Origin of the sequence: Desulfuromonas sp. KJ2020 (assembly GCF_024197615.1) — a bacterium.
GTDB lineage: Bacteria > Desulfobacterota > Desulfuromonadia > Desulfuromonadales > SZUA-540 > SZUA-540.
Map to the genome: position 1 here is coordinate 1 of NZ_JAKUKE010000002.1, position 113669 is coordinate 113669.

At 58.7% G+C, this 113669-nt stretch carries 107 protein-coding genes, 1 tRNA gene, 1 other RNA gene, 1 pseudogene and 1 riboswitch (1 of these 111 running past the window's edge); of the genes and pseudogenes, 49 read left to right on the top strand and 61 right to left on the bottom strand.

What is annotated here, in order from left to right; genetic code table 11:
* Positions 1–475: integrase core domain-containing protein (locus MJO47_RS07640; RefSeq protein ID WP_253960551.1), on the top strand; the 475-nt coding region annotated here is incomplete at its 5' end.
* A gap of 114 nt (positions 476–589) precedes the next feature.
* Here the strand turns inward: MJO47_RS07640 and MJO47_RS07645 are convergent.
* On the bottom strand, positions 590–1921 hold the full coding sequence (locus tag MJO47_RS07645; protein ID WP_253960552.1) for a radical SAM protein: 1332 nt from the start codon (positions 1919–1921) through the stop codon (positions 590–592).
* A gap of 167 nt (positions 1922–2088) precedes the next feature.
* On the opposite strand from MJO47_RS07645, the gene MJO47_RS07650 reads away from it, so the two are divergent.
* Entirely contained in the window at positions 2089–3789 is a 1701-nt protein-coding gene (locus MJO47_RS07650; RefSeq protein ID WP_253960553.1) for a B12-binding domain-containing radical SAM protein, read from the top strand.
* A gap of 9 nt (positions 3790–3798) precedes the next feature.
* Here the strand turns inward: MJO47_RS07650 and MJO47_RS07655 are convergent, their stop codons facing one another.
* Entirely contained in the window at positions 3799–5505 is a 1707-nt protein-coding gene (locus tag MJO47_RS07655; RefSeq protein WP_253960554.1) for a DUF6178 family protein, read from the bottom strand.
* Positions 5506–5728: 223 nt separating this feature from the next.
* Positions 5729–5818, top strand: a riboswitch (cyclic di-GMP riboswitch).
* Positions 5819–5939: 121 nt separating this feature from the next.
* On the opposite strand from MJO47_RS07655, the gene MJO47_RS07660 reads away from it, so the two are divergent.
* A complete protein-coding gene (locus tag MJO47_RS07660; protein WP_253960555.1) occupies positions 5940–8012 on the top strand; it encodes an HD domain-containing phosphohydrolase in 2073 nt (690 codons plus the stop codon).
* Between the two features lie 267 nt (positions 8013–8279).
* On the top strand, positions 8280–10079 hold the full coding sequence (locus MJO47_RS07665) for a methyl-accepting chemotaxis protein (protein WP_253960556.1): 1800 nt from the start codon (positions 8280–8282) through the stop codon (positions 10077–10079).
* Between the two features lie 67 nt (positions 10080–10146).
* Here MJO47_RS07665 and MJO47_RS07670 read toward each other — a convergent pair whose 3' ends face one another.
* Entirely contained in the window at positions 10147–10833 is a 687-nt protein-coding gene (locus tag MJO47_RS07670) for a lipid-binding SYLF domain-containing protein (RefSeq protein ID WP_253960557.1), read from the bottom strand.
* A gap of 185 nt (positions 10834–11018) precedes the next feature.
* Between MJO47_RS07670 and MJO47_RS07675 the strand changes: the two genes are divergently transcribed.
* The 15 genes from MJO47_RS07675 to MJO47_RS07745 all read left to right on the top strand — a co-directional run bounded on the left by MJO47_RS07675 (position 11019) and on the right by MJO47_RS07745 (position 19747).
* The gene (locus tag MJO47_RS07675) at positions 11019–11369 is read left to right on the top strand and encodes a hypothetical protein (RefSeq protein WP_253960558.1); all 351 of its coding nucleotides are present in this window, start codon (positions 11019–11021) and stop codon (positions 11367–11369) included.
* Positions 11366–11779 carry an alternative ribosome rescue aminoacyl-tRNA hydrolase ArfB gene (gene arfB / locus MJO47_RS07680; RefSeq protein WP_253960559.1) on the top strand — a complete coding sequence of 138 codons (414 nt, stop codon included), beginning with the start codon at positions 11366–11368 and terminating at the stop codon, positions 11777–11779. The genes MJO47_RS07675 and arfB overlap by 4 nt, the downstream gene beginning before the upstream one ends.
* A 3-nt stretch (positions 11780–11782) precedes the next feature.
* Positions 11783–12091 carry a GIY-YIG nuclease family protein gene (locus MJO47_RS07685; protein ID WP_253960560.1) on the top strand — a complete coding sequence of 103 codons (309 nt, stop codon included), beginning with the start codon at positions 11783–11785 and terminating at the stop codon, positions 12089–12091.
* Between the two features lie 3 nt (positions 12092–12094).
* Entirely contained in the window at positions 12095–12460 is a 366-nt protein-coding gene (locus tag MJO47_RS07690) for a translation initiation factor Sui1 (protein WP_253960561.1), read from the top strand.
* Between the two features lie 23 nt (positions 12461–12483).
* Positions 12484–12801, top strand: coding sequence for a DUF2007 domain-containing protein (locus tag MJO47_RS07695; protein WP_253960562.1), 318 nt, complete (start codon positions 12484–12486; stop codon positions 12799–12801).
* Between the two features lie 50 nt (positions 12802–12851).
* The gene (locus MJO47_RS07700; protein ID WP_253960563.1) at positions 12852–13121 is read left to right on the top strand and encodes a hypothetical protein; all 270 of its coding nucleotides are present in this window, start codon (positions 12852–12854) and stop codon (positions 13119–13121) included.
* A gap of 126 nt (positions 13122–13247) precedes the next feature.
* Positions 13248–13703, top strand: a complete 456-nt coding sequence (mscL, locus tag MJO47_RS07705) for a large conductance mechanosensitive channel protein MscL (protein ID WP_253960564.1) — start codon at positions 13248–13250, stop codon at positions 13701–13703.
* Positions 13704–13766: 63 nt separating this feature from the next.
* Positions 13767–14105, top strand: coding sequence for a YajD family HNH nuclease (locus MJO47_RS07710; RefSeq protein ID WP_305882416.1), 339 nt, complete (start codon positions 13767–13769; stop codon positions 14103–14105).
* Positions 14106–14117: 12 nt separating this feature from the next.
* Positions 14118–15242: a methyltransferase domain-containing protein gene (locus tag MJO47_RS15625; protein WP_253960565.1), complete on the top strand. Its 1125-nt coding sequence runs from the start codon at positions 14118–14120 to the stop codon at positions 15240–15242.
* Positions 15239–15607 (top strand): MmcQ/YjbR family DNA-binding protein, encoded by a 369-nt coding sequence (locus tag MJO47_RS07720; protein WP_253960566.1) that lies wholly within the window; start codon positions 15239–15241, stop codon positions 15605–15607. Before MJO47_RS15625 ends, MJO47_RS07720 begins: the two co-directional genes overlap by 4 nt.
* Before the next feature lies 1 nt (position 15608).
* On the top strand, positions 15609–16073 hold the full coding sequence (gene msrA / locus MJO47_RS07725; protein ID WP_253960567.1) for a peptide-methionine (S)-S-oxide reductase MsrA: 465 nt from the start codon (positions 15609–15611) through the stop codon (positions 16071–16073).
* A 29-nt stretch (positions 16074–16102) separates the two neighbouring features.
* A complete protein-coding gene (locus MJO47_RS07730) occupies positions 16103–16525 on the top strand; it encodes a cytidine deaminase (RefSeq protein ID WP_253960568.1) in 423 nt (140 codons plus the stop codon).
* Positions 16522–17337, top strand: a complete 816-nt coding sequence (locus tag MJO47_RS07735; protein ID WP_253960569.1) for a nucleoside phosphorylase — start codon at positions 16522–16524, stop codon at positions 17335–17337. Before MJO47_RS07730 ends, MJO47_RS07735 begins: the two co-directional genes overlap by 4 nt.
* A 96-nt stretch (positions 17338–17433) precedes the next feature.
* Positions 17434–18300, top strand: coding sequence for an EamA family transporter (locus MJO47_RS07740; protein ID WP_253960570.1), 867 nt, complete (start codon positions 17434–17436; stop codon positions 18298–18300).
* 163 nt (positions 18301–18463) lie between these two features.
* Complete coding sequence (locus MJO47_RS07745; RefSeq protein WP_253960571.1) at positions 18464–19747, top strand: OmpA family protein; 1284 nt, start codon at positions 18464–18466, stop codon at positions 19745–19747.
* An 87-nt stretch (positions 19748–19834) separates the two neighbouring features.
* Here MJO47_RS07745 and MJO47_RS07750 read toward each other — a convergent pair whose 3' ends face one another.
* The 4 genes from MJO47_RS07750 to crcB are packed head-to-tail and all read right to left on the bottom strand — an operon-like array spanning position 19835 to position 21658.
* Positions 19835–20452 (bottom strand): class I SAM-dependent methyltransferase, encoded by a 618-nt coding sequence (locus MJO47_RS07750; RefSeq protein ID WP_253960572.1) that lies wholly within the window; start codon positions 20450–20452, stop codon positions 19835–19837.
* Between the two features lie 6 nt (positions 20453–20458).
* The gene (locus tag MJO47_RS07755; RefSeq protein WP_253960573.1) at positions 20459–20923 is read right to left on the bottom strand and encodes a TerB family tellurite resistance protein; all 465 of its coding nucleotides are present in this window, start codon (positions 20921–20923) and stop codon (positions 20459–20461) included.
* On the bottom strand, positions 20913–21278 hold the full coding sequence (locus MJO47_RS07760; RefSeq protein WP_253960574.1) for a DUF190 domain-containing protein: 366 nt from the start codon (positions 21276–21278) through the stop codon (positions 20913–20915). Before MJO47_RS07760 ends, MJO47_RS07755 begins: the two co-directional genes overlap by 11 nt.
* Before the next feature lie 8 nt (positions 21279–21286).
* A complete protein-coding gene (gene crcB, locus MJO47_RS07765; protein ID WP_253960575.1) occupies positions 21287–21658 on the bottom strand; it encodes a fluoride efflux transporter CrcB in 372 nt (123 codons plus the stop codon).
* Positions 21659–21880: 222 nt separating this feature from the next.
* Here crcB and rpoH point away from each other — a divergent pair, with 222 nt between their 5' ends.
* From rpoH to MJO47_RS07790, 5 genes are all read left to right on the top strand, one after another.
* Positions 21881–22723 (top strand): RNA polymerase sigma factor RpoH, encoded by an 843-nt coding sequence (gene rpoH, locus MJO47_RS07770; RefSeq protein ID WP_253960576.1) that lies wholly within the window; start codon positions 21881–21883, stop codon positions 22721–22723.
* Positions 22724–22824: 101 nt separating this feature from the next.
* Positions 22825–23559 (top strand): outer membrane protein assembly factor BamD, encoded by a 735-nt coding sequence (locus MJO47_RS07775; protein ID WP_253960577.1) that lies wholly within the window; start codon positions 22825–22827, stop codon positions 23557–23559.
* A gap of 514 nt (positions 23560–24073) precedes the next feature.
* Positions 24074–25660 carry an acetyl-CoA hydrolase/transferase C-terminal domain-containing protein gene (locus tag MJO47_RS07780; RefSeq protein WP_253960578.1) on the top strand — a complete coding sequence of 529 codons (1587 nt, stop codon included), beginning with the start codon at positions 24074–24076 and terminating at the stop codon, positions 25658–25660.
* A 109-nt stretch (positions 25661–25769) separates the two neighbouring features.
* Complete coding sequence (locus tag MJO47_RS07785) at positions 25770–26600, top strand: carbohydrate deacetylase (protein WP_253960579.1); 831 nt, start codon at positions 25770–25772, stop codon at positions 26598–26600.
* Positions 26588–27613 (top strand): glycosyltransferase, encoded by a 1026-nt coding sequence (locus tag MJO47_RS07790; RefSeq protein WP_253960580.1) that lies wholly within the window; start codon positions 26588–26590, stop codon positions 27611–27613. The genes MJO47_RS07785 and MJO47_RS07790 overlap by 13 nt, the downstream gene beginning before the upstream one ends.
* Positions 27614–27670: 57 nt before the next feature.
* Here MJO47_RS07790 and xerC read toward each other — a convergent pair whose 3' ends face one another.
* Positions 27671–28561 carry a tyrosine recombinase XerC gene (gene xerC, locus MJO47_RS07795; RefSeq protein ID WP_253960581.1) on the bottom strand — a complete coding sequence of 297 codons (891 nt, stop codon included), beginning with the start codon at positions 28559–28561 and terminating at the stop codon, positions 27671–27673.
* Between the two features lie 161 nt (positions 28562–28722).
* Between xerC and MJO47_RS07800 the strand changes: the two genes are divergently transcribed.
* Positions 28723–29559 carry an alpha/beta fold hydrolase gene (locus MJO47_RS07800; protein ID WP_253960582.1) on the top strand — a complete coding sequence of 279 codons (837 nt, stop codon included), beginning with the start codon at positions 28723–28725 and terminating at the stop codon, positions 29557–29559.
* Between the two features lie 42 nt (positions 29560–29601).
* On the top strand, positions 29602–30741 hold the full coding sequence (locus MJO47_RS07805; RefSeq protein WP_253960583.1) for a DUF362 domain-containing protein: 1140 nt from the start codon (positions 29602–29604) through the stop codon (positions 30739–30741).
* 9 nt (positions 30742–30750) lie between these two features.
* On the opposite strand, the gene MJO47_RS07810 is transcribed toward MJO47_RS07805, so the two are convergent.
* Positions 30751–31497: an acyl-[acyl-carrier-protein] thioesterase gene (locus MJO47_RS07810; RefSeq protein WP_253960584.1), complete on the bottom strand. Its 747-nt coding sequence runs from the start codon at positions 31495–31497 to the stop codon at positions 30751–30753.
* Positions 31498–31701: 204 nt separating this feature from the next.
* Here MJO47_RS07810 and MJO47_RS07815 point away from each other — a divergent pair, with 204 nt between their 5' ends.
* From MJO47_RS07815 to traF, 5 genes are all read left to right on the top strand, one after another.
* Entirely contained in the window at positions 31702–32508 is an 807-nt protein-coding gene (locus tag MJO47_RS07815; RefSeq protein WP_253960585.1) for a rhomboid family intramembrane serine protease, read from the top strand.
* Positions 32509–32523: 15 nt separating this feature from the next.
* Complete coding sequence (gene ybaK / locus MJO47_RS07820) at positions 32524–33009, top strand: Cys-tRNA(Pro) deacylase (protein ID WP_253960586.1); 486 nt, start codon at positions 32524–32526, stop codon at positions 33007–33009.
* A gap of 30 nt (positions 33010–33039) precedes the next feature.
* Positions 33040–33873 carry a Sir2 family NAD-dependent protein deacetylase gene (locus tag MJO47_RS07825; RefSeq protein ID WP_253960587.1) on the top strand — a complete coding sequence of 278 codons (834 nt, stop codon included), beginning with the start codon at positions 33040–33042 and terminating at the stop codon, positions 33871–33873.
* 48 nt (positions 33874–33921) lie between these two features.
* Complete coding sequence (locus tag MJO47_RS07830; protein ID WP_253960588.1) at positions 33922–35340, top strand: nicotinate phosphoribosyltransferase; 1419 nt, start codon at positions 33922–33924, stop codon at positions 35338–35340.
* Positions 35341–35546: 206 nt separating this feature from the next.
* The gene (gene traF / locus MJO47_RS07835; RefSeq protein WP_253960589.1) at positions 35547–37067 is read left to right on the top strand and encodes a conjugal transfer protein TraF; all 1521 of its coding nucleotides are present in this window, start codon (positions 35547–35549) and stop codon (positions 37065–37067) included.
* 72 nt (positions 37068–37139) lie between these two features.
* On the opposite strand, the gene MJO47_RS07840 is transcribed toward traF, so the two are convergent.
* From MJO47_RS07840 to nadC, 12 genes and pseudogenes are all read right to left on the bottom strand, one after another.
* Entirely contained in the window at positions 37140–38330 is a 1191-nt protein-coding gene (locus MJO47_RS07840) for a Xaa-Pro peptidase family protein (protein ID WP_253960590.1), read from the bottom strand.
* A gap of 93 nt (positions 38331–38423) precedes the next feature.
* Positions 38424–40088: an AMP-binding protein gene (locus tag MJO47_RS07845; protein WP_253960591.1), complete on the bottom strand. Its 1665-nt coding sequence runs from the start codon at positions 40086–40088 to the stop codon at positions 38424–38426.
* Positions 40089–40525: 437 nt separating this feature from the next.
* Positions 40526–42007: an ammonia-forming cytochrome c nitrite reductase subunit c552 gene (locus MJO47_RS07850; protein WP_253960592.1), complete on the bottom strand. Its 1482-nt coding sequence runs from the start codon at positions 42005–42007 to the stop codon at positions 40526–40528.
* Between the two features lie 64 nt (positions 42008–42071).
* Positions 42072–42524, bottom strand: coding sequence for a cytochrome c nitrite reductase small subunit (gene nrfH / locus MJO47_RS07855; protein ID WP_253960593.1), 453 nt, complete (start codon positions 42522–42524; stop codon positions 42072–42074).
* Between the two features lie 207 nt (positions 42525–42731).
* A complete protein-coding gene (locus MJO47_RS07860; RefSeq protein ID WP_253960594.1) occupies positions 42732–44099 on the bottom strand; it encodes a sigma-54-dependent Fis family transcriptional regulator in 1368 nt (455 codons plus the stop codon).
* A gap of 464 nt (positions 44100–44563) precedes the next feature.
* Positions 44564–45139 (bottom strand): annotated as a pseudogene (locus MJO47_RS15630) (ATP/GTP-binding protein); the annotation flags it as partial.
* Positions 45140–45147: 8 nt separating this feature from the next.
* A complete protein-coding gene (locus MJO47_RS07870; RefSeq protein WP_253960595.1) occupies positions 45148–46134 on the bottom strand; it encodes a hypothetical protein in 987 nt (328 codons plus the stop codon).
* 29 nt (positions 46135–46163) lie between these two features.
* Complete coding sequence (locus MJO47_RS07875; RefSeq protein WP_253960596.1) at positions 46164–47264, bottom strand: SPOR domain-containing protein; 1101 nt, start codon at positions 47262–47264, stop codon at positions 46164–46166.
* 37 nt (positions 47265–47301) lie between these two features.
* Complete coding sequence (gene fusA / locus MJO47_RS07880; protein WP_253960597.1) at positions 47302–49380, bottom strand: elongation factor G; 2079 nt, start codon at positions 49378–49380, stop codon at positions 47302–47304.
* A 227-nt stretch (positions 49381–49607) separates the two neighbouring features.
* Positions 49608–50375: a type III pantothenate kinase gene (locus tag MJO47_RS07885; RefSeq protein WP_253960598.1), complete on the bottom strand. Its 768-nt coding sequence runs from the start codon at positions 50373–50375 to the stop codon at positions 49608–49610.
* A gap of 50 nt (positions 50376–50425) precedes the next feature.
* Positions 50426–51409: a biotin--[acetyl-CoA-carboxylase] ligase gene (locus MJO47_RS07890; protein ID WP_253960599.1), complete on the bottom strand. Its 984-nt coding sequence runs from the start codon at positions 51407–51409 to the stop codon at positions 50426–50428.
* Between the two features lie 24 nt (positions 51410–51433).
* Positions 51434–52258 carry a carboxylating nicotinate-nucleotide diphosphorylase gene (gene nadC, locus MJO47_RS07895; protein ID WP_253960600.1) on the bottom strand — a complete coding sequence of 275 codons (825 nt, stop codon included), beginning with the start codon at positions 52256–52258 and terminating at the stop codon, positions 51434–51436.
* Positions 52259–52482: 224 nt separating this feature from the next.
* On the opposite strand from nadC, the gene MJO47_RS15635 reads away from it, so the two are divergent.
* On the top strand, positions 52483–53376 hold the full coding sequence (locus MJO47_RS15635; protein ID WP_253960601.1) for an OmpA family protein: 894 nt from the start codon (positions 52483–52485) through the stop codon (positions 53374–53376).
* Positions 53377–53387: 11 nt separating this feature from the next.
* Here MJO47_RS15635 and MJO47_RS07905 read toward each other — a convergent pair whose 3' ends face one another.
* The 4 genes from MJO47_RS07905 to MJO47_RS07920 are packed head-to-tail and all read right to left on the bottom strand — an operon-like array spanning position 53388 to position 58600.
* The gene (locus tag MJO47_RS07905) at positions 53388–54326 is read right to left on the bottom strand and encodes a GTPase-activating protein (RefSeq protein ID WP_253960602.1); all 939 of its coding nucleotides are present in this window, start codon (positions 54324–54326) and stop codon (positions 53388–53390) included.
* A gap of 38 nt (positions 54327–54364) precedes the next feature.
* Positions 54365–55360 carry an acetylserotonin O-methyltransferase gene (locus tag MJO47_RS07910; protein WP_253960603.1) on the bottom strand — a complete coding sequence of 332 codons (996 nt, stop codon included), beginning with the start codon at positions 55358–55360 and terminating at the stop codon, positions 54365–54367.
* Positions 55361–55373: 13 nt separating this feature from the next.
* The gene (locus MJO47_RS07915; RefSeq protein WP_253960604.1) at positions 55374–56663 is read right to left on the bottom strand and encodes a ParA family protein; all 1290 of its coding nucleotides are present in this window, start codon (positions 56661–56663) and stop codon (positions 55374–55376) included.
* 11 nt (positions 56664–56674) lie between these two features.
* Positions 56675–58600, bottom strand: coding sequence for an ABC-F family ATP-binding cassette domain-containing protein (locus tag MJO47_RS07920; protein ID WP_253960605.1), 1926 nt, complete (start codon positions 58598–58600; stop codon positions 56675–56677).
* A gap of 288 nt (positions 58601–58888) precedes the next feature.
* On the opposite strand from MJO47_RS07920, the gene MJO47_RS07925 reads away from it, so the two are divergent.
* Positions 58889–61414: an Rne/Rng family ribonuclease gene (locus MJO47_RS07925; RefSeq protein WP_253960606.1), complete on the top strand. Its 2526-nt coding sequence runs from the start codon at positions 58889–58891 to the stop codon at positions 61412–61414.
* A gap of 35 nt (positions 61415–61449) precedes the next feature.
* Here MJO47_RS07925 and MJO47_RS07930 read toward each other — a convergent pair whose 3' ends face one another.
* From MJO47_RS07930 to MJO47_RS07955, 6 genes are all read right to left on the bottom strand, one after another.
* The gene (locus tag MJO47_RS07930) at positions 61450–62124 is read right to left on the bottom strand and encodes a Smr/MutS family protein (protein WP_253960607.1); all 675 of its coding nucleotides are present in this window, start codon (positions 62122–62124) and stop codon (positions 61450–61452) included.
* 2 nt (positions 62125–62126) lie between these two features.
* A complete protein-coding gene (locus MJO47_RS07935) occupies positions 62127–62852 on the bottom strand; it encodes a M48 family metallopeptidase (protein WP_253960608.1) in 726 nt (241 codons plus the stop codon).
* 92 nt (positions 62853–62944) lie between these two features.
* Positions 62945–64615 (bottom strand): LysM peptidoglycan-binding domain-containing protein, encoded by a 1671-nt coding sequence (locus MJO47_RS07940; RefSeq protein WP_253960609.1) that lies wholly within the window; start codon positions 64613–64615, stop codon positions 62945–62947.
* A 51-nt stretch (positions 64616–64666) separates the two neighbouring features.
* Positions 64667–66304 carry a GTPase HflX gene (hflX, locus tag MJO47_RS07945; RefSeq protein WP_253960610.1) on the bottom strand — a complete coding sequence of 546 codons (1638 nt, stop codon included), beginning with the start codon at positions 66302–66304 and terminating at the stop codon, positions 64667–64669.
* A 67-nt stretch (positions 66305–66371) separates the two neighbouring features.
* On the bottom strand, positions 66372–67142 hold the full coding sequence (locus tag MJO47_RS07950; RefSeq protein WP_253960611.1) for an enoyl-ACP reductase: 771 nt from the start codon (positions 67140–67142) through the stop codon (positions 66372–66374).
* Positions 67143–67256: 114 nt separating this feature from the next.
* Entirely contained in the window at positions 67257–68021 is a 765-nt protein-coding gene (locus MJO47_RS07955) for a DsbC family protein (protein WP_253960612.1), read from the bottom strand.
* Between the two features lie 221 nt (positions 68022–68242).
* Here MJO47_RS07955 and MJO47_RS07960 point away from each other — a divergent pair, with 221 nt between their 5' ends.
* Complete coding sequence (locus MJO47_RS07960) at positions 68243–68809, top strand: manganese efflux pump MntP family protein (protein ID WP_253960613.1); 567 nt, start codon at positions 68243–68245, stop codon at positions 68807–68809.
* 71 nt (positions 68810–68880) lie between these two features.
* Here MJO47_RS07960 and MJO47_RS07965 read toward each other — a convergent pair whose 3' ends face one another.
* The 10 genes from MJO47_RS07965 to MJO47_RS08010 all read right to left on the bottom strand — a co-directional run bounded on the left by MJO47_RS07965 (position 68881) and on the right by MJO47_RS08010 (position 78184).
* A complete protein-coding gene (locus tag MJO47_RS07965) occupies positions 68881–69261 on the bottom strand; it encodes a VOC family protein (RefSeq protein WP_253960614.1) in 381 nt (126 codons plus the stop codon).
* A gap of 31 nt (positions 69262–69292) precedes the next feature.
* Positions 69293–70030 (bottom strand): response regulator, encoded by a 738-nt coding sequence (locus tag MJO47_RS07970; RefSeq protein ID WP_253960615.1) that lies wholly within the window; start codon positions 70028–70030, stop codon positions 69293–69295.
* Between the two features lie 177 nt (positions 70031–70207).
* A complete protein-coding gene (locus tag MJO47_RS07975; protein ID WP_253960616.1) occupies positions 70208–70609 on the bottom strand; it encodes a DUF309 domain-containing protein in 402 nt (133 codons plus the stop codon).
* 5 nt (positions 70610–70614) lie between these two features.
* On the bottom strand, positions 70615–71010 hold the full coding sequence (locus MJO47_RS07980; protein ID WP_253960617.1) for a TM2 domain-containing protein: 396 nt from the start codon (positions 71008–71010) through the stop codon (positions 70615–70617).
* Between the two features lie 32 nt (positions 71011–71042).
* A complete protein-coding gene (locus tag MJO47_RS07985; protein ID WP_253960618.1) occupies positions 71043–71573 on the bottom strand; it encodes a murein L,D-transpeptidase family protein in 531 nt (176 codons plus the stop codon).
* Positions 71574–71700: 127 nt separating this feature from the next.
* Positions 71701–72174, bottom strand: coding sequence for a YbaK/EbsC family protein (locus MJO47_RS07990; protein ID WP_253960619.1), 474 nt, complete (start codon positions 72172–72174; stop codon positions 71701–71703).
* 146 nt (positions 72175–72320) lie between these two features.
* The gene (rlmKL, locus tag MJO47_RS07995) at positions 72321–74474 is read right to left on the bottom strand and encodes a bifunctional 23S rRNA (guanine(2069)-N(7))-methyltransferase RlmK/23S rRNA (guanine(2445)-N(2))-methyltransferase RlmL (RefSeq protein ID WP_253960620.1); all 2154 of its coding nucleotides are present in this window, start codon (positions 74472–74474) and stop codon (positions 72321–72323) included.
* 12 nt (positions 74475–74486) lie between these two features.
* Positions 74487–75362: a PHP domain-containing protein gene (locus tag MJO47_RS08000; protein WP_253960621.1), complete on the bottom strand. Its 876-nt coding sequence runs from the start codon at positions 75360–75362 to the stop codon at positions 74487–74489.
* Positions 75363–75435: 73 nt separating this feature from the next.
* Positions 75436–75837 carry a GxxExxY protein gene (locus tag MJO47_RS08005; RefSeq protein WP_371926653.1) on the bottom strand — a complete coding sequence of 134 codons (402 nt, stop codon included), beginning with the start codon at positions 75835–75837 and terminating at the stop codon, positions 75436–75438.
* Between the two features lie 64 nt (positions 75838–75901).
* Positions 75902–78184: a Tex family protein gene (locus MJO47_RS08010; RefSeq protein WP_253960622.1), complete on the bottom strand. Its 2283-nt coding sequence runs from the start codon at positions 78182–78184 to the stop codon at positions 75902–75904.
* 148 nt (positions 78185–78332) lie between these two features.
* Between MJO47_RS08010 and MJO47_RS08015 the strand changes: the two genes are divergently transcribed.
* The 4 genes from MJO47_RS08015 to ptsP all read left to right on the top strand — a co-directional run bounded on the left by MJO47_RS08015 (position 78333) and on the right by ptsP (position 85561).
* Positions 78333–79292 (top strand): ABC transporter ATP-binding protein, encoded by a 960-nt coding sequence (locus MJO47_RS08015; protein WP_253960623.1) that lies wholly within the window; start codon positions 78333–78335, stop codon positions 79290–79292.
* Positions 79293–79294: 2 nt separating this feature from the next.
* The gene (locus MJO47_RS08020) at positions 79295–80296 is read left to right on the top strand and encodes an ABC transporter ATP-binding protein (protein ID WP_256502482.1); all 1002 of its coding nucleotides are present in this window, start codon (positions 79295–79297) and stop codon (positions 80294–80296) included.
* A 119-nt stretch (positions 80297–80415) separates the two neighbouring features.
* Positions 80416–82713, top strand: coding sequence for a sigma 54-interacting transcriptional regulator (locus MJO47_RS08025; RefSeq protein WP_253960624.1), 2298 nt, complete (start codon positions 80416–80418; stop codon positions 82711–82713).
* 493 nt (positions 82714–83206) lie between these two features.
* Entirely contained in the window at positions 83207–85561 is a 2355-nt protein-coding gene (gene ptsP, locus MJO47_RS08030) for a phosphoenolpyruvate--protein phosphotransferase (protein WP_253960625.1), read from the top strand.
* A gap of 61 nt (positions 85562–85622) precedes the next feature.
* Here ptsP and MJO47_RS08035 read toward each other — a convergent pair whose 3' ends face one another.
* The 13 genes from MJO47_RS08035 to MJO47_RS08095 all read right to left on the bottom strand — a co-directional run bounded on the left by MJO47_RS08035 (position 85623) and on the right by MJO47_RS08095 (position 96882).
* Entirely contained in the window at positions 85623–86357 is a 735-nt protein-coding gene (locus MJO47_RS08035) for an MBL fold metallo-hydrolase (RefSeq protein ID WP_253960626.1), read from the bottom strand.
* A gap of 55 nt (positions 86358–86412) precedes the next feature.
* On the bottom strand, positions 86413–86601 hold the full coding sequence (gene dmpI / locus MJO47_RS08040; RefSeq protein ID WP_253960627.1) for a 4-oxalocrotonate tautomerase DmpI: 189 nt from the start codon (positions 86599–86601) through the stop codon (positions 86413–86415).
* Between the two features lie 25 nt (positions 86602–86626).
* Positions 86627–86836: an RNA-binding S4 domain-containing protein gene (locus tag MJO47_RS08045; protein ID WP_253960628.1), complete on the bottom strand. Its 210-nt coding sequence runs from the start codon at positions 86834–86836 to the stop codon at positions 86627–86629.
* A 17-nt stretch (positions 86837–86853) separates the two neighbouring features.
* The gene (locus tag MJO47_RS08050) at positions 86854–87666 is read right to left on the bottom strand and encodes a patatin-like phospholipase family protein (protein WP_253960629.1); all 813 of its coding nucleotides are present in this window, start codon (positions 87664–87666) and stop codon (positions 86854–86856) included.
* Between the two features lie 60 nt (positions 87667–87726).
* On the bottom strand, positions 87727–88254 hold the full coding sequence (locus MJO47_RS08055; RefSeq protein ID WP_253960630.1) for a hypothetical protein: 528 nt from the start codon (positions 88252–88254) through the stop codon (positions 87727–87729).
* A 57-nt stretch (positions 88255–88311) separates the two neighbouring features.
* A complete protein-coding gene (gene htpG / locus MJO47_RS08060) occupies positions 88312–90216 on the bottom strand; it encodes a molecular chaperone HtpG (RefSeq protein WP_253960631.1) in 1905 nt (634 codons plus the stop codon).
* Between the two features lie 113 nt (positions 90217–90329).
* Positions 90330–91571, bottom strand: coding sequence for an NAD(P)/FAD-dependent oxidoreductase (locus tag MJO47_RS08065; protein WP_256502485.1), 1242 nt, complete (start codon positions 91569–91571; stop codon positions 90330–90332).
* Positions 91572–91607: 36 nt separating this feature from the next.
* On the bottom strand, positions 91608–92129 hold the full coding sequence (locus MJO47_RS08070; RefSeq protein WP_253960632.1) for an O-acetyl-ADP-ribose deacetylase: 522 nt from the start codon (positions 92127–92129) through the stop codon (positions 91608–91610).
* A 151-nt stretch (positions 92130–92280) separates the two neighbouring features.
* A tRNA-Arg gene (locus MJO47_RS08075) sits at positions 92281–92357 on the bottom strand.
* Between the two features lie 114 nt (positions 92358–92471).
* Complete coding sequence (locus MJO47_RS08080; protein ID WP_253960633.1) at positions 92472–93200, bottom strand: TorF family putative porin; 729 nt, start codon at positions 93198–93200, stop codon at positions 92472–92474.
* A gap of 81 nt (positions 93201–93281) precedes the next feature.
* A complete protein-coding gene (locus MJO47_RS08085) occupies positions 93282–94598 on the bottom strand; it encodes an ammonium transporter (RefSeq protein ID WP_253960634.1) in 1317 nt (438 codons plus the stop codon).
* Between the two features lie 44 nt (positions 94599–94642).
* Positions 94643–94981: a P-II family nitrogen regulator gene (locus MJO47_RS08090; protein WP_253960635.1), complete on the bottom strand. Its 339-nt coding sequence runs from the start codon at positions 94979–94981 to the stop codon at positions 94643–94645.
* A 326-nt stretch (positions 94982–95307) separates the two neighbouring features.
* Positions 95308–96882, bottom strand: a complete 1575-nt coding sequence (locus tag MJO47_RS08095) for an ATP-binding protein (RefSeq protein WP_253960636.1) — start codon at positions 96880–96882, stop codon at positions 95308–95310.
* Positions 96883–97199: 317 nt separating this feature from the next.
* Between MJO47_RS08095 and ssrS the strand changes: the two genes are divergently transcribed.
* Together ssrS and MJO47_RS08105 are read left to right on the top strand one after the other, a co-directional pair.
* A non-coding RNA gene (gene ssrS, locus MJO47_RS08100) (6S RNA) lies at positions 97200–97380 on the top strand.
* 58 nt (positions 97381–97438) lie between these two features.
* Positions 97439–98617 carry a TraB/GumN family protein gene (locus MJO47_RS08105; RefSeq protein WP_253960637.1) on the top strand — a complete coding sequence of 393 codons (1179 nt, stop codon included), beginning with the start codon at positions 97439–97441 and terminating at the stop codon, positions 98615–98617.
* A gap of 16 nt (positions 98618–98633) precedes the next feature.
* On the opposite strand, the gene MJO47_RS08110 is transcribed toward MJO47_RS08105, so the two are convergent.
* On the bottom strand, positions 98634–100268 hold the full coding sequence (locus MJO47_RS08110) for a murein L,D-transpeptidase (RefSeq protein WP_253960638.1): 1635 nt from the start codon (positions 100266–100268) through the stop codon (positions 98634–98636).
* A gap of 143 nt (positions 100269–100411) precedes the next feature.
* On the bottom strand, positions 100412–101776 hold the full coding sequence (locus MJO47_RS08115) for an NAD-dependent succinate-semialdehyde dehydrogenase (RefSeq protein WP_253960639.1): 1365 nt from the start codon (positions 101774–101776) through the stop codon (positions 100412–100414).
* 527 nt (positions 101777–102303) lie between these two features.
* Here MJO47_RS08115 and MJO47_RS08120 point away from each other — a divergent pair.
* A complete protein-coding gene (locus MJO47_RS08120; protein WP_371926656.1) occupies positions 102304–103653 on the top strand; it encodes a tetrathionate reductase family octaheme c-type cytochrome in 1350 nt (449 codons plus the stop codon).
* Positions 103654–103794: 141 nt separating this feature from the next.
* On the opposite strand, the gene MJO47_RS08125 is transcribed toward MJO47_RS08120, so the two are convergent.
* From MJO47_RS08125 to MJO47_RS08145, 5 genes are all read right to left on the bottom strand, one after another.
* Positions 103795–103992 carry a hypothetical protein gene (locus tag MJO47_RS08125; RefSeq protein WP_155875503.1) on the bottom strand — a complete coding sequence of 66 codons (198 nt, stop codon included), beginning with the start codon at positions 103990–103992 and terminating at the stop codon, positions 103795–103797.
* 26 nt (positions 103993–104018) lie between these two features.
* Positions 104019–104240: a NifU family protein gene (locus MJO47_RS08130; protein ID WP_253960641.1), complete on the bottom strand. Its 222-nt coding sequence runs from the start codon at positions 104238–104240 to the stop codon at positions 104019–104021.
* 45 nt (positions 104241–104285) lie between these two features.
* Positions 104286–105449 carry a class I SAM-dependent methyltransferase gene (locus tag MJO47_RS08135; protein ID WP_253960642.1) on the bottom strand — a complete coding sequence of 388 codons (1164 nt, stop codon included), beginning with the start codon at positions 105447–105449 and terminating at the stop codon, positions 104286–104288.
* 80 nt (positions 105450–105529) lie between these two features.
* Complete coding sequence (locus tag MJO47_RS08140) at positions 105530–106171, bottom strand: HAD family hydrolase (protein WP_253960663.1); 642 nt, start codon at positions 106169–106171, stop codon at positions 105530–105532.
* A gap of 148 nt (positions 106172–106319) precedes the next feature.
* Complete coding sequence (locus MJO47_RS08145; protein ID WP_256502487.1) at positions 106320–107054, bottom strand: glycerophosphodiester phosphodiesterase family protein; 735 nt, start codon at positions 107052–107054, stop codon at positions 106320–106322.
* Positions 107055–107213: 159 nt separating this feature from the next.
* Between MJO47_RS08145 and glpX the strand changes: the two genes are divergently transcribed.
* From glpX to MJO47_RS08185, 8 genes are all read left to right on the top strand, one after another.
* Positions 107214–108167 carry a class II fructose-bisphosphatase gene (gene glpX / locus MJO47_RS08150; protein WP_253960644.1) on the top strand — a complete coding sequence of 318 codons (954 nt, stop codon included), beginning with the start codon at positions 107214–107216 and terminating at the stop codon, positions 108165–108167.
* Positions 108168–108277: 110 nt separating this feature from the next.
* Positions 108278–109105 carry a cytidylate kinase family protein gene (locus tag MJO47_RS08155; protein ID WP_253960645.1) on the top strand — a complete coding sequence of 276 codons (828 nt, stop codon included), beginning with the start codon at positions 108278–108280 and terminating at the stop codon, positions 109103–109105.
* Positions 109106–109285: 180 nt separating this feature from the next.
* Complete coding sequence (locus tag MJO47_RS08160) at positions 109286–110032, top strand: YebC/PmpR family DNA-binding transcriptional regulator (protein WP_253960646.1); 747 nt, start codon at positions 109286–109288, stop codon at positions 110030–110032.
* A 49-nt stretch (positions 110033–110081) separates the two neighbouring features.
* Positions 110082–110579, top strand: coding sequence for a crossover junction endodeoxyribonuclease RuvC (ruvC, locus tag MJO47_RS08165; protein WP_253960647.1), 498 nt, complete (start codon positions 110082–110084; stop codon positions 110577–110579).
* A 45-nt stretch (positions 110580–110624) separates the two neighbouring features.
* The gene (ruvA, locus tag MJO47_RS08170; RefSeq protein ID WP_253960648.1) at positions 110625–111224 is read left to right on the top strand and encodes a Holliday junction branch migration protein RuvA; all 600 of its coding nucleotides are present in this window, start codon (positions 110625–110627) and stop codon (positions 111222–111224) included.
* Between the two features lie 37 nt (positions 111225–111261).
* Positions 111262–112287 (top strand): Holliday junction branch migration DNA helicase RuvB, encoded by a 1026-nt coding sequence (gene ruvB / locus MJO47_RS08175; RefSeq protein ID WP_253960649.1) that lies wholly within the window; start codon positions 111262–111264, stop codon positions 112285–112287.
* A 44-nt stretch (positions 112288–112331) separates the two neighbouring features.
* Positions 112332–113660: a diguanylate cyclase gene (locus tag MJO47_RS08180; RefSeq protein ID WP_253960650.1), complete on the top strand. Its 1329-nt coding sequence runs from the start codon at positions 112332–112334 to the stop codon at positions 113658–113660.
* 2 nt (positions 113661–113662) lie between these two features.
* Positions 113663–113669, top strand: the 5' end (the start) of a protein-coding gene (locus MJO47_RS08185; RefSeq protein WP_253960651.1) for a hypothetical protein. The gene runs 392 nt beyond the window's last position; 7 of the gene's 399 nt are visible here — the first part of the coding sequence; the start codon lies at positions 113663–113665; its stop codon lies off the right edge, out of view.

The following is a 113669-nucleotide window of genomic DNA, read 5'->3' on the forward strand; positions in this document are numbered from 1 at the left end:
GATCAAGGGCGAAGATCAGACGCTGCCACGCGAGTATCTGTTCGTCGCCATTGATGATTATTCCCGGGAACTCTATGCAGGGGTATTCCCGGACAAGACACAACACAGTGCCGAACTCTTTCTGCGTCAGGTGGTCGATGAATGCCCTTACACCATCGAATACACCTACTCAGACAACGGCAAAGAATTTAAAGGCACTGGCGAACATGCTTTCGTCAAGGCTTGTAACGAACTCGGTATCGGCCAGAAGTTTACGCGGATCAGCCGGCCCCAGACCAACGGCAAAGCCGAGCGTGTTATCCGCACAATCATGGAGATGTGGCATCAGCAGGAGACGTTCAAAGATCGTAAGAACCGCCATTTCAGCCTGCTGCGCTTCATCAACTTTTACAACACGGTCAAGCCCCACAAGGGCATTGACGATCTAACGCCATACGAAAAATTGCTGGATCATTTCTATGGCTTAAAAGTGTAAACAACGCGTTCAGATCTAACACCTACGCTTTTCAATCTCACCCATCCTACCGCAATTCAAAATAAAGAAAAGTCAGGAAATTCCTGAGGGCTCGCCATCTTTTCCGCCCTCTTCTCAAGCCGGCAGCGGCCAGTCAGCCTCGTATCCAGCGGGATAAAACATCTCGCGGGTGCGGTTGAAGTAGCCGTACTGAATGCGGGGGACTTTTGTCTTGACAGTGTTGAGCATCTTTTTCATCCCCATGCCTTCGCCGGAAACGCCCATGGCGTCCCAGTACATGGTGGGATCGATGCTGAGGTTTCGCATCTGGATGAGGTCGACGCCGGCGGATTCGATGAGAGCCAGCAGGGCTTCGACTTCGTCGGGGCGATCGGTGAGGCCGGGGTAGACGAGGTAGTTGAGCATGGTGAACATGCCGGCTTTTTTGGCGCGGTGCACCGAGTCGATGACGTCGGCAAAGCGGTAGCCGCGGGGGCGGTAGTAGGCGTTGTAGAAGGGCTCCTGGACGGAATTGAGGGAAATGCGCACCGAGTCAACGCCGGCTGCGGCCAGGCGGTCGATGGCGGCGGGGATGGAGGCGTTGGAGTTGAAGTTGATGGTGCCGCGTGGGGTCTGGCGGCGCATCTCGCGCACGGCGTCGCAGATGGTGTCGGCCTGCAGGATGGGATCGCCCTCGCAGCCCTGGCCGAAGGAGACGATGGCGTTCTCGGCCCGCTGCAGATGGGGGACGGCGACCTCGCAGAGTTCCTGCACCGTGGGGACGAAGGTGAGGCGCTCCTGGCTGGAGGGGCAGCACTCGGGGGCCTCCTGCAGGGAGATGCAGCCGAGGCAGCGGGAGTTGCAGGTGGGCGAGGTCGGCAGGGGGGCTTCCCAGCGGGCGAAAAAGAGGTTTTTGGCGGCGAAGCAGTGGTAATCGACGGCGCAACGCGAGAGCTGCTCGTAGAGGCGGTTGTCGGGATACTGGCGCAGGGTGGCTCGCACCAGGGGGTCAAGCTGGCGGTCATCGAAGTGCTGCGGGTCCCACTGGTTGTTGCGATCGACGCGCACCGCCGCCACGTAAAAGCGTTCTTCCTCGACGCACCAGCCCACCGCCGTATAGGCCCACAGGGGCAGTTGCACTGCCTTGCGCCGGTAATCGGCGGCGGGCAGCAGGGTGCGGGTGAAGGCGGGGGTCATGAAGGCGGAGACAGCCTGCATGGGGCCGCCACCCCAGCTGCGCGGCAGGGCATCGACGGTGCGCAGCTGGCCTGATTTGCGGTCGAAGCCCATGGGCGGGGTGCCGGGGATGGTGAAGAGCCGGCTCCCTTCGGGCAGGGGAATCAGCTCGTCCTCGCGCGGCAGGCGGGGGGTCATGCCGTTCATGCCGGCCATGAGCAGATCGGGGTGTTCGAAAACCTCGCCGCTCTCATCGGCGACCACAGCCAGCAGGGTCTTTTTTCTCGCCATTGTTCTATCCTTTTCTGTCCGCCACCACAGACCGTGGCGGACCGGTGTTTTGAGAATTGCTCCCTCGCCCTGGTGCGCGGCAGGAACGTCTGGAAACATAGCACAATTGCGCTGGCAGCGGCAATTTCCCCTTTTCAAGGAGTTCGCCCTCGGCTATTCTGGCCGGCATGCGAACCCTGTTGACCACCCTGCACAGCAAATTCATCCACCCCAGCCTGGCCCTGCCCTGTCTCGCCGCCTATTGCGGCGAGGACGGCGGTGAAATTCTCATCCGCGAGTTCACCCTGCACGAGCCGAAGGAGAATATCCTGGCCGCCCTGCTGCGGGAAGAGCCCGACGTGGTGGCCTTCTCCGTCTATCTGTGGAACCGGCAGGCCACCCTGGAGCTGGTGGCGGCGTTGGCGGCGGCGCGTCCCGAGCTGCGTCTGGTGCTGGGCGGACCGGAAGTCTCCTTTGAGGACGAAAACTTTTTGCGCCTTCACCCCGGCGTGGCTGCCGTGGTGCGCGGTGAGGGGGAAATCCCCCTGCGGGCCCTGCTGCGGGCCTGGCACTGGGGGGAGTCGCCCGCGGGGATCGCCCGCCTGCTCTGGCGCGACGGGGAGCGCTTCGTCAACGAGGCGGACGGGCCGGTGCTCGACCATCTCGACGACATCCCCTCCCCTTTTGAGCTGGGGCTGGTCGATATCTCCCGCGGCTTTGTCTACACGGAGACGAGCCGTGGCTGTCCCTACAGCTGCGCCTTCTGCATGAGCGCCCTCGATGAAAAAGTGCGCTCCTTCTCCATGGCGCGCATTCGCGCCGACCTGGGCTGGCTCATGGCGCGCGAGGTGCCGCGCATCAAGCTGGTCGACCGCACCTTCAACTACGACGCCGCCCGCAGCCGCGAGATCTTCCGGTTTATTCTGGAGCACAATCGCGGCAGCCATTTTCACTTCGAGATCGGCGCCCACTTGCTCGACGAGGAGACGCTGGCCTTGCTCGCCCAAGTGCCGCCGGGCACGTTCCAGTTTGAGATCGGCGTGCAGTCCACCCTGCCCCAGGCCCTGTCGGCCATCGGCCGCCAGGTCTCCCTGCAGAAACTCGAAGAGAATGTGCGCGCCCTGCGCCGCCACACCCCCATCGACCTGCACCTGGATCTCATCGCTGGCCTGCCCGGCGAGGGTTATGACGACTTTCTGCACTCCATCGACCGGGTCCTCGATCTGCACCCCCACGAGCTGCAGGTCGAGCTGGTCAAGCTGCTGCCCGGCTCGCCCCTGCGAAGGCAGGCGGCCGCCCGAGGCATCGCCTTCGATCCCCATCCGCCTTACACGGTGCTACGCACTCCTGAGCTGAGCTTCCAGCAGCTGGAGACCCTGCGGGGCATCAGCCGCCTGCTGGATCTGACGGCCAACAGCTGCCGCTTCGGGCATTTTCTCGATAACCTGCAAGAGGCCTGCGGCAATCTTTCGGCCGGGCTGGAAAAGATAGAGGCCTACTGGCAGGCGCGGGAGCTGTTCCGGCATCCGCTGTCACAGCGCGGCCTGTTCGAAAAGATGGGGGAGTTTGTAACGGATTCGTTTGAAGGGCCCGAGCAAAACCGTCTGCGGGAGGAGTTGGCGCGGGATTTCGCCCTGACCGAACGGGTGGTGCCGGAGAAGGCGCCGGCCTTTTTCGACACGGCGCTGTCGGCGGCGGAGAGCGCCCGCGTCCGCGAACGGGTGCAGGCCGAAACCGCCGCCGTCAAGGGTCAGGGGGTCAAGGTGCAGCACTTCGCCGCCGCCTTTGACCACCTGCCCGACTTTCCCGCCCGCACCCTTATGCTCTATCTCTACCTCACCCGCACCGGTCAGGGGCTGGAAGTGCGGGAGATTCCCCTGTCGTCCTGACGCACCGCCTCAGCCGAGGCGTACGATCAGCCCGCCCACATAGCGGGGGTCGATGTCCTCGGGCTTAAGGGTGCAGAATTCCTCCTGCCAGAGATCGAGGCAATAGTCGGCAAAGGCGCCGCCGCCGGGTACCAGGCTCTCCAGCCACTGGGCCGTCTCCTGGCGCAAGGCCGGGCGCAGCTGCCCGCCTTCGCTCACGAGGGCGTGCAGACCGGGCAGTTCGTCGGCGTCGATCGGTTCGGGCACGAAGGTGCGGCCCAGAAGCCGGTTGGCCAGGGCGGTGAGGAAAAAGTCCGACAGGGCCAAATCCTCAGCGGCGTCGGGCATGCAACCGGACAGGTCCAGCGCCGCCGCTTCGGGCAGGGCAAAGGGGAACTGCTCGGTGAAAAGCTGACGCTGCACCTCCAGCCGGTCGAGCCACTCGCCAGCCAGCGTCACTTCGCTCAGATTGGTGAAGGGGCGCTGCCCGCCGCGATTGACTTCGAGCAGGCCTTCGAAAAAGCGCGGCTGGCGCTGACAGAGGGCGTCGGTCAGGGCGCGGAAGGGTCCGTCCAGGTATGGGGCCAGGGGCGAGGCCAGCAGATCCTTGGCCCGGCGCTGCAGCTGCAGGGTCAGGCTGAAACCGAGCCGGAAGAGGTTTTCCAGATAGTTTTCCCGGAACTGCCGGGCCGCCGTCTCCACATCGCCCCCAGCCAGATGCTGCAGGGCCAGGTTGAGGTAGTGGAAGATCTCCGTCATTTCCCCCTGAATCTGTTCCGTCTCCCCCACATCGACGCGATCGGCGCTCATCACCTTGTTGAGCAGATAGGTCAGCTCCCAGCAGGTCGGCTCGTCCAGGCCGTCGGCGAGCACCTCAGCCAGCAGATCGCCCGGCTCGCTTACCGTCAGAATGAAGCCGGGAGGCACCACGTCGGCTTGCCCCGCCCGAACGTCCTTTTTGGCGACGGCGATCCCCGTGAACTGCTCGGGGTCGAGATAGGCGTAGACCTTCAGAGCCTCGAAGGGATCGGGAATGCCCAGATCCTGCAGACGGCTGCAGCGGTTCTGGTAGGTTTCTTCCTCCAGCATCGCCTCTGACTCCCAGCGCACCGCCTCCATAAGACGGGGGTAGAATTCGGGGGCCAGCCGGCGCAGGATATCGAGAAAGGCGCCGACGATCTTGGCGCTTTCCGAATCGGCAAACTCCAGTTCGTAGCCGCCGTCGCGGAAGATGGCCTCCTGCAGGGCGTCGTCGTCTTCAAAGGCCTCCAGTCCCCGGGTCACGGTGACGAACCGTTTGAGCATCATCGCCAGCAGCTCGAACTCCATGCCCTGGGCCAGCTGCAGAACCTGCTGCTCGTTCTTGGTTTCGAGCAGAAGAACCAGCCAGTTGAGCACGGCCTCGGGTTTCATCTGGTCGCCCTGCCAGCAGTCGAGGTCGATAAAGGTGCCGATCTGGGCGGGGGTGAGCAGTTCGATGAGTTCCGTCGATTCTTCCAGCCCCCGCTCCCGGAGCAGCAGATAGACTTCCTGGCTCGGCAGCTTGCGTACCAGCGCGGCGGGATCCTTGGCTTCAATGATCAGGTTGTATTTGTGGCTGCCGGAGGCCCGGCGCACAATCTCCAGGCGCTCGGTCTGGCTGAGCAGATTGAACTCCTTGGGGGTGATCGTGCGCGCATCGCGATGCAGGGTCAGGTGGCCGACTTTCTTGCGGCCGGGCAGTTCGATATTTTCCATGGGGCTTAACTCCTTGATGAATCAACTCGTTTCGGGCCAGACACTGTAAAGCAGCAAACCGCTTTGGTCAAGTTTTCATCGGCTCCTTTATCGGCAAAGGGCCGGATATTAAGTCCAGAATACCTTGAGAGTTTTTAACGGGTTAGAATCATTGGACATAAAAGTCCTTGACCCTGGGGTAAAAACTGGTCAATATCGCGCTTGCGGATTAAAAAATCATTTTTCGCCGAAAACGCAAAGCCCGAGCAATCTGGTGACGCAAAGCCACGGATCCTTCTCATCCTCTCGAGGCCAGGACCGCCGGGCTGCCGAAGCACAGTAATGGGATTAAGAACTTAACAATTCCCTGAATCGGTCCCGTCTTCGGCTGCAAGACGGGATTTTTTTGTGATGACAGTTCTCCATAAGCGGTTTTTGGACAGTGGCCCTTTGCCATGATGAAGCGACTGAAGACCTACTTCCACAGCCGGGTGGGGCGCCGAATTTTTCTGGTCTTTCTGGTCTGTACCATTCTGCCTGTCACCACCCTGGCCGTGGTTTCCTACCAGCGGGTGGCCGACCAGTTGGAGAACCAGGCCCGTCAGCGCCTGCGCCAGATGGGTCAAAACATCGGCCTGCTCCTCAATGAACAACTCAGGGTTCTGCACCACGAACTCCACCTGCTGGCCCACTCCTATCAGGCCGATCCAGCCACCTTCGCCGCCCGCTTTAGATCCTATGGTTTTGACCTGAGCCTGCCTTTGGAAAGCCTCGCCCTTTTCCCCGAAGGGGCTGGACCGGTGCTGCTGTCGGGGGAGCAAAGCCCCGACTGGCAGCCTCCCCCCCGCGAACTCACCGGGAAGGATGAGAACCAGGCCATCCTCTGGACCCCGCCGAAGGGATCAGAGAATCTGTCCATTTATCTGGCCGTGCGGCTCGATCCGGCCATCTCCGCAACCGGACTCCTGTGGGCTCAGATTTCGTCCCGGACGCTCATTGAACAAGCCGCCAAGTCCCTGCCTCCTCACATCAACCTGTTTGTCACCACCGGCGAAGGACAAAGCCTCTACGCCCCCCCGCATTCACCCCCGCCGAATCCGTCTGCGAGCCGATGCGAAGACCGCAGCTGTCTGGTCGACCAGGTCGCCGCGCCACTGCACGATTACTTTGCTGAAAAGGACTGGATCCTCGCCCTGCATGAACCCCGCGAGGTCTCGCTGGTTTCCCTGTACAGTTTTCGCCGCACCTTCTATCTGGTCGCCGCCGTCTCCCTGTGGAGCGTTCTGCTGGTCAGCGCGATCTTTATCCGCCGCAGCCTGGTGCCTCTGCAAAGGCTCAAAGAAGGCACCCGTCGACTGGGCCAGGGCGATTTCAGCCAGACCGTGGAGGTCGACAGCAAGGACGAGTTCGCCGAACTGGCCCAATCCTTCAACGCCATGGCCACAGAACTTGACAGCCAGTTTTACACCCTGAACGAAATGGGACAAACGACCCGGGCCATTCTGATCGCCCTGGACCGCGAGAAGCTGATCCAGGCCGTTCTGACCCGCCTCCCCCATATCGTCCGCTGTGACTGGGTGGGACTGACCCTGGCGGAGGGCCCAAAAGGCCGTTTCAGCACCGCTCTCGCCGCCCCGTCCTCGGAAAAGACAGCGGCTAGTGAAATACACGCCTGCCGGCTTGAGGCGACGGAAATCCAGACCCTGGGCGAAATTGAGGACGCCTTTTTTACCGAAGCTGTCGACCTGTTGCCCAACCTTCTTGCCCCCCTGGCCAGCAAGGGAACCAATTCATTCTTTGTCCTACCCATTCACCACAACGGCAGCATTCAGGGCGCCCTGCTGCTCGGCTACCGGACAGCGCCGCACCTGAGCCGGGAGGATCGGGTAAGATCGCGGGCCATCGCCGATCAGATTACCGTCGCCCTGGCCAACATCCGACTTATCGAGGAACTGGCCGACCTCAACTACGGCACGCTGACCGCCCTGGCGCGCACGGTGGACGCCAAGTCTTCCTGGACGGCGGGCCATTCGGAACGCGTCACTAACCTGGCCCTGTCCATCGGCCGCACCCTCGGTCTCTCTGTGGCCGATCTGGATCTGCTGCATCGCGCCAGCCTGCTGCACGACATCGGCAAGATCGGGGTTCCCAATGCCATCCTCGAGAAACCCGTCCCTTTAAATCCGGTGGAATATTCCATTATCAACACCCACCCGGAAAAGGGGGTGCGTATCCTCGAACCCCTTCAGGCTTACCGGGATGTGCTGCCGATTGTCGAACAGCATCATGAATGGTTCAACGGCCAGGGCTACCCCCGGGGTCTCCAGGGCGACGAGATTGCGCCGGGGGCGCGCATCCTGGCCGTGGCCGATGTCTACGACGCCCTCATCTCCGACCGGCCCTACCGCCGGGGCTGGCCCCACGACGAGGTCATGGCCCACCTGCAGAAAGGGTCGGGTCAGCAATTCGACCCCGAGGTCGTGCAGGCATTCATGCGCACGGTCTGCCCAACCTCCTGCTCAGCCTGACCAAATCCCCCGTGCCTGCCTCCCCCGTTTTCGGACAAAGTGCGCCGTCCGTCATTTTTTTAATGACAAACCGGGTTTTATAATATAGATACTAAACCTAAGAAACATTTCCATCCAAATGAACAATCCAAAGACCCCGCCAATCAACTATCTGTTTTAAAAAACAAATATGAACGTCTGCTTATTGTCAGGCCAGGCTTTAAAAAATAAAACATGTTTTACTGCGGAAAACTCTTCCCATAAAACCCACAGGAAAACGAGGATCCCATGGACGTTTTCAAAAGCATCTACGTCGCCCTGGAAAAGGCCCTTTTCAACACGCTGACCAAAAAGCTGGTGGGCAACCTGCTCATCCTTTTCGTGGCGCCGCTGCTGATTTTTCTGGCGGGGAACACCAGTCAGCAGGACATCCTGCAGGTCCTCTCCTCGCAGGGGGCCAGCGCCGAAACCATCAGCGCCGTCACCGAGATTGCGCAAACAACCACCCGCACCGGCATCCTGATTCTGGTCGTCTCTTTCGCCGTCGGCCTGGGCATCATCTTCTTTCTGCGGTTCATGCTGGTGCGTCCCATCCGGCAGATCAGCGCCATCTTCCATGAAATCGGCAGCGGCGAAGGCGACCTGTCCCGCGACATTCCCCTGGTCACCCACGACGAGCTGCGGGACCTGTCGATGAACTACAACATTTTCATGGTCAAACTCCGGGAAATCGTCGATTCGGTGCGCAAATCCGGTGTGAACATCGCGGTCGCTTCGGCCTCGCTCGGCAATAAAGTGCAGACCTCCGCCGCCAGTACCGAAAAGCAGGGGGAACTGGCCAGCGCCATCTTCACCAGCAGCAACCAGGCGACCATCGCCATCACCGACATCACCGAAAGCACCACCATGATCTCGGCCTCGACCTCGGGGCATGTGGAAAACGCCCGGACGTCCTACAAGGAGCTGGTCGAGGTCAGCGCCGACATCGGCACCATCGACCAGAAGCTGGCCGGCTTCAATCATACCGTGGGCGAACTGAGTGAAAAATCCCGCGGCATCCGGGAGATCGTCCAGCTGATCCAGACGATCTCCCGGCAAACGGGACTGCTCGCCCTTAACGCCGCCGTCGAGGCCGCCCGGGCCGGCCAGGCCGGCAAAGGCTTTGCCGTGGTCGCCGAAGAGGTCAAGGATCTGGCTTCGCGCGTGCGGGTCGCCACCGACCGCATTTCGGACAACATCAACGACATGCTGACCAGCGTGGAGACGACCCAGGGAGAGACCCAGGAAATCAGCGAATCCATGCACCGCACCCGGCAGGCGGTGGAGCGTTCCTGCCAGCAGTACCAGACCATGGTCAACGACTTTGAACAGGTCAACAGCCAGCTGCAGCGCATCAGCGCCTCCGTTGAACAGCTCAGCGCCACCAACGGCCTCATCCATCAGAATGTGACGGACATCAACGATCTCAGTCAGCAGGTAACGGGTAGCATGAAAGAGTCGGAGAGTGCCGCCACCGGACTGTCCCAGGCCACGGAACTCATGCAGGAGCGGGTATCGCGCTTCAAGGTGGGACAGGGCAATTTTGAACGCACCCTGCTGGAGGCTCGCCGCTTCCGCGACCGCATGCAGGAGCTGATCAGCGCCATCCAGCGCGAGGGGCGCAACGTTTTCGATCGCAATTACGTACCCATCGCCGGCACCAATCCGCCGAAGTACAAAACAAATTACGACTCCGTCTTCGAAAAGAAGCTGCAGCCCCTTTACGACGAACTCACGAAAGTGTTGGGCGGCAGCATCTACGCCCTGTGCGTCGACACCAACGGCTATGCGCCGACCCACACCAGCAATTACTCGCGCCCCCTGACCGGTGACTATGAGCGCGACCTGGTCAACAGCCGCGACAAACGCCTGTTCAATGACAGGACGGGCATTCGCTGCGCCCGCAACGAGATGCCCTTCCTGCTGCAAACCTATTCGCGGGACACCGGTCAGGTCATCAGCGACCTCTCCCTGCCGATTTATATCGACGGCAAGCACTGGGGCGGCATGCGCGTCGGCCTCGATCCAGCCGTCCTCCTGCAGGACTGACCCTCAGGACTCAAAAAGGTCCGGGAGCAGATGCTCCCGGACCTTTTACCTTTGCAGCCCCTATCGTTCAATGGGCATAGCGGGCCACAATTTCCCGCAACTGGGTGGCCGCCGCCGGCGCTTTGAGGCGCTTTTCCAGAATGTCGCGGGGCAGAATCGGGGTCTGGCCGTAAAAAACCGCATTCGACTCGCCGTCAATCGTAATGGCCGAGCCCTCAAGAGAAACACCGGCGAAGAGCCCGCGGCTGCGCGAATAGGAATAGATTTCCGCCTTCAGTTCAACATCCGTGGCCCCCTCAACGTGCCGACCCACCGGCCCTGCCGCGACGGAAGCGTCCGCCCCCAGGGTAAATTTACTTTTGAGCATGCCCTCGACGCTGCGCCGGCTTTTGAACACCAGGATGACGTCCGTGGACTGAGCGCCGATCTGCCAGCCGAAACTGCCACCGGCCAGAGAGACAAAGCAGGGGTTGCTCCAGGCGCCATCTTCCTGACGAACCAGGACCACCCCTTTGCCGTAACGACCGCCAAAGACGAACCCGACCTTGATAACGGAAGGGATAATGGCAATGCCGTGACTGTTTTCAAGCAGTTGGGGCGGTATGGCCTGTTCAGGTATGGCCATAATCTGCTGCATGATCTCGGCCGCCTGCTCCACCTTCCGGGTCTGTTCATCCGCTGCCGTCGCCACAGAAACCGACAGCAAAGCAAAACACAGGGCCACGAGCATCCTCAGCAAACGCAACTTTTTCATTTTCTTCCTCCTTTTCAAAAAGGCATTCCCTGTCGTTCATCTAAACATCCCCCGAGGCAAAGTCAAATCGTTCTCCCCGACGGCCCCCCCTTTGCTGCCGACCTGAGCTGCTGAAGCCAATAAGCGCTGGGCATGCCCGCAGGGCTATGGTATTTTCTACCCATGAGACAAACGGAGCGAAGACCATGAACGAGCCGACGGCCGACCTTTCCTACACCCGGGCCATGAAGCGCCTGCGCCATCGCCGCTGGTTTCTCTGGGGAATCATTCTGATCTATGTGCCGGCGATCTGGCTTTCCCTTCGGATCACCGGTTCCGATCGCGCCACCGGCGTCGTCTTTGCCCTGTGGTTGCTGCTGGTGTGCGTGGCTGTCGTCCGGGCCGCTTTTGCCCTGTGCCCGCGCTGCGGCAACACCTTTCACATGAATGGCTTCATTCCCGTTTATCTGCGTCGTTGCGTCCACTGCGGACTGCATGTCACCCAGGATTCTCCCTCTGAAAAAGAGGCGGACGAGGAAGAAAAAACGCCGTCATGATCCGCATATCCAGCCAAATCTTTTTATCCGAACAGGAAGTGGAGTTCAAAGCCGTCCGCGCCCAGGGGGCCGGGGGCCAGAACGTCAACAAGGTGTCGACGGCCATCACCCTCTTTTTCGATATCCGCAAATCCTCCCTCCCCGACTTTTACAAGGAGAGGCTGCTGGCCCTGTCGGACAGCCGCATCACCAAGGATGGGGTCATCGTCCTCAAAGCCCAGCAGCACCGCAGCCAGGAGATGAACCGGGAAGACGCCCTGAACAGACTGGCGGCTCTCATCCGCAGCGCCGGGGTTGTGCCCAAAAACCGCAAGGCCACCCGGCCCACCAAGAGTTCGAAAACGAAGCGCCTGGATACCAAAACCAAACGCGGCCAGATCAAATCGCTGCGCGGCAAGGTGACGGACTAACCCATGCCCGTCTGGTCGGTCTACCTGCTGCGCAATGAACGCAACGCCCTGTACACCGGGGCCAGCTCCGATGTACACAGGCGCTTGCAGCAGCACCGGGCCAAGCGGGGCAAAGCCGCCCGCTTCACGCGGGCCTGCCGGACGCTGGAGCTGGTCTATCACTGCGAAGTCGGCCCCAGAAGCCTGGCGCTGCGGGTGGAGGCCAAAATCAAGAAGCTGGCCAAGGGGGAGAAGGAGAGACTGCTAAGCGCCGCTCCGGATCCGGAGCAACTGCTGGAACGACTGGGACTGAATCCGCCATCAGGAGAGTGAAACATGGCCAGGGAAAAAGAGAAAACCGGCGGCCTGGTCTATTCCAGCGAGTTCGGCCGCATGTGTCCCGCCTGCGGCCAGCCTGCCGCCAGCTGCCGCTGCCGCCAGGCTCAAGCCGTTCCACCGACCGACGGTGTGGTGCGCCTGCGCCGCGAAACCAAGGGGCGCGGTGGTAAGGCCATGACGGTAATCACCGGGGTCCCCCTCGCCCCTGCCGAGCTCAAGGAACTCGGTCAGCAGCTGAAGAAAAAATGCGCCACCGGCGGCACCGTCAAGGACGGCGTCATCGAGATCCAGGGGGATCACCTCGACCGGTTGCTGGCGGAACTGAAAGATCGTGGCTGGACGGTCAAGCGTTCTGGCGGCTGATCCGCCCCCAAAGGATATCACCCATGAAAAGACTCAGAACCTTCAGCTTTGCCGAAGGCCCCCAGGCGGGCATGATGAAAGGTCTGCTCGAAGCCAACGGCATCGCCTGCTTCATCAAAAACGAGCGGCTCTTCACCGCCATGGGAGAAGTCCCCTTTGTCGAATGTTTCCCCGAATTATGGATTTTCGAGGACGACCAGATGGAACGGGCCGCAGCTTTGCTGGACAGCGTCGCCGCCACCGAAGAATCGGTGGCCGCCCCCTGGACCTGCCCGGACTGCGGCGAGGTGCTGGAGGGACATTTCGGCCAATGCTGGAACTGCGGCCGGGAAAGACCCTGACCTGTCGACGTCATCCCTCAACCTCAACAGCTTTTCTGCCGGAGTGACCCTTGACCCGCCTCTACTTCGCTCTTTTTCTCGCCGCAGCCCTGGCCAATTTCGGCTGCACCATCGTTATTCTGCGAGAACTCACCCGCGCCGACATCGCCATCAGCTACTTCGATCTGCGCACGCAGATCCTCAAACACCTCAAGACCTACAAAAACCTGAGCCGGGAACGCCTGGGCCGGGTGGGTGCTGCCTATTACGGCTACATTTTGACCCTTGGCTTTTTGATTATTTTTGGCATTCTTTCTTTAGGTTCCGTCCTCTCGTCTTAACGGACTGGCAGACGGGCCAGCGCGGTATCTTCTCGATTTATTCGAGCGGCCGCAGCCACGGTGCCTCGGATTGGCCCGGCACATGACTGCCAAACCGTCTCCTTAACCATCCTGAAGGAGGGAACAATGTTCAAGGAGTTCAAGGAATTCGCCATGCGGGGCAATGTCGTGGACATGGCGGTCGGCATCATCATCGGCGGGGCCTTCGGCACCATCGTCAAAAGCCTGGTCGCCGACGTTCTCATGCCGCCCCTCGGTCTACTGCTGGGCGGCGTCGATTTCTCCAACTTTTTCGTCGTCCTGAAACAGGGGACCACCGCCGGTCCCTACGCCGCCCTGGCGGAAGCGCAGGCCGCCGGCGCCGTGACGATCAACTACGGTGTCTTTATCAATACGGTCATCAGTTTCATCATCGTCGCCTTCGCCATCTTTTTGCTGATCCGCGGCATCAACCGCCTGCGCCGCGAAGAAGAAGCCCCACCGGCGGAACCGACTACCAAAGACTGCCCTTTCTGTATGAGCAGCATCCCCATCAAGGCCAGCCGCTGCCCCAACTGCACGTCGGACCTGGCTAAGGCCTAACCTGCTGTCTCCCCGCCTGCCACCACCGGCAGGCGGGGAATGGCCCGCCCTGAAGGAGTCTGCATGGCCCGTTCGTTTCGTCCCCATGGAAAAAAGCCCGCCCCAGTCAAAACCCAGGCAGAAATTGACGAGATGGTGCGCCGCCTCAAGGCGGCACAGGCCGAGGCGAGCAACTACCGTGAACGTTCCCTGAAGCAGCACGGCTGGATCTGCGCCAAATGCGGCCGCGAGTTCGACCTGTCGACGCTGCATCTGCTGACGGTGCATCACAAGGACGGCAACCACCAGAACAACCCCGCCGACGGCAGCAACTGGGAGAATCTCTGCATCTACTGTCACGACGACGAGCACAGCCGCTCGCTTCTCGGCGACTATTTGCAGGGGCGTGACCACAAACGCTGAGGGGGCTTTGTCGTGGATCAAGCGAAGCAGGACGCCTTTGGCCGCCGGATGAGCGACATCCTCAACGGCGGCGCCCTGAACCTGGCCATGGCCATCGGCTACCGCACCGGTCTCCTTGAAGCCATGGCGACCTTCACCACGGCCCAGCCGATAGAAGCCATCGCCGAACAGGCCGGTCTGCATCCGCGCTACGTGCGGGAATGGCTGGGGATCATGGTCACGGCCGATATCGTGGAACTGGAGCGCCTGCCCGCCGGCAACGGCTATCGCCTGCCTCCCGAACATGCCGCCTTTCTCACCCGGGATGGCGGCAACACCAACCTGGCCGTCTACACCCAGGAAATCCCCCTGCTCACTCTCTGCGCCCTGGAGCAAGTCATCGAAGCCTTCCCCCAGGGGACGGGCATTCCCTATCGCCACTACCCCCGCTTTCAGGCCTTTATGACCGAACTGGCCAACGCCAAGCATCGCCAGGTCCTGCTGGAAACGTTTCTACCGTCGGTGGACGAAGGCCGGCTGCTCGATCGCCTGCAGCAAGGCATCCGGGTCTGCGATTTTGGTTGTGGTGAAGGAACGGCCCTGTTGCTGATGGCGCAGGCCTATCCCCGTAGCCGCTTTACCGCCATCGACATCGACGCCCAGGCGGTGGCTGCCGGGCGGGCGGAAGCCCAGAGGCTAGGGCTCAACAACACGGAATTCCTCTGTCTCGACGCGGCCACCCTGTACCAGGAACCCGACCGAGCCCAGACCTTCGATTACATTCTGGCCTTCGACGCCATTCACGATCAGAGCGCCCCTCTGCAGGCTCTGCAAAGCGTCTATCACATGCTGGCGCCTGACGGACTTTTCAGCATGATCGACATCGCCGCCCATACGGATCACCAGGACAACCGGTCGCATCCCCTGGGCCCTTTCCTCTATACTGTCAGTCTCATGCACTGCCTGCCCGTCGGCCTCAATGAGGGTGGCGCCGGGCTGGGAATGATGTGGGGACAGGAGTTGGCCGTCGAACTGCTACGCCAGGCGGGCTTTGAACAAATCGCGGTAGAAGCGATCCCCCGGGACCCTTTCAACCTGCATTTCTGCTGCCGCAAAGAGAAAAATCCGCCAGGCAGACCGGGAGCCATGGCACCGTGAACCTTGAGACGCTGCGCCACTACCTGCTGGACAAAAAAAGCGCCGTTGAAGATTTCCCCTTCGGCCCGGAGACCCTGGTCTGCAAAGTCGGCGGCAAGATGTTTGCCCTGGTCGCCCTGCATGAATCGCCGCTCTGGCTGAACCTCAAATGCGACCCGGACAAAGCCGAGGCCCAGAGGATTTTCTATACGGCAGTGCGTCCCGGCTACCACATGAACAAACGCCACTGGAACACCATTATTTTGGACGGCACCGTGCCGGACGAGGAAATCCTGGCCATGGTGGACGAATCGTACGATCTGGTCGTACAGAACCTGAGCCGAGCAGCCCGTCTGGCGGCGGGACTGACCGGCGGAAAGGAATGATATGAATCGGCCTGCTGAAAAAGCGACATTTGGGGCCGGCTGCTTCTGGGGCATCGAAGCGGCTTTCAACCGCGTCAAAGGCGTCCTCGCCACAACCGTCGGCTACATGGGCGGACACACCACTGACCCGACCTACGAAGAGGTCTGCAGCGATAAGACCGGTCACGCCGAAGTCGTGGAAGTCCTCTTTGACCCCGCCGTGACTTCTTACCGGGAACTGCTGGAAGTCTTCTGGCAGATTCACGATCCGACCACGCTGAACCGCCAGGGGCCCGACATCGGCTCCCAATACCGCTCGGTGATCTTCTATCACAGCCCCACCCAGCAGGAAGAGGCCCTGGCCTCGCGGCAGGCGCAGCAGACATCCCCGTTTCTGCGCCACAGGCCCATCGTGACGGCGATTGAACCCGCCGGCATCTTTTACCGGGCCGAAGAATACCACCAGCAGTATCTGGCCAAACGCTGACGAGACGGAAAAGAAGCTGGAGTTTTTGCATGGATATTTCCACCGACCAAAAAAGACGGCTGGAAGAGGCCGCCCGCCTGGCCCATCAGCACAGCTACAGCCCTTACAGCCGCTTCCCGGTGGGGGCGGCGGTGCTGACCGCCAGCGGCGCCATCTATACCGGCTGCAACGTGGAAAACGCTTCCCTCGGCCTGACCCAGTGCGCGGAGAGAAACGCCGTGGCCAGCGCCGTCGGCCAGGGGGAGCGGGACATCCTGGCCGTCGCCATATACACGCCCACGCCGCATCCGACAGCTCCCTGCGGGGCCTGCCGCCAGGTGCTGGCCGAATTTGGCCGTGACGCCACCGTCTTCTGCTGCGGCGACGGGGAGCAGCGTCTTGAAGCCAGCCTGAATTCCCTGCTGCCAGCCGCCTTCGCTGCTGGTGACTTGCCGGAAGAAGAGGCGCCATGATCGCGACCGACATCAAATACCATCTCGGCTTCGGCCCCCGCCAGCTCGGCGAGGAGCCACCGACCCTGGCCCTGCTCTGCGGGGACCCGGAACGGACGCGGGCCATCGCCCTGGAGACAGCGGGCGTCCACTGCGAACAGACGCTTTCGACCCGCCGGGGGCTGCACAGCTATCTCATCTCGCTGGACAGCGGCAAGCGGCTGATCGCGGCCACCAGCGGCATGGGGGCACCATCGCTGAGCATTGTGGTGAATGAGCTGGTCGATCTGGGGATCCGCCAGATCATTCGCGTCGGCACCTGCGGATCCATTCAGGAGGATGTCAAGGTCGGCAGCCTGGTCATCTCCCGGGCGGCTCTGTGCCGGCAGGGTGCGGCCCAGGATATCGCTCCCGTGGAGTATCCGGCCGCCGCCAATCCCTTTCTCACACTGGCCCTGGTGGAGGCCGCCGAGCACCTGGCCTTCCCCTGGCACCTCGGTGTGACCGCCAGTGTCGACACTTTCTATGAAGGGCAGGAGCGCACCGCCTCCTCGGCCAACAAGCAGCTCCTGCGCCATCTGCAGGGCGTCACGGAAGAATACCGCCGTCTCAACATCCTCAACTACGAGATGGAAGCAGGCACCCTGTTCAAGATGGCGGGGGTCTACGGTTTCGCCGCCGCCTGCATCTGCGGGGTACTGGCCGACCGCACCAGCAGCGAAGCGGTGGTGGAATCGCAGAAACAGGCTGCTGTCGACGGGGCCATCCAGGTGGCCCTGCGGGCCGCCGCCTCGCTGGATTCCCGCTATCTGCAACCGGCTTATCTGCGCTGAGGTGGTCTTGGCCCAAGCTTGCCCGATTGAATCCGTGCCATATCCATGCTATAAGACGACGTCGTTTACCTCCCAAGAACGGAATTCAGGCATCCCATGATCTATCTTCTGCTCGTCTCCTTCATCTGGGCCTTTTCTTTTGGCCTGATTAAAGGAAACCTGACGGGACTCGACTCCAATTTCGTATCCTTTGCCCGCATGGCACTTTCTTTGGCGGTATTCGCCCCCTTTTTGCGCCGCACCGGCCTGCGCACCCCGCTCGCCCTGCAGCTCATCGCCATCGGCGCCGTTCAGTACGGCCTGATGTACCTGGCCTACATTTATTCTTTTCAATTCCTGCAGGCCTACCAGGTGGCCCTGTTCACCATCTTTACGCCCCTGTATGTCACGCTCATCCACGATCTTCTCACCCGCCGCCTGCACGGTTTTTTCCTGCTAACCGCCTGTCTGGCCATCGTCGGCACGGGGATCATCGTCTACCGTGACCTGGACCAGAGCGACCTGCGGCTGGGCTTCTTCCTTCTGCAGTTCTCCAACATCTGTTTTGCCTTCGGCCAGACCTATTACCGTCGTCTGTTGCGGAAGAATCCCGCGCTCAAGGACCACCAGATTTTCGGCCTGCTTTACCTGGGTGCCACCCTGGTCACTCTGCTGGCCGCCGGCTATTCCACCGGCTGGAGCCTGCCGACCCTTTCCACAACCCACGTTCTCACCCTGCTCTACCTGGGCATTCTGGCCTCAGGCATCTGCTTCTTCCTCTGGAATTACGGCGCCAAACAGGTGGACGCCGGCGCCCTGGCCATCCTCAACAACCTCAAGGTCCCCCTGGCTGTCGCCTGTTCCGCCCTCTTCTTCCACGAGACGGTGGACCTGCAACGGTTACTTCTCGGCGGCGCTTTCATACTCGGCGCTCTTTTCCTCAACGAATCCCTGGCCAGAAAACTGTATGGGGAAAACGCCTGAATAGACGGGTTACCTCTTCCCTCTCCACGCTTCACCACCACGATTTCCCTTTTACGATTGAAACCTTGTGAACCTTTCACAAGGTGCTATTCTTTTTGAAATATTTCGGGCCAACTGCGTACCGGCCAGACCTCTTCTCAACATTCTGCATAGGAGGCAAAAAATGAAAAAATGGTTTTGGATGACCCTGGCCACCAGCGCCCTGCTCCTGGTGGTAACCGGAACAGCCCTGGCCGAGAACAAGGCCAAGGCCCTGACCCTGTCACCCATGGTCGGCGGCTACATGTTCGAAGGCAATCAGAATCTCGATGACTCCCTCACCTACGGTCTCGGCCTTGGTTACAACCTGACCAAAAACTGGGGCATGGAACTGATGGTCAACTACATTGACGCGGAAACGGACGAAGGACCCGCCATCGACGTGGACGGCTACCTGTCCCGCCTGGACGGACTCTATCACTTCAGACCGGACAGCAGCCTGGTGCCCTATCTGGCCGCCGGCATGGGTGTCATCACCCTTGATCCGTCGCCAGGGGAGGGCGAAGATGATTTCGCCCTCAATTACGGCGCCGGCCTCAAGTGGTTCCTCTCGGAAGCTATTGCTCTGCGCGGCGATGTCCGCCACGTCTTCGCCCCGGAAGAGCCCAACAGCAACCTGATCTATACGGCTGGCCTGCTCTTCCAGTTTGGCGGGAAAAAGGACGCTGCCCCGGCCCCCGTGGTGGTCCTCGTCCCTAAAGACAGCGACGGAGATGGTGTCATCGATGCCAATGATCGCTGCCCCAACACCCCCCCCAATGTCATCGTGGATGCCTTAGGTTGTCCGAAGGACTCGGATGGCGATGGCGTTGTCGATTATCTCGACAAATGCCCCAACACGCCGGCCAATGTCAGAGTCAATGCGCAGGGCTGCCCTGAAGATACCGACCAGGATGGCGTGCCCGACTATCTGGATCAATGCCCCGACACCCCCAAAGGCGCTCCCGTTGATGCCAAGGGGTGCCCGAAAGACAGTGATGGCGATGGCGTTTTCGACTATCTCGACAAGTGCCCCAACACCGCCAAGGGCCTCGCTGTTGATGAAAAAGGCTGTGAGCTGACCTTCACTCTGCAGATCGAATTCGATGTAAATCAGGCCACTGTTCGTCCCGAGTATCACAGCAAGCTCGCCGAAGCGGTCGACTTCATCAACCAGTATCCGTCCCAACAGTTTTTGGTGGTCGGTCATACTGACAGCACCGGCGCCGCTGACTACAACAAGCAGCTCTCCCAGCGAAGAGCCGAAAGTGTTCGCCAGTACCTCATCGACAACTTCGGCCTCAGCGCCGACAAACTCACGGCCCGCGGTCTGGGTGAAGAGCAGCCGGTGGCGGACAACGCCACGGCCGAAGGGCGCCAGCAGAACCGCCGCGTTGACATCACCTGCTGCGCCGTGGTTCCGGAATAGTTAAAGCAGCATCTTCCTGAAAAGACAAAGGGCCCGGATTTTCTCCGGGCCCTTTGCTTTTTATTACGAAACTACAGTTTGAGCGGGTTAGCGCCTCTTTTCGGCCACCAACAGAAATGGAGCCTCCTGCCGGTTACAGGTCTCCAGCCTCAGGACGTACCACTGCCTTGAACTAAGCTGCGAGAAGCGCTGGCGGAGCAAGGTTGCCTCCTTGCGGCCTTCCGGGTGACCGACATAGAGCACCAGCGCAAGTCGTCCACCAACGGCCAGGGCGTCGAGAGCGGCCTCGACCGCGGCCAGAGTGGAATCCCCCTGCGTAGTAATGGCGGTATCGCCGCCAGGCAGATAGCCGAGGTTGGCCATGAGGGCCTGAGGAGGACGGGAAAACGGGGCCAGATAGCTGGCCAGATGCGCGTGACTGTCGTGGACCAGCAAGACCCCTGGCTGCGAGGCCGGCACCATGGCACCGGCCTCGAGGATGGGCGCTTCGACACCGGCTTCCAGCAGAACCTGCTGGCTGATCTGCAGAGCCATTTGCTGAATATCGAAGGCCAGAACCTGCCCCGAGGGACCGACGCAGCGGGAGAGGAAGAGGGAATCTTTGCCCAGGCCGGCCGTAAGGTCGACGGCGAGGTCGCCTTCGGAGAGTATTTCACCGACAAATTGGTGCGCCCAGGACGACATGTGGGAGAGTTGGCGAACCATGCCGCGTCAGCCTTCGGAGGAACGGACGTCTTCAAGAACCTTGAGTTTGGCGGCGATGACTTCTTTGGGAGAAAGACGCAGCAGGGTGGTCAACTGCCGCATAAGCGCGTCCTCGAAACGGTCGAGGACACCGTCGGCATAGACAATGCGCCAGGCCACCTCGACGACGGCCAGCTTCTCCTCGCGGCTGAAATACTCATTGAGTTGCCGGGCGAACTGAAAAAGATCCAGGCTCTCGGCCCGGGCATCCTGAGCCAGCTCCAGCAATTCTTCGGTCGCTCCGTCGGAAAGGGAGAATTTTTTCTGAACCAGATCCCTGACCAGTTCCTCTTCGATCGCCTGAAACTCGCTATCGGCGTGAGCCAGCTCAAGCAGGAGAGCGCAGGTGGCCACCTGGATGCGTTCGGCACCTTGGGGTGATGAGCCACCAGCTTCCGATCCTGCTAAAAAACCTAATATTTTACTGATCATGCGATGATCCCTTTTCGGTCAGATTGTCGCAATAGCGGATGACGCGAGCCCGTTCGAGGGTAATCATGCCGCCCTTGATCATGGTATCCAGTTGAGGCAGAACACGGTCGATTTTTTCCTGGGAATCCACCACTTCGATGACAACCGGCAGGTCGGCGGAGAGGCGCAGCAGTCGGTCGGTGTGGGTGACGCTGTTGGCGCCAAATCCCATGATTCCCTTGAGAACAGTGGCGCCGGCAAATCCTTCCTCACGCAAAAACTCGACCAGAGCCTCGTAAAGGGGGCGACGTTTCCAGCGATCGCTTTCACCGATGAATATGCGCATGAGCGTCTGTTCCCCATCGAGTCGCGCCATATGCCCTCCTATAACTGACGAGCCAGAAAAAAGCCGAAAGCGGCAAAGACCAGACACACAACGACGTTAAGCAGAATATTGGCGCCGGCCTGCAGAAAACTCCCCTCCTCGAGCAGGCGGAGGGTTTCATAGGAAAAGGTGGAAAACGTGGTAAATCCCCCCATAAAGCCCACGGTAAGGCCCATACGAAGTTCAGGTGAAAGAAGGGTGCTGCGCAGGCTCCCTTCCATGATCACCCCCAGGAGGAAGGAGCCGATCACGTTGACCGCCAGGGTTCCATAGGGAAGACCGCGGCCGCAAAGCTGGTAGGTCAAACCGGAAACAAAATAGCGGGCCAGACAGCCCAGTCCTCCTAAAATACCGATATAAAGAATCTGCATGCTGCCTGCCCCCAGCCCCCCTCAAAAACATGAATGAGGCATTATCGGTTTCACACCGACCCCTGTCAACCGGCAATCGTCTATGGGAATAACTGTGTTTTTGCACAAATACCACTGCCAGGATGCCGCTTGCACAATATCATTCATTTTGATATATGTTTAGCACTCTAGGCACCTGAGTGCCAAAACACGAAAATCACGTTATCTTTCAGGAGGTCATCCATGAGCGTCATGAATCTGCCCATACCGACGGATTCTTTTGACCACTACATGGCACAGATCAATGCTTTTGACGTTCTTGATCGCGAGCAGGAGGTCGAACTGGCCAACCGTTATCGCCGGGAAGAGGACATCGAGTCAGCGCACAAACTTATCTGCGCCAACCTGCGCTTTGTCGTCAAAATCGCCAACGAATACCGGGGCTATGGCATCAAGATGGCTGATCTGGTTCAGGAGGGCAATATCGGCCTGATGATGGCCGTCAAGAAATTCGACCCCGAACGGGGCCTTCGCCTCATCACCTATGCGGTCTGGTGGATTCGCGCCTACATCCACAACTACATTATCAAGAGCTGGTCCCTGGTTAAAATCGGCACCACGCAGGCCCAGAAAAAACTTTTTTTCAAGCTCAACCAGACCCGTGCGGCCCTGCACAAACTGGCCGGTCGCGAGAAAACGCGGGAAATCGCCCGGGAGCTGGACGTGCGGGATGCCGATGTGGAAGAGATGGCCTTGCGGATGTCTGCCCGCGACACTTCCCTCGACCTGGAACTGGTGGAAGGGGATGACTACACCCTCATGGACAGCCTGGCCGACGAACGAGCCTCTCAGGAAGAACTTCTCCTGCAGAAAGAAGAGCAGAGCCAACTCTCCTCCCAAACCCAACGAGCTCTCGCTTCACTTAACGAACGGGAAAAACGGATTATCGAAGCACGAATTCTGACCGATTCTCCGAAAACCCTGCAGGATCTGGCTGACGAGTACGGCATCAGTCGTGAAAGGGTGCGCCAGTTGGAAAAAAACGCGCTCAACAAGATCAAGCCTCTGCTGAGTGAGTCGGATTGACGGAGAGCCCACCATGACGATTGACAAATAGCGAGGCATCCCTTAACGTGTGGATCTTTCGTGAACCGGACAATCGAGGCGTTAGCCCATCAAGGATACTTATGAAATCAACTCTCTGGCTGTCTCTGGCTTTTTTATTGGTCGCCGCGTGCGCCCCTACGCCCCCCAAAGAAAAAACGGCAGCCGATTATTTTCAGGAAGCGGAAGTTCTGTTTGAAAGTCGGCGCTATCCCGAGGCCATCGAATCCTACGAAAAGGTAAGGGAAATCTTCTATTCACCGGAAATGAACATGCTGGCCGAGTTGAAGATCGCCGAGGCGCATTTTTTGGCCAAGCAATACCTGGAAGCGGCAGTGGCCTACGAGGAGTTCCTCAAGCAGCACCCGTCCTACCCCCAGATGGATCAGGTGCTCTATCAGTTGGGTATGTCCTATTACAAGCAAAAGCTGTCCATCGACCGGGACCAGACAGCGACCCGTAACGCCCTGGTCACCTTCAATACCCTGCTCGAAACCTACCCCGATTTCCCCCAAGCCGCCGACATAAAGGCCTATCGCCTTCAATGCCTGGATGATCTTGTGGCTCACGAAATCTATGTGGGCGCGTTCTACCTGAAGACAGACAAATACGATGCCGCCATCCGACGTCTGCAGGGGGTATCGGAACTCTACCCTGACCATTATTACCAGCGAGACCGCGCCACCTTCCTTTTGGGCAAAGCGCTGTTCGAAGCTGGCCGAACCGCTGAGGCCAGAGACGAGTTTCAATCGCTCATTCAGCGATTCCCCCAAAGTCCCTATGCGGAAAAAGCGCAAGAAGAACTTGAAGAATTCTGAATAGCCCCCCCCCTTTTTTTCCGACCGACTCCCATGCCGGGACGCCTCAATCACCGAACAGCATGCGTAAAGGTGAAGGCGGCCCTACCCTACATGGTAATTCCTATTTTACATTTGACCTAAAACCTCCTGATACTGTATACAGTATCAGGAGGTTTTCTCCTGTACCCGGCCCCATCCCCAACCGGAAAAGACACACCACAGCGGTTCAGGGACGGATATTCGCGCCGCAAAACCGAAATGGGCGCAGGAACGTTTTCCCTTGACTTGCCTTTGGCGGCATATTATAAAAACCCCCATTGCTATAACGTAATTTTATTGTTAGAAATTGAGAGCCAAGCAGCCTGCCCGGCTTCCATGTTCCACAAATCCCCAAGCAATTGATTTTGTGATTTTTTTGGCAATTAAGAACGTATCTGAACTTAGCTTCACGCTGTTTTAATCGCAAGTCACAATGCCCCTTCGGAACGCACCATTAAGGGCGCTACCGAAAAATTACAGAGGAGGAGAGAGAATGTCCGAATTTGGCACACTGGAAAGTCGCGTTCGACGCAAATCGCTCTTGAGCAAGGTCTGCAAGGCTGAAGACACCATTCAGCACTTCAAGGCCGGCCAAAACCTGATGTGGTCCGGCTTCACTCCGGCTGGCTACCCGAAGGAAGTGCCCATTGCACTCGCCGACTATGTCGAGAAGAACAACCTGCAGGGCAAAATGAAGTTCAACCTCTTCATCGGAGCCTCTGTCGGCGCCGAGACGGAAGACCGCTGGGCGACTCTCGACATGATCGACCGCCGCTGGCCCTATCAGACCGGCAAGAACATTGCTGCCGGCATCAACGCCGGTCGCATCCGCATGGGTGACAAACACCTTGGCCTCTTCGCCCAGGACGCCGGCTACGGCTTTTACACTGAAAACGGCCGCTACGACATCGGCATCGTCGAAGTCTCCGCCATCACCGAGGACTGCGGCCTGGCCCTGACTACCTCCTGCGGCATCGTGGCTGAAGCCCTTCACCTCTGCGACAAGATCATCATCGAAGTCAACACTGGACAGCCCTCCTTCGAAGGCATCCATGACATTTTCATGCAGAACAAGCCGCCCCGCCGGCAGCCTTTCCTCATCACCGAAGCTCACACTCGCATGGGCACCCCCTATGTGCCTTGCGACCCTGAGAAGATCATCGCCGTAGTCGAGTCCAAACGGCGCGACAAAGGCCGTGCCTTCGCCGAGATGGATGACACCTCCGAAGCCATTGCCGGCCACATCATGGAGTTTTTCTCCCATGAAGTGAAGAGAGGCCGTCTGCCCGAGAACCTGCTGCCCCTGCAGTCCGGTGTCGGCTCTATCGCCAACGCTGTTGTCGGCGGTCTGGCCAAAGGACCTTTCGGCAACCTGTCGGTCTACACGGAAGTTCTGCAGGACACCATGCTCGACTTCTTTGACTCAGGCAAACTGAACTATGCTTCGGCCTGTTCTCTGTCGTTGTCCGAAAGCCCCGGGTTCCCCCGTTTCTTCGAAAACTGGGACAAATACTTCGGCAAATGCGTGCTGCGCCCCCTGTCCATCTCCAACGCACCTGAGCCGATCCGCCGCCTTGGCGTCATCGCCATGAACACGCCGGTTGAATTCGACATCTACGCTCACGCCAACTCGACCCTGGTCGGCGGTACCCGCATGATCAACGGTCTTGGCGGGTCGGGCGACTTCCTGCGCAACGGCTTCCTCAAGATCATGCACTCGCCTTCGGTACGTCCCTCGAAGACCGATCCGACCGGCATCACTTGCGTGGTTCCCAAAGCTCCGCACATCGACCACACCGAGCACGACCTCGACGTACTGGTCACCGAGCAGGGCCTCGCCGATCTGCGCGGCCTGGCGCCGAAGGATCGCGCCAAGGTTATCATCGACAAGTGCGCTCACCCCGACTACAAGCCGATCCTCACCGATTACTTCGAAATGGCCAAGAAAGAAACCCTGGCCAAAGGGATCGGCCACGAGCCTCAGCTCTTCGATCGCGCCTTCAAAATGCAGCTCAACCTGGCTGAGAATGGCACCATGAAGATCAAGAACTGGGACATCAAAGTGGATCTCTGCGAATAATCTGCAGCAATTCTGATATTTGCAATACGAGCCCCTTCGGACGACCGAAGGGGCTTCTTTTCTTTTCATCCCTCTCAACCTTACGCAATGGCTGTGCTATCATGTCGACATGATTCGGCTGATTATCAATGCAGATGATCTCGGCAGCGGGCCGGGCAGAGATAAAGGGATTCTGTGGGCATTTCAGGAGGGCCTGATTTCCAGCGCCTCCATCCTGGCCAATGGGCCGACTTTTCAGGAGGCGGCCCAACTGGCCATCCATCATGGCCTGCCCATTGGCGTGCACCTCAATCTTTCCGAGGGTCGCCCTCTTGCAGGCGCCTTGCCGGGGATCACGGACAACAAAGGCTTTTTCCCGGGCAAATTCCGGCTCAGGTCCCTATTGGACAGGCCACTGCGCAATGCCCAGGATGTTTTCGACGAATTATCCGCTCAATTGGGTCGAGTGATAGAAGCCGGCCTCAAGCCTGATCATCTCGACACCCATCAGCACTTTTTCCTCTTTCCCGAGCTGACAGACATGGTCATCGCCCTCGCCCGGGAACATGGGATTCCCGCCCTTCGCCTGCCGTTGCCGGCAGAAGAGGACATTGGCCCCCTGCCGCCATTGCTGGCCAGAGAAATGTCCCTCTACCGGCGACTTGCTCCTATGGCCGCCGCCAAGATTAAAAAAAGCGGGCTTTTTGCCCCCGACGGGCTTTTAGGGATGAGCCTGCTCCATGATCTAACGAAAGAGTCTTTATGCCACCTCTTTCAACAGCTTTCGGACGGAACCTGGGAACTGATGGTTCATCCGGGCTACCCCGATAGGGAAGGATCTTTCTCCGGTCCTCAACGTCTCAAGGAACTCAAGGCTCTGGCTTCTTCATCCTTCCAGACACAGCTGGCGGCGCGGCAGATCCAGACCACCACCTTCGGAGCTCTTGCATGCGCGTTTTGATTATTACCCCCCGCCAACCGCAGGAAACCGGCAACGGCGTCACCGCCCGCCGCCACCAACTGACCCTTTCCCGCTCAGGCTGCCTGGTTGACATCCTAGAGGTCTGCCCCGACGAATCGGCCGAGATCGACAAATTTGCCCTTTCCTTTCAGCCCGACCTTTATCATCTCCTGCATGCCTATCGCGCAGGAGCGCCCTTCCTGAACAGCGACCAAGTCCACAAGCATCCGTTTGTCGTCACCCTCACCGGCACCGACATCCATGAGGACATCCACCAGGCTGAAAGGGACACAACGGTCAAGAGTGTTCTGTCCCAGGCGGCGGCCATCATCACCCAGAATCGGGTGACAGCTTCAACGTTTCCGCAGGATTTCCCCCAGTTTGCCTCGCGTCTCCAGTACATACCCCCTGGCATTATCCTGGACAATGCTCCTTATGACCTGAGAAGCCTGCATGGTATTCCGGCGGACTGCACTCTCTTCCTGCATCCGGCCAGCATCCGCCCAGTCAAACAAAACCGCGAACTCTTGCACCTCTTCGACCGACTGGCAGCGGACCGCCATGATTTTACGGTCGTATTCTGTGGCCCGATCCTCGACATCGCCTACAGTGGGCTCTTTTTAGAAGAAATCCAAAGTCGGCCGTGGGCAGAATATATCGGCACAATCCCCACAGCCAACATGCCGGCGGCCATCGCCTCGGCCGATGTCATTCTCAATCATTCACTCAATGAAGGCATGCCCAACGCCCTGATCGAGTCGGCTGTTATCGGTCGGCCCATCCTGGCCCGCGATATTCCCGGGAATGCCGCCTTTGTGTACCACGACCAAAACGGCCTGCTTTACCGGGATGCAGCGGGTTTTCTCCACCAAGCCGAGGCTCTCTGCTCCTCCCGAAAGCTACGTCAACGCCTCAGCCAACCTCACCCCGAAGCATACGATGCCGAGTACGAGGCCAGGCAACTCCACAATCTGTACAACCAGGTTCTTAAAAGTCGTGAAAAACCGCGATAAAGGCCGTAAAGGTCTTTTTGGGGGGAGAGCTTAGAGAGAAAGAATCACTATGGCGGACTACTTTTTTCGACTGCGGGGATGGGCCTTGTCATAGACGGACATCAGATGGTCGACGCTGACCTGGGTATACTTCTGCGTGGTGGACAAGGAGGCATGGCCGAGAAGTTCCTGAATGGCCCGCAGATCGGCGCCGCTATCGAGCAGATGGGTGGCGAAGGAATGGCGCAAGGCATGAGGGGTTGCGTCCCGCAGGATGCCGGCCTGCAGAAGATGTTTTTTCAGGTTTCGTTCGATGCTGCGGGAGGTCAGTCGCTTGCCGAAACGATTGAGAAAGAGGGGATCCTGATCCTTGACGCCAACCCTGCTCTCCAGGTAGTCGTGGAGTGCTGTTCGCGCCTTGCTGCCGATAGGGACAATCCGCTCCTTCCTGCCCTTGCCGACGACGCGCACCACCCCTTCCACGAGGTCGATACTCCCCACGTTCAGGGATTCCAGCTCCCCCACACGCAAGCCGCAGGAATAGAGGGTTTCCAGAATGGCCCGATCACGCAGGGAGGCTCCGCCGCCGCGCTCCATGAGGGCGTAGGCTTCGTCGGCGGACAAGGTACGGGGCAGGTATTTCTCCTGGCGCGGCGTCCCTACCATTTCACCAGGATTGACCGAAACAACCCCTTCTCGCTGCAAAAATCGAAAGAAAGTCCTCAGGGCCGCCAATTTGCGGGCGATAGAACTTTTGCGGTGAGTCTTGTGCAGAAGCGCCAGATAGCGGCGGAGGACAACCTTGCTCACGGCGGAAACCCCGTGGTCCGCACGTTCGTTCCCTTCCGCCAAACCGTCTAAAAAGGTAAAAAAATCCTTGAGGTCCTGCAGGTAGGCCCGCTGAGTGTGGGGCGAGACATTTCGCTCCACGGAAAGATGGCGGGAAAATTGATCCAGCAACTCATCCACGACGGTAGACTCCCTTGAAAAGAGTTCAGCCATGGTAACACAGGTAGGCCATGGCCGCGATCATTTCTGCCTTCTTTGGACTTATCCCTTTCAACATAAGAGCTTTTGTGCGTTGACGCCTCACCAACTGGGTGTCATAATATGCGTTGACTGGAGGAGATATGACCTTGTTCTGGCTGGTTTTTTCGGTTTATGTCGGCGCCATCGCCCTGATCGTGCTCCTGAGTTACGCTATCGCTCTGTATGAGGCCGCCAGCACCGATCCCCAGCTGGTTGAGCACCGTTTTGCGCCGGGGCAGATCTGGCTGGCCATAAAACTTATGGCGGCCGAGACTGCTTTTCTGGCGCTTACGGTCGTTCTTCACCCCCTCGGCTGGATTCCCTTCAAAGAGCAGCCCCGCCCGGAAAACCGCGAAACCCCGATCATCCTGCTTCATGGTCTCTTTCACAACCGGGCCTGCTGGCTCTGGATGAAGTTTCGCCTGCGACGCAAAGGCTTCCCCAATCTGATCACCATCAACCTGCCTCCCTGGAAGAACGTGGAAACCCTGACGGAGCGTGTGGTCACCAAGGTGGACGAACTCCGTGTAAAAGAAGGCTTTGAACGCGTCCATCTGGTCGGCCACTCCATGGGAGGCATCATCGCCCGCAACTATGTGCAGATACGAGGTGGCGCCAGCAAAGTGGAGTCTTGCATTCTTTTGGGAGCCCCTAATCTCGGCTCCAAGCTGGCCCCTTTCGCCGTTTCCCATCTGGGGCGTCAGTTGATGCCCGGTTCGGAATTTCTCAAGCGCCTTGCGCAGACCCCTCTGCCCGCTGGCGTGTCCATGGTCTCTATTTTCACCAGGCACGACAATATGGTATTGCCCCCGACCAATGCCCGCCTGGAAGGCGCCATCAATGAGGAAATTCAGGGCATGGGCCACACTTCGCTGCTTTACCACCCCCGCGCCATCCATGCCGTTGTCGAGACCCTCAGCAGGAAAAAAATTCCCTAAATCGACCTTTCCACCTTTTTTCGCACCGGTTCATTGTTGTCCATGAAAACAACCGTATCTCTGCAGGCCGTCAGCAGCTACGAGCGCCGGGAGGTGGAACGGGGCATTGCGACCCTTCTGGCCCCCTTGGGGGGGATGGCCGCCTTCGTCAAACCGGGGCAGCGGGTTCTCATCAAACCCAACATGCTTGCAGGTAAACCGCCGGAAAAGGCCGTGACCACCCACCCGGAAGTGGTGCGGTCTGTCATTGGCCTGGTTTTAGAAGCCGGCGGCTATCCCCTGGTAGGAGATTCTCCCGGCGTCGGGACTCCACGCCAAGTCGCCAAACGGTGCGGCATTCTGGCGGCAGTGGAAGAGATGGGAGCAGAGTTTGCCCCCTTTGCCGACTCCGTGCCGGCCCGCATCGGCAGCGGCACCTTTCAGGAGCTGCAGATTGCCCGCGATGTGGTGGAGGCGGATGTCGTCATCAATCTGCCCAAGCTGAAAACACACCAGATGATGGGAATGACCGGCGCCGTCAAAAACCTGTTCGGCGCCGTGATCGGTATGCGCAAACCAGGTCTGCACCTGCAGGCCGGGGAGGACAAAGCCCTCTTCGCCCGCATGCTGCTCGAACTGGCCGCACACATCCGCCCGGCCCTGACCCTGGTGGACGCCATCACCGCCATGGAAGGGGACGGTCCCGGCAGCGGCGACCCCGTTCACCTGGGCGTTCTGATGGCAGGAGCGGAACCGCTGGCGGTTGACCGGGTGGCGATGGAACTTCTTGGCCTGACGGCAGCCCAGGTGTGGACCCAGAAGGTGGCAAAGGAAAGTCACACCCCCTTCAGCCGCCTTGCCGAAATCGACCTCTTTGGCTCACCCCTCACAGACCTGCGGGCGAAGACATTTCGGCCCGCCAAGACAACGGATGTGCATTTCGGGGTGCCCCGCCTCCTCCACCGCCCCCTCAAGAAGGCCCTTTCCGCTCTGCCCTGCCCCGATCACCAAAAATGCCTTCGCTGCGGGCTGTGCGTCACCCACTGTCCGCCCGCCGCCATGGCGATCCGCAAGGGGAAACTGCACATCGACTACTCGAAGTGCATCGGTTGTTTCTGTTGTCAAGAACTCTGCCCCTATGGCGCGATCGACACACGCCAAGGCCTTCTGCTACGCCTGCTCGACTCTTTGGCACGGCGCTGATCCCCGGTGTCAGGCGAACTGGCGCCACTGGGTGCATAGCCGGGTCAGCTCGCGGCCATCTTCCGCCTGGGTCAACTGGTGGATGAATGCGGGCTCGCCCTCTCCTTCCGTCGCCTTGACGCGGGAAAGAATGCGATCACCATAGGTGGCTGATGACCTGAAGGCGACCTCCAGGCGAGAAGGCCGGTAATGCAGGATGATATCCTCGGGCACGGACTCCAGAGCCCAGGCGACATAGATGACGTTGTTGACGTGGCGGTTGATGTCCAGATCGGCCATGCGCACCCGGAAAGGAACTTCCTTCTCAGCCTGTTCGAGGCGCGGCAACGAGAGGAACTCATCCTCGACGGCCCGGCGTTCAAGCACCGGATAACCGGGGATGGCCTCTTCCAGACGCACCGTTCTCCCCGTTTTCAGACTGACGACCATCCACGAGCTTGTGGCCATTGCCACCGGCTGCCCTTTCGAATCGGTTACCAGAAAGTCCCTGAGGGCAAAGCGGCCATGTCGTCCCGACGGCCAGGTCTCGACCCGGATGTTTTCTCCCACGGGCGGATAATCGACAATGTGGACATGATAGCGGCTGAGCACCCAGGTCAAGCCCAGGCGAAACAGGCTGGTGACGGACAGCCCCAGCAGGCTGGCATGATCACCGGCCGTATCCTGCAGATAATTGAGCAGGGTCTGCGCGCGCATGCGCCCGGTCAGGTCGACTTCATAGGACCGAACCTGAAAATCCTTGGTAAAAGTATTCATGAGCCTTCTCACTTCTATTCCGGGATAACCGATGCAATCACCGGACTATCCACCTTGGGTGATTCAGTAACAGAACAGGGTCATTATAAAATTCATGGGATAAAAGGCCAGCAAAAACCCGAGAATAGTTGAAGGAAGATTGCCCCCGCGCCGGATTTTTGCGATAGTAGTCCCCTGAACAATTCCTCGACAAGGAGTCTTCATTTGGACTGGAAACGATTTTTTGACCGCTTGGGCATGAACGGAACACGCTGGCAATGGCGGATGATGCGCTGGGAGCGCCAACTCAAAGGGGTCGCTCAGGGTCAGATTCCTGCCTCTGAATTCGTTTCCCTGACCAAGGTCTTGATCGCCGTCAACCTCATCCTGTTCAGCCTCATGGCGGTGCATGGCACTCTGCTCGGGCAGGGGATGCGCGCCATCCTTTCACCCTCCACCCAACTGCTGGTGCACTGGGGAGGGCAGTTCTGGCCGCTGGTAATCAACGACGGGCAATGGTGGCGCTGTCTGACCTACGCTTTTACCCATGGCGGCCTCATTCATCTGGCGTTCAACATGGTGGTGCTCTACCAGATCGGCGGCCTGATCGAGGCTGAAATCGGCCTGGGACGTACGCTGACTCTTTACACCGTCACCGCGCTGACGGCTACTCTGGCCGGCTATTACTGGCACCCCATGGTGCCGGTGGTCGGTGCCTCCGGCTCCCTCTTCGGACTCATCGGCTTCGCCGTGGTCTACTACCACCGCATGGGCGGGCCGCAGGGCATCCATATTCGAAACTTCATGTTTCGCTGGGCGGTGTTCGCTTTCATTTTCGGCCTGATGGTCGGCGCGGACAACGCCGGTCACCTGGGCGGCGCCGCCGGCGGCGCCCTCATCGGTCTTTTCCTGCCGGTGGGGATACGAGCCCGAAGAACCCTGGCACCCCTTTTCAATGGCCTGGCCCTGGCCAGCGCCGCTGCCATCGTGATCAGCCTGGCTCTGCTGGCTGTTTCCATCCTTCGCAACTAAGGGACGGAGGTCTTCTTGGCTAAAGACAAACTCCCTGTCACCCCCGCCATCCGTCTGCTGCGCCAGCACAAGGTGCCATTTAATGGGCATCTCTACGCCTATGAGGAAAAAGGCGGCACGGCGGCCTCCTCCCGGGAACTGGGGGTGCCGGAGCATCAGGTTATCAAAACCCTGATCATGGAGGATGAAAAGGGCTCGCCCCTTGTTGTCCTCATGCACGGCGACCGTCAGGTCTCCACCAAGGAACTGGCCCGCCTTATCGGCGTCAAGACCATCTCCCCCTGTCCGCCCGACACCGCCAACCGTCACAGCGGTTATCTCGTCGGTGGCACCTCGCCCTTTGGCACCCGCAGAGCCATGCCGGTCTACGTCGAAAGAACTATCCTGGATTTGCCGAAAATCTATCTCAACGGCGGCAAGCGCGGCTTTCTCGTGGAGATGGAGCCACACTGGCTGCTCTCCTTACTGCAGGCCCGTCCCGTCGAGGTGAGCATCGCCTAAACTGAGACACCAGCCAGAAAGGACTCCTGTATGGATATGTCCTCCACCTATCGTGAAGCGGCCTCAGTCTTGAGGGAGGCTGAGGCTCTTGTCATCACGGCCGGCGCCGGTATGGGCGTCGACTCTGGGCTGCCCGATTTTCGCGGCGATCACGGCTTCTGGAAAGCCTACCCCATGTACGCCCGACTGGGGATCAATTTTATCGGCGCCGCCAATCCCGAGCATTTCGAACAGGATCCCGGCTTTGGCTGGGGTTTTTACGGCCATCGCACCAATCTCTACCGGGAGACCGTCCCTCATCACGGCTTTCACCTGTTACAACGCTGGCAGGAACGTCTTGCGGGAGAATCCTTCGTGGTCACCTCCAATGTCGACGGTCAGTTTCAAAAGGCGGGTTTTCCCGAGGATCACATCCTGGAAGTGCACGGTTCCATCCATCACCTGCAATGCCTCAAGCCCTGCTCCATGGCGATCTGGCCAAACGGCGAAACGATTCTGGTGGAATTGACCACCATGCGGGCGGAGCACATCCCTCTGTGTCCGCACTGTGGCAGCGTGGCCCGTCCCAACATTCTCATGTTCGGAGATTATTCCTGGCTCGCCAACCGCAGCCATGCCCAGGAAGAGCGCTTCGACATGTTTCTGGGCCGCAACAGACAGCGGCGGCTGGTGGTGATCGAACTGGGCGCCGGTTCCGCGATACCGACCATCCGCCACCTCAGTGAACGCCTCGGCCAACGCCCGGGAGTACGCGTCATTCGCATCAATCCGCGCGAAGCGCATATCGGTTCACCGCACCTCTCGCTGCCGGTGGGAGCGCTGGAGGGCTTAACCGGGATTGACGCCTGCCTGCCAGCCGGATAAGCTCCATCTGTTATAATGGAAGCGACCTTTTTTTGATGCGGAGGATCCATGCGCTATCCGGCTTTGCTTACTGACCTCTATGAATTGACCATGCTGGCCGGTTATTTTGATGAAGGTATGCACGACACCCCGGCCACTTTTGACCTCTTTTTCCGGGAAGCCCCTTTTAAGGGGAGCTACGCCGTCTTTGCCGGTCTTGAGCCGGCCCTCGATTATCTGACCAACCTTCGTTTCCAGGAAGACGAACTCGCCTACCTGCGCAATCTCCATATCTTCAAGCCAGCCTTTCTGGATTTTCTCAAAAATTTCCGATTTCGCGGCAACGTCATAGCGCCGCCCGAAGGCACGGTGGTCTTTCCCAACGAACCACTGCTGACGGTAGAAGGACGCCTGGCCGAAGCCCAGTTCGTCGAAACCGCCCTGCTCAACATTATCAACTTCCAGACCCTGGTCGCCACCAAAGCCGCTCGCATCAGCGTGGCCGCCCAGGACGGCGTCGTCCTTGAATTTGGCCTGCGCCGCGCCCAAGGGCCGGACGGCGGGCTTAGCGCCGCCCGCGCCGCCTACATCGGCGGCGTTCACAGTACCAGCAATGTCCAGGCCGGCCAGCTTTTCGGCATCCCTGTCAAGGGGACACATGCCCATAGCTGGGTAATGGCCTTTCCGGATGAACTGAGCGCGTTCAGAGCCTATGCTGCGTGTTTTCCCGACAGTTGCGTCCTGCTGGTCGATACTTACGACACCCTGAAAAGCGGCCTGCCCAATGCCCTCATCGTCGCCAAAGAACTGCGCGAAAAGGGGCACCAGATGCTCGGGGTCCGCCTCGACTCGGGAGACCTGGCCTACTTGAGCAAGGCGGCCCGCCGCATGTTTGACGAGGCAGGCTTTCCCGAATTGCAGGTCGTCGCCTCCAACGAATTGGACGAATACCTCATCCGCTCCATTCGCGACGAGGGAGGCAAAATCGACATCTATGGCGTCGGCACCAAGCTGGCCACCTGTGCCGGCGAAGGGGGCGGCGCTCTCGGCGGCGTTTACAAGCTGGTGCGCCTGGCAGACCAGCCCAAGCTCAAGATCACCAGCGATATCGCCAAGGCGACTCTGCCAGACCGCAAGCACCTGTGGCGCGCAGTGGACGCGCAGGGCAACTTTGTCATGGACATCATTTCCCGTGAAGAAGAATGCTTAAAACCGGGGCAAGAAGTCTATGACCCCACGAACCCGGCCCGACACAAAACAATCGCGGAGAACATTGCCCTGGAGAGTCTGCGCCAGACCGTCATGGACGCAGGGCAGATTTGTCACAGCCCAGAATCCCTGGAACGACTCTCCGACCGCTGCGCCGACCAACTCCGTCGCCTGCCGGAAGGCTCTCTGCGGCTGTTCAACCCTCATCGCTACAAGGTCTCCATCAGCCCCCAGCTTCACGAGTTGAGAAGCCGTCTCATGAAGGCTTACCAGGACTAAATCTCTATTACCCGCTTTGCGCCAGTCGCTGTCGAAAAACCGACCGGACCTTCGCGCCTTCCTGTCAGAAATCCGTCATTCCCCATCCCTTAGCAGGCGATTAGCCACGACATCTGCCGTTCAATCACGCAGGCACGTTTAGTGCAATAAAGTCAGAATCTTTTCTTCGACCCCAAAGGGAGACACTTACCTCCAAGGAGAACGCAATGCAGCCTGCCAAAGGAATCAACAAATTGTTTTCACCCCTCATTCTGGTTGTGGCCCTGATTGCCCTGACCGCTTCCAGCGCGGTGGCCATGGACAGCTTTTTTGTGGGCCCACGTGCCATGGGCATGGCCGGCGCCAACGTCGCCTCGGTCAACGACACTACCGCCCAGTACTACAATCCCGCCGCCTTCGGCTTTTTCGGCAAGCGGGACGGCAACGGGGACCGCATTACCAGCGACAACAACGACCTGGGCCGTAAGGACTGGGGCATGGACATCGGCGCCGCCGCCGGCTACCGCCTGCACAACGAGTTCGGCAGTTATCTTGATACCCTCGCCGACATCGATTATGACCTGCTCAGCGCCAGCGGCATTCAGAGCGAATCGGACCTGGTCGACCTCATCAATCTGCTCAGCAGCCTCTCTGGCCTCGACCAGCCCGGCAACGCCATTACCGCCGATGTCACTGGGGGCCTTGGCGTAAGAGTCGGAAGTTTCGGCATGGGCGTGCGTACCTACGCCCAGGCTTCCGGTCAGGCCCTGGACGTGGATCAGACCAATCTGGGGCTGTCCCTTAACGGTGCCAACCTCTCCGCTGACATCAACAGCGTGACCATTACTGGCAATGATGGCCAGGTTGCCTTCTTTACCGCAGACCAGATTTCCCAGCTGTCTTCTGCCGGGTTGGACGCATCCGCTATCCAGCAACTGGACTACCTTATTCGCCAGGAAAGCCTCAGTTCGACCCAGGCTCAGGATCTGGTCGACACCCTGGAAACCGTCGCCTCCACCTCCTCACTCACCGGCGGCACCCTCGAGGACAACACCACCACCGTACGCCTGCAGGGTTTCGGCGTTATGGAAGTGCCCCTGAGCTACGGCTACGCCCTCAACGACCACTGGTCCATCGGCGGCAACCTCAAGTTCATGAAGGGCCGGGTCTACGGCACCCAGGTGCTGGTCTTCGACAACGATTCCGGTGATATCCTAGCGGAAACAGACGAGAACTATCAGGAGAGCAACACCTTCGGCATCGATGTCGGCATTATGGGCCGTTACCGCTACTTCAACCTGGGTCTGGTGGGACGCAACCTCAACTCCCCCAAATTTGACGGCCTGACGGTCGTCAACCCCTACACGTTAGAAACCAGCCACTTTGCCGATGTGAAACTTGACCCTCAGGTGGCTGCCGGCGTGGCCTTTATCCCCTTCGAGACGCTGACCCTGGAAGTCGATCTCGATCTGACCGAAAATGAAACCACCCTTACCGGGTATAAGACCCAGAATATCTCTGCCGGCCTCGAATGGGACGCCTTCCGGGTGCTGGCCCTGCGCGCCGGGGTCTACAAGAATCTGGCTGAGAGCGATATCGGTATTGTCTACACTGCCGGCCTCGGCCTCAACCTGTGGGCTGCCCGCCTGGATATCGCCGGGGCCTTTGCCGGGGAAACGGAAGAGTTTGACGGCGAGGACGTGCCCAAGGAAACCCGGGTCGCCGCCCAACTCAGCATCGACTTTTAAGAAGCAGTCCTTCAACGCAAAAAGCCCCTGTCCATCGGCAGGGGCTTTTTGCGTTTCTACTATGTGTTGCGCCTAGAGAATGACGAGGCTTTCGTCGGAAAAGGTCAGATGCTTGAGTCCGTCGGCGCCGACCCAGAAGGTGTTCTCAATCCCCACGGCGCCAAGTCCCGGAAAAACGGCTTTGGGTTCAAAAGCGAAAGTCATGAACTCTTCCAGCTTTTGCTCCTTGAAGCCCCGAGCGATAAAGGGGTATTCATCCACTTCGACGCCGATGCCGTGACCAATGAAGGAGACCTGGGCTCCCGAGGAGCCCATAAAATGATCCTTGTACCCCATCTCACAGGCGAGCGCGTAGCACTCGTCGTAGATTTCCCCCCAGACGGCTCCCGGGCGAGCAATCTGCTTGAGGCGATTCTGAATGGCCATCATGTCGTCGTAGGCCTTCATCAGCTCGTCGGGCAGCCCACCGATGCACAGCATGCGGGTTTGGTCGACCAGATAACCGTCAAAGGCGCCGGCGAAATCCACCGTGATCGGTTCATGGCGCTCGATCCGCTTGTAGCTGGCCCCCTGGCCGATGGACGGGTTGACGCCGAGACCGCCCAGTGGCGCGTCAAGATAGGCCGGCGCCGCGCTGTCGGCCCCCGAAAAAATATGCCCGAAAAAAAGTTCAGAGTTGAAGCCCCGCATGCGGGTGATGCCCTGGTGTCCCAGCTTGCGCGCGGTAAATTCCAGCTCAGCCGCCAGCTCGAGATCGGTCATCCCCACCCGGATCACCTCTTTAGCCCGCTGGTAGACCTTGTCCACCATCAGGGCCGCATCTTTCATGATCTCAATCTCGTATTTCGATTTGACGGCGCGAACGGCGCGGATCAGCGGTGTACCGTCCACCACGGCACAATCCCCCAGAATCTTCTGCATCCGCTGAAAATGGACCACCGGCAGCACGTCGAGTTCCATCCCCACCTTTTGGGGCAGAGGATAGCCGAAATCGCTGAGCCTGCCCGGCAGGTCTTTCGGACTTTTGAGGGGATGAACTTCTTTGAGGCCGCACTCCATGCGGGCCCGGGTGTAGTCCTTGCGCACCAGATAAAGACCTTCACCCGAGACGGGGACGTAGAGAAGGCCTTGCTGAATGGAGCCGGTGAAATAAAAAAGGTCCGCGTTCTGCATCATAAGCATCCCGTCCAGGCCTTCGGCCTGCATGAGAGCCTGCAATGCCTGTATGCGGCGTGTCAGTTCAGTAGCGGGAGTGATACGCATGGATGTCCTCCTGAAAAAAAGGGGCACAGCTTAGAGACCTCCGTTGTCCCAACGCCCTGCCCCCGGTAACAAATCAATGGACGATGAGGTCGATCAGGCCGTTTCCACGGCGGCGGCATCCTCCAGGTGCAATTCCTTGATGGCCATTTCACGCAGCTTGAACTTCTGAATCTTGCCGCTGGCCGTCATGGGGTATTCGTCCACAAACTTGATATAGACGGGAATTTTGTAATTGGCGATACGACCCCGGCAGAAATCCTTGATTTCCTCCTCCGTGCATTTGGCCCCCTCTTTGAGCTTGATGGCGGCCATGACCTGCTCGCCATATTTGCGGTCAGGAACCCCGTAGACCTGGACATCGGCAATTTTGGGATGGGAATAAAGGAATTCTTCAATTTCCCGCGGATAGATATTTTCACCGCCGCGAATAATCATCTGCTTGATACGGCCGGTAATTTTGCAGTAGCCGTTTTCGTCCATAACGGCCAGATCTCCCGTATGCAGCCAGCCCTCCGCATCGATGGCTTTGGCCGTCTCTTCGGGCATTTTGTAGTAGCCCTTCATGACATGGTAGCCGCGGGTGCAAAGCTCGCCCTGTTTCCCGGGTGGCAGGCTCTCTCCTGTTTCAATATCGGCAATCTTGACCTCGACATTGGGCATCGCCCGACCGACCGTGGCCACCCGCAGTTCAATGGGATCATCCGTCCGGGTCATGGTGATGCCGGGCGAAGACTCCGTCTGTCCGTAGGTAATGGTAATTTCGCTGGCGTGCATGTCGCGCATGACCCGCTTCATCACCTCAATGGGACAGGGAGAGCCGGCCATGATGCCCGTGCGCAGGGTGGATAGGTCATACTTATGAAAAGCCGGATGATCCAGTTCGGCGATAAACATGGTCGGCACCCCATGGACGGCCGTGCACTTTTCTGCCTCAATGGCCTTGAGGACCGCTTCGGGATTGAAGGATTCCACCGGCACCATGGTCGCGCCATGAGTCACACTGGCCAGCACCGCCAACACGCAGCCGAAACAGTGGAAGAAGGGCACCGGCACACATAGACGGTCCTTCTCCGTGAACTTCATGCACTCACCGATATAGAAACCGTTATTGACCAGGTTGTGATGGGTCAGCATGACCCCCTTGGGAAAGCCGGTGGTGCCGGAGGTGTACTGCATATTGATGACGTCGTGCTCATCCAGGGTCGCGCCAACGGCGGTCAGGTCAGCATCGCTCATGCCCTCCCCCAGCTTTTCCAGATCACGGAAATTCATCATGCCGGCGGGGGGCGCCTCGCCGATAAAGATGACGTTCTTGAGGTTCGGCAGCTTTTCGGTCTGCAAGGAGCCGGGTGCGGTCTCCTTCAGCTCGGGAACAACCCGGTAGGTGGTCTCCACGTAATCGGTGTCTTTGAAACCCTGGACCAGAAACAGGGTGGTGGAATCGGACTGGTTGAGGACGTATTCAAGCTCTGCCGACTTGTAGCTCGTGTTCACGGTGACCAGAACGGCGCCAATTTTGGCGGTCGCGAACTGCAGGATCACCCACTCGGGAACGTTGGTGGCCCAGATCGAAACATGGTCACCCTTGCGGATGCCCAGCTGATACAACCCCTTGGCCACCCTGTTGCACAGTGCATTGAACTCCTGGTAGGAGAGGCGCAGCCCCCGGTCAGGATAAACAAGGGCGTCGTTCTCGGGAAAACGCCGGGTCGTGTCGTCAAGCAAGTCCCCAACGGTAAAGTGCAGCAAGTCATTCATGGATAAAACCCTCCCCTTCATTTTCGTCAAAAAGGTATTCGGTCCGGCCAAACTTTAGTTTGACGCAGATAACTATACGTTTTTAAAACGATTTTTGATACCACAGCCTGTAGGGTTTCGTCAAACCAAAAAAGTTCCACAGAAGACTGCAGGGAAGGGATGAAGGGCGCGGACAATGGGCAATTGCAGTTATCTTAATATTCTGTTTTTTCGATGTTTTGAGGCGCTGAAACACGCAGCACAGCCTGTTTTTTTTCTAGGCAGAATGCTAATCCTCTCTGCCCATCAACGGGTTAGCGGAATTTTTTGTCGTTTTCCACAGCGCTATCCACAGATCCATGTGTATACAATCGTACGAGAAACCCCGATGAAAAACCGTTAATTCAAGTAGATAGAAAAAGGGTGGGACCCTGTAGTCCCACCCTTTAAGGGGTAAATCAGATTTGTTTGCCCGTCAGTTTTTCCTGGTTCCCAAAGGGATCTTCCACCACCTGTTCGGGCCGGAAAGGCACCTTGTTCTTGCCGCGATCATGGAGATATTTCTCCAGTTCCAGATCGATATTGGCGGGCAGGCTCACCCCGGCCTGAGCCAGGGCCTGTCTCAGCAGTCCCTCGGCTTTGCCGGCAAAGGCCACAGCGTCACTCAGCACGCGGGCTGCTTCGGGCGGATTATGGAAGCCCATGGAGTTCTCCGCCCCGATGAAGAGGTTGCGGAAAAAGGCATCAATGTAATGTTCCTTGGCTTGGTCATACAGGTCCTGATCGATCTTCTTGCCGTCGGCCTGGGCCTGATGGGTCAGCTCAAAAAGCTTGGCGACGGTGGCCGTAGCGTAACCGGCACGGATCTGCATGGAAACGGTGCGATCCTGGATGGCATAGACGCGCTGGCGCAGCCAGTCGGCGCCCTCGGCATGGCACTGCTGGCAGGCCTTCAAGTCGGCCTTGAGGGGGCTGGCAACCCGGTGGTCAGAGACTTTGGCCGAACCCACCTTGGTATAAGGCATGTGGCAGTCCGTACAGGAGGCGCCAGCCATCCAGTGCACGCTGTCGTTGGAGAAAAGCTCAAATTCAGGGTGACGGATAAAGGGAAGCGCGAAGCCCGTTACGGACTGTTTCCACTCCCGGATTGTCGGATCTTTGCGGAACTGGGCAATAATATTTTCGATGGTGATCTTGCCCAACTGGCTTTCCTGCCAGGGGAAATAGATACCGACGGATTTCTTGTTTTCGTCCTTAACGATATTGTAGGTCACGTGGCACTGAGCGCAGACCAGGGTGCGCATCTGCTGATGGCTCAATTTGCCTTCCTCGGTTCCGAGGGCATCGAGACCTTTGCCCAGGGTAAATTCGCGAGAAAGGTTCAGGGACATATCCTTGGGGTCGTGACAGTCGATACAGGCCACACCCAATTCATGGTGCTTTTCAGGAATCTCGTGCAGAACATCCATAAAGGGGTTTTTGTAGTAGTTGACGCCCATTTCTTTTTCGAGTTTGGGCGCGTAGGGGGTCTTACAGGTGAGGCAGACGCCGCCAGCACCGATACGGGAGGAATCGATTTCCAACTGATCGCGGACCATGTAGGCATGGCCGCGTGGTTCATTATATTCAACGCCGAAGCCCCAACCATTAAACAGCAGGGCCAGGTAAGGATAGGCCGAGAGCTTGTCATAGGTCACCCGATCGGCATCAAAGCCGGGACGATATTTACTCTTGCCGGCGGGCAAAGGTTCTTCGGTTTTTTTCCACAGGTCATAATGAACGGGATAGGCCTTACCCCAGACTTCCGGGTCAATCTCGCCGGCCGGGATCTCTACCGGGCGCACCATTTCCGCTTTTTCCGGCTGGCAGCCGGCCAGCAGCAATACCGCTGCGGACATCGTCAGCAGCACTTTGCCGATTCGTTTAAATTCCTCTTTCATAACGCCTCCTGAAATCTCCTCTATTGGTTTTTATAAAGTGGCTATGACGCGAACAATCCACCTATCAAAGCGTTTCAATTGTTCCACTGAGACGATGCTGGGTTCCGCGGTGGCAGCTCCAGCATTCGGCCTGGGTCGAAATCATCGAAACGGTGCCGCTGTGGCAGCGGATACAATTGGCCTGCAAGACCTCACCACCGTGTTCGGTCAATTCAATACGCTCGGATACGCGTCCGCTGTAAAAGAACCAGGCGTCCTTGAGCCCATCAATCGACTTCCAGACATAATGCGCAAATTTGTTCTGATTGGGCAGGTGACAATCCACACACTTGAGCGTCCGGTGTGCTCCGGTATAAGACCAGGCCACATATTCGGCTTCCATCACATGGCAACTGGCGCAGAAATCAGGTTCCCCACTCTTGGCCAGGACCCGAGGGGGGCCGAACAGCACAAAGAGACCGATCCCTGCCGCGACGACCAATACAACCAGTAAAATCATCATGTTCTTTTTTGCCATTCTTGCTCACCCCCTTCCTTAAGCCCGCTGGTGCGAGACGACCATTGGCTGTTTCTCACTCACTTTTACCAGATTTGTGCCAATCCGCAATGAAAGGCGCAAAGAATGGAAACAACAAGGGGGAACGCCATTCAAGGCGTTCCCCCTTCCACTACAACCCTCTCGGAATGTTACGACATAGTAACATCCTATTTAAATCACGTTACCTCAAGGTGACGCCTCCAGGATTCCGTACCGCTGCATTTTTTCCCACAGGCCTTTTCGTGAGATTCCAAGACTTTCAGCCGTCGCCGTCTTGCGGCCCTGATGGGTTTCAAGGGCCCGCACAATATAAGCCCTCTCGAAATTCCCCAGGGCTTCTTTCAGGGCTTGGTCACCCGCTAAAAGGGTATTGCAATCGATGCGCCCTGCCGACTGCAGGTCGGGGGGCAGGTCCGCCACGGTTAATGTGCCCGTGCGATTCAAGGCCACAGCCCGTTCAAGGGCGTGCTTGAGCTGTCGAACGTTACCGGGAAGCGGATGGCCGGCGAGGAAAGTACGCAGTTCGGCGGATACGATCGGAACCGGTTTACCCATCTGACGAGCCAGCTGCTGCACGAAGATTTCCGTCAGGGGCAGAATATCTTCATAGCGATCCCGCAAGGGCGGCACTTCCATGGTGATGACGTTAAGCCGGTAATAGAGATCCTCGCGAAAACGGCCCTCCTGAACCTCCTGCGCCAGATTACGATTGGTCGCCGCCACGATGCGCACATTCACCTGAATTTCCCGGTCGCTTCCCAACGGCTGCACCGCCCGGGACTGAATCGCCCTGAGCATTTTGGCCTGCGCGGTCAACGGCAGCTCGCCAATTTCATCCAGAAACAGGGTCCCACCGTCCGCCTGGACGAATTTACCCTTGGCGTGGTCCACGGCGCCGGTGAAGGCGCCACGCTGGTGGCCGAAAAGTTCCGATTCAATCAGGTTTTCCGGCAAAGCCGCACAATTGACCCGAATCAGCGGCCGCTGAAGACGGGGGCTGAGGCGATGAAGCAAATCGACGATGCGCTCCTTGCCCGTCCCGCTTTCGCCCACGATCAGAACCGTCGAGTCGATACCGGCAACGGCCTGCACCATCTCTACAACATGTTGCATGCCTCGGCTCTGCGCCACCAGCGGGCCGTCGTTGCCGGTATCGAGCAGCGAATGCCTGAGTTGATGATTCTGTTCCGCCAGCAGCTTGCTCTCCGTGATATCACGGCTGATCAGCAGGGTGCCGATGTACTGGCCCTCAGGGTTCCGAATGCCCGAATAAGAATTATCAAAAAACCGGTTTTTAACCTGAATACTGCGATTGACCGCGGCGTAACGGCCACTTTTCAGATTGGCAATCAGCTCACGAATGCGATGATGCATATTGGCGGGATGAATAGAGAGGATCGATTTGCCGATGATGCGGTCGGCACGCACTCCTCGGATACGCTCAGCCGCCGGGTTACAAACACGAATAGTATCTTCGCCGTCGAGAAAAATGACCCCCTCAACCATGTGGGCGACAATCTGTTCAAAAATATCCGGAGAAAACCCCGTCTTCATACTGGCTAAACCTCCCCATTTTTCTTCTGACAGAACCTGTCAAAAGCAGCGCCAAGCCATAAGGCTTGAAAACGGTAGCAAAAAGCCTGACCGGTGGGCCAGGCGGCTACGGAAAAACGCGTGTTTTATGGGCATCAGCTACGATCACCCGGATCGAACTTATCAACACGGGCGCTCAGGGCACCATCTTCAATATCGACCCTTATCTCCATAAGGATTTCCTTGACCTGTTCGTTGTATTTCACCGTGACAGGGAGAGTAATCCGGTTACCGCCCCCCCGGGCGCGGCCCAGCCCGACGACGGTGACAGCTGAAGGTAAGTCCACTCTCGGCTGGGCTACTCCGGATTGCGGGGATGCCGCAGGTGCCGCCACAAGCCTGTCGGAGTCTTTGCGGAGAGCGCGGTAAGACGCTCCCATGCTGCGCTCTTCGGATCGATCTTCGCCCGGAGGCCTATGGACGTTTCGCAGACGGTGAAGAACCATCTTGGAGATGGTGGTCATCGTCTGCAGCACACCACGCCCATTCAAAGCGCTGGCAGTAAAAGACGGCACCTTGTCCCGGTTAAGCAGGCGGTCCATCTCTTCGACCGGCAGGGCATCAGGCAGATCGCGCTTGTTGTACTGAATGATATAGGGAATATCCTCCAGGCGCCGGCCATATTCGGCCATGTTGTCCCGCAGATTCTGCAGGCTTTCAAGGTTGGCCTTCATCATCTCCGGCTGGGAGTCGGCGACAAAGACCAGACCATCCACCCCCTTGAGGACCATCTTGCGCGTGCCGTTGTAATAGACCTGCCCGGGTACGGTATAGAGATGAAACCGGGTCTTGAGCCCTTTGATCTCGCCCAACTCAACGGGCAGAAAGTCGAAGAAAAGAGTTCTGTCCTTCTGGGTTGCCAGGCTGAGAAGCTTGCCGCGGTTCTCCGGCTTCAACTTGTCGTGAATGTATTTAATGTTGGTGGTCTTGCCGCACAAGGCCGGTCCGTAATAGACAACTTTGGCGTTTATTTCCCGCTTGGATTGGTTAAAAAGGGCCATGGGCAGTCCTATTTCTTTTGGTCTTTGGCGATGAGCATTCGCCTCGCGTTGTTAACGATAACTGCGGAGACCCCTCGGCTGCCAGCCAGGTTCTTGATATCCTTCTCCGTCAGGACATTCATGTAGCGGAGCGCCGTCGGCAACGGGGTGCGTGGATGCTCTACCAGCGCTTTTTTAATTTCATAGAGTTTGACCCACTCCCGGTTCAGGGTAATGAGCCGGATAAGCTCGTCACTGGAACTTTTGTTTTTGGCGATGGCCAGCACCTCACCATCGGTGATGCGAGGATTTTTCAGAACAGCCGCGGAGACCAGCTTGTTGGCATCCTTGATAAAAATCCCGCGCCACTCCTTGTCCCCGGTAAGAGCCATCTTGATTTTCTCGGAGACGCCCATTTCCAGGGCTTTCTGATATTTGGACAGGGAGCCCTCTTCCTCGGCATTCTCTTCGGCAGCCGCTTCGCCCTCGCGGACACCTTCGGAAGGGGGGTCTTCACCGTGAATCTCCGCCCCCCCTTCGAGAACGGCTGTCGCCCGGGGGTTGGCCTGCAGCGCCTCAAGAACCTCGGGCGCCGTCGCCAGGAGATCCTGACGGTGGGCCAGCAGAGAAAGGAGGCGGGGACTGCCATGCCGGGCCATGTGCAGCAAGGTCGAGGGCAGCAGATTGCGGCAATCAAGCAGCACGGCCATGACCTCTTCCTCGCCCAGGCGAAGACGGGCGATGAGGTCAAGAAAACGGGGATGACGGTCGGGAACCTCAAGCAACGTTATCAGCCTGGAAGCGGAAAGAGTTCGCAAAGTAGACTTGGCGGTCTCGCGGAGTTCCCCATCCTGGCTGAACGCCAGAAAAAAGAGGAGATCGCCTTCGTCCCGGGCACCAAGATTCAGAGCTCCCCGGGCAGCTTGCACCTGCTCGCTCCGGGGAACTCCGTTTTGAACAAGACGGGCCACCTCAGGTGAAACCTTGAGACGCACCGATTGTTTGTTATCAGTCATCGATCGCGAAAAATCCCAAAATCGCTCCCCTAGTTGGCAAGGGCGGTAATCATGGTTTCAAGGCCGACCTTTTGCGCTGCCGCGGCGGCTTCCTGTGCTTTGGCCTTATCCGAAAATTGGCCGAAGCTGATCAGCATCATTTTCAGATCGACAGGACTGCGCTCTTCATCGACGTGAAGACCTTTTTCTTTCAAAGAAGCGGCGAAACGATCAGCGCGCTTCTTGTCCTGAAAGGAAGCCGCGTAAATCACCATCAACTCCCCCTTCTGGACGGCAAAGGCATCGGGAGCGAGAGGAAGAATCTCCTGCAATTTCTGACGCCCCTCATCAGGATAAAAGGCCCCGAGGCGAAGACGGATCATATCCACCTGGCGCTGGACCGCCTTGACCTGAGGTTCGTACCCCAAGTCCTGCACCATCTTCTTGGCTCTCTCCAGACTGGCGTTGCGGGTATAGGCTCCCGCCTGAATGGTATAACGAGCGTCGGAGGCGGCCGGGGCTGTTACGGAGGCAACCGCAGCAGAGTCGGCCGATGTTTTCTCGCTCGCCGCCGGTGCCACTTCGGCAGTCTTGGCGGCCGGGGCTGCGGCTTTCACCGCCGGCGCGGTAGTCACCTCCTTGGTTTGTTCAGCTGGTTTGGCGGCTGTCACCTGGGCCTCGGCGGTCGGCTGCTTGGAAGGAGCCACCTTGGAGGCGGGCGCCTGAGTATCGGAGGAAGGCTGAGCCGTTTTGGCATCAGCAGGCGCCTGATCTGCATCCACAGTGGCCTTCTTCGATGCATCTGCCGTCTGCTGAGCCGTGGGCTCTTTTGCTTTCTCCGCTGCAGCCTTGCTTGGCTTGGCCTTGGATTCCGCCGGTCGGGCAGGCACCGCGATCGGTTGCTTCTTGGCAACCTTGGCCGTTACAGGCGGCGCCACAGGCGGCAGCATAAAGAAATAATAATAAGCTCCCGCCCCTACCGCTACCAGCAGCAGGACCAGCAGAAGCATCGGTGCGGAGCTTTTCTTCTTGCCGGCCACCTCGACACCTTCGTCCGGCAGGGGTTCGTCAAAATCGAAGCCCCCCTCATCCATGTCCGGCCCTGCCTCTTCGGATTCTTCTTCAAAATCGAAGTCGTTCTTGTCTGTCATGGGAATATTGCTCTCCTTTACATAGTTGATGGAGCCGTTATTCGGCTTTTTTCACATCCGCAAGAATTTTTGCCGTCAAATGGGTGGGCACCTCTTCGTAGTGCGAAAAACTCATGGTGAACAGTCCCCGGTCCGACGTCATGGAACGAAGCTCCGGGGCATACTTAAGGACCTCGGCCATGGGCACCTGCACGGCAATGACCTGGCTGTTCGCTTTGGGTTCGACCCCGAGCACCTTGCCGCGACGCGAGTTCATATCCCCAATGATGTCCCCGATACAATCATCGGGAACGGTAATTTCCATGTGCATGATCGGTTCCAGCAGAACCGGGCTGGCCTGCTCCATTCCTTTTTTGAAGCCCATGGAGCCAGCGATTTTAAAGGCCATTTCGGAGGAATCGACCGAGTGATGGGAACCGTCGAACAGAGTCACTTTGACGTCTACCACCGGGAAGCCCCCCAGGGTGCCTTGCTGCATGGCTTCCTGCGCGCCCTTTTCGACGGCGGGGATATACTGCCTGGGCACGACCCCGCCTACAACCTTGTCGACAAATTCGAAACCGCCGCCGCGCGGCAGCGGCTCGATCTCCAGCCAGACATCGGCGTACTGCCCCCGACCGCCCGACTGTTTCTTGTACTTGCTCTGCAGTTTAGCCTTGCCCTTGATCGTCTCGTGGTAGGGCACCTTGGGCTGCTTGAGTTCGACCTCCACCCCGTATTTGCGTTTCATCTTTTCCACCGTCACTTCAAGATGAACCTGCCCCATGCCTTCGAGAATCATTTCATGGGTCTCTTCATCCCGGTGGATGCGCAGAGTGGGGTCTTCTTCGGTCAGTCGCTGCAAAGCATTATGGATCTTGTCTTCATCGTTTTTGCTCTTTGCCTCGATGGCGAAGGATATGACGGGGGTCAGCGGCAGAGGGCTTTCATAGAGGATGGGTTTGCCGGCATCGCAGAGGGTGTCCCCCGTCATAGTGACCTTGAGTTTGGGAACAGCGACGATATCCCCCGCAGCGGCCACGTCGATCGCCTTCTGCTTTTTGCCCTCGAGCTCAAAGATCTGACCGATGCGTTCTGTCGTTTCCCGGTTGGGGTTGTACACCGACGAATCGGAGTTCAGCGTCCCCGAGTACACCCTGAAAAGGGTGAGCTTGCCCGTAAAGGGGTCGCTGATGGTCTTGAACACCATGGCGGAAAAAGGCTCTTCCTCGCTGGGAGAGCGCTCTTCCAGATCACCCGTTTTTGGATTTTTCCCCACCTGGATACCCTTGTCCAGCGGCGAGGGGAGGCACCGCACGATGTAGTCGAGAAGCTGCCGCACACCGACATTGACCAGGGCGCTGCCGCAAAAGACCGGGGTAAAGACCCCGGTCAGGGTTCCCTCCCGCAGACCAAGCAGAATATCCTCGATGGAAAGAGTCTCTTCCTCCAGGTATTTTTCCATGAGTGCATCGTCGGCATCGGCGACCGCTTCCACGAGCAGGCTCCGCAGCCGGTTGGCCTCCTCCAGATACTCCGCGGGGACGTCCTTCTCTTCGAAGGTCCCTTTCTGGTCAAATGCGTAAAAACGGGCCTTCATGTGGACCAGGTCAATGGTCCCCTTGAAATCAGCCTCAGCCCCCATGGGCATGGTGACAATGACAGCGCGGCTTGACAGGGTTTTTTCCATGTCATCCACGGCCCGCAGAAAATCGGCACGCTCCCTGTCCATTTTGTTGACGAAGGCGATACGGGGTACTTCAAACTCCTCAGCCCACTCCCAGATCTTTTGGGTTTGGGCCTTGACGCCTGAAATGGCGGAGACGATAAGAACCGCGCCGCCAAGTACGCGCATGCAGTTGCGGGTGTCATGCAGAAAGTTGGTGTAGCCAGGGGTGTCGACGATATGCAGGCTGTGGCCATTCCACTCACAGTGATGCAGACTGGAACTGATGGTGATGTGCCGTTTGATTTCTTCCGGCTCGAAATCCATGTTGGAGGTGCCGTCATCCACCTTGCCAAGCCGGTCGGTCATGCCGGTGTTAAACAGGATGGCCTCGGTCAACGAGGTCTTGCCCGCTCCTCCGTGCGCTACAATTCCCAGGTTCCTCAGCTTTGCAGTATCGTACTTTCCCATAGCCGCTCCTTTCATTCCATGACAGGTTGATGGTTTAAAGGATTCTTGCAGGAAAACAACGAACAGAGCGGCCTTGTCGGCCACCCGGGCAGAAGGAGCCTGCCCTCTCGGGGGGACCTCGCGTCCGGATGCACTAAGCGCGGAACACTACCCCTCCATCTGCTGAACATCTCATGACAAAAAAGCCGGTTACCAAATTGTAGCACGCCCGCTTGGAGCGTCAAAAATCACCCTCGGTTGCGTTCGTAAATGATCCGCAGGCCTTCCAGAGTGAGAAAGGGGTCGACTTCGTCGATCGTCTGGGAAGCGGTGGCGATCTGTTCGGCCAGGCCGCCCGTAGCCATGACGTACGGTTCTTCGTTCGACTCCTGCTTCATACGCTCCACGATGCCGTCCACCAGGCCGGCATAGCCATAAAAAATGCCGGACTGCATGCTGTTGACGGTGTTCTTGGCGATCACCTGGGGCGGACGAGAGAATTCCACCCGCGGCAGCTTGCTGGCCCGCTCGAAGAGGGCTTCGGCCGAAATCCCCATCCCGGGGGCGATGGCGCCACCCTGGTACTCGCCTCGGGCGGAAATGAAATCAAAGGTGGTCGCCGTGCCGAAATCGACGATAATCAGGCAGCGTCGCTTCTTTTCAAAAGCGGCCACGGCATTGACGATGCGATCGGCGCCGACCTCTCGGGGGTTTTCGTATTGAATGGGCATCCCCGTCTTGATGCCCGGCCCGACCACGTAGGGCTTGAGTTTGAAGTAATCCCGGCACAGCCCTTCCAGCGTATTGAGCATGGGCGGTACCACGCAGGAAACGATAACATCCTTGATATCGGTGAAATGGATGCCGGAGAGATGGAACAGTTCGTGGATGATCATGGCGTATTCATCCACGGTTCGTGACTTGTCGGTGGTCACCCGCCAGCTGCGAACCAGTTCTTCCTCCCGGTACATTCCCAGAACTGTATTGGAATTGCCTACATCAATAACCAGCAGCATATAAAGCGCATCTCCGTGAGATAGTTATGTTCCGGCAAAAACGCCAGGGGTCACAAAGGGCGAACGTCGCCAGCCAGCACCCGTTCGGTGGCGCCGGAATCGAGCCGCAGCAGCAGGGCGCCATCCGTGTCAATCCCGGTGACGGTTCCCTGCAGGCGGCGATCCTGAAAATCGACCTCGACCATTTTGCCCTGCCAGGCAAAAAAACGGCTCCAGGCTGCCGCGATGGGCTTGAAGCCCTCTTGCAGATAGGTTTTGTAGAGAGCATCCAATTCCCGGTAGAGAACCCGGGCAAAAGCCAGGCGCGAGATATCCCTGCCGGTCTCTAAAGCCAGGGAGGTCGCCGGGTAGCGCAGGTCGTCCGGGAACTGGGCCTTCGTCATGTTGAGGTTGACACCAATGCCCATCACCAGATAGTGGATTCCTTCCATCTCGGCGTCGATTTCGTTGAGAATGCCGGCCACTTTTTTGCCGTCAATCAGCACGTCATTGGGCCACTTGACCTGGGGGTGAAGACCGCTTAAGTCTTCAATCGCCCGGGCGACAGCCACGGAAGAGAGAAAGGTTAACTGGGTGGCCCAGCGCGGGAGGATCGAAGGGCGCAAAAGAATACTGGTGTAGAGGTTGACCCCCTGGGGGGAGGCCCAGGGTCGGCCCAGGCGCCCTTTGCCAGCCGTCTGCTGGTCGGCGATGATCACCAGACCTTCTTCGGCGCCGGCCTTGCCGTATTCGTGGGCAACCCGGTTAGTGGAGTCGGTCTCTTCAAGGAGAACAACTTCCCGTCCAATGCAGCTTGTCTCCAGGTTAGCCTGAATTTCCGCCGGAATGAGCGTATCGGGCGTCTGCGTCAAACGGTATCCCCGCGAGGCGGCCGATTCGATACCGTACCCCTGCTCCCTCAGCAACCCGATATGCTTCCAGACGGCCGTGCGGGAAATACCGAGGGTCTGACTTATTTCCTCGCCGGAGACGAACTGGCCCTTCCTTTGGCGAAAAACACGAAGGATGGCGTCGCGGGTTCCTGGTGTGTTCATTGTCTTCCTGTTCCGTTTATTCGCTTATTGGAAGAGCATGGAAATATCCACCGCCCGGCTCGAGTGGGTAAGAGCCCCGACGGAGATGAGATCCACCCCGGTTTCGGCAATATCCCGCACTGTTTCGAGATTGACGCCGCCCGAGGCTTCACAGAGCGCGCGACCGGCAATAAGAGCGACCGATTCGCGCAGTTCGCTCAACGACATGTTGTCGAGGAGCAGGATATCGGCGCCAGCCGCCAGCGCCTCCTTCACTTCATCCAGATTGCGGGTTTCCACTTCAATCCTGAGGGTATGAGGCACCCGCTCCCGCGCCCGTCGAACCGCCGTTTCTATGCCTCCGGCCGCGGCCACGTGGTTTTCCTTGATGAGAACGCCGTCATAAAGAGAGGTCCGATGGTTGCGGCCACCGCCCATACGCACCGAATATTTTTCCAGAACACGCAAACCAGGGGTCGTCTTACGGGTATCGACAATGGTCGCCTTGGTCCCAGCCACGGCCTTAACGAACAGGGAGGTCTGGGTAGCAATACCGCTCATGCGCTGCAGAAGGTTCAGCGCCACCCGCTCACCCTGCAGAAGCACGGCAGCGGATCCCCGCAGCCAGGCGAGAACTTCCCCACGGCGAACGGCCTGGCCGTCCTCTTTAAGTTTTTCAAAGGCGATACCGGCATCGAGAAGGGAAAAAACCCGGCCACACACGTCAATGCCGCTGAGGATAAAATCTTCCTTGGCGACCAGTTCGGCCCGACTCTGCGTTTGCGCCTCGACGGTGGCCAACGTGGTGACATCCCCGAGGCCGATGTCCTCCTGCAGGGCATTGCGAATGATATGATCGATCTCAAACATACTTTCCCCCGTGTAACGTATTGAAAACCATATTCTTATAGCACGTTCACCAGAGCCGCCGCAACACAAAAGCCCGGCCCGAAAGGAGGAATTTACCTTTGCTTCTTTAGGTGTTATGCTATCCGCGTTTCACAAAAACCTCACTGCATTGGCACGGCTGCGGACTGGCTTTCCCAGCCGTTTGTCTGCCGCGTACAGACTCTAAACAAAAAAGGACGGACAACGTGCGATCCCTCAAAGCATTTATCCTGGCGACCCTTATTTCTCTGGCTCTCACCGCCTGCGTCAGCAAAGCGGATTACCAGCGCAAGGCCGATCAGGCGGCTATCCTGGCAGCCAGCATCGAAGAGCTTGAAGCGGACTACCAGTCGCTGTTGCGTATCAACGGCGACCTGCTGACCTACAACGAAAAGATTGAGGAGCAATTCGATGAAGCTCGGCTGCGAAACGATGGCCTGGAGCAGGATCTTGTGCGGGCCCGCTCTGACCTGGAGCGCATCGAGTCCGTGCTGACGGCCAGGGATGAGGAAACGGGAGAAGCCCTGGCCCAGATGCGCCAGGAGATAGATCGCCTGGAGACGGCCAACCGTGCCCTGCGGCAGGAAATCGAACAGGAGCGCATTGCCAGGGAAGCGCGCGTGGCCCACCTGAAAAGCACCTACGATGAACTTGTAGAGAAGATGGAACAGGAGATTTCCCGGGGGGAGATCACGATTTCCGAGCTCCAGGGAAAGCTGACGGTCAATATGGTGGAGCGCATCCTCTTCGATTCGGGCAAAGCCGATATCAAGCCGGCCGGAAAAGAAGTTCTCAAGCGGGTCGGCAAAGTCCTCAAGGGGGTCGACAACAAAGAAATCCGCGTGGAAGGGCATACGGATAACGTGCCCATAAGCCCCCGCTTGCAGGACATATTCCCCAGCAACTGGGAGCTTTCCACCGCCCGAGCAACGAATGTCGTACACTTTCTGCAGGAAGAGTCGAAAATCCCCGGCTCTCTTCTGGCGGCCTGCGGCTATGGCGAATTCAGACCCATTGCCAGCAATGCCCACGCCGAAGGCCGGGCCCAGAATCGACGCATCCAGATTGTTCTCGCCCCCATAGATATATCGTCGCCCTGACCGATAGGGCTCTAACGTCTGGACAGCACCGCCTGGATACCCTTGCTCATCTCCGCCTGCATGACCTCGACGTCTTTCGTCGCGGCCGTCAGGCTGGCCGATCGGCCCAGGGCCGCGAAGAAATCCTTCATGGAGTCCTCCGATCCCGGCACCAGCTCCTCGAAGGCCTTTTCCACCAGATAAGCGCCGATCTTGCCCAGATGCTGTTCGGCCACGCCCTGGAGAAAAATCAGCAGACTCTCATTGCGTTCATCTTTGACCTTCCGTCTGGCCGCCGGCTCCGCGGGCCGTCGCCCATTTTTCGCCTCGGCTAAAACCAGATGCCAGATGGCCGTCAGTTGTCCGGCATCCATCAGGTCCTGCAGCGAGTCCTCCTCCTCAATATTGCTGGTCAGCACGTCAACTTTGGCGCCAGGCAGCCGCGCCACGGACAGGGAAGTGTCTACCGTCTTTTCCAGGTCCTTGGAGCCGTCGTGGAAAAATCCCAGGGGCTGCCCTTCGCGGTAGAAGATCAGTGCCACCCGATTATCCGTATAGATGCGCAGACATCCGGTAATGGCGTCCTCCTTGAGACTATTGAGCAGAAGACGGATATCCATGAACCGGAGTTCCTGCCCGCGATAGAGCACTTCGCCATGCAGGAGGGCATGAATGCCCATGGCCAGTTCGGCAGACAAACGGTAAATATCCAGCATCGCCTCGCCCGAGCGGGAATGGCTGAAGATGCGCCCAATGGCCTGATAGCCCGTGAGACGTTGGTGGCCAGTCTCATACAGAGCGCTGATCAACTTGCCCACATGAAAAATGAGGATTCCGACCCCAGCCGGCGTATCGAAACGCAGATATCCGGTAAAATGTCCCTCATGGAGCTTACCGAGCGCATCGGGAAGGTTGACCTTGGCCGGATTGAGCTTTTCTTTGACCGGATTCCCCCTGGGCAGCAAAATCATGGCAATTCCTCACTAAAACCGGTTAAAAACAGCGATTTTTATCGTGAAACGGGTTTGCGGCCACGGACCACCGAGGTATCGTCGCTAACCTGCTGCACACGGACATCCATAAAACCGGCCTCACCCATCCAGACCGAAAGTTCCCCACCGGCATAGGTTCTTCCCACCCCGGTCATAACCAGCATGTGTACAGCAAAGAGCGCCGCCTGCAAAGGCCCGGTACGATTGTCTTCGATCAAAAACTCATGGAGAATCAGTTCTCCCCCCGGCTCAAGAGCCTCAAAGGCCTTGGCCAGGAGCATACGGCAGCCAGCCTCATCCAGGGAATGCAACACCTGTGAAATCCAGACGACATCGAATCCCTGGCCGAAAGGGGTTTCGTAAAAGTCCCCTTCGAGCCAGCGCACGGAAGTCTCCATCCCCCGGTTTTTCAAGTTCTGGCGACCGACGGCGGCGGCCTTTGGCAGGTCGAAGACGCAAACCTCCCGCAAGGTGGGATACTCTTTCAAAAAAGCCTCGGCATAGGTTCCCGGCCCGCCGCCCACATCCAACAGAGTCACTGGGCTGCCCAGCTCCAGCCGCGCCGCGACCAGGGGAGCGAGGTCTCGGGTGACATTCTCCATCCCCAAAATAAAATCCCGCGTCTGCACCTCATCCGGCGCCGGTGACCAGGACTCTTCAGCGGGTTCCAACCCTTGCAGCCGTCCGGAAAGATCCCCCCAGGCCGACCAGCAGTGGCTGATGTGTCGTAAGATATGGCCGCGGTAGCCCTGGCCGGCAACGAGGTTTTCGGCCACGACGGGCCGATTGACATAGGCCTCACCCGCTTTGTCCAGCAAGCCCATGGCGACCAGAGCATTGAGCACCAAGGTCAAGGGACCGGCCTGCAGATTCAGCCGCGTGGCCAGCTGATGCACCGTTGTGTTTTCCGACAGGTGCGAGAAAAGATCCAGCTCCACCGCACTCAGCAGGATCCTCGCCGGTTCAAAACCATGGGAAAGCCTCATCAAATCCTTGAATGTTTCCGGCTTCACAACAACCTCCAGGTTAAAGGCGTCCAAAAACTTCACGCAGCATCTTTTTTCTCCGGCCGGCCAACGCGCGCCGCCCTTTTGGTGACAGAAATTCTCGGGGAGCGGCGGCTGTCCAGAACAGCATCAGGGTCTCGCGGTAGAGCTCGGCCAGCGGCCGACCCGTCGTCGCCTGCAGGAAGGCCTGCCCGCAACCGGCGCTATTGAGGCTGATCTGGTCGGCAGCGAGCTCGTCGCCACTCTCCTTGAAAAGGTGTGCGGAAAAACACAGTTCATCTTCGTGCAGGGCTTCCTCGTCGATTCTCCACACCATGGCCCCCTGGTCGGGGAGAGGCTCCAGCAGGCTGTCAGCCACCAGGGTCTGCAGACAGCCACCATGGATGAATCCCTGCCGACGACTCCGCAAATCCTGAAAAAAACCGCCTTCGGCGCCATCGGCCGATTCGCCGCAGAGAGGGCATTGGCGGCTCTGTCGGCGAGATAGTCGGTTCACCATTCCCGTCTGTGATGGGTCGTGAACGGATTGAGCTGGAGAGGAAACGAAGGCTTGTCGGCACCGCAGGACGAAATCTCCCAGCTGCCGAAACTGGGTATGCACCGCGGTGTTGCGGGCATGGGTAAGGACGGGATAGACCCGGCTGCTAAGATTGGTGGTCAGGCTTTCCACCTTGGGACTTTTGGAAATGAAAGTGTCGAGCACCTGATAGCCCCTCTCCCGCGCAGACTCCACCAGAAACTCGCGCACTCCGATGTGCTCGCGCAGGCGCAGGCGGCTGTCGATGAGACTCGGCAGCAGCCAGAATTTATCCGTCGCGCCCCCGGCTGCCCGCACCACATGCAGCAGGGAGGCGGCGTTGACGAGGGAGGGCCGATCCTTGACCGGCACCAGCACGAGGTCGGCGGCGAGCAAGGCGCTGCGGGTGAAGTAGTCGAGAATCGGTCGGGTGTCGAGGATAAAAATTCCGTCGAGGTCAGCCTGACGCAGAACGCGTCTCAGGTGAAGGGGATCGTCATCTGGGGGCAGCAGCTGCCGCTCAGAGGCCAGATACTGCACGCCGTATTCGCCCAGGTCGACCAGATCGCGGGCGGGGCGACCAGCAAACAGCTCGGCGACGGAAGCAGCGGCAGCGCGGCGGATGGCGAACATGGCGTCGACGCTGAAATGGTTGTCGAAAGAGGCGATAGTCACCGGCAGGTCCTCATGCAGTGCCTTGAGGTAGACAGCGAGGTTGGTGGCGATGGTCGTTTTGCCCACCCCCCCCTTTTCACTGGCTACCACGACAACAAAAGGAACGCGTCCTGCCATGTTGACTCCCCTCAGGCCGACACAGGCTCCTGCAACCCTTCCCAACGTTCGTAGGCGTTGGCGATCTCCTCCTGCAGACGGTCGTGCCGGGAAGAGACTTCCAGCCAACGCTCTCTATCCTGGTAGAGATCCGGATCGGCCATGACCTGCTCCAGCTCGCTCAGCTCACTCTCCAGCCTCTCGATGAGCCCTTCGATCTCGCTCAGTTCTCTCTGACGTTTTTTCTCCAGGCGTTGCGCATCCTTGCGCTGTTCGTGCTGGCGCCGGCGTTCGTCCTTATCCACCGGCGCTTCCGCCGCAGCCCCTCCGAGCACCTCGACCCGCTGCTGTGAATGGCTTTGATCCCCCTGCGCCCCCTTGGCACGCAGGAAATCCTCATAGTTCCCCAGGTAGGAGACGGCCTTGCCCTCGGCAACCTCGATCACCCGGCTGGACAGCGAATCGACAAAGTAGCGATCATGGGAGACAAAAACCACCGTCCCCTTGTAGCCCTTGAGAGAGTCGAGAAGGACTTGCTTGGACTGCAGGTCAAGATGGTTGGTCGGCTCGTCGAGCAGCAGCAGATTGGCGGGTCGCAGCAGGAGAATAGCCAGGGCCAGACGGTTGCGTTCACCGCCGGAGAGGACGGAAACGCGCTTGTGGACATCGTCGCCGGTAAAGAGAAAGGAGCCGAGGATGTCCCGCACCCTGGGCACCATGTCAAAAGGAGCGGCGGCGGTAATCTCTTCAAGGACCGTCTTCTGAGGATCGAGAACACGGGCCTGATCCTGGGCGAAGTAGGCCAGCGCCAGATTGTGTCCTTCCTGGCGGGCGCCTTCTTTGGGTGCTTCCACCCCGGCCAGCAGCCGCATCAGGGTGGATTTGCCGGCGCCGTTGGCCCCGACGAGAGCCAGTCGCTCCCCTTTCTCTACGGCCAGATCGACGTGATCGAGCACGGTCAGATCGCCGTAGCGCTGGCTGGCGCCGATCAGTTCGACGGCCAGTCGTCCGCCCTTGGGGGGATCCGGAAACTGAAAGGCGATACGCTTGCGGGCCGGCGGCACCTGGATGCGTTCGATTTTTTCCAGCTGTTTGACGCGGCTCTGCACCAGGGAAGCCTTATTGGCCTGGTAGCGGAAGCGACTGATAAACGCCTCGATCTTAGCCACTTCCTCATCCTGCCGGCGTTTGGCCTCCAGCAGCGCTTCGACGCGGCGTTCCCGCTCCTCGACATAGCGGCTGTAATTGCCGGGGTATTCGGTCAGTTGGCCATTCCAGACCTCGACGATGCGCCCTACCACCTGATCGAGGAAAAAGCGGTCATGGGAGACCAGGACCACCGCAAAGGGGTAGTTGCACAGGTACTCCTCCAGCCAGTCCCGGGCCGGCAGGTCGAGGTGATTGGTCGGTTCGTCCAGCAGCAGCAGGTTGGGGCGCTGCAGCAGCAGTTTGGCCAGGGCGATGCGCATCTGCCAGCCGCCCGAAAAGACCTCGCAGGGCTTCTGCCAGTCTTTTTCGGCAAAACCAAGACCGTGCAGAATCTTGGCGACTTCCGTCTCCATCGTGTAACCGCCCCGCTGCCGAAAGGACTCCTGCAGCGACGCGTAACGGTCGAGATCGGCTGTCGTGCCGGTGGCCGCGATAGCTTTTTCCAGGCGGCCCATCTCCTGTTCCATCTGCAGCAGTTCATCGAGGGCGCTATGCACCTCCTCGAACAGGGAACGGCCGCGATGCTCGAGACCATCCTGGGGAAGGTAGCCGAAGGTGGTGCCCTTGGCGGCTTGCACCTCGCCGCCGTCTGGGGTTACACGCCCCGCCAGAATCTTCAGAAGCGTGGTCTTGCCGGCGCCATTCTCCCCGCAGAGACCGATGCGATCCCCGGGTCGGATATGCCAGTTGATATCGGCGAAAATCCGGTGGCCGCCGAATTCTTTAGTGAGATTTTTTAATTGCAGCATGGTCCTTCTTATAGCACAGGCTTCTTTCTCATGAAACATGGAAAAAACACGGCCGACGCCATGAGGTTCCGCTATCAAAACCCGTTGCCTTCTGGTATAGTTGCGAGGTTTAGCTTAGCGATAGCGGCTTTATCCATCTCGGCCCACGGGCCGTTTGAATAGATCGAGACATAACCCCACCGGAAATCCGCGGAAGCAACTCCGAGCCTGCCCGGCTTCGCTGAGACTCCGCCGGAAACCGGCATCCCCCATTGAAGCGCCCGACCGGGCGCTGGAAGGAATTGACCGATGAGCAAGAAGATGCTGATCAATGCCACCCATCCCGAAGAAAACCGGGTGGCCATTGTGACCGACGGCATCCTTAACGAACTCGACATTGAGGTCGTTGGCAAGGAGCAAACCAAAGGCAATATCTACAAAGGCACCGTGGTGCGGGTCGAACCGGGTCTGCAGGCCGCCTTCGTCGATTACGGCGCCGAGCGCCTGGGCTTTCTGCAGATGGGCGAAATCCACCCGTCCTGCTACAAGGCAGCCCCTGGGGCGCCCGAGCAGAAAGGGCGGCCCCGCATCAATGACATCCTGCAGCGGGGCCAGGAACTGCTGCTGCAGATCGTCAAGGAGGAACGCGGCACCAAAGGCGCTGCCCTGACCACCTTTTTGTCCCTCCCCGGCCGCTACATGGTGCTGATGCCAGAGAGCGACACGAAGGGGATCTCCCGCAAAATCGAAAACGAAGGGGAGCGCAAAAAGCTCAAAGAGACGATGTCCACCCTCGATTTGCCGGCGGACATCGGCTATATCGTGCGGACTGCCGGCATCGGCCAGAGCCGTGAAGAACTGGGCCGAGACCTCGATTACCTGATCCGCCTGTACCGCAACATCGTCAAGCTCAGCGAGAAAGTACGCGCCCCCGCCCTGATTTACCGCGAATCCAACCTGGTTATCCGCTCCATTCGTGACTACTTCAGCAAAGATATGGACGAAGTCCTCATCGACGATGCCAAGGTTTTTCAGGAAGCCAAGGATTTTTTCCAGCAGGTCATGCCCGAACACGCACCTCTGGTCAAACTGCACCAGGAGCGCCGCCCTATCTTCGCCCGCTACCAGATCGAGGAGCAGATCGAAACCATCAGCAAAAACAAGGTGGCGCTGCCCTCGGGCGGCTCCATCGTCATCGACACGACGGAGGCCCTGGTGGCCATCGACGTGAATTCGGGAAAAATGGCCGGCGAACAGGGTGTTGAGTCCACCGCCTACAAGACCAATCTCGAAGCGGCTACGGAGATCGGCCGCCAGCTGCGCCTGCGCGACCTGGGCGGGTTGATCGTCGTCGACTTCATCGACATGCGCGATCGTCAGCATATTCGCGAGGTGGAAAAAAACCTCAAGGACGCCCTGAAAGACGACAAGGCGCGCGTCACCGTCGGCCGCATCAGTTCCCAGTTCGGCCTACTGGAAATGAGCCGCCAGCGCATCAAGGCGGCCCTGGCTGAGGGAACCTACAATACCTGCCCCCATTGTCATGGTACGGGGCGGATCAAGAGTGTCGAGACACAGGCCATCGCCTTTCTGCGCAAGGTGTATGGCGGCATCGCCCGCGGCCAGATCGACCGCATCGAAGGTGAGGTCCCCCTGGAAGTGGCCACCTATCTGCTCAACAGCAAGCGTGAGGAACTTCTTGAACTTGAACGGTCACGCAATGTCTCCATCACCATTAAAGGCAAGCCCGATCTCATCGCCGGCGAAGTGGAGCTGACATTCCAGAAACGGGAAAAAGACAGCCGAGATGATGTCGCCCCTGTCGAATTCAGTGCCTCCCAGGCTCAGACCCTCGCCGGCGAAATGGCCAGCGAAGAGGAAAGCGTGCTGGCCAGAGCGGAAAAACCGGCGGAGCCGGAAAAAGAGGGCAAGAAACGGCGGCGGCGGCGCAAGAAAAAACCGGTAGAAGGCGCCGAGGCAATTATCGAAACAACGGAGGAGCCCCCCCAGGCAGCCGTCGAAGAGGAGGAGTCGGCTCCCGAAGAAGCCGCCAGCCCGGCCACAGAAGCCGAGCCGGCCGCAGCGGAAGCCACTCCGCCCAAAAAACGCCCCCGCCGCAGACGTAAACCCTCTACGGGCAAATCGCCCGCGCAGGAAACGGAGGCCGCCGTGGTCGAACAGCAGACAACGACGACTCCCGAGACCCCGGAACACATTCCTGCCGAGCCGGCACCTCAGCCTGCCTCAACGGGGACTGATCAAATCCAGGCCGGTGAGGGAGCGACCGAAAAAGGTGAGGAGGCCGCCCGCAAAAAACGGCGCCGGCGGGCCGCCAAATCGACGATGCCGGCTGGCGAGGAGCAGAAGGAAAAGACCGGGAAGGCCGAGGCCGATCAGGCAGAGCCGGCCCCCCAGAAATCCTCAGAGCCGTCCGAGGTCAGTAAATCGGACGATAAGGTATCGACGCCAGAGGATGAAACCGCGACCAAACCGACACGAGCCAGGCGGAGCCGAAGCAGCGCCAAAAAACCGGCAGAAACCGCGGAGGAAAAGGCGCCGGCTGCCGGCAAGGAGAAAACGCAGACGGAATCCACCAGCCCAGCCAAGGCGACCGAGGAGAAAAAACCGGCGGCCCGAAGCCGGCGGCGTACCAGCGCCAAAAAGAGTGACACCGTGAAAACCACCGACCAGGACGCCCCACCGGCACCTACGCCAGAGGCCCCCGAACAAAAGACTGCCACCGGCGAGACGGCATCGGATAAATCTGCCGCCAAGCGCCCGACGCGACGGAAGAAACCTGCCGCCGTCAAAAAGGAAGAAAATAGTCCAGAATAGAGAAAAGGCCGGGCAGATCGCCCGGCCTTTATCGTTTAATCACGGGCACGCAGAAAAACCACCAGCGCGCCTTCACCTCCATACTGCCTGGGAGCCCGTCCCCACTCGCTGACCCAGGCGCGCCCTTCCTGCGCCAGGTAGCGCTCCATGTCGTCGCGCAGGATCGGCTCCTTGCCGGAACTCTTTCCCCGCCCGGTAATCACCAGCACCACTTTGCGCTGGTGATACAGAGAATCTTCCAGAAAAAAGCGCACCTTTGTCCGCGCCTCCTCCCGGGTGAGTCCATGCAGATCGAGCGTCGCCTCGGGACGCAGCTTCCCCTTACGCAGCAGCTTCATGCGCCGGGGCGTGGCTTCTGGCGTTTCCTCCTCCGGGTATTCATCGGCAAAGGTCACTTCCATTTTACCCAGCACCTGCAGAAACAGCTCCTGCTCCGTAAGAGGCTCTTCCCGCTGCTCGGCGGAGGGAGGCGTTTCGCCCTGAAGGTCCGCATCCTCGTCCCTGTCCATAGCGGCCGCATCGAACCCAAGGCGGGCCATTTCCAGAGCAAAGAGAGCTTCTGTATCCGCCCTCTCTTCCGCCACAACCGGTTCGGTTGCCGCCTCGGGGGATTCTTTCGGTGGTTTTGTGGCTTCAGAAAACTGTACCCCCTTCAAGGTTTTGAAGGGGGTACAGGTCAAGCCGTTTTCAGATTTTTTGTTGCGGCTCAAAACTAGCGCCTCACGATTTTGCGGCGTCCCTGGATGGCTTTGGTCTGTTGTTTGATCAGGGCGCCGGGCTTTTCGAGGTGGAACTGATACCAGATGTCTCCATAATCCATCATCCGCATCCGCCGCCCTTCTTTCAGGGCTTCCAGATTAGCCTGCAGGGTTTCATTGCCGCCCACTTTCTTGAGTCCCTTTTCCATGATGGAAACCGCCTTCTCCCGCTCTCCGACCTTTTCCAGACAAAAGGCATAGAGATTCCAGAGAAAGGGCTCCTTTTTGGTGCCGCCAACCGCCTTCTCGAAGGTCTCAATCATCTTGGAAGTTTTTTGTTTCTTCATGTAGCAGACGGCCAGCATCCCCATGGCGACCCAGTGACGCACGAAGCCCTTCTGCAGATAGTCGAAAGCCTTGGCGAAGTCCTGCTTGATGTACAGAATCATGCCGATCTGGGCATTGACCTGAGACTTGATATAAAACTGCCACTTCGCATATTTGAAGCCGGACTCAAGAGTTTTAATGGCTTTTTCTGAACGTCCCGCCTGAATATCGCGCTGGGCGATATTCATCAATTCCCCGATCTTTTTCATGATGAAACGGGTAATGAGGAAGAAAGGGATGGTAAAGGCGATGACACCGGCGATCACGGCAATCCAGTAGTCAACCTCGGCAAACAGCGTGAGGGAAGCAGCCACGGCCGTACCGATGAGCATGGAGATGAGAAGATTGTACATAAAACTGGCAATCCTTTCCAGAGGAATGAAAATGGGGAAGTTTAGCAACGGGTCAGCTAAAAGTCAAAAAATATCCGGCGACAGCAAAACCTTCAGCCCCGAAAATCACCTCTGACCATCAGGGTCAGGCTGTCACCGGGTCGCAAAACGTGCTCCTGGGACAGATTGTTCCAGTCCATGATCTGATGCGTCCCCACATCAAACTGCCTGCCGATCCCCCAGAGGGTATCGCCGGACTTGACACGATAGACGATCTTGCGCACCGGGCCGGTCTTTTTGGCGGCAGTCTTGTCGGGCTTGGCCGAGGTGGCGCTGACGATGAGGGTCTGGCCGGGGCGGATGACATTGCTCCAGCCCAGGCGATTCCACACCCGCAACTCTTTTTCCCTCACCCCGAACCGACGGGCCACGCTCCAGAGGCTATCACCTTTACGAACGGTATAGGTCGCTCTTTTGCTGCGCACATAATCGTCGGAAAGTTCATTGATGGGCCGGTGGGTAAACCCCTTCTTGAGCGGCAGGATAAGATCCATACCCACCCTGAGGGCACGGGGATTCTTGATATTGTTCAGGGCGATGATGTCATCGACGCGAATGCCGTGTGTTTTGGCCAGAGCGAGCAGCGTATCGCCCTGCCGGATGCGGTGGCGGGCATAATTGGCGCGCTCGTCGGCAGGAATGACGGCGTACTTTTCGGTAAAGGCCCCCAGGGTACCCACCGGGACCCGCAGAGCGTAATCCTTCTCGCCCGGGGGAGTAGACCAGCGCTTCAACTCGGGGTTCAGGGCTTTAATCTCATCATAGGGGACGCCGCAAAGATCGGCGACAATCTCCAGATCCGTGGCACTGGGAATGCGAGCCACCTCGAAATCGAGGGGCTGCTCGTATTCCAGGTCGGTAAAGCCGTACTTTTCCGGCTCCTTGGCGATCAGCGTCACCGCCAGCAACTTGGGCACGTAATTCTTGGTTTCGTTCTGCAGATAGGAACCGTGGCTGAGCTCCCAGAAATCCCGGGTGTTGTATTTACGGATGGCCTGACGCAATTTGCCGCCACCCGCATTGTAGGAAGCGATGGCAAGATACCAGTCACCGTCGAATTGGCGATGCAGATCCCTGAGAAAACGCGCCGCCGCCCGGGTCGATTTTTCAAAATCGCGACGTTCGTCGCGCCACCAGTCGTTCCGGAGACCGAAAATCTTGCCGGTACTCTCGATAAACTGCCAGGGCCCGGCCGCATGGGCCCAGCTGTAAGCGCGATTATTGAAACCCGATTCGATCATAGCCAGGTAGGTCAGGTCCTGCGGCAGCCCTTCTTCGGCAAAAATCTGCCGCATCATAGGAAGATAGCGACCCGAGCGCTCGAGCCAGCGCCGGAATGCGGTCGGACTGCGCCGGGCGTAATAGTCGATGAAATACTGGACCTTTTCATTTTCCACTACCGGAAAATCAAAAGTAACCTCAGCGGGAACGACATTAACCCCTTCATCATCGGGCGGCGTCTGCTCATCGGAAAGGAGCAGCAGTTCATCGTCATCGGGCAAGACGAGAGGATCGAGAGAGGAGAGGTCCACATCGGCATCGAGAAGGGAATAATAGGCCATGGCCTGGTCGGAGTGGACCAGCAGGGATAAGTGTTCGCTGAGTCGATTTTCGCTGGCGGCGCTTTCTTCAGGGACGGAAGAGCCAGAACCCGCCCCCCCCAAAAACGTCGGCGTGCACCCTGCGAGCAAGAGAAACAGGGCGATAGCCCCCGGTATTTTCATAACAACCTCCCGTTTTCCGAAGGCCAAAACTACATGGAAACCCCTTGTGTGTCAAGGAGTTCCGCCCGAGTCGGGCCAGAAACGTCGTTCCAGTTCATGCAGCAGCGGCATGAAAGTGGCGCGGTCACGGGCACTGACCGGGATAGCCTCAAAGCGGCGACACAGGGGTGGGACCTCTTCTTCTGGAACCAGGTCGATTTTGTTGAAAACCAGCAGGCGGGGGATGCGGTGCAGCTCCAGGTCGGTCAGAATTTTTTCAACGGCGGCCATCTGCTCTTCGAAACGCGGATTGGAAAGGTCGACCACATGCAGCAGCAGGTCGGCATCTTCCAGCTCTTCCAGTGTAGCCTTGAAGGCCCCCATCAGGCTCTTGGGCAGATGGCGGATAAAGCCGACGGTGTCGGTGATAATGACCTCGCGTTCCATGGGAAAGCGCAGCCGCCGCGTTGCCGTGTCAAGGGTGGCAAACAGAAGGTCTTCCGTCAGCACCTGGCTCTGGGTGAGCGCATTGAGCAGAGTGGATTTGCCGGCATTGGTGTAACCGACGATCGAAACGATGGGGACATCGGTGCGAATCCGCCGCTGCCGCCGCTGCCGCCGCCCTTTTTCCAGATTCTGCAGCTGCTTTTCGAGGCGGGAGATGCGATCGCGGATGCGCCGTCGATCGATTTCCAGCTTGGTTTCCCCGGGGCCACGACCACCGATGCCGCCCATCAAACGGGAGAAGGCGGTGCCTTTGCCGGTGAGGCGGGGCAGGATATATTTGAGCTGGGCCAGTTCAACCTGCACCTTGCCGTCGAGGGTATGGGCGCGGCGGGCGAAGATGTCGAGGATGAGCTGCGAACGGTCGACAACCTTGAGATCGGTGATGGCCGACAGGGAACGCACCTGGGTCGGGCTGAGATCCTGATCGAAGACCAGCAGGGTGGCTCCCTGCTGCAAGGCGGCGATAACCACTTCCTTGATTTTCCCCTCGCCCATCAGGTATTTGGGATTGAGCTGCCGCGGACGCTGCATGACCCGGTCGACGACCAGCACATCGGCCGTGCGAGCCAGTTCAGCCAGTTCATCAAGGGAATCCTCCACCTGCTGGCGTCCCTGCTGGCTTACCGAGATCAGAATGGCCTTCTCCCGGGTGTCGGCCAGATCGATGGTTTCGGCCATCTTCCGCTCCAACTCCTCATCAAGAGAACGGAAAAAGGTCGCTGCCTCCAGGTCCAGGGCGTAGATGGACGGGGCGCTCAGAACTTCGACGCTTTTGCCTTCCGGATTGGGGGGCAGCAGATGGGCGTAGTGAACCTTGCCGGGAAGCCCCTGCTGTCCCACGGTCAGCACCATCATCAGGTCGAGGCGCAGCAGGGCCAGGTCGGTGAGATCGTCCTGGGAGAGGGGTTCTCCCTTAAGGTGGGTGTGGATGCAGCGCAGGCCCCGCAGACCGCTGCGCCCCAAGGCATAGGAGGACAGATCAGGAATGACGATTTCCCGGTCGTCCCCGACGATGACATACCGCACCGTCCCCTGCCGGTCGACAATAATCCCGAGCTGCCTGCCGATCTCGAAGGAGCGTTCCGTCAGATAGCGGGCCAGTTCGGCGGTGACGACCTCACCGACAGGCACCCGCCGATTGGCGATCCGTTCAAGAGCTTTGAGCTGGCTGGGTTTGAGCCCCGTGACATTACCGTGGATCAACCGGTGGTCCCCCTAAAAGAAAAGGGCCCTTGCGGGCCCTTGTAAACTTTCAACAAGACCCGCTTTCTCAGGCGGGCACGACGGTACTGAAGCCGCCATCGACGAAATGGACTTCGCCGGTCACGCCGCTGGAGAGATCGGAAACCATGTAAACGACGGACTTGCCTACATCCTGCTGGTCAACAGCCCGGCGCAGAGGCGCGTACTGATCCATCAGCTTGAGTTTCTCGCGCAGACCGCCAACACCCGAGGCAGCCAACGTCTTGATGGGGCCGGCCGACACGGCGTTGACCCGGATCTTCTTCTCGCCAAGTTCGGCGGCCAGGTAACGCACCGAGGCCTCCAGGGCCGCCTTGGCCACGCCCATGACATTGTAGTTGGGCACGGCGCGGGTGGCGCCCAGATAGGTCAGAGTAACAACGCTGCCGCCGTTGTTCATGAGGGGTACCGCATAGCGGGTGACGGCCACCAGAGAGTAGGCGCTGATATCCATGGCCAGCTTGAAACCTTCGCGACTCGTTTCGCTGAAGGGACGCTTGAGGTCGTCCTTGTTGGCGAAGGCGACGGAATGCACGACAAAGTCGATATCCCCCCAGACTTCTTTTACCTTGGCGAAAACCGCTTCGATGTCCTCATCACGCCCAACATCACAGGGGAGGATCAGATCGGACCCCAGGCTTTCGGCCAGGGGGCGAACCCGCTTTTCCAGCGCTTCATTGAGATAGGTGAAAGCCAGGGTGGCGCCGGCTTCCTTAAGTTGCTGGGCCGCTCCCCAAGCGATGCTCATATCGTTGGCGACACCAAAAATAATGCCGCGTTTTCCCGTCATCAAACCCATATCGTTTCGTCCTCCATGATATTCTCAACCACTTAACGCAAGTGGTTTTTATTAGCAGATAGGTGAAGATAAAGCAAGAAGTTTAGCCGCGTCGGCATTTCCCCGGCCGCCTGCTTACTGCCCCTTGATAAGCTTCAGCAGATCATCGGCCTTCTTGTAGCCGGGAGCCACCAGTCCGTCAGGCAGAACCAGGGTGGGGGTCGAACGGATACCCAACTGCGGGGCCAGGGCAATGGTCTGATCCACCACATCCGTATCACAGAGTGGAACGGGCACCGGTTTGCCGGCGAAGCTGTCCTCCAGCATCTCCAGCGAGCCGGCACAGATGATGCTCTGGGAGATTCCGTAGGCCTTGGGGTGCATCTTGAGGGGGAACAATTTGATCAGAAAAGCGATATCCGGATCGCGACGCACCACTTCCTGAAGTTCGACGTGCAGCTTTTTGCAGTAGGGGCATTCGGGATCGGTAAAGACAATGACGCGGGTCGACGCCTGGGGATTCCCCAGGACGAGGGCATCCTGCAAAGGAATGCGGCCGACATCAATGCGGTTGAGTTCCGCCTCGCGCTGGCTGGTCAGGTTTTTGCCGTCCTTCAGGCGGATGACGTTTCCCGCGACCACGTAGCTCTTGGAAAAATCAACGTAAAGCGGAAAGCGCTTGCCCTGCTTTTCGGCTTCCACCAGCCACAGGCCGGGAACCTCGGCAAAGTCAACCCGCAACACCTTGTCCACGCCATCCTTGAGCAGTTCACCGGCTTCTTGCTGTGAGAGGCTGTGGCATTGGCGGCATTCCCCTGCCCCACAGCCATCCTTCTGAAAAGCCAGGGCATTGAGATTGAAAAGACCCATGAACAGTATGGTAAAAAACAGTTTTTTCATTTGTCGTCCTTTCCGCTCTTATTCTCTGTCGACGATTTCGTCGCGACGCTCTGAAATGAACACGAAAAATCTGCCAGCAAGAATAATACGCTTGGGCACTTTTCGCAACCACCAAGCCAACGGCCCCCGTCACAACGTTGACTTTTGCCCTGAGGTGGACGAGAATCACCATCCGGTCGCGCACTCACCAGACGGCCGAACTTCACCAGAGAGCTATTGCCATGTCAAACTCGACCCTTATCGGCATCGCCTTGGCGTTGGCCATGGATGCCTTTGCCGTCGCCCTCGGTGCGGGGCTGACCCTTGAGCGCCTCACCGGTCGCCATCTTTTTCGCCTCGGCTTCCACTTTGGCCTCTTCCAGGCCCTCATGCCCATCCTCGGCTGGCTGGCCGGCCTGACGGTGCAGCAGTGGATAACGGCTTACGACCACTGGCTGGCTTTCGCCCTGCTCGCTTTCGTCGGCGGCAAAATGATCCGGGAGGCGTTCCATGCCGAGGAAGAGCGGGACAACAGAGACCCGACCCGCGGCATGACCCTGGTCATGCTTTCCCTGGCCACCAGCATCGATGCCTTGGCCGTGGGGCTGACCCTGGCGATGATCGGGGTGAGCATCTGGATTCCGGCCGCAGTGATCGGGATCGTTGCCGGCGCCCTGACCGTAGCCGGCATGTTTCTGGGGCGCCGCATCGGCACCCTGTGGGGGCCACGGGTGGAAATCCTGGGAGGACTGATCCTCATCGGCATTGGCGCCAGAATCCTGCTGGAACATACCCTCTGGGCCGCCTGACGGCACCATCAAAAAAAGGGGCCCCATGGGACCCCTGTATCCTGTCTGTTCCAGCCTGACCAGCATGCCGGTCAGGCCCGGATAACTTCGACCATATAGCCATCCGGATCGGCCAGAAAGTAAAACCTCCCCACGGCATCGCCCAGCCCTTTGATCGGCCGCGGGTTGAGACCCAGCTCCTCGTGACGCCGGTGTGAGGTTTCGAGGTCTTTGACGGCAAGCGCGATGTGGGAGTAGCCGTCCCCAACCTCATAAGGCTTGTCGCGATCATGGTTGTGGGTCAGTTCCAGCTCAAAGGACTGCCCGGGAGCGCGCATGTAGCAAAGAGTGAAACCCTGCTCGTCAAAATCGAGGCGCCGGGACACTTCGAAGCCAAAGGCTTCCCGATAAAATTTTTCCGAAGCCGCCAGGTTGAATACCCGCAGGCAGACGTGAATCATCTGATAATCCATTCCTTCCTCCTTTGACAAGTCTCTTTGCCGCTCAGGGCGCGCACGCCCCCTGCTCATCCAGCATATCGCCAACAAGCAGGAGGATAACGAATTCCCGCACACGTGTCGAGACCTCCGCAGAAACAGGATCAAAAACGATCGCCATGGAGGGACCATCGCCACCCCCGGCTTGCTCCTGCTGCACATAACTCACCCGGCCACTCAGCGTCAATGGCCCGCCCGTCGGCAGAGAGAGGACAACCTCCACGGTGGTTCCCACCGGCAGAGGTGGATTCTGCTGCACACAGACGCCGCCTTCCGACAGGGTGACGCCAGGGCATTGGAGCGTTCGGCCAGCGGCCCGCACCACCACGGTATCCATGAAGGGGGCGCGGAGGCGCTTACGTCCGCCCGTGTCCCGGACCTGAACGAGTTGCAGGGTTGAATGCAACTCCTCGACCAGCAAAGGTTTCATGAGAAAGCTGCAGGGGCCATAATCCTGGCATTGCTTATAGATACCCATATCGGCCTTTTCCGACACCAGCACCACGGGGACCCGCGAAAGCTGGCCGGCCTCCTTGAGCGCCTTGAGAGAGGACAGGCCGCCAGGTTCGGGGAGGTCGACGTCGACCAGGATGATATCGGGGAGCATGACATTCACCGCATCCAAAAGTTCAGCGCCACTCGTAACCGGCAGAACTTTGAAATCCATGCGATCGAGAAGAGTAGCGACCTGCGCAAGAAAATCCTCGTCTCTATCGGCGACCAGCACCGTGGGTTTCTGATTCATGGGTTCCCTCCCCTTAACGCCGGCAGATGTCGTGCCGGACAATTGAAGATCATGAGTCTATCGCGTCTTACCGGATATGGCATTTATATAACACGAAAACGAGCGCCCAAAAAAGCCTTTTATGACCATTCTGATCTTCATTTCGAAAAGTCCGGGCGAACTACGCAAAAAAAGCCATCAGCAGGTATCTTCCCGCCACCCAATGCGCGGCACGAAAGAGTGGGGGATATCGGCCATGTGCGCGGCGCCAGCGGCCTGTAACCGCTGCAGAAAGCGCTCGGAGTCCCGCAGCAGGGTCTGCACATCGAGGCGGCGACAGACTGGAGCAAAAGGGTGCAGGTAGCCGATCCCCCCCTTGAGCAGGGCACAAGCCCCGCCAAAATTGCCCTTCTGCCAGTGCAGCAGCCCGATGCCGATCTGCAAAATCCCCTTGTACAGATCCCGCATCGGCCCGGCTTCATCTTTCCACAGATCCTCCAGGGTTTCGTGGCATACAAAGTAGCGGCCCTCATTGAACTGGCGAACAGCAGCGGAAAGGGCCTCGCAGGGAAAGGTGTCGCAGTCGGTCGGATTATCCATTTGGCTCACCGCCGGTTGATCAGGGCGATCTGTTCGTTCAGGGTCCAGTAGTCGTAAATGTAGCCAAGGCCGAAAAGCCCACCGGTCAACAGATAGACAATACCGGTAATCCACTTGCCCATATACATGCGATGCACACCAAAGAGGCCTAGAAAGGTCAGCAGAATCCAGGTCAGATTGTAGTCAATGGGGCCGGGAGAAAACCGCAGCTCGGCCTGACGGTCCATGGCCGGGATGAGAAAAAGGTCGATAAGCCAACCGATGCCAAGCAGGCCAAGCGTAAAGAAATAGATTGTTCCTGTGATGGGCTTGCCGTAGTAAAAACGGTGAGAGCCGGTAAAACCGAAAAGCCAGAGGATATACCCTATGGCCTTGCTGTGTGAACCTTCCTCGATAGCCATGGCCGCAGCCTCCTTTCACCAAAAACCGTCTTTCATGGCAAAATAAGAACGCCCGCCCCGTCGGGAACCAGGCGCCAGATTTCTTCGATCTCTTCATTGGTAACGGCGATGCACCCTTCGGTCCAGTCCGCCAGAAAATGCTGCCGACCAAGCCAGGCAAAGCGATCGCCCAGCCCGTGAATCATGATATCGCTGCCGGGAGAAACGCCCATTTTATGGGCTCTGCGCAGATCACGCGTATTGGGATAGGAAATGCGCAGCGCCCGGTGAAAGCGGCTCTGTTCATTGCGGGAAGCAATGCGGTAGCGTCCTTCCGGCGTGCGCAGGTCGCCCTGGCGCACTTTGGGGCCGACAGGTTTGCCTCCGAGGGAAATGCGGTAACTCTTGATGCGCTCACCGTCCCGATAGAGTGTCAAAAGTCTGGCCGCCTTTTCGACCAGAATGGTGTCGGCGCGGATTCCCTCCGGCAAGGGGATATGCCCCTGCATGGCGAACACCGGCGCGGCGATCAGCAGCAAGAGCAACATCGTTATCAGCATCACCAGGGTCTTGCGTACAGGCATGATCTTGATTCTCCGAGACAGGTGGAATCCGGTCGGCGCTGTTTGGGGGTGTCGGGCATTTGACCCAAAAAGAGACGAAAATCCGGGTTTCGGAATTTTTCTGCAAAGAAAATGCCCGGATTAAAACCTAGGGCGAAATCAGATCGCAGACCTCCGCCCGCCTGCCGCGGGTGATCTCCTGCAGCTGCGCCAGGGTCACCGGCACGGCGGAATGGGAGTTGCCGGCAGCAGCATAGACCCGCTCAAAGCGCGCCAGGGATTCATCCAGCAGCACCGGCAATTGAGGCGACAGCAAAAAGGGGCAGACCCCGCCTGGCGCATAGCCGGTGTGGCGAATGACCTCGTCGGCCTCAGGCAGGCGCACCTTCCCCGACAGTCCCATGGCTTTCTTGAGCTTCGAACTCTTCACCTTGGTATCACCGCAGGTCACCACCAGCACGGGATTCTCCCCCACCAGCAAAAGGACGCTCTTGGCAATCTGGGCCGGCTGGCAACCAACCGCCGCCGCGGCAGTTTCGCAGGTCGGCGTCGGTTCGGCAAACTCCCGCACTTCTATCCCTTGTGGAACTAAAAAAGCTTTCACATCATCGATCGTCGGCATAAAACTCCTCCAGGCAGACCGATTTCTCGCCCGCTCCTTTCAGTCGCTAGAGCACACAGAGAACGCAGAGATAGACAAATTTTTTATGGTTTTCTCTGTGTTCTCTGTGTGCTCAAGAGAGCAAAGCGAACGGGCGCGAGGCCGGTTTACTTCTTTTGAATCTTCCAGCAATTGTGAATACGGCGATTGCGCTCGAAATCCCGCGGGATGGTTTTTGCCGTGATATCCTCGATCTGTAGCTCGGGCAGGGCCGCCGCTTCCATTTTGAACTTGCGGTTATTGTTGGAGAAGATCAATACCCCGCCGGGACTGAGCAGCCGGGCCGTGTCGCGCAGCAGGGGGACGTGATCGCGCTGCACATCGAAGCTGTCAGTCATGGACTTGGAGTTGGAGAAGGTGGGTGGATCGAGAAAGATCAGGTCAAAACGGCGCTTCTCCTGGCGCAGCCACTTGAGGCAGTCGGCCTGGATGAATTCATGGCGGCTGCCGGTGAAACCGTTGACGGCCATGTTCTTTTGGGCCCAGTCCAGATAGGTGCGCGACATGTCCACGGTGGTGGTGGCGGAGGCGCCCCCTTTGGCGGCGTAGACCGTGGCCGAGCCGGTGTAGGCGAAGAGGTTGAGAAAGGTCTTGCCGGCGGCCAGTTCGGCGATGAGCTCCCGGGTGAGGCGATGGTCGAGAAAAAGACCGGTGTCGAGGTAATCGGTGAGATTGACCAGAAAACTGCAGCCGCTCTCCCCCACCTTGAGCAGTTCGCCGCGACGGGCGAGTTTTTCGTACTGGGTACTCCCCTTCTGCTTCTGCCGCACCTTGAAGACGATCTGTTCAGGCGGCAACTGCAGCACTTCGGGGAGCACGGCCCGGATCTCCCGCAGCCGGATCGCGGCCTGACGGGAATCCACGGTAGCGGGCGGGGCGTATTCCTGCACATGGACCCAGTCGCCGTAGAGATCGACGGCAACGGCGTACTCGGGCATGTCAGCATCGTAAAGACGGTAGCAGAAGATGTCGTTCTGCCGGGCCCAACGCCCCAGGGTGCGCAGGTTCTTCTTCAGGCGGTTGGCGAACATTTCGGCGCCGGGAGTCCGGGCGGCGTGGCGGGTTTCTTCCGAAACGTCGGCCCCGTAAAACCACTGGGGATCCACCTCGAAGTGGAGCAATTGGCAGGGGAGCGCCCCGTTGAAGAAGCTGTGCTTGCGGCGGGCGCGCAAACCCAGGTTCCGGGCTAGATCGGGATTGCCGGTAAAGACGGCAGCTTTCCAGCCGACAAAGTGCTCCTGCAGCCGCTCACCTAGCTGGGCGTAGAGCGAGCGCAGGTGGTTGACTTCGCCGAGGCGCTCGCCATAGGGGGGATTGGTCAGTACCAGCCCGCCTTTCCCTTCGGTACCGGCCGGGGCTACCAGGTCAGCGACCTCGTGCTTCTCGAAAACAACGGCCGACTCCAATCCGGCCAGCCGAGCGTTGGCCTGCGCCGCCCGCACCGCCTGGGCTTCGAGGTCGAAGCCGAACAGGGGGGGTAGTGTCTGCAGCCCGGCTTGCCGGCGGGCTGTCGCTTCGCCCAGCAGGTCCTGCCAGACCGCGTCGTCGTGTCCCTGCCAGCCGAGAAACCCAAAATAGGTGCGGCTGAGACCGGGGGCGATATCCGCCGCCATCAGGGCAGCCTCCAGCACCAGGGTACCCGAGCCGCACATGGGATCGACCAGGGTGCCGCCGCCGGCCGCAATCTGCGGCCAGTTGGCCCGCAGCAGGATGGCCGCCGCCAGGTTTTCTTTGACCGGCGCCAGCACCTGCTCCTGCCGGTAGCCTCGGCGGTGCAGGCTCTCCCCCGACAGATCGAGGCTCAGGCTCACCTGCTCGCGCTGGACATGGACGTTGACCCGAATCGACGGCCGCTCCAGTTCCACGGACGGCCGCTGCCCACGCACCTCGCGCAACTGGTCAACAATGGCATCCTTGACCTTAAGTGCGGCGTAGTGGGAATGCTGCAGCGGCGACTGCACGCAGTTGCAGTCCACCGCCAGGGAGCCTTCCTCGCCCAGATGCTCCCGCCAGTCAATGGCCTGGACCCCAGCGTAGAGCTCTTCATAGGTTGTCGCCGTAAAATTGGCCAGGGTCAGCAGGATGCGACTGGCCAGCCGGGACCACAGGCACGCACGGTAACCGACAGCCAGGGAGCCGCTAAAACTGACACCCGCCCGCGTCTCCTTGACCTCCTGAGCCCCCAGCCCCCGCAGTTCATCGGCCAGCAGCGCCTCCAGCCCTTTGGGAGCCGTCGCGAAAAAGGTGGTGGTGGAATGCATCTAGACCTCTCTTTAGTCCGGCGAAGCATAGCGCCGGTGCAGTACCTGTCGGATATCCTCGACACAGCGATAGGGAATTTTGAGCTGACCGCGCCCCGAGCCGATGGCGATAATGCCCGTGTCCGGCCCATGAAAATCGGAGCCGCCGGTGACGATGAGTCCTCGCCGACGTGCCTGGGTGATATACCAATCGATGTCATCGAGACTGGAGCCCGAATTGTACGCCTCGACCCCATCGAGCCCCAGGGCGGCGAAGGTGCCGAGCAGGTCCAGAAAGGCCGTCCTGTCCGTGGTAATGAAGGGGGGATGGGCCAGCACCGTCACGCCGCCGGCCCGCTGAATCAGGGCTATGGCCTCGTCGATGGGAAAGGTGCGTTTTTCCACGTTGCAGGGGATGAGATAACGCTGAAAGGCGTCCTCGCTGCCGCGTACATAGCCTTTTTCCTGCAGGGCCATGGCGATGTGGGGTCGGCCCAGGGTGCCATCGGCCTTAGCCGCCACCTCGTCGAAGTCCAGGGGAGCACGCCCCTCCGTACGGAGCTTCTCGTTCACCCGCTCGACGATCAACTCGTTGCGCCGTTCCCGAAAGTCCTGAAAAGAGGCCAGCGCTTCGACCAGTTCGGAATGATGATGGTCAAACCCGTAGCCGAGCAGATGGATATCGTTGTAGGCCTGCCACACCACCGACAGTTCGACCCCGGAGAGCACCTCCACCCCCCACTCTGCTCCGGCCGCCATGGCGGCCTCGATACCGTCGATATTGTCATGATCGGCCAAAGCGACCGCCGCCAGCCCGGCCGCCGCCGCACGGCGCACCACCTCTGCGGGTGTGTAGAGGCCATCGGAACAGGTCGAATGGAGATGCAGATCCACCCATTTCATGTTCATGAAAAGTCCTTTTAATAGCGTCCTCTCGCCCGCTCCCTGCCGTCGCTAGAGCACGCAAAGAACGCAGAGAAAATCACAAGTACGGGTTGTTGGCCAAACGGGTGATGCCGTCTTTGAGTAACGATTCATTGAAGTTGATCAGCAACCCTAGCGGCATATCAGCGAGACGCAGGTACGTGAGCAATTGTTTGACATGCACCGGCAAAACTTTTTCAACAGATTTCAACTCGATCACCAATCGGTTCTCGATGATCATATCCAGACGAAGGCCACTTTCTATCCGATTCCCCCGATAAAAAATGGGAAGTGCCACCTCCGTCACGACCTCCATTCCCCGTTCCTTCAACTCATAAGCCAGACACGACTGATAAACGGACTCCAGTAACCCAGGCCCCAGTTCCCGATGAACGCATATGGCCCCATTTATAACCGAAGAGGACAGCTGATTCAGCGCATCCTTATTCATCTCTAACATGCCTTTCTTAGCGCCCTCTGCGTACTCAAGGGAGCGAAGCGAACGGGCGCGAGGCCGCCCTTGATTATCCTTTTTTCTTCACCCGAAATCCCGCCTTTTCCCAGGAACTGGCCTCGTCCTGGCGCGGCCGCGGCTCACGGGGTTTTTCCGGACGGGACGGATTGCTGTTGCCACCGCCCCCGGCGAGAGCCTCCTTGATGGAGAGGCTGATACGTTTGCGCGGTACGTCGACGGCGAGCACTTTGACTTTGACGATCTCGCCGACCTTGACCGCGTCATTGGGGTCTTTGATGAAACGGTCGGCCAGGTGGCTGATATGCACGAGGCCGTCCTGATGCACACCGACATCGACAAAGGCGCCGAATGCGGCCACGTTGGTCACCGTCCCCTGCAGCAGCATCCCTTCCTTGAGGTCGCCGATCTCGACGACATCCTCGCGGAAGGCCACGGCCTGGAAGGCCTCGCGCGGGTCGCGGCCGGGCTTTTTCAGCTCGGCGACGATGTCGCGCAGGGTGGGCAGGCCGACCTCGCCGTCGACGTAGCGTTTCAGGTCGATAAGATCGATGAGCTCCTCGTTGGCGGCCAGCTTTTCCACCGACACACCGAGGTCGGTGGCCATTTTTTTCACCAGAGCATAGTTCTCCGGATGCACAGCGGTGTTGTCCAGCGGATTCTCCCCCTCGCGAATGCGCAGAAAACCGGCGGCCTGCTCAAAGGCCTTGTCGCCGAAGCGAGGCACCTTGAGCAACGCCTTGCGGCTGGCGAAAGCGCCGTGCTCGTCCCGATAGCGCACGATGGCGCGGGCCAGGGATTCGCCGATGCCCGACACGTAGGAGAGCAACGCCCAGGAGGCCGTCTTCAGATCGACCCCGACATAGTTGACGCAGCTCTCCACCACGGCGTCGAGGGCCTTTTTTAGAGCGGTCTGATTGACATCGTGCTGGTACTGGCCGACGCCGATGCTCTTGGCATCGATCTTGACCAGCTCGGCCAGCGGATCCTGCAGGCGGCGGGCGATGCTGATGGCCCCGCGCACGGTGAGGTCGAGATCGGGAAATTCTTCACGGGCGATATCCGACGCTGAATATACGCTGGCCCCCGCCTCGTTGACGATGACCACCGGCAGCTGCAGACCGGCTTCCCGCAGGGTTTCGCGCACGAACTGATCCATCTCGCGGCTGGCGGTACCATTGCCGATGGCGATCATTTCGATACCATGGTCCTTGAGCAATCGCAGCAGTTCAGCCCGGGCGGGGGCGATCTTGCCAGCGCCGGTGTGGGGGTAGATGGTGGCATTCTCCAGATAGCGCCCCGTTTCGTCCACCACCGCCAGCTTGGAGCCGGTGCGCAGACCGGGGTCAACACCGAGCACCCGTTTGCTGCCGGCCGGCGGCAACAGCAGCAGATTTTTCAGGTTGTCAGCAAAGATCTGGATGGCCGCCTCGTCGGCCGCCTTCTTGGCTTCGAGACGCAGCTCCACCTCGATGGATGGGGCCAGCAGCCGCCGGTAGGCATCAGCAGCCACCCCCTGCAAAAAGTTGCCGAAAAGACTCGGCCCGGTGATGAGGCGGGTCTGCATCCCCCGGAGAATCTCCTCTTCCGGCGCCAACAGGGAGAGCCGCAGCACCTCCTCCTTTTCACCACGGCGCATGGCCAGCATACGGTGAGAGGGAATCAGCCGCAGGGGCTCCTGGTAGTCGTAGTACATCTCGAACTTACTCACGGCCCCGGCCTTATCCGGTGCCACCTTGGAGACGAACACTCCCTGCTCCCAGGTCAGGCGGCGCACCAGGGCGCGCACGTCGGCATCCTCGGAGAGACGTTCCGCCAGGATGTGGCCGGCTCCCTCCAGGGCGGCGTCGGCGTCGGCTACTTCTTTGTCCGGATCGACGAAGGGTGCCGCCACCTCCTGCAGCGAGCCGCTTTTGACCTGCTGCGCAGCGATGAGGTCGGCCAGAGGTTCCAGCCCGCGCTCCCGAGCGATGGTCGCCTTGGTGCGACGCTTGGGCTTGTAGGGGAGATAGAGGTCTTCCAGCTCGTTCTTCTGGCGGCAGGCCTCGATGCGGGCTTTCAGCTCCGGCGTCAGCTTGCCCTGTTCGTCTATGGTGGCCAGCACCGTGGTCTTGCGTTCTTCCAGCTCCTTGAAATAATCAAAGCGCTCCTCGAGGGTGCGCACCTGCACCTCGTCCAGCTCGCCGGTACGCTCCTTGCGGTAACGGGCGATGAAGGGGACGGTCGCCCCTTCCTGCAGCAGCTCGACGGTGTTGCGGACCTGGGAGGGGCTCAGAGCGGTCTCTTCGACCAGGGTGGTCAATATGCGGTTGATCTGAATGTCGGTCAATGCCATGGGTGCTTCCTTTTCTGCCGTTGGAAATCAAAGGCGGGGATTCTAGCACGGCCACCCGCCAATGAGAAGCTTTTCGCCGTGGGCATTTCTTGACCGGCCTGGCAATTGTGTGTAGATTGTTGCCAGTTTTGCCAACCTGAGGAATCCCATGCCGCCGCTGCTTGAAGTCCGCAACCTCATGACCTATTTTCCCACCCGCGACGCCCTGGTCAAGGCCGTGCGCGGACTGGAATTCACCGTGGACGCCGGCGAGACCCTGGCCCTGGTGGGCGAGTCGGGCTGCGGCAAGTCGATCACGGCCCTCTCCCTGCTGCGTCTGGTGCCCGAACCGGGGCGTATCGTCGAAGGCGAAATCCTCTTTGAGGGACAGGATCTGCGCCGCCTGCTCCCCGAGGAGATGCGGCGCATCCGCGGCAATGATATCGCCATGATCTTCCAGGAGCCGATGACCTCTCTCAATCCCGTCTTCCGCATCGGCGAGCAGATTGGCGAAGTCTTGCGCCTGCACAAGGGCCTCGACCGCAGGGCGGCCCTCGACGCGGCCGTCGATCTTCTCGATCAGGTCGGCATCCCCTCGGCCCGCCAGCGCGTCCACGAATATCCCCATCAGCTCTCCGGCGGTATGCGCCAGCGCGTGGTTATCGCTATGGCCCTGGCCTGCGATCCCAAGCTGCTCATCGCCGACGAGCCGACCACCGCCCTCGACGTCACCATCCAGGCCCAGATCATGGCCCTGCTCGACTCGCTCAAACAGGAGCGCGGCATGGCCACCCTGCTCATCACCCACGACCTCGGCGTCGTGGCCGAGTCAGCCGATCGTGTCGCCATTATGAATTCTGGATTGATCATGGAGCAGGCCGCCGTCGAGATCATTTTCAGCCGGCCACGCCACCCCTACACCCAGGGTCTGCTGGCCTGCATCCCCCGCCTTGGGCACAAAAAGGACCGGCTGGTCCCTATCGACAGCCAGGTGCCCGTCGGTACCGATCTGCCTCCGGGCAGCTCCTATCTCGACCGCTGCCCCGCCCCCTTTGCGCCGCAGCGCGGCAAACTGCCGCCCTTGCGGGAAGTCGAACTCGGTCATTTCGTGCGCTGCTGGAGCTGCTGATCATGGACCCCCTGCTGGAAGTCCGCAACCTGAGCAAAACCTTTCCGGTCGCCGCCGGCCCTTTAAGCGGCAAACGGCTCAGCCTCAAGGCCGTCGACGGCGTCTCCTTTGCGCTGATGCCGGGAGAAACGCTCGGCCTGGTGGGCGAATCGGGCTCGGGCAAATCGACAACGGGCAAGCTCATCCTGCGCCTGCTTGAAGCGGACACCGGCGAAGTCCTGTTCAAAGGCGAAAACATCTTGAAGCGCTCCCGGTCCGGCATGCGCCCTTTGCGGCGGCAGCTGCAGATGATTTTCCAGGATCCCTACTCGTCCCTCAATCCCCGCATGCGCATCGGCGACATTATCGGCGAACCCCTGCAGATTCACGGGCTGGCCAAGGGGAGTGCCATCAAGGATGAGGTCATGCGGCTGCTCGACACCGTCGGTCTGTCGCAGGAGCACTATTACCGCTACCCCCACGAGTTTTCCGGCGGCCAGCGCCAGCGCATCGGCATCGCCCGCGCCCTGGCGGTAAGCCCCAGCCTCATCATCGCCGACGAGCCGGTCTCGGCCCTCGACCTCTCCATCCAGGCCCAGGTCATCAACCTGCTGCAGGATGTGCAGAAGGAATTCGGCCTCACCACCCTGTTCATCGCCCACGACCTCTCGGTCATCGAGCACATCAGCGACCGGGTGGCGGTCATGTACCTAGGACGCCTTGTTGAACTGGCACCGGCCGCGGCCCTCTATCGCTCTCCCCGTCATCCCTACAGCGAAGCCCTGCTTAATGCCGTCCCCATCCCCGACCCCGCCTCGCGCGGCCACCGCTACCTTTTGCAGGGGGAGATTCCCTCGGCGATCCAGCCCCCGGCGGGCTGCCCCTTTCATCCCCGCTGTCCCTATGCCCGCGACCTCTGCCACACCAGCGTGCCGCCGCTGGCCGACCAGGGTCAGGGACACCTGGCCGCCTGTCACTTCAGTGGCGAGGTCGGTCGCCACCGGCGCCTGCTCTCCACACCTTGAACGTATACCGCATCCTCCCATATTTCCGTTGACTCACCGTGCCACCGCTGGCACAATCGCCCCATTGCCGCACCAAGTGCGGCTCACCCCTCAATCTTCCCCGAGTGCCTGGAGTCTGCATGGGTCCGATCATTACCGTCAAGGAACGCTGCCGCAAATGCTATGCCTGCGTGCGCAACTGCCCGGTGAAGGCCATCAAGGTCAAACAGGAATACGCCGAGGTTATCCACGACCGCTGCATCGGCTGCGGCAAATGCATCAAAGTGTGCTCCCAGCAGGCTAAGATTATCAGCGACTGCATGGAAGAGACCCTGCGGCTGCTGGCCGGCAAGGATCCGGTCGTGGCCGTGCTTGGCTGCTCGTTTCCCGCCTTCTTTCACGATGTGCGCCCCGGCCAGTTGGCGACCGGCCTCAAACGGCTCGGTTTCAGCGAAGTGCACGAGGGCTCGGCCGGGGTCGAACTCATCCGCGCCGAATACGCCCGCCTGATCGGCCAGCCGGGGAGCGATCCGCTGATTTCCAGTCACTGCCCCACCATCGTCGATCTGATTGAACGGCACTATCCGCAGCTGGTTCGCAACCTGATGGGGATCGTCTCCCCCATGGTGGCCATTGGTCGCTTTATCAAGGGGCGCCGGGGGGCGCAGACCCGGGTCGTCTATATCAGCTCGTGCATTGCGGGAAAATTCGAAATCGAATCGGAACAGGTCGCCGGAGCTATCGACGTGGTGCTCACCTACCAGGAGCTCAACCAGATGCTCAAGAGCCACCCCGTCGATCTGCCCAGACTGGGGGACTCCCCCTTCGATGGTTTACTGCCGGGGACAGGCCGGCTCTTCGGCATTGCCGGCGGCCCCTTTCAGGCCTTTGACGTACCCAACGACTTTCTCAATCCCGACTTCATCTCCGCCGGTGGCGAAGAGAGTGCCTTGGAGCTGGTCAAGGACCTGGCGGCCAGGCGCATCACCCCCAAGTGGGTCGACATCCGTTTCTGCAACGGCGGCTGCATCGGCGGGCCCGGCAAAAACAACCGCCTGACCAATTTTTCCAAGCGCAACCTGATCATCAATTATTTCCAGAGTCACGACGCCAAGGCCCAGACCCTCACCTCTCCCGCCTATGTGGAGGGGGGCAAACTGCCGGACCTGCGACGATCTTTCAAGAATAAATTTCGGCGTCTGCCGCCCCCCAGCGGCGAGAGCATCCGCAAAATTCTACAGGCGACCAACAAGTTCGTCGAGCGGGATGAACTCGACTGCGGTGCCTGCGGCTACCCAACCTGCCGGGAACACGCCGTCGCCGTCTTTCAGGGGCTGGCTGAAGAGGACATGTGCCTCCCCTATTCCCTCAAGCGCCTGGAGGAAGACCGCTACAACCTCGCTCAGAAGTACGAGCTGGCCCAGCGCGCCCTGAGTCAGGAATACGGTGAAGCCTCTATTATCGGCGATGACACCCACACCCTGGATGTCCTCAAGCTCATCCGCCAGGTCGGTCCCACGCCGACCACAGTCCTTATCCGGGGCGAAAGCGGCACCGGCAAGGAACTCACCGCCCGTGCCATCCACGCCCACAGTCACCGGGCCGACAAGCCGCTGGTCACGGTCAACTGCACCACCCTGACCGACAGTCTGCTGGAGAGCGAACTCTTCGGTCACCGCAAAGGAGCCTTCACCGGCGCCACCGCCGACAAGAAAGGCCTGTTTGAAGCAGCTGGCGGCGGCACCATCTTCCTGGACGAGATCGGCGACATCACCCCCAAGGTGCAGGCCGAGCTCCTGCGCGTCCTCGACAGCGGCGAGATCCGACCCGTCGGCGGCAACGCCTCCATCAAGGTCGACGTGCGGCTCATCGCCGCCACCAACAAGAACCTGGAGAACGGCATCCGCGAAGGCTGGTTCCGGGAGGATCTTTTCTACCGCCTGAACGTCTTCACCATCACCATGCCACCCCTGCGTAACCGCCTCCAGTCCCTGGAACACCTGGTGAGCCATTTTCTGCGACGGGCCAGCACCCGCCTGAACAAACCGATCGTCGCCATCGAAGACAGGGCCATCGACGCCATGCGCCAGTACGCCTGGCCCGGCAACATTCGTGAACTGCAGAACATTATCGAGCGGGCGGCGGTACTCTCCCAGGATCAGGTCATCCGACTGGAAAACCTCCCTGTCATCTTTGCCGAGCTCGCCCTGAAAACACCGGCAGACGACGGCCCGGGGACAGAAGCATCATTTCGACGGCAGCGCGACAAACATCTCTCACACGTAGAAAAGGGACTCATCAAAAACTACCTGAAAGAAGCTGGCGGCAATGTCTCGGCGGCGGCACGGGCCGCCGGCATTCCCAGACGTACGTTTTATCGGCTACTGGACCGTTATGGCCTCAAAGGGAGCGACTTCCAGCAAAACGCCGGCACCTGAGTCAGACCTGGCACACCTTTCCGCCACACGCCATGTCACCATTGACACATGGGGCGAGAGGCCATTTTTAGCCCTCCCAGCTCTTTTCACCTACTTGCCTATCACCCACCTGTGCCACATTCGGCACACAGGCCTCTCACAATATCCACCCGCCCTCCCCAAATTGAGGCAAAACCCTACTATCAAGAATTGGCACGGCGATTGCTTACTAAGTCGATGACTAATATTTGGGGATAAAGGCAGATTTCACCACGACACACCACTGCCCCCTTTGGCGTCGCCCGGGCCCTCTCTCCCCTGGGCGGCGCTTTTTTTATGCAGGCCGCCCACATACTCATTAAAAAGACGCCCGCATCACCCCGTCACCGGATTCGATCTTGCATCAACTCATTGCATTTTTTCGATGGCGAAGTTCAAACCAGCTGTTATCATGTTGTTGTTTTTGTTCCCGTGATGTTCATTTCAAGCAATTCCGCCACCCATGGACCGCGATATGACCAGACCCGGCAAAGAACGCCTGGGGGTAACCACCCTGGAGGACATCAGCACTCTCATCCTGCAGTCCCATGACCTCGATGAGACCCTGAAAAATATTGTCACCCTGGTGGCCCGCCGCATGAAGTCGGAGGTCTGCTCTATCTACCTGCTCGATGACGATGGCTTGACCTTGCGCCTGCGGGCGACCAAGGGGCTCTCGCGCAGAGCGGTGGGAAAGGTCACTCTGCAGATCGGCGAGGGTCTGACAGGCATGGCCGCCGAAAGCCGCCACGCCGTCGCCATCCAGGAACCCCAGTCCCACCCGCGTTATCGTTATTTCAAGGAAACCGGCGAAGAGCGCTATCATTCCTTTCTCGGCATCCCCCTCTTCGACCGCAAGAGCCCCTTGGGGGTCATCGTCATCCAGACCAAGGAGACCCGCCAGTTCACCCCCCAGGAGATCAGCGCTCTCTCCACCATTGCCTTCCAGATCAGTTCCATCGTCATCAACGCGAATCTCCTCGACTCCATCCGCCGCAAAGAAGAAGAAACCAGCCGTTTTATCCGTCAGCTTGAAGAGAGCCGCAAACCTCTGATCTCGCCCGAATCGAACCGGGAAGGATCGCGCAGCGCTGCCCTGCGGGGGACAACAGCCTATCCCGGCGTCGTCTCCGGGCCCGCCCACATCCTCGACTCGGGGCTGGGCTTGGCCGATCTTGGCGATGAGGGACAGGCCCAGGTGGAGGAGGAGATCGCGCGGCTTGACAGCGCTTTCGAGAAAACCCGCATCCAGACCATTTTCCTGGAAAAACGCATGGCCGAGCGCCTGTCGGAGAGTGCGGCGGCCATTTTTCACACCCATCTGATGATTCTTGAAGACCGCGGCTTTCTGGAGCGCCTGCACGACGAGATCAAGCAGGGGCACGGCGCCGCCTACTCCCTGAAAAAAATTGTCGGCGAGTACATCGAAGCCTTTGAGCGCATGGAGGACCCCTACCTGCGTGAGCGGGCCGCCGACATGAAGGATATCGGCCGTCGCCTGGCCGCGAACCTGGCCGGCCAGGAAGACCACCTGCCCCAGTTCAAAGAGCCGGGCATCCTGGTCGCCCGCGAAATCCTGCCTTCCGACATGGCCATGCTGGAGGCCGAATACATTCTGGGCATAGCCACCGAGGCTGGCGAACGCAACAGCCACGCTGCCATTATGGCCAAATCCATGGGCATCCCCGCCCTGGTCGGCGTCAAGGGCTTGCTTCGGGAAGTCACCCCGGAAAACCAGATCATTCTGGACGCCAACTCCGGCTGTCTATACATCGACCCGCCCCAGCATGTGCGCGAGGAGTATCGCCGCCTGGAGGAAGACAGCAGCCGGGAGCTGCACCGACTGGAGGAATTCCGTGACTTCCCGGCCCAGACGGCCGACGGGACGCGCATCATCCTGCGCGCCAACATCGGCCTGGTCAGCGACGTCAGCATTGCCCAGCGCAACGGCGCCGAAGGGGTAGGCCTCTACCGCACCGAATTCCCCTACATGACCCGCGGCAACTTCCCCGACCGCGAAGATCAGTACCAGCTTTACCGCCGGGTGGTCGAAGGCTTTCCTGGCCAGTCCGTCACGATCCGCACCCTGGATATTGGCGGCGACAAGGCCCTGCCCTACTTCAGCCCCCCCAAGGAAGACAATCCCTTCATGGGCTGGCGCTCGGTGCGGGTCTCCCTCGAAAATCAGGATATTTTCTGCACGCAGATCGAGGCCATCCTGATGGCGGGCGTGCATGGATCGGTCAAATTGCTCTTGCCCATGATATCGACCCTCGACGAAGTGCGGGCCTGCAAGAAGGTGATGGCTCAGGCCCGGGCCAACCTCGACCGGGAAGGGATCGCCTACGCCCGCAATGTCCCCCTGGGAATCATGATCGAGGTGCCGGCGGCCGTGACCATCGCGGAACAGCTGGCCCGCGAGGTTGATTTTTTCGCCATGGGGACCAACGACCTCATCCAGTACATGCTGGCGGCCGATCGCAACAACCCCCTGGTCAACCGCTACTACGACCCTCTGCATCCGGCCATTCTGCGCGTACTCAAGGACGTCACCGATGTGGCGCTGAAGGCAGGGATCGACGTTTGTGTCTGCGGCGAGATGGCTTCGGACCCGGTGAACCTGCTGGCCCTGGTTGGCCTGGGGATTCAGGAATTCTCCATGGCCGCCCCCTTCATCCCGCGCACCAAGGCTTTTCTGCGCGACCTGCCCGACGAGGTGGCGCGCAAAGCCGTCCGCAAGGCGTTAGGCCTGTCCACCAGCGACCAGATCCGCGTCCTGCTGATGGAGACCCTGCAGAAAATCGAAAAGACGGATAGCGTGACCCCATAAGAAAGGCCGGGCAATTGCCCGGCCTTTTTCGTTGCTATCCTGCTGAAACCAACAAACAATTTCATTTCATGGGACGCACGCGCACCTCGATATCCTGGTCGTCCTTGAGCAGCTCGACCAGTTGCGTCGTATCCGTGTCGCCAAAGTGGTAAGGATAGAGGATCGCCGGCCGGAACGAGCGGGCCGCCGCCGCGACCATCTCAGGCGTCATGGTATAAGGGAGATTCATGGGCAGAAAGGCGATGTCCACCCCTTTGAGCGCCTGCATCTCCGGAATGTTTTCCGTATCGCCCGCGATGTACACCCTGAGGTTGTCGAAGGTCAGCACATAGCCGTTGCCCACCCCCCGGGGGTGATAAGGCTGGCCGTTATCTCTTTTGTGAACCAGATTATAGGCCGGCACCGCTTCGATGCGGACCCCGTCGAACATAGTCGTGTCGCCGTTCTTCACCACTTCCCCACCGAGCAACTGTCCGGCGCAGGTTTCGGTGTAGATCAGGCGGGTACCCTTTTGACGAACAGCCCGTATGGCTTCAGCATCCAGGTGATCACGATGCTCATGGGTGACCAGAATCAGATCGGCTTTCGGCAACCGGGTGTAGTCGGCCAGGATGCTGTAGGGGTCCACATGAATGACCCGGCCGCCATAGGTCAGCATCAGGGAGCCGTGGCCAACGAAGGTAATCTCCAAATTGCCGGATGAGGTGGTCAGGACATCGGTTTTCAGAGATTCCGTCGCCCCGGCGGCCGTAACGGTCATAGCAAGACAAAACGTGGTCAGAATTCCTCGCAGCATACCAGCCCTCCTTTCCTTCCTGAAACGGTTTCTGTGGCCTGAGCTTCCAGACGCCTTATTGGCGATCGGCGAGAAGAACACCGCCAACGGCGACCTGCTCGGGGGCATTTTCCCTGATCAGCACAATGATTTTCTCTTTGGGCAGTCCATAAGCTTTAGCCGCCGATGCGGTCAGTTCCTCGACGAACACACGCCGGACCTCCGGTTTGGCGATAGGCGGTCCTTCCAGGGTGATGATAGGCATAATGTCCTCCTTGTCTGTGGCTATTTCACACGATGACGACTTGCAGGCCTTCATAGGCCACGACCTGCCCCTTACGTATTTTACACCGTTTTCGCAGCTCCACCTGACCGTCGACCTGAACCAGCCCTGCGGCGATGGCCATTTTGGCCGACCCGCCACTGTGGCACAGCCCCATGACCTTCAGAAGATTACTGAGCTCCACGAATTCATGTCCCTGCAGGGCAAACTCTTCCATCGATTTCCTTTCCACACTCAGGGGCCTTTCAGTCCCGCCGCGTCAAGGGCTTTGACGGCCGTTTTATAGCCATGGTCGATCAGTTCAGCGATGCGGCTGGTGTCCGTACGACTGAAGGTGCCCAGCTCCGGCGTAATGAGCAGGTCGACCTTTTTGGCCTGGACGCGGCTGGCATGGTCGATGGAGATATCCACAACATTGACCATCAGGTCGATAATGTCATTGGGGCGCTGGTAGCGGCGACGGGCGTTGAGATCGACGCCAATGACATAGCCAGCGTTAGCTTTCAGCAGTGGCGAAACGGGCAGGTTCTCCACCAGGCCGCCGTCACAGAGGAGCCTCTCGCCCATTTCGACGGGGATGAAGATCCCTGGCAGACAGGCACTGGCCATGACGGCCGTAGCAACGTCCCCCTGCTCCAGCACGACCATCTCGCCGCTGGAAAGATCGGTGGCAATCATGGAAAGGGGGATAGGGGCGTCCTCGATGCGCACCTCGCCCAGCACATCAGTGATGTTCTTGCCCATTTCGCTGTTGGAAAGCAGGCCGAAGCGCGACAGGGTGAAGCGGCTGATATCGAGCCAGTCCAGATCGATGACAATATCGGCGATCTCGTCCGGAGTCTTGCCGAAGGCGTAGAGGGCCGCCACAAAAGCGCCGATACTGGTGCCGGCCAGGCGCGACACAGGAACCTGACGTTCTTCCAGAGCTTTGAGCACGCCGATGTGGGCGGCACCGAGCACCGCCCCACCGCTTAAGGCCAGGGCTACTGAATCCGGGCCGCGCCGGCGGGTAAAACGGCGGCCAAGATGGCGCAATGCAGAGATCATGCAGGAATACTCACAGGGGAAAACCAGGGACTGAGGCTGCCCTTGGAAAAAGAACCGGCATTAAATTTTCAGATATTTTTCAACGAAGCTCTCCACACTGTCAATCTGGCCCTGCAAGGCGTAGATGCGCGTCTCCATCTCAATGATTTCGCTTTCGATCCGCTCGACACGCTGTTTCAACATACTGCGCTGCAGGGCGAGCTCTTCGCGCGACTGCCTCATGTCGGACGTTCTTCTGTCGATACCGGTCCGGGCTTCCGCTTCGAGCAGTTCATCCTTCTGCTCCAACTGGAGCAGAACGTCCTCAAGCCTCTGCTTCTGTGACTTAATACCCTGCAGGTCCCTTTCCAGCACTTCGATGCGGCGGGAACGAAAGTTCAAGTAATTGATGGCCACATTCAACTTCTGCAGCATCAGCTGTTCGCTGAGGGATTCCTGCTGCGCCTGCAGGCTGTCTCCGAGTTGGCGGACCGCTTCAGCAAGCTGGCGAATCTCGCGGGCCAACTCGTCATCCGTGGCAGCCTGCCCTACGGCGGGCACCTGCACGCACCACAATAACGCCAAGGTGAACAACGCCAGCCGTCCCATATTCTCTCCCTTTTCGGAAGGCCGCCCCGGTCCCGGCGGGGCCGAGGCGGCCTTCGCTTATTCGCCGGCGCTGACCCCTTCGGCCATGAGTTTCGACAGAGCCCGCGCAAAAGCGACGGGATCGCGGGGCTTGTCCCCTTCGAGCAACAGGGCTTGATCGTAGAGCAGCCCCACGTACTCCTTGAGCTGGGCACTACTGCGGTCGGCGGCAAAGAGCTGTTTCATGCGGGCAATCAGCTCGTGGCCGGGATTGACTTCCAGCACCCGCTGGCCTTTGGGGACTTCCTGCCCCATGGCCTCAAACATCTTGACCATCTTCGGATCGAGATCGTGCTCGCCAGCCACCAGGCAGACGGCCGAATCCTTGAGGCGACCGGAGATACGCACTTCCGAGACCAGGTCCTTGAGCTCTTCCTTCATGAGTTCAAGCAGGTCGCCGTACTCTTTTTTCTTCTCTTCCTTCTGGCTGTCGCCCAGGTCGAGATCTCCCTTGATGGCCGACTGGAATTCTTTTTCCTTATAGGCGCCGAGACCGGAGATGATGATGTCATCGAAGTCGTCGGTCATGATGAGCACCTCGATCCCCTTCTCCTTGAAGACTTCCAGATAGGGCGAGGCTTCGGCGCTGGCGCGGTCGGCACCGGTAATGTAGTAAATCTCTTTCTGGTCGGCGGGCATACGCTCGACGTATTCGGCCAAGGTGATCTTCTGACCGGGTTCGGTCTTGGTCGATTCGAAGAGCAGCAGATCGGCGATGGTCTCGCGGCGCTCGAAATCGTGATGGATGCCTTCCTTGAGGATGCGACCGAACTGCTCGTAGAACTGCTCGTAGGCCTTGATATCCTCTTTTTTCATCTCCGCCAGAGTGTCGAGCACCTTCTTGGTCAGGCTCTTTTTGATAACGGTGACGATTCGGTTGTCCTGCAGAATCTCACGGCTGACATTGAGGGGCAGGTCGGAGGACTCCACCACCCCCTTGACGAAACGCAGGTAGGTGGGGAGCATCGCCTCGCAGTGATCCATGATCTGCACCCGGCGCACATAGAGGGTCGGGCCGACCTTGTAATCCTGGTAGAAGATGTCGAAGGGGCGCTTGCTCGGCAGATAGAGCAGGGCCGAAAACTCCGTGGTCCCCTCGGCGCGGTAGTGAATCACCCGGGCCGGGTCGGTGAAATCGTGGGAGATGTGCTTGTAGAACTCGTTGTACTCCTCGGTGCTGATATCGGTCTTGTCCTTGAGCCAGATCGCCTTGCGCGAGTTGAGGGTCTCTTCCTTTGTCTCGCTGACGGTCTTCTCCTTGTCGTCGGGATCGGGCTGGGAACGGGTCACGTCCATGACCACCGGATACTCGATGAAGTCCGAGTACTGCTTGACGATCTTGCGCAGCTCCCACTCTTCCAGATATTCCCGGGCGTCTTCCTTGAGACTGAGGATGACATCTGTGCCCTTGGTTGCCTTCTGGGCATCATCAAGGGTGTAGGTGCCGTCAGCATTGGACTCCCACTTGACGGCGTGGGCGGGGTCGGTGCCGGCCTTGCGGGTCATCACGGTGACCTTGTCGGCCACCATGAAGGCCGAATAGAAGCCGACGCCGAACTGGCCGATGAGCTCGGGGTTATCCTTGACCTCGCGGCTTTCCAGCAGCTTCATGAACTCCTTGGTACCCGAGTGAGCGATGGTGCCCAGAGCCTCCACCGCCTCGTCGCGGGTCATACCAATGCCATTATCACGTACGGTGAGGGTGCCGGCCTCTTTGTCGGGGATGAGCTGAATCTTCCAGCCCTCGCCCCCTTCGGCCAGGGAGGCGTCAGTGAGGGCTTCGTAGCGGGCCTTGTCGATCGCATCGGAAGCGTTGGAGATGAGTTCGCGCAGGAAAATTTCCCGATGGGAATAAAGAGAGTGGATCATCAGGTCGAGGATCTTGTTCACCTCGGCCTTGAATTCATGCTTGTTGGACGTCATGGTTCGCGTACCTCCTGATATTTTTGGCATTCCGGTTAACGCACAGAAGATAAGCACCTGGAGGTCGGATGTCAACCCGGCCGACTTTTTTCAGCGGAACAGGGCGGCTCGGCTCAGTCGGCGGCGGCGCTGGTGCCGGCCAGAAAGCCCGTCGACCAGCATTCCTGCAGGTTATAGCCGCCGGTCGGGGCGTGCAGGTCGATCACTTCGCCGGCAAAGAAAAGATTGGGCACCTTTTTCGAACGCATGGTGCGCATGTCGATATCGCCAAGCGACACCCCCCCGGCCGTGATAATGGCTTTGGCAAAGCCTTCGCAGCCGCTGACGTGCAGAGTCAAGGCCTTGAAAAGCCCCAGTAGAGTCTGACGCTCCTGCCGGGTTATGCTGTGGCATTTTTTTTGGGGATCGATGCCGCTGAGGCGCAGAAAGAGCGGGATCATGTCCCTGGGCAACAGAGCGCCGAGGCTGTTGCCGAAATCCCGGTTGCTGTGCTCGGCCAGTTCGCGCTGCAGACGGCCGTCGAAAGTTTGTGCGTCGACGGCGGGTTTCAGGTCGAGGTTCAGGGTCACCTCCCCCTTTTTCAGGGCATCCCGGATGGCGCTGCTCATGTCGAGGACGATGGGGCCGCCGATGCCGCCACGGGTAAAAAAAGCCTCACCAAAACGCTCCTCGAAGGGCTTGCCATCCAGGCAGGCGGTAATTCTGACGTTTTTGAGGTTGAAGTCCATCACCTCCGCCGTCCACGCCTCCCGTAGCCGGACGGCCACCAGAGCGGGCTCAGGTGTGACCACCCGGTGACCGCAGCGGGCGGCCCAATCGTAGCCGTCACCCGTGCAACCGGTTTCGGGGTAAGAGAGCCCGCCGGTAGCGACGATAAAGCGGTCGGCGGCAAAACGGCCCCTTGAGGTTTGCACGGCGCCGAGGCGGTCGCCCTCCATGGCGAGGTCTTTGACCTCGCAGCCCGTCAGCAACTCGACGCCGGCCTCGGCCACAAACTTCTCCAGCACCCGGTTCACGTCGCCAGCATCCCCCTGCGCGGGAAAGACGCGCCCGCCCCGCTCAACTTTCAGCGGCACCCCCCGCTCTTCGAAAAATCGCATCACGTCCGCCACGCCAAAGGCATAGAGAGCGGTGAGCAAAGCCTTGCCATTTTTGCCGAAGGGCGCGATGAATTTACGTGGGTCGGCCTCGCTGTTGGTCAAGTTGCAACGCCCTTTGCCGGTGATGAGGATCTTGGCGCCGCAGCGCCGGTTTTTTTCCAGCAGCAGGACCTTGGCCCCTTTCAGGGCAGCAAAGCCGGCAGCGAACATACCGGCGGCGCCGGCGCCGATAACGATGACATCATAGGATTTCATGAAAGACGTTTTCTGCCTGACAGGGCGTAATTGAATTCAGGAATCCTGCTTCGCCAGCAGGCCTTCATAGATGACGGCATCGGCCGCCGAAAAACAGACGAAATACACCTGGCGCACCGTCCGCGCCGCGGCCAGACTCTGCCGCACCGTCTCCACGGCAATGCGGCTGGCGCGTTCGATGGGGAAGCGGTAAACCCCCGTACTGATGGCCGGGAAGGCCACCGAAGTCAAGCCCTTCTCCTCGGCCAGACGCAGGCTGTTGCGGTAGCAGGCGGCCAGCAGCTCGTCCTCCCCCCGGTCGCCGCCATGCCAGACGGGGCCAACTGTATGAATCACGTAGCGAGCCGGCAGCCGATAGCCGCCGGTGATACGCGCCTCCCCCGTCGGACAGCCGCCGAGGGTGCGGCATTCCTCCAGCAGCTGCGGCCCGGCGGCGCGATGAATGGCGCCATCGACGCCCCCGCCCCCGAGCAGAGAGGAATTGGCCGCGTTGACAATGGCGTCAACCTCCAGCCGGGTAATATCCCCCTGTACCACGTTCATGGACGATTTTTTCATCCGTCGCCTCCTGTTCTTCGCCCTGCAGGTGTTCGATGGTAAAACGAATTTTAATACTACCTCATTTGCGGACAAACCGAAATCAGGAAATCCTGGAGAGGCAAGACGGCAAAGGCCCCAGCACAACCGGGTGCCGAGGCCTTGTTATCCGTGGCGCGCCGCGGAGGATTCGAACCCCCGACCCTCTGATCCGAAGTCAGATGCTCTATCCAGCTGAGCTAGCGACGCGTGGTCTAACTGTGCCAAAAAGCACAAGGATTGTCCAACCAAAAAAAATGCCGCCCCCTCATAAAAGGGGGGCGGCCATCATCAGGAGACACGCAGGACAGGACCTGCGGCTGCTTAAAAGGCGAAGGTCACGCTCAGGCTGCTGACCATCTCGCTGTCCAGATTCGCCCTGGCTTCATCACTGATCCCTTCAGAGAACAGAGTGGAGGCATCCAGACTGACTTGGTCGCTCAGGGCATAACTGAGTCCGGCGCTGAGCTCATAGTTGTGCCAATCGCTGTAGTCGCCCGTGGAATAGTCGCTGCCGTCATTGTAGCTGACCAGGGCACCGAGGCTCAGACCCAGTTCATCCGTGAGCGCAAAATCGTGACCGATGCTGGCGGCGAAAAAGAGACCATTGTCATCGGCTTCGTCGTAATCCCAGTAAACGGTCAGGGCGGGTGACAGCAGGGTGTTGAGTCCGGCGCCCACGTAGAATTCCGCCGTATCATTGATATTGTCCAGGGCATAGAAGATGTGGCCGACGCTCATGGAGAGCAGCTCGTTAATATCGAAGGAGTAGTCGAGGGTGGTGTCGGTTTCCGTCGCTTCACCCGAGCGCCAGTCGGCATCGGAGTTCAGCTGGATATTGCTCCAGTAGCTGAGAGTAAAACCATTGGCGCTGACATCGACCCCGCCCTGCAGCACGGCCTTGCTGCCGCTGAGATTCCAGCCGCGCCACAGATACTTGTCGGCGACTCCGACATACGCGTCACCTTCCACTTCGATAGCGGCCGTGGCGACAGAAAAGGTTGAAAAGACGACAGCCATGCTCATAAACATTCCGATTGCCAACTTCTTCATGATGGGGTGCTCCTTTGTGTGGGGTGGGGTGGTTCCGGGAGATCACCTCCCGGAACCTCAGTCAATATCCTTAACTTGATTTCAGCGAAGCATCTGGGAACCGCGACCGAACTCAGGATAGGCCTCCAGACCCAGTTCGGCCTGGTCACAACCCTGATGTTCTTCTTCTTCCGAGACCCGCAGACCGATGGTGAATTTGATGAGCAGCCAGACGATGGTACTGGCGATTACCACGAAGGCCCCGATGGCGGCTACACCGATCAACTGGGTCAGAAAACTTGTTTCACTGTTGGAGATGGGTACCGCCAGGGTTCCCCAGATGCCGCCGACCAGGTGAACCGAGAGGGCACCGACCACGTCATCGATCTTGAACTTGTCGAAGAAAGGTACCGCCAGCACCACCAGAATGCCGCCGACGCCGCCGATGAGCAGGGCCAGACCGGGAGAAGGAGTCGCCGGGCCGGCGGTAATGCTGACCAGACCCGCCAGCGCGCCGTTGAGAGCCATGGTCAGGTCGACCTTCTTGTAAAGCACCTGAACCATAAGCATGGCGGCAATCATGCCGGCGGCGGCCGCCAGATTGGTGTTGATGTAGACGTTGGACTGCTCGATGGCCGAGCCGGCCGAGCCCAGTGCCAGGGCGGAGCCGCCGTTGAAGCCAAACCATCCCATCCAGAGGATGAAGGTACCCAGGGTGGCCAGAGTCAGGTTGGAACCGGGGATGGGATTGATGCTGCCATCGGCGCGATACTTGCCTTTACGAGCCCCGAGGATGATGGCCCCGGTCAGGGCGGCCCAGCCGCCGACGGAGTGAACCAGCGTCGAGCCGGCATAGTCCGAGAAACCCATTTCAGCCAACCAGCCGCCGCCCCAGACCCAGGAGCCCTGGATGGGATAGATGAGGCCGGTAAGAACCGCGCAGAAAACCAGGAAAGACCAGAGCTTGATGCGCTCGGCCACGCAGCCCGAAACGACCGAACAGGCGGCGCCGCAGAACACCATCTGAAAGAACCAGTCGGAACCGGCGGCGTAGCCGGCCGAGTAGTCGCCGGCTAAAGCAGCGGCGTCGTCAGCACCCCATGGACCGAAGCTGCCGATCCAGCCGCCGTCGACCCCGGCGTACATGAGATTGTAGCCCATCAGGTAAAAGAGGATGCCGGCGATGCCGAAGAGGGAGATATTCTTCAGACAGATGGTGGCTACGTTCTTGGTGCGCACCAGACCCGCTTCCAGCATGGCGAAGCCGGCGGCCATCCACATCACCAGCACGCCGCTGATGAGAAAGGAGAAGGTATTGAGGATGTAGGCTATTTCGGTGACGGGGGCTTCTTCGGCCAAAGCCAGTGCTGGCATTCCCCCAACCAGCGCAGCCGCTATCAATAGAATCTGTTTTTTCATGGCAAAGTCTCCTGTTGGAAATATTCGTGTTGGCGTCATGTTTTTTACAGGGAGTCGACTCCGGTTTCCCCGGTTCGAATCCGGATGGACTCTTCCACATCGAGAACAAAAATTTTACCATCCCCTATGCGCCCGGTGGCCGCGGCCCGCTGGACGGCATCAACCACGGGTGCAACCTGTTCGGAGGCAATCACCAGTTCGATCTTCACCTTGGGAATAAAATCAATCTGGTATTCGGCGCCACGGTAGAGCTCCGTATGCCCCTTCTGCCGGCCGAAGCCCCTGACCTCACTGACCGTCATACCGGAAATACCCAGATCCGACAGGGCGCTCTTGACGTCTTCGAGTTTGAAAGGCTTGATAATACATTCGATCTTTTTCATGCCCGATGTGCTCCTTTCGAGGTGACAATGCGTAAAATTAAAAGGCGCCCTCCCTTTTGCCACCGCAGTTGGCCGCAAAAGAAAGGGCGCCTTTGCCCTTGAAAAGATCTCCTGAACGTCGTTGTTCGAGATCCCTGTGATGTCCTTAAACGTCCCCGACAGCGTTGAGAGCCTGCGGATGCATTCTGAGTTTCTATATAGCAGGGAGCGTGCCAAGCTATTTTTCCCCGCCATTGGCGGCTGACGGCCTGTTATCTTCCGACAAACTGCACAAAATAAAAGCAGATTAAAAGGGTGGGCTTAAATAATCAGCAGCAGCCGAGTCCCTAGCGAGAGGGAAGCGTCACGGTAAAGGTTGTCCCCTGACCCGGCTCGCTTGCAACGGCCAGGCGTCCTTTGTGCTCCAGCAGAATATTGCGGCAGATGTAAAGGCCGAGCCCGGAGCCTTCCCCCTCTTTCTTCGTGGTAAAAAAAGGCTCGAAGATGCGTTCCTGCACCGATGGGGGGATGCCGGGCCCTGTATCCTGGACAAGAATCTCCACTTCATCCTCCCCGTGCATCCGGGTCGTGATGGTCAAAGTCCCGACGCCCTCCATGGCCTGCACCGCATTCATGACCAGGTTGATCAGCACCTGTTTGAGCTTGTTGGGGTCCGCCTGAATCAGCGTCAGTTCACCGTAGGATTCGTCCAGGCGGATCATCTGACGCTGCATCTCGTGGCGCATCAAACGCAGGACATCCTGCACTACTTCGTTGACGTCCACCTGCCGCAGGCGCGTATCGCGGTCGCTGGAAAAAGAGAGAAGGCTGCCGGTGAGAGCGGCCAGCCGTTCCACTTCGCTCTCGACTCTTTCCACCATTTCCCGCTGAAAGGGCGACAGTCCCTCCTCTCGCCGAAGAAGCTGGGCTGCATAAGACAGGACCGCAAGTGGATTGTTGATTTCATGGGCGATACCGGCCGTGAGTCGCCCGATTTCGGCCAGCTTTTCGGACTGAATCGTCTGGTCGAGCAGGCGTTTGAACTCGGTGATATCCTCGACAATCACCACCACCCCCACGGTACGCTCACCTTCCTTCAGGGGGGCCAGCCGTCTCTTCTGAACCCGCAGCTGTCCAGCCTGGTTACGATGAATCAGGCGTAAGCGCTCAGGCTCTCCTCTTCGCAGCACGCGACGAAGCCGCGAACCGAACCCTTCTTCTTCGAGGGAGGGAAAAAGTTTGAAGACATCCTGCCCCATAGCCTGCTCCGCCGACAAGCCGCTCATCTCTTCCATCCGGCGGTTCCACGAGGTGATGCTTTTGTGCTCATCAACAGTGTATATCCCAAGGTTGACGCTCTGGAGAATACGCCAATTGAACTGGTGCAGGTTCTGGTAGCGGCCGGACATTTCTTTCAGGCGAGCATAGAGCCGGGCGTTGTCGATGGCAATTGCCGCAAAGCTGGCCACCGTCATGAGGGGACCAATATCCTCCTCGGTGAAGGCCCCGGGACGATGACTCTCGACGCTGAAAACACCGATGACCTTGTCCTTGACCAGCATGGGCGCCGCCAGTTCACTCCGGGCCCCCGAGATGCCGGGGATATACGATGGCAGCTCCCGGACATCTTCAACCAGCACCGGCTTACCCTGCAGGGCCGCCTTGCCCATGACGCCCTGACCGAGATGAATCTGCTGACTGATGGCCTCTGCTGTGTAGCCGTAGGACGCCACGGTTTCGAGGACACCCCGCTCGAAATCAACCAGCCGGATGATCGCGTTCTGGTAGCAGAAAATTTCACGAGAAATGCGCAGCAGCCGATCGAGAAGCTCGTCAAGTTCCAGGGTGGAGGTCAGTTCCTGCCCGATATCCACCAGAGCTTTCATCAACTTTTCCTGCTGTACGCCACTTCTGGATGCCATATTTGATACCCCGTCTAGGATGAGATGCTGGGACGCTGTCCAACCTGGTTACGCACAAGACATGCCAGCGAAGCTGCCTTTCCACTAGAACACAAAAACAGGCACTTGCAACGGACGCTTGCCATCCGCCCCCCCAATCTGCCCGGTTTTTCATCCCCGAATGACGCTTCCTTAGGCAACGAAAGACGGAATCCCTGCCTCGGCATTCCGTCCGGCAACGGGGTGGCAGGCCCAAGTCAGGCTGAATTGATCATTTAAAAAACTTTTTCCTTGTTTGGCGGAATTCTTTTTTCTATACTGAGAGCCAAATGATTGTGTGCTCTCTGCCCGTCAGGTGAGGTCAGAACGCCCAGGCGGAATAACGTTTTATCGGGATTTCTTCAGGGGCGCGGTGAGCCAGCCCATCTTTGAATGGGACGCCTGATGTGCCTACAAGAAAGCCCACTTCGTCGGTACTCGCTGAGAGGCCGAACGATCCACGGACGGAGTGGAGAGCCACATCATAAAGCGCCGGCAGAGCCAGGCGCTTTTTCTTTTCCTCCAACCGCAGGTGCCCATGTCTGAAAACGCTGCCTCCGATACCACCGTCATCCAGGTGGACGGCAAGGAGATCCTTCTTGTCGGAACCGCCCATATCTCCCAGGAATCGGTTGAAACCGTCCGCCGGGTCATTGAAGAGCAAGCCCCCGATACTGTCTGCGTCGAACTCGATTCCCAACGCTATCAATCGCTTAAAGACCCCAACCGCTGGCATTCCTTGAATCTGATTCAGGTCCTGAAAAAAGGCCAGGGACCTTTTCTGCTGGCCAACCTGGTGCTGGCCTCCTTTCAGAAGCGCATGGGATTGCAAACCGGGGTCAAGCCTGGCGCCGAACTGGCCGAGGCGGCATCTTTGGCTGAAGAAAAGGGTTTGACGGTGCGCCTGGTGGATAGGGAAATCCGCACCACGCTGCTGCGCGCCTGGAGGAAAACAGGCTTATGGAAGAAAATGCAGTTGGTGAGCACGATGCTGGCCAGCCTCTTCGACAACCAGAAGCTGGATGAAGAGGAATTGGCCCGCCTGCGCCAGACCGATACCCTTTCGGCCATGCTCGATGAGATGGCCACCGTGCTCCCTTCGGTGAAGACCATTCTGGTCGACGAACGCGACACCTACATGGCTCACCACATCCGCCAGGCTCCCGGCGAAAAGATTGTCGCCGTGGTCGGAGCCGCCCACCTGCCCGGAATCATCCGCCATCTGAAGGACGACGATACGCCAGCCCAGGACATAAAGGAAATCTCCACCATTCCTGCCAAGTCAGGGTTCTCGAAATTCGTGCCCTGGCTCATTCCCCTCATTGTGGCGGGGCTGTTTGTCGTCGGCTTTTTTTTTGGTGACCGGGAAAGGATAGCGGGAGCCGCCCTGGCCTGGGTGCTGGCCAACGGCCTGCTGGCCTCTTTGGGCGCCTTGCTGGCGCTGGGGCATCCGCTGACGGTACTGGCGGCTTTCGTGGCCGCCCCTATCACTTCACTCAACCCCACCATCGGCGCCGGTTTCGTCACCGGTCTGGTACAGGCTTTTGTCGCGCCCCCGTCGGTTCGCGACATGGAACAGGCCAGCGACGACCTGGCCACTCTGCGAGGCTGGTGGAGCAATCGCATGACCCGTGTGTTGCTCGTTTTCCTCTTCTCTTCCCTGGGCTCGGCTATCGGAACGGTAGTGGCCTTTCGCTGGCTCAAGGACCTTCTCTAGATCCGTTTGCAGCTGCCTATCTGGCTTGTAGGGCATCTTCCAGCCCCAGGTCGCGCCAATAGGGGTCTTTGCGAAAATGAAGTGCACCGGTGTGGTCGACCCAGGCGGTAAAATAGAGCAGATGGACAGGAATCGCCTCGGGCAGATTGACGCGCACGGGATGATCCCCTTGGAGCAGATTGATAATTTCATCACAATTCCACCCCTTCCCCTCCAGCAGATACTGAGCCAGATCCAGCGGCCGCTCAATACGGATGCACCCCGAACTGAAGGAACGCTCTGACCGCGTGAAGAGATGCCGGTCCGGGGTGTCGTGCAGGTAGACGGCATATCGGTTGGGGAACATGAACTTCACCCGCCCCAGGGGATTCCAGGGCCCGGGCTTCATGCGAAGAATCCCCGGGAAGTTATCGGCATGAATATCCTTCCAGTCCACTTCGCTGATTTCCAACTGTTTGACGGTCTCCTTTGACAGAGGAATGACTTCGTAGTGATTTCTTTCCATCCAGGCGGGATCCGCCTTGATCAGCGGGAGTTTGTCTTCTCGCAGAATGGTCGGGGGAACATACCAGTAGGGCGCAAACTCCAGGTAGGTCATCCGTCCTGAAAAAACCGGGGTCTTGCGATAGGCGGTTCCCACAATCACCGGCATGGTCATGACGGGAACGCCCTCTTCAACCACCTGCAGAGCAAAATCGGCGATATTGACAAGAACATAACGCTCGCCCAGACTTTTTGGCAGCCAGCGCCAGCGCTCCATATTCCGCTCAATCTGCCGAATCCGCACGGCGACCGGGACACCGAGTTCGGCCCGGGTGCGCGCCCCCAGGACGCCGTCAGCCGACAATCCCTGGCGAGCCTGCCAGCGGCGCAGGGCTCTGACCGTGTCGCGATCAAGAATAAAGGCATCCTCTTCCGTAAAGTCCGCGAGATCACCCCAGGCCATAAGGCGTTGTTTCAGCAGGCGAACCTGGGGATGGACGTCGCCAGGGCGCAGGGTGGGTCCGGAGGGGAAAGGCCCCCATGCCCCCGTGGAGTTCAATCGGCGTAATTCGTCAAGGGCCGCCCGCAACTGCACATAACCGGGTGCCACCGGAGCCAGGTCAGCCAGAATGGGTCCGATGCGGTCCACGGTCAAAGCATATTGGAGGAACTTGCTCACCTCTGCTTTTCGCGGCGACGCCTTCCAGCCGTTGTGGAGAGTGGCCGGGTCAAGACGTCCCTGGATCTGATGGGTGGCATAGAGCAGGAAAGCATCGGAGAGTAGGACATCGAGCCGGGCCAGCCACTCCGCCGCCGGGGTCAGGCCATGTCGCCGGCAGTCTTCCTCGTAACGGAAAAGACTTTCCAGTTTGAAGAGATGGTAATCTTCCGGGCAAAGTCCTTCGTCAGCGGCACCCCGAACAATCTCCAAAAACTCGTGAGCCTGTCGTCCGACCGACACAGCATCCGTCCAGGCTGGCTCTGCGTTTCTCGCCTGGTAAAAAGCAGCGACGGATTCGGTCATCCGAAGCTCCTCCATCCCCGAAAATGCCGGCGGTTGCGAGAGAATCAACGCGCGGATAAGCTCACGGCCAGCCCCCTGCTCCAGCGCCCAGGACGGACCGGCGAGCAGCATAACAAGAATGATCAGGCAAACAATCCTGGACATAAGCAACTCCTCGACCTTGTCAAGGATAGCCCAGAATCAGGCAAAATCCAGCCAAAGACAGCTGCCAAAAATACAAAAAAGGCAGGTCGCTCTGAAGCAACCTGCCTGATGATGCAACATAAAAAAACGAATTATTTTCGGTTTCAGCCAATCCAGATGGTCTGGATGTTCACGAACTCCTTGATACCGTAATGGGAGAGTTCCCGTCCGTACCCAGAAATCTTGACCCCCCCGAACGGCAGCCTCGGGTCACTCTTGACAATCCCGTTGACAAAAACGGCTCCGGCCTCCACCTGCCCTGCGATGGCCTCGCCCTGGGCAATATCCCGAGTCCACACCGATCCGCCAAGACCAAAAGGCGTATCATTGGCGACCCGCAGGGCTTCCTGGGCATCCTTGACCCGGATGACGGAGGCCACGGGACCGAAAAATTCTTCATGGTAAGCCGGCATCCCGGGTTTAACATCAACCAGAATGGTGGGTGGATAAAAGTATCCCGGCTGCTTCAGCGGAGCACCACCCAAGGCGACCTTGGCGCCTTTTTCCAACGAGGCAGTCACCTGTCCATGAAGCTCCATCATCAGGTCCTCGCGGGCCTGCGGACCGACCTGGGTTTTGGGGTCGAGAGGATCACCGACAACCAGATTCCCCATCGCGGACTTGAACTTGGCCAGAAATGAATCGTAGACCTCGTCAACGACAATAAAACGTTTGGCGGCGATGCAGCTCTGACCCGAGTTGATGCAGCGCGCCCGTGAAGCCACCGCGGCGGCGTGCTCAACATCGGCATCGGCCAGCACAATAAAAGGATCGCTGCCGCCCAACTCCATGACGGTCTTCTTGAGCATCTGTCCAGACTTAGCGGCCACCTTGCGACCGGCGATATCGCTCCCCGTCAGCGTAACCGCCTTGATGTGATCATTTTCGATAACCGCATCCACCTTGGAGGAACCGATCATCAAGGTGCGAAACACGTTGGCAGGGAAGCCGGCCCTGACAAAGACCTCCTCAATGGCCAGGGCACTGCGCGGCACGTTGGAAGAATGCTTCAGAACACCGGTATTGCCAGCCATGAGCGCGGGGGCGGCAAAACGGAAGACCTGCCAGAGCGGAAAGTTCCAGGGCATGACGGCCAGCACAGTGCCGATCGGCCGGAAGGCAACATAGGCCCTGCTGCCGTCACTTTCGGCTTTTTCCGGCGCCAGAAATTTTTCGGCATTGTCGGCGTAGTAATCGCAGACCCAGGCGCATTTTTCCACCTCACCCTTCCCCTCGGTGATCGGCTTGCCCATTTCGAGAGCCATGGTGCGGGCATATTCATCGGCATTCTGGCGCAAGACGACGGCAGCCGCTTTCATCAGGCGGGTTCTCTCGGCAAAAGACGTCAGGCGCCATTGCTGCCAGGCGGCGTCGACGTCATCGATCACGGCGGCCGTTTTCTCCGCAGTCCATTCTTCAAAGGTTTCCAGCAATTCACCCGTCGCCGGGTTGATGGATTCCATCGCCATAATTCTCTCCCCTTTCCGCAACGTAATTGAAGACCTAACAGAAGGCAGATGACATAGAAAAGCCAAGTATCCTGTATTACGCAAAAAAAATTAAGTCTTTTTTTGGGCCGCGCTTGGCGATCTGCAACTTCAAACTGACACTATAGCTGCTAACCGGTCAGATTCAACTGGGCCTGCTGGTTGGGCATTGACGGCCATTTCTCAAAAAACCTTGAACACTTGAGCACTTGGCAAACATAGGACATCAACTATATACAATGATTACCCATTTGTCATATTACAATAAGTGGATTGACAACCCGTTCTTTTACATGATAAAACCTCAGCGTTTATTCAAAGACGTTTCCCTAGCCTGGAAGTCGTCATTTCACCTGCCAAGACTCGAAATAGGTCGGGTCTTTACCTGTTCCTGGCCGCCTGAGCGGCTTAAACATTCGGTAACAAACGGAGGTAAGAACATGCAACAGCAACGTGGAGCAATCACAGCGGTGATCGTTGCCCTGGCCTGCCTGCTGGCCATGCCGGCCATGGCCCAGGTCGATCACACGTCCTTCATCACCGGCCCCATCACCAGCGGCCCCGAAGCAACTCAGAAATGCCTTGAGTGTCACGAAGACCAGGCCATGGACTTCATGAAGACCTCGCACTGGAACTGGGCTCTCGAGCAAGAGGTACATGGGAAGGAAGTCTTCCGCGGCAAGCGCGACGCCATCAACAACTTCTGCACGTCCGTCTCAGCCAACGAAATCTTCTGCTCCGGCTGTCACGCCGGTTACGGCATGGAAGATGTGAAAACTTTTGACTTCACCGACAAGACCAAGATTGACTGCCTGGTCTGCCACGACAACACCGGCACCTACAAGAAAGCAGCCGGCACCGGCGGTATGCCCGCCTCCAACCTGGACCTGCTCAATATCGCCCAGAATGTCGGCATGCCTGTCCGTGACAACTGCGGCACCTGCCACTTCTTCGGTGGCGGCGGCGACGCCGTTAAGCACGGTGACCTCGACTCCTCCATGTCTTACCCCGACCGTGCCACCGACGTGCACATGGACGCCGACGGCCCTGACTTCCAGTGCCAGGAGTGCCACAAGACCGCAAACCATCAGATCACCGGCAACTCCCTGGGTGTATCCCCCACTGGCAACAGCCATTTCGGCTGCACGCAGTGCCACGAAGCGGCACCCCACGCTGAAAGCCGTCTGAATGATCACGCCGAGGCCGTTGCCTGCCAGACTTGCCATATCCCCTACTTCGCCAAGAACATCGCCACCAAGATGAGCTGGGACTGGTCCACTGCCGGCGATGATGCCAAGGAGCACGCCGCCGACAACAAGGACAAGTACGGCAAGCACACCTACGTGAAGAAAAAGGGAACCTTCGAGTACGGCAAGATGGTACAGCCCGAATACGCCTGGTACCAGGATGGCGCCGCTGACGCTTACCTGCCCGGCGAGAAGATGGATCCTTCCAAGGTGACCAAACTGGCTTACCCGACCTCCACCATCAAGGACAAGGAAGCCAAGATCTATCCCTTCAAGGTTCACCGCGGCCAGCAGATTTACGACAAAAACCACAAAGTCTTCATCACCGCCAAAGTCTACGGCAACGGCGGTTACTGGAAAGACTTCGATTGGGATAAAGCGGCCAAACTCGGGATGGAAGAGAATCCCATCATGATTGAAAAGGGCCTCAAGTACAGCGGTGAGTACGGCTTCGCCCCCACCGAAATGTACTGGCGCATCAACCACATGGTTTCTCCGGCCGAAGACGCGCTCAAGTGCCTCGACTGCCACGGCGACAACGGTCGTATGGACTGGAAAGCCCTGGGCTACAAAGGGGATCCCATGAGCAACAAGAAGTGGGCACGCAAGTAACCCCCCTTCTGCTGATCCTGTAAAAAGAGCGGGCTGCCCTAAACGGGCACCCGCTCTTTTTTATGCCCCAAAGAAAAGCACGGCACCCCAAAGGGCTGCCGTGCTTTTCTTTGGGCATTATCTTTTTAGGGTACTTTAGGCCTAGTCCTCATAGACGAGGACGCGGACCAGACCGATGGTCGCGCCCGTCGAGTCAGTGGTTGGCGCATCGCTTACGGAAATGACCTTGCGGATGTGATTTTCCTGAATGAAGCTGTTGATACGCCGGTCAAGCTCTTCCAACTCCTGATGCGCCCGGAATATCTGCAGCGGCTCTCCAAAAGTTTTTACCTTGACCATACCCTCCTCCTTCCTCGATTACGCGGTTAGACCTGGACTACCGATTTCACCTCGGGAATTCGTTCTTTCAGGGTCTTTTCGATCCCCATCTTCAGGGTCATCGTCGACATGGGGCAGGAACCGCAGGCTCCCGTCAGTTTGACGCTGACAACTCCGTCATCCGTCACGTCAACCAGTTCGACATCACCACCGTCAGCCTGAAGGGCCGGACGGACCAGTTGCAGGACTTCTTCTACTTTTTCACGCATGGATTTTCCTCCTCGTTTTTGGTTAGTATAGCCGGATATGGCCCGTCAAGCAAAGGCTCCGGGCAAGGGAATATCGCCAAGGGAGCGGTTACACAAGAGAGACGGTTCGCCAACCCCCTTCCCCTGGATAAGGACCTTGAAGGTTTCCCCCATACCGCCCTCAGGAACGATGAGATTCTTGAGGGTGAGGCGCAAGGCTCGGGCGCGCTTTTCATCCGTTTCCTTGGCCTGTATCTCCAGCAGCGTTTCCACGAACCCGAGCGCCATGAGAAACTTGTACTGCGGGCCGAAGAAAAGCGGAACAAGGCCACGTTCGGACCCGAATTTCTGCAAAGCGGTGAAATCGATATGGGAGGTGATGTCCTGGCTGCCCGGAGCCTCGTAGGGGTTATCGCTGGGCTGGTGGTGCCTGTAGCACATCAAGGTGCCGTTACGCCGGAATGGGGCATACAGCTCACCGGCGGGGTAGCCATAGTCGATGGTCAGCACAAAGCCGACCTCGAGCACTTCGGCCACAGCCTGCATCCATTCCACCGCCGGGAGGTTGACCTCAAAGCGGTTGCCTTCTACCGGTTCGATCCCCACGGCCCGGAAGTAATCGGCGATGCGCGAATCTTCCAGGGGACGGAGTTCTTCGCCCAAGCCGCTCTCGCCGGCGACGACATAGACTTCCTTGAGAATCCCATTATGCTTCTCGAACACCCGAACGGGAAAGGCATCAACCAGTTCGTTGGACAAAAAGCAGCCTCGGATATTTTTAAGGTCAGCGAACTCGCACCAGTCCACACGGCCAAGATGTCGAGACAGCAATTCTTTCTGTCGACCCCGGTTATCCGGGCTGATCTCCACCAGTTGATAGGTCAGCGCTTCATAAAAATGGGGAGAATCGTCCGCGATGGCATCGAGGATGTCCAGACACAGATGCCCTTCTCCAGCCCCCTGCTCGACCACGGCAAAGGCTCCTTCGCCAAGCAAACGCCACATCTGGTGCAATTGTTTGGCAATTAAACGACCGAAAATAGAATGCACGCTGGACGAGGTAAAAAAATCCCCCCCCTTGCCGATACGGTCGCGAGGCGCCATGTAATAGCCGTACTGGGGGTGATAAAGACACTGGCCCATGTATTCCCCAAAGGGGATGCCGCCTGCCTGCCTGATGCGCTGCAGAAGAAAGGTTTCTAGTGCCGTCGTCTCGTCGTTCCGCGTCATAATTTCATCCTTGCTGGGCATTAAAAGTGGGGAAGTTTACCGCAGTGCCTGCAGGAAAACAAGCCCGGAGGGAGGGTCCATCAGGGGATAATGCCGAGGATTTTATGAATCTGCAAAAGGTCAGAAGTGTCCCGCACCAATAGAACGCTGCTGCCCAGGGCCCGAGGGGCTTTCAGGTCGACGGCCTGTCGGTCGCCAACAAAAAGAAAACTGTCGGGAGTGCCCCCAATATCGGCGATCACCTTTTGCAGGGCATTGGCATCCGGCTTGGGGGTTCCGCAGAACTCGATGGTGTAAAGGCGGGAAAAGAGTTCTTCCACTCCCAACAGGGCCAGGATCTTCCGAGTCAAGGGCAGATTGTTGTTGGTATAAATATAAAGGTCGCACTGGTCGCGAAGGGAATCGAGCAGAGCAAAGAGGATAGGATCATTCTCCAGGTAGCGTTCGGGGTGGACATGTTGCTGAAAAGCCCGATGCAGATCGGCGACATCGATCCCCAACTCCAGACAGGTCCTCGTCAGCGTCGGTTCCTCCTCCAGATTTTCCGCCAGGCGTTTTTTGGCGGAACGCAGCAGGTTGCGGCCCTGGGCCGAAGTCAATCCCCTGGTTTGCGCCACCAGGTTTTCAGCGGCAACGGTAATCTCCCGGGCTATTTTCTCACTCGTGTAGAGCGTTCCGTCCAGATCAAAGACGATATTATGGATTTGGGCGGCGCGAAACATCAAACCAGTGAAGACTCCCGGCGAGAGGACAAAGGATCTGTCGGGCGGGCGGCAAAGACCCGCTGACGTCTTTTTTTGCCAAACAAACTGTCTAATCTTACCAAAGGTCTAAAAGGAGTCAAAACTGTCACCAAGGCAGGCCCCAGGATTAGCGCCGCCTGCCCCTGGCCAAATGCTGGATGATTTTTTGGGGGTCGTTGGTAAAGACCCCTTGAACACCCTGCCGCCGCAGGGCATCGAGCTGCTCCAGGTCATCGACGGTCCAGGGAACAATATCCATCCCCTGGCGTCTGCAGGCCGTGACCATGGCCCGCGAAACGCGGTCGACACGTGGGTGAAAACTCGCGGCCTGGTGGCGAACGGCCCGCTTCAGGGCCAGGTGCCAGAGAGGAACCTCCACCAGATACCCAAGGGCCAGTTCCGGAGCCATCCTGTGAATCTTTGCCAATAGACGGTGGTTAAAAGAAGACAGCAATACGTTGACATCGGGATAGCGCTCCTGCAGGTCCAGAACAGCCAGACCGGCCTCCGCTGCCTTGATTTCAATATTGAGGCGCAGGCGCCCTCCAGCCCAGGCCATGACTTCCTCAAGAGAGGGAACCCCCTCCCCCCGAAAGGCAGGACCGAACCAGCTTCCAGCATCCAGAGCGCGGATCTCCTGATATGTCCGGCGGCTCACAGGCCCCTGGCCGTTGGTCGTCCGCTCAAGGGTTTCATCATGAATCACCACCGCCACCCCGTCCCGGCTCAGATGCACATCCAGTTCGATACCGGAAGCGCCAGCTGCTTCAGCAGCCAGAAAAGCAGCCATGGTATTCTCGGGAGCCTGGCTGGAAGCCCCCCTATGAGCCCACACGAGAAAGTTAAACAAGATGCCCCCCATTCACCTCAACAGAACTCGCTCCATAAAGGAGAAAAATCCAATGGGCAACGACGCCCACGCCAAAGTCATCCACCAGTCAAACTCTACAGCAAAACTTGTCATTATCCAAAAAACATGCAATTATGCGGCGCAAAAAAACTCATACAAAAAGGAATTTTCATGGACAGAAATCTCGCTCTTGAACTGGTCAGGGTAACCGAAGCCGCCGCCCTCTCCTGTGGACGGTGGGTCGGCAAGGGAGACAAGATGGCTGCCGACGATGCCGCCACCAACGCCATGCGGCGCACCCTGGAATCCATCAACATCAGCGGGACCGTAGTCATCGGAGAGGGGGAAATGGATGAAGCCCCCATGCTCTATATTGGTGAAAAAGTGGGCAACGGCGAAGCCCCCGAAGTCGATATCGCTGTCGACCCTCTGGAGGGAACCAACATCTGCGCCAAGGGAATGAACGGCTCCATCACGACCATTGCGATAGCTCCTCGCGGGGGGTTTCTCCATGCACCCGACATGTATATGGAAAAAATCGCCACGGGTCCGGCGGCGCGGGATGCCATCGACATCAATCTGCCACCCGCCGAGAATCTCAAGCGGGTCGCTGCGGCCAAAAAATGTTACGTGGAAGATCTGACCGTGGTCGTACTGGATCGACCCCGCCACGAGAAGATGGTGGAGGAGATTCGCAAAGCCGGAGCCCGCATCCACCTTATCTCCGACGGGGATGTGGCACCAGCCATAGCCGCTGCCGTCGACGGCAGCGGCGTCGACCTCATGATGGGGATTGGCGGCGCTCCCGAAGGCGTGCTGGCTGCTGCCGCCCTCAAATGCATGGGAGGGGGCATGCAGGGACGCCTGGTTTTCATGAGTAAGGACGAGAGGGATCGCGCCCTTAAAATGGGTATCGACGATTTTGACCAGGTCTACCTGGCGGAAGATATGGCCAAAGGCGACGTCTTTTTCGCCGCCACCGGCGTCACCAGCGGCGATCTTCTCGATGGCGTCCGTTACTTTTCCGGCGGCGCCGAAACACACTCCATCGTCATGCGTTCCCGCAGTCGAACCGTCCGCTTCATCAAGTCTCAGCATTACTTCGACTACAAACCAACCTATTGAAACGGCGCAGACCTGTTGATTGATGGCGTGATTTAATCCTTGTAAACACCGTCGCGGCTTGCTAGTATTTCGACGTAATTCTAGCCACATACCAAACTTGAGGAAGAGACATGGCAATCATTACCATCTCCCGCGAAATGGGAAGCGCCGGCATTCCCATCGCCCACATGCTGGCAGAAAAACTGGGCTACACCTTGCTTGACGGCGAAACGATCAAAGAAGCCGCCATGAATTACGGCGTCAGCCCCGACGCCCTCGAAAATGCTGATGAAAAGCCCCCGGCTTTTATCGAAAAGCTCGATGAAAAGGCCGAACTGGACCTCCACTATATCGAACTGATCATCCTCGAATACGCCCTCAAGGGCAATGTCATCATCTACGGCCGAGGCGGTCAGGATCTCCTGCAGGATATCAAGAGCATCTTGCGGGTTCGCATCATCGCCCCCTTCGAGGAGCGCGTCGAGCGCTGGGCTGAAAGGGAATGGCTCGACCCGGACCTCGCCCGCATCATGGTGCGTCGCAGCGATCAGCAGCGGGCCGGCTTTATCAAATATTACTTTGACCGGGACTGGGAAGATCCCCTGGGCTACGACCTGGTCATCAACACGTCTAAACTGACGGAAGAGACGGCGGTCAAGGTAATCTGTGATGGCGTCAAGGACCAGAACCTCGTTGACCTGAAGCAGAACTGCAAAAAGAAATTGACCAATCTCATCCTGCGGAAAAAGGCGGAAATCGCTATCCTGACCCAGGACGGAGTCGATGGCCACCATGTCGAAATCACGGGAGAAGACGGCAAAATCGTTCTTTCCGGACATGTTCACAGCGACAAAGAAAAGAAGCTTTCCGTCGCCGCCGTACAGAAAATTGACGGTGTCAAGGAAGTGGTCAACAAGCTTCGGGTCATTGAGTACCGAAACTACCCGAAAGAGCACTGAGTTTGTCAGTGTCACTCGCAGGCAAAAGCCGGTCCTTTTCGACCGGCTTTTTGCGTCAAAGGCCTCGCAGGCAACCCGGCAAATTTACGTCACAAACTTGTATGCATGGCTTTTCTCGTGCTAATATTCGGCGATTAGTCAAAAAGGCATTATTGAATACACCGAAGGAGAACGCTACAGATGGCTGGACACAGTAAATGGGCGAACATCAAACACCGCAAAGGCGCCCAGGACGCCAAACGCGGCAAAGTTTTTACCAAACTGATCAAGGAAATCACGGTTGCCGCCAAAATTGGCGGTGGTGACATAGAAGGCAATCCCCGTCTCCGTACGGCCATCGACAAGGCCAAGAGCGAGAACATGCCGAAGGATACCATCGAACGGGCCATTAAAAAGGGAACGGGCGACATGGACGGTGTGAATTACGAAGAAGGCACCTTCGAAGGCTACGGGCCTGGCGGGGTCGCCGTCATCGTCGAGTTCATGACCGACAACCGCACCCGCACCGTGGCGGATGTGCGCCACATCTTCAACAAGCACAACGGCAGCCTGGGCGTCAGCGGCTCCGTGTCCTATCTGTTCGACCGCAAGGGATTGATCTCCTTTCCGACGGAGAACGATTTCGACACGATCTTCGAAGCCGCCCTCGAAGCCGGCGCCGAAGACGTCAAGGACGAAGGAGATTCCTACGAAGTCATCACCGACCCATCCAACTTCATCGAAGTGCGCGAAGCCATCGCCGAGAAGGGTCTGAAGTGGGAAACGGCCGAAATCACCATGCTCCCCCAGACCATGGTGCAGGTTGAAGGCAAGCAGGCCGAACAGATGCTCAAGATGATGGACAAGCTCGAAGACAACGACGACGTGCAGAACGTCTACGCCAACTTCGACATTTCCGATGAGGATTACGCCAGCCTTATGGGCTAAAACGGGAAGAGGCGTAAAGCCCCTTCTTTATCTTCCACCGGGATGGAACATGCGCATACTCGGAATCGATCCCGGCAGCCGGGTGACTGGCTACGGCGTCATCGAAAAGCAGGGAAACCGGCTGATTCATATTGATAACGGCGCCATCTACACCGACAGCAAAGACAGCTTGGCCCATCGGCTGCAGACTATTCATGAAGGTCTGGTTCGGATTATCGGGCGATACAATCCAGAGGCTATGGCCGTCGAAGAAATCTTCCTCGCCAAAAACGCCCTGTCCGCGCTCAAGCTCGGCCATGCCAGAGGAGCAGCCCTGTTGGCCGGGACACGGCACCAGCTTCCCGTTTTCGAGTACACAGCCTTGCAGGTCAAAAGCGCCGTGGTCGGTTACGGCCGCGCTGCCAAGCCCCAGGTGCAGCACATGGTCCGTGTCCTCATGAATCTGCCGGAGATCGCCCAGGAAGATGCTTCGGACGCCCTCGCCGTCGCTATCTGTCATGCCCACAGTCACCAACTGACTGCCAGGCTGCAGAAGAGCTCGCGCTAATACTCAGCCAGAACGCCTTTGGCTCCCGATTGAAGGGTCCCGACCATGATCGCTCTACTGACGGGAAATATCGTCTTCAAATCCATAGACCACATCATCCTGGAAACGGGAGGCGTCGGCTACCGGGTCATGATCCCCCTATCCACCTTCTACAGTCTGCCGGAACAAGGCGACAGCCGTCTGCATATTTATACCCATGTCAAGGAAGATGCCATCCACCTCTATGGCTTTCTCCGACTGGATGAAAAGGAAATGTTCCAGCTGTTGCTGAGCGTCTCGGGGATCGGACCGCGCCTGGCGCTGAACATTCTGTCCAATATCACGACAGAGGAGCTGAAATCCTCCCTTTACGACGGCAATCTCAAAAGGTTGTCCGGCATACCGGGGATCGGCAAAAAGACGGCTGAACGCATGGTGCTCGAATTAAAAGATAAAGTCGCCAAAATGGCATCCAGCGGACAGTCTACCGCCGCCCGCCCTGCGGCAGCACCGGCGCAGAACATCTTCGACGACACCTTGTCGGCCTTGACCAACCTCGGCTACAAAGAGGCTCAGGCGCGCAAGGCTCTGGAATCCATGGAGATTCCAACCGAAGCCAGCCTTGAGGACCTTCTCAAGGGGGCATTGAAAATACTGCTGAAATAGCCTGTAGCCGTCACTTCCGAGGGAGCACCCTGTTGGCATGACTGAAAGAATCATCACCCCCGACCTGGCTGAAGACGACCAGAACTTCGAGAGCAGCCTGAGACCGCGGACGCTGCGTGAATATATCGGTCAGACCAAGGCCAAGGAAAATCTCCAGATTTTCATCGACGCCGCCCGCCGCCGAGGCGAGTCTCTCGACCATGTTCTTTTCTTCGGGCCACCGGGTCTAGGCAAAACAACCCTGGCCAACATCATCGCCAACGAAATGGGTGTCAGCTTAAAAAGCACCTCCGGTCCCGTCATAGAAAAATCGGGGGATCTCGCCGCGATTCTGACCAATCTCGAGGCCGGAGATGTCCTGTTCATCGACGAAATCCACCGACTGTCCCCTGTCGTCGAAGAAGTCCTTTATCCGGCCATGGAAGACTACCAGCTCGACATCATTATCGGCCAGGGACCTTCAGCCCGGACCATCAAACTCGACCTGCCCCGCTTCACCCTGGTCGGCGCCACGACCCGCGCCGGGCTGTTGTCCTCCCCGCTGCGGGATCGCTTCGGGGTTATTTCACGGCTTGAATTCTATTCGGACGAGGAACTGGCCACGATCGTCGAACGCAGTGCGGAAATCCTCCATATTCCCACCGAGAAGGATGGAGCCCTCGAAATTGCCAGACGCAGTCGAGGAACGCCCCGCATCGCCAACCGCCTGCTGCGCCGGGTCAGGGATTTCGCCCAGGTCAAGGGGGATGGCGTCATCACGCGAGACATTGCCGATTCGGCTCTCGGCCGGCTGGAAGTCGACCGACTCGGGTTCGACCACATGGACCGTCGCATTCTGCTGACCATTATCGACAAGTTCGCCGGAGGACCGGTAGGACTGGAGACTCTCGCCGCCATTGTGGGTGAAGAAAAGGATACCATCGAGGATGTCATTGAACCCTTTCTGCTCCAGCAGGGATATTTGAACCGGACGCCGCGAGGACGCATGGCCACACCGCTCGCCTATCGGCATTTCCAGCGCCTTCCCGGGGGCAAGGATACTCATGGCGATCTTTTCGGCTGAAGCCTCGGGGAGGCTTCCCCGCGCCCAAGCAGGCGATTCCTGATATGAAACCAATCCGCATGACCGTAACCAAAAGGGTGGCCGCAGGATATCTTCTCGTTGTCATTTTCACCCTGACAGCCATTATCTACGCCTTGGCCAGCCTCCATACCCAGACCGCCCGCTCAGAAAAACTGGTATCCGTCGACTTCAACGCCCTCAACCTGTCCCGCTCCTTGCGCCAGAATTTGCTGAACCAGGACCGTCTGGAAAAGCAGCTGCTGATCCTGAAAGATGAAGAAATTCAAGCCCTCCTGAGCTTTCGTCAGCAGGAGGCGGACGCGCTCTGGCAAGACCTGGCCGCCCTGCCCCTTGAACTGAATCTGGCCGCTACTTCGGAGGTCATGGCTCAATACCAGAAAGAACGGCTTAAAGGCAACAGCCTCCTCGAGACTGAAGCCTGGCAAGAGGCGGAACGCTTTTCGAGCCACACACTGGCCCCGTTGCGCTCCACTCTGCTGGATCAATTTGACACTCTCATCGACCAGCAGGAAATAGCCATCGACAACTCTCTCAACGTTTTTTCGGAAGACAGCTCCCGAGCCTATCAAGTCGCGGTCATCCTGACCTTTCTGGGGCTTTTTCTGTCAGCGCCCGTGGCCCTGACGGTTATTTTCAGCATTCATCGTTCCATCAAAAAGCTGGTTCAGGCGACCCAGGCGGTAGCCGCCGGCAGCTTTGATCACCAGCCGGACATTCACGCCAAGGATGAATTCGGCGACCTCGCCCGTGAGTTCGCCGCCATGGCCATCAAGCTACGAGAACTGGAGCAGGTGCAGCTTGACGCCAATCCCCTGACCCATCTGCCGGGAGGATTGAGTATCGAGCGGGAGTTGGAGAACCGCATCCACCAGGGGAAGAGCTTTGCTCACCTCTACCTGGACCTGGATCATTTCAAACCCTTCGGTGACCGCTATGGCTACAAAACGGGCAGCGATGTCATCTCCTTTGTTGGGGACATCATCAATGACATTGTGCAACAGGAAGGCACCCCGGACGATCTGGTCGGCCACATCGGCGGAGACGACTATGTGGTGATTACCGAACCGGATCGGGCTGAGACCATCGCGAAAAAGATCATCGATCGTTTTGACCGGGAAGTCCCTGAGTTCTACACGGAGGAAGACCGGTCCAATGGCTTTTTCTTCGGCAAGGATCGTTTTGGCGTAGAACGGCAGTTTCCCATTCTGACCCTGTCCATTGGCATCATTTGCAGCAACAACCTTGACTCGCCGTCCTCCTTGGCTATCAGCCGGGAATGCGCTAATATCAAGGAACATTTGAAAAAAATGCCCGGAAGTAATTACCTGATAAACCGAAGACGGAATCTGTAATTATGCGCT

What these genes read in the sequence shown, in the direction of transcription:
- MJO47_RS07965 (WP_253960614.1), bottom strand. Translation starts at nt 69,261, where the DNA reads ATGGATTATCAGATGATTCACGTCTGCCTGCGGGTATTCAACCTGGCG.
- MJO47_RS07970 (WP_253960615.1), bottom strand. Translation starts at nt 70,030, where the DNA reads ATGAATCAGAAACCCACGGTGCTGGTCGCCGATAGAGACGAGGATTTT.
- MJO47_RS08180 (WP_253960650.1), top strand. Translation starts at nt 112,332, where the DNA reads ATGAAACCAATCCGCATGACCGTAACCAAAAGGGTGGCCGCAGGATAT.
- nadC (WP_253960600.1), bottom strand. Translation starts at nt 52,258, where the DNA reads ATGTTTGAGATCGATCATATCATTCGCAATGCCCTGCAGGAGGACATC.
- MJO47_RS08045 (WP_253960628.1), bottom strand. Translation starts at nt 86,836, where the DNA reads ATGGAAGAGTTTGCCCTGCAGGGACATGAATTCGTGGAGCTCAGTAAT.
- MJO47_RS07935 (WP_253960608.1), bottom strand. Translation starts at nt 62,852, where the DNA reads ATGTACAATCTTCTCATCTCCATGCTCATCGGTACGGCCGTGGCTGCT.
- MJO47_RS07825 (WP_253960587.1), top strand. Translation starts at nt 33,040, where the DNA reads ATGGATATGTCCTCCACCTATCGTGAAGCGGCCTCAGTCTTGAGGGAG.
- MJO47_RS07840 (WP_253960590.1), bottom strand. Translation starts at nt 38,330, where the DNA reads ATGCGTATCACTCCCGCTACTGAACTGACACGCCGCATACAGGCATTG.
- MJO47_RS07740 (WP_253960570.1), top strand. Translation starts at nt 17,434, where the DNA reads ATGATCTATCTTCTGCTCGTCTCCTTCATCTGGGCCTTTTCTTTTGGC.
- MJO47_RS07950 (WP_253960611.1), bottom strand. Translation starts at nt 67,142, where the DNA reads ATGGGTTTGATGACGGGAAAACGCGGCATTATTTTTGGTGTCGCCAAC.
- MJO47_RS07890 (WP_253960599.1), bottom strand. Translation starts at nt 51,409, where the DNA reads ATGAACACACCAGGAACCCGCGACGCCATCCTTCGTGTTTTTCGCCAA.
- dmpI (WP_253960627.1), bottom strand. Translation starts at nt 86,601, where the DNA reads ATGCCTATCATCACCCTGGAAGGACCGCCTATCGCCAAACCGGAGGTC.
- MJO47_RS07955 (WP_253960612.1), bottom strand. Translation starts at nt 68,021, where the DNA reads ATGAAAAAACTGTTTTTTACCATACTGTTCATGGGTCTTTTCAATCTC.
- MJO47_RS07675 (WP_253960558.1), top strand. Translation starts at nt 11,019, where the DNA reads ATGAACGAGCCGACGGCCGACCTTTCCTACACCCGGGCCATGAAGCGC.
- MJO47_RS08015 (WP_253960623.1), top strand. Translation starts at nt 78,333, where the DNA reads ATGCCGCCGCTGCTTGAAGTCCGCAACCTCATGACCTATTTTCCCACC.
- MJO47_RS07655 (WP_253960554.1), bottom strand. Translation starts at nt 5,505, where the DNA reads ATGGAAAATATCGAACTGCCCGGCCGCAAGAAAGTCGGCCACCTGACC.
- crcB (WP_253960575.1), bottom strand. Translation starts at nt 21,658, where the DNA reads ATGCAGATTCTTTATATCGGTATTTTAGGAGGACTGGGCTGTCTGGCC.
- MJO47_RS07870 (WP_253960595.1), bottom strand. Translation starts at nt 46,134, where the DNA reads ATGACTGATAACAAACAATCGGTGCGTCTCAAGGTTTCACCTGAGGTG.
- MJO47_RS08095 (WP_253960636.1), bottom strand. Translation starts at nt 96,882, where the DNA reads ATGGCATCCAGAAGTGGCGTACAGCAGGAAAAGTTGATGAAAGCTCTG.
- MJO47_RS07915 (WP_253960604.1), bottom strand. Translation starts at nt 56,663, where the DNA reads ATGGCAGGACGCGTTCCTTTTGTTGTCGTGGTAGCCAGTGAAAAGGGG.
- MJO47_RS08070 (WP_253960632.1), bottom strand. Translation starts at nt 92,129, where the DNA reads ATGAAAAAATCGTCCATGAACGTGGTACAGGGGGATATTACCCGGCTG.
- MJO47_RS07775 (WP_253960577.1), top strand. Translation starts at nt 22,825, where the DNA reads ATGAAATCAACTCTCTGGCTGTCTCTGGCTTTTTTATTGGTCGCCGCG.
- MJO47_RS07845 (WP_253960591.1), bottom strand. Translation starts at nt 40,088, where the DNA reads ATGAATGACTTGCTGCACTTTACCGTTGGGGACTTGCTTGACGACACG.
- MJO47_RS08050 (WP_253960629.1), bottom strand. Translation starts at nt 87,666, where the DNA reads ATGATCTCTGCATTGCGCCATCTTGGCCGCCGTTTTACCCGCCGGCGC.
- MJO47_RS07810 (WP_253960584.1), bottom strand. Translation starts at nt 31,497, where the DNA reads ATGAATACTTTTACCAAGGATTTTCAGGTTCGGTCCTATGAAGTCGAC.
- MJO47_RS07975 (WP_253960616.1), bottom strand. Translation starts at nt 70,609, where the DNA reads ATGGATAATCCGACCGACTGCGACACCTTTCCCTGCGAGGCCCTTTCC.
- MJO47_RS08035 (WP_253960626.1), bottom strand. Translation starts at nt 86,357, where the DNA reads ATGCTGCGAGGAATTCTGACCACGTTTTGTCTTGCTATGACCGTTACG.
- MJO47_RS07905 (WP_253960602.1), bottom strand. Translation starts at nt 54,326, where the DNA reads ATGATTTTGCTGCCCAGGGGGAATCCGGTCAAAGAAAAGCTCAATCCG.
- MJO47_RS08120 (WP_371926656.1), top strand. Translation starts at nt 102,304, where the DNA reads ATGGCCCAGGTCGATCACACGTCCTTCATCACCGGCCCCATCACCAGC.
- arfB (WP_253960559.1), top strand. Translation starts at nt 11,366, where the DNA reads ATGATCCGCATATCCAGCCAAATCTTTTTATCCGAACAGGAAGTGGAG.
- MJO47_RS07805 (WP_253960583.1), top strand. Translation starts at nt 29,602, where the DNA reads ATGAAAACAACCGTATCTCTGCAGGCCGTCAGCAGCTACGAGCGCCGG.
- MJO47_RS08135 (WP_253960642.1), bottom strand. Translation starts at nt 105,449, where the DNA reads ATGACGCGGAACGACGAGACGACGGCACTAGAAACCTTTCTTCTGCAG.
- MJO47_RS08000 (WP_253960621.1), bottom strand. Translation starts at nt 75,362, where the DNA reads ATGAACATGAAATGGGTGGATCTGCATCTCCATTCGACCTGTTCCGAT.
- MJO47_RS07920 (WP_253960605.1), bottom strand. Translation starts at nt 58,600, where the DNA reads ATGCTGCAATTAAAAAATCTCACTAAAGAATTCGGCGGCCACCGGATT.
- MJO47_RS07735 (WP_253960569.1), top strand. Translation starts at nt 16,522, where the DNA reads ATGATCGCGACCGACATCAAATACCATCTCGGCTTCGGCCCCCGCCAG.
- MJO47_RS07695 (WP_253960562.1), top strand. Translation starts at nt 12,484, where the DNA reads ATGAAAAGACTCAGAACCTTCAGCTTTGCCGAAGGCCCCCAGGCGGGC.
- MJO47_RS07800 (WP_253960582.1), top strand. Translation starts at nt 28,723, where the DNA reads ATGACCTTGTTCTGGCTGGTTTTTTCGGTTTATGTCGGCGCCATCGCC.
- MJO47_RS08055 (WP_253960630.1), bottom strand. Translation starts at nt 88,254, where the DNA reads ATGGGACGGCTGGCGTTGTTCACCTTGGCGTTATTGTGGTGCGTGCAG.
- MJO47_RS08115 (WP_253960639.1), bottom strand. Translation starts at nt 101,776, where the DNA reads ATGGCGATGGAATCCATCAACCCGGCGACGGGTGAATTGCTGGAAACC.
- MJO47_RS07980 (WP_253960617.1), bottom strand. Translation starts at nt 71,010, where the DNA reads ATGGCTATCGAGGAAGGTTCACACAGCAAGGCCATAGGGTATATCCTC.
- MJO47_RS08160 (WP_253960646.1), top strand. Translation starts at nt 109,286, where the DNA reads ATGGCTGGACACAGTAAATGGGCGAACATCAAACACCGCAAAGGCGCC.
- MJO47_RS07750 (WP_253960572.1), bottom strand. Translation starts at nt 20,452, where the DNA reads ATGGTTCGCCAACTCTCCCACATGTCGTCCTGGGCGCACCAATTTGTC.
- MJO47_RS08080 (WP_253960633.1), bottom strand. Translation starts at nt 93,200, where the DNA reads ATGAAGAAGTTGGCAATCGGAATGTTTATGAGCATGGCTGTCGTCTTT.
- MJO47_RS07760 (WP_253960574.1), bottom strand. Translation starts at nt 21,278, where the DNA reads ATGGCGCGACTCGATGGGGAACAGACGCTCATGCGCATATTCATCGGT.
- ptsP (WP_253960625.1), top strand. Translation starts at nt 83,207, where the DNA reads ATGACCAGACCCGGCAAAGAACGCCTGGGGGTAACCACCCTGGAGGAC.
- MJO47_RS08140 (WP_253960663.1), bottom strand. Translation starts at nt 106,171, where the DNA reads ATGTTTCGCGCCGCCCAAATCCATAATATCGTCTTTGATCTGGACGGA.
- fusA (WP_253960597.1), bottom strand. Translation starts at nt 49,380, where the DNA reads ATGGGAAAGTACGATACTGCAAAGCTGAGGAACCTGGGAATTGTAGCG.
- MJO47_RS08025 (WP_253960624.1), top strand. Translation starts at nt 80,416, where the DNA reads ATGGGTCCGATCATTACCGTCAAGGAACGCTGCCGCAAATGCTATGCC.
- rlmKL (WP_253960620.1), bottom strand. Translation starts at nt 74,474, where the DNA reads ATGCATTCCACCACCACCTTTTTCGCGACGGCTCCCAAAGGGCTGGAG.
- MJO47_RS07650 (WP_253960553.1), top strand. Translation starts at nt 2,089, where the DNA reads ATGCGAACCCTGTTGACCACCCTGCACAGCAAATTCATCCACCCCAGC.
- MJO47_RS07940 (WP_253960609.1), bottom strand. Translation starts at nt 64,615, where the DNA reads ATGAAAATACCGGGGGCTATCGCCCTGTTTCTCTTGCTCGCAGGGTGC.
- MJO47_RS08155 (WP_253960645.1), top strand. Translation starts at nt 108,278, where the DNA reads ATGGCAATCATTACCATCTCCCGCGAAATGGGAAGCGCCGGCATTCCC.
- MJO47_RS07745 (WP_253960571.1), top strand. Translation starts at nt 18,464, where the DNA reads ATGAAAAAATGGTTTTGGATGACCCTGGCCACCAGCGCCCTGCTCCTG.
- MJO47_RS07850 (WP_253960592.1), bottom strand. Translation starts at nt 42,007, where the DNA reads ATGAAAGAGGAATTTAAACGAATCGGCAAAGTGCTGCTGACGATGTCC.
- MJO47_RS08010 (WP_253960622.1), bottom strand. Translation starts at nt 78,184, where the DNA reads ATGGCATTGACCGACATTCAGATCAACCGCATATTGACCACCCTGGTC.
- MJO47_RS07670 (WP_253960557.1), bottom strand. Translation starts at nt 10,833, where the DNA reads ATGAAAAAGTTGCGTTTGCTGAGGATGCTCGTGGCCCTGTGTTTTGCT.
- MJO47_RS07885 (WP_253960598.1), bottom strand. Translation starts at nt 50,375, where the DNA reads ATGCTGCTGGTTATTGATGTAGGCAATTCCAATACAGTTCTGGGAATG.
- MJO47_RS07665 (WP_253960556.1), top strand. Translation starts at nt 8,280, where the DNA reads ATGGACGTTTTCAAAAGCATCTACGTCGCCCTGGAAAAGGCCCTTTTC.
- ruvB (WP_253960649.1), top strand. Translation starts at nt 111,262, where the DNA reads ATGACTGAAAGAATCATCACCCCCGACCTGGCTGAAGACGACCAGAAC.
- MJO47_RS07990 (WP_253960619.1), bottom strand. Translation starts at nt 72,174, where the DNA reads ATGCCGACGATCGATGATGTGAAAGCTTTTTTAGTTCCACAAGGGATA.
- MJO47_RS08065 (WP_256502485.1), bottom strand. Translation starts at nt 91,571, where the DNA reads ATGAAATCCTATGATGTCATCGTTATCGGCGCCGGCGCCGCCGGTATG.
- mscL (WP_253960564.1), top strand. Translation starts at nt 13,248, where the DNA reads ATGTTCAAGGAGTTCAAGGAATTCGCCATGCGGGGCAATGTCGTGGAC.
- ruvC (WP_253960647.1), top strand. Translation starts at nt 110,082, where the DNA reads ATGCGCATACTCGGAATCGATCCCGGCAGCCGGGTGACTGGCTACGGC.
- msrA (WP_253960567.1), top strand. Translation starts at nt 15,609, where the DNA reads ATGAATCGGCCTGCTGAAAAAGCGACATTTGGGGCCGGCTGCTTCTGG.
- ruvA (WP_253960648.1), top strand. Translation starts at nt 110,625, where the DNA reads ATGATCGCTCTACTGACGGGAAATATCGTCTTCAAATCCATAGACCAC.
- MJO47_RS07790 (WP_253960580.1), top strand. Translation starts at nt 26,588, where the DNA reads ATGCGCGTTTTGATTATTACCCCCCGCCAACCGCAGGAAACCGGCAAC.
- MJO47_RS07925 (WP_253960606.1), top strand. Translation starts at nt 58,889, where the DNA reads ATGAGCAAGAAGATGCTGATCAATGCCACCCATCCCGAAGAAAACCGG.
- MJO47_RS08085 (WP_253960634.1), bottom strand. Translation starts at nt 94,598, where the DNA reads ATGAAAAAACAGATTCTATTGATAGCGGCTGCGCTGGTTGGGGGAATG.
- MJO47_RS08110 (WP_253960638.1), bottom strand. Translation starts at nt 100,268, where the DNA reads ATGTCCAGGATTGTTTGCCTGATCATTCTTGTTATGCTGCTCGCCGGT.
- traF (WP_253960589.1), top strand. Translation starts at nt 35,547, where the DNA reads ATGCAGCCTGCCAAAGGAATCAACAAATTGTTTTCACCCCTCATTCTG.
- MJO47_RS07755 (WP_253960573.1), bottom strand. Translation starts at nt 20,923, where the DNA reads ATGATCAGTAAAATATTAGGTTTTTTAGCAGGATCGGAAGCTGGTGGC.
- MJO47_RS07960 (WP_253960613.1), top strand. Translation starts at nt 68,243, where the DNA reads ATGTCAAACTCGACCCTTATCGGCATCGCCTTGGCGTTGGCCATGGAT.
- MJO47_RS07660 (WP_253960555.1), top strand. Translation starts at nt 5,940, where the DNA reads ATGATGAAGCGACTGAAGACCTACTTCCACAGCCGGGTGGGGCGCCGA.
- MJO47_RS07985 (WP_253960618.1), bottom strand. Translation starts at nt 71,573, where the DNA reads ATGCCTGTACGCAAGACCCTGGTGATGCTGATAACGATGTTGCTCTTG.
- MJO47_RS08090 (WP_253960635.1), bottom strand. Translation starts at nt 94,981, where the DNA reads ATGAAAAAGATCGAATGTATTATCAAGCCTTTCAAACTCGAAGACGTC.
- htpG (WP_253960631.1), bottom strand. Translation starts at nt 90,216, where the DNA reads ATGACGTCCAACAAGCATGAATTCAAGGCCGAGGTGAACAAGATCCTC.
- nrfH (WP_253960593.1), bottom strand. Translation starts at nt 42,524, where the DNA reads ATGGCAAAAAAGAACATGATGATTTTACTGGTTGTATTGGTCGTCGCG.
- MJO47_RS08020 (WP_256502482.1), top strand. Translation starts at nt 79,295, where the DNA reads ATGGACCCCCTGCTGGAAGTCCGCAACCTGAGCAAAACCTTTCCGGTC.
- MJO47_RS08105 (WP_253960637.1), top strand. Translation starts at nt 97,439, where the DNA reads ATGTCTGAAAACGCTGCCTCCGATACCACCGTCATCCAGGTGGACGGC.
- MJO47_RS08130 (WP_253960641.1), bottom strand. Translation starts at nt 104,240, where the DNA reads ATGCGTGAAAAAGTAGAAGAAGTCCTGCAACTGGTCCGTCCGGCCCTT.
- MJO47_RS07780 (WP_253960578.1), top strand. Translation starts at nt 24,074, where the DNA reads ATGTCCGAATTTGGCACACTGGAAAGTCGCGTTCGACGCAAATCGCTC.
- MJO47_RS07685 (WP_253960560.1), top strand. Translation starts at nt 11,783, where the DNA reads ATGCCCGTCTGGTCGGTCTACCTGCTGCGCAATGAACGCAACGCCCTG.
- glpX (WP_253960644.1), top strand. Translation starts at nt 107,214, where the DNA reads ATGGACAGAAATCTCGCTCTTGAACTGGTCAGGGTAACCGAAGCCGCC.
- MJO47_RS07645 (WP_253960552.1), bottom strand. Translation starts at nt 1,921, where the DNA reads ATGGCGAGAAAAAAGACCCTGCTGGCTGTGGTCGCCGATGAGAGCGGC.
- MJO47_RS07730 (WP_253960568.1), top strand. Translation starts at nt 16,103, where the DNA reads ATGGATATTTCCACCGACCAAAAAAGACGGCTGGAAGAGGCCGCCCGC.
- MJO47_RS08145 (WP_256502487.1), bottom strand. Translation starts at nt 107,054, where the DNA reads ATGGGGGGCATCTTGTTTAACTTTCTCGTGTGGGCTCATAGGGGGGCT.
- MJO47_RS07875 (WP_253960596.1), bottom strand. Translation starts at nt 47,264, where the DNA reads ATGACAGACAAGAACGACTTCGATTTTGAAGAAGAATCCGAAGAGGCA.
- MJO47_RS08005 (WP_371926653.1), bottom strand. Translation starts at nt 75,837, where the DNA reads ATGTTAGAGATGAATAAGGATGCGCTGAATCAGCTGTCCTCTTCGGTT.
- MJO47_RS07830 (WP_253960588.1), top strand. Translation starts at nt 33,922, where the DNA reads ATGCGCTATCCGGCTTTGCTTACTGACCTCTATGAATTGACCATGCTG.
- rpoH (WP_253960576.1), top strand. Translation starts at nt 21,881, where the DNA reads ATGAGCGTCATGAATCTGCCCATACCGACGGATTCTTTTGACCACTAC.
- MJO47_RS08125 (WP_155875503.1), bottom strand. Translation starts at nt 103,992, where the DNA reads ATGGTCAAGGTAAAAACTTTTGGAGAGCCGCTGCAGATATTCCGGGCG.
- MJO47_RS07785 (WP_253960579.1), top strand. Translation starts at nt 25,770, where the DNA reads ATGATTCGGCTGATTATCAATGCAGATGATCTCGGCAGCGGGCCGGGC.
- MJO47_RS07710 (WP_305882416.1), top strand. Translation starts at nt 13,767, where the DNA reads ATGGCCCGTTCGTTTCGTCCCCATGGAAAAAAGCCCGCCCCAGTCAAA.
- MJO47_RS07690 (WP_253960561.1), top strand. Translation starts at nt 12,095, where the DNA reads ATGGCCAGGGAAAAAGAGAAAACCGGCGGCCTGGTCTATTCCAGCGAG.
- MJO47_RS07860 (WP_253960594.1), bottom strand. Translation starts at nt 44,099, where the DNA reads ATGAAGACGGGGTTTTCTCCGGATATTTTTGAACAGATTGTCGCCCAC.